The sequence below is a fragment of the Acidovorax sp. SDU_ACID1 genome (assembly GCF_045291395.1).
Classification (GTDB): Bacteria; Pseudomonadota; Gammaproteobacteria; order Burkholderiales; family Burkholderiaceae_C; genus MR-S7.
This window is the reverse complement of sequence record NZ_CP152342.1, coordinates 4,421,916-4,535,056: the sequence shown is the minus strand read 5'-3', so window position 1 is coordinate 4,535,056 and position 113,141 is coordinate 4,421,916. Positions and strand designations below refer to the sequence as shown.

96 protein-coding genes and 3 pseudogenes (2 of these 99 cut by a window edge) are annotated in these 113,141 nt (G+C 68.5%); 50 read left to right on the top strand and 49 right to left on the bottom strand.

Annotated elements, in window-relative coordinates; translation table 11 throughout:
- The 5 genes from AAG689_RS22200 to AAG689_RS22180 form a co-directional block, all read right to left on the bottom strand.
- Positions 1-31, bottom strand: partial view of a response regulator transcription factor gene (locus AAG689_RS22200; RefSeq protein WP_020227281.1) — the 5' portion only. Its footprint begins 674 nt before the window's first position; only the first 31 of its 705 coding nucleotides appear in the window; its start codon is at positions 29-31; its stop codon lies beyond the left edge, outside the window.
- A 23-nt stretch (positions 32-54) separates the two neighbouring features.
- Entirely contained in the window at positions 55-1,233 is a 1,179-nt protein-coding gene (locus tag AAG689_RS22195) for a TolC family protein (protein WP_406623808.1), read from the bottom strand.
- A gap of 112 nt (positions 1,234-1,345) precedes the next feature.
- A complete protein-coding gene (locus tag AAG689_RS22190; protein ID WP_406623807.1) occupies positions 1,346-4,462 on the bottom strand; it encodes an efflux RND transporter permease subunit in 3,117 nt (1,038 codons plus the stop codon).
- A gap of 7 nt (positions 4,463-4,469) precedes the next feature.
- The gene (locus AAG689_RS22185) at positions 4,470-5,456 is read right to left on the bottom strand and encodes an efflux RND transporter periplasmic adaptor subunit (protein ID WP_406623806.1); all 987 of its coding nucleotides are present in this window, start codon (positions 5,454-5,456) and stop codon (positions 4,470-4,472) included.
- Between the two features lie 2 nt (positions 5,457-5,458).
- Positions 5,459-5,653 carry a hypothetical protein gene (locus AAG689_RS22180; protein WP_406623805.1) on the bottom strand — a complete coding sequence of 65 codons (195 nt, stop codon included), beginning with the start codon at positions 5,651-5,653 and terminating at the stop codon, positions 5,459-5,461.
- A 389-nt stretch (positions 5,654-6,042) separates the two neighbouring features.
- On the opposite strand from AAG689_RS22180, the gene AAG689_RS22175 reads away from it, so the two are divergent.
- Positions 6,043-7,404, top strand: a complete 1,362-nt coding sequence (locus AAG689_RS22175; RefSeq protein ID WP_406623804.1) for a homoserine dehydrogenase — start codon at positions 6,043-6,045, stop codon at positions 7,402-7,404.
- Between the two features lie 59 nt (positions 7,405-7,463).
- Here AAG689_RS22175 and AAG689_RS22170 read toward each other — a convergent pair whose 3' ends face one another.
- On the bottom strand, positions 7,464-7,718 hold the full coding sequence (locus tag AAG689_RS22170; protein ID WP_406623803.1) for a hypothetical protein: 255 nt from the start codon (positions 7,716-7,718) through the stop codon (positions 7,464-7,466).
- Between the two features lie 156 nt (positions 7,719-7,874).
- Here AAG689_RS22170 and dinG point away from each other — a divergent pair, with 156 nt between their 5' ends.
- From dinG to AAG689_RS22140, 6 genes are all read left to right on the top strand, one after another.
- A complete protein-coding gene (gene dinG / locus AAG689_RS22165; protein WP_406623802.1) occupies positions 7,875-10,049 on the top strand; it encodes an ATP-dependent DNA helicase DinG in 2,175 nt (724 codons plus the stop codon).
- Between the two features lie 174 nt (positions 10,050-10,223).
- Positions 10,224-10,664 carry a pyridoxamine 5'-phosphate oxidase family protein gene (locus tag AAG689_RS22160; protein ID WP_406626390.1) on the top strand — a complete coding sequence of 147 codons (441 nt, stop codon included), beginning with the start codon at positions 10,224-10,226 and terminating at the stop codon, positions 10,662-10,664.
- A gap of 38 nt (positions 10,665-10,702) precedes the next feature.
- Positions 10,703-10,951 carry a hypothetical protein gene (locus AAG689_RS22155; RefSeq protein ID WP_034689991.1) on the top strand — a complete coding sequence of 83 codons (249 nt, stop codon included), beginning with the start codon at positions 10,703-10,705 and terminating at the stop codon, positions 10,949-10,951.
- A gap of 64 nt (positions 10,952-11,015) precedes the next feature.
- Positions 11,016-11,657 (top strand): PolC-type DNA polymerase III, encoded by a 642-nt coding sequence (locus AAG689_RS22150; RefSeq protein ID WP_406623801.1) that lies wholly within the window; start codon positions 11,016-11,018, stop codon positions 11,655-11,657.
- A 234-nt stretch (positions 11,658-11,891) separates the two neighbouring features.
- Positions 11,892-12,701, top strand: a complete 810-nt coding sequence (locus AAG689_RS22145) for an enoyl-CoA hydratase/isomerase family protein (RefSeq protein ID WP_406623800.1) — start codon at positions 11,892-11,894, stop codon at positions 12,699-12,701.
- 41 nt (positions 12,702-12,742) lie between these two features.
- Entirely contained in the window at positions 12,743-13,726 is a 984-nt protein-coding gene (locus tag AAG689_RS22140) for a tripartite tricarboxylate transporter substrate binding protein (RefSeq protein ID WP_406623799.1), read from the top strand.
- 144 nt (positions 13,727-13,870) lie between these two features.
- Here AAG689_RS22140 and AAG689_RS22135 read toward each other — a convergent pair whose 3' ends face one another.
- On the bottom strand, positions 13,871-14,689 hold the full coding sequence (locus tag AAG689_RS22135; RefSeq protein WP_406623798.1) for a 3-hydroxyacyl-CoA dehydrogenase: 819 nt from the start codon (positions 14,687-14,689) through the stop codon (positions 13,871-13,873).
- Positions 14,686-15,900, bottom strand: a complete 1,215-nt coding sequence (locus AAG689_RS22130) for a CaiB/BaiF CoA transferase family protein (protein ID WP_406623797.1) — start codon at positions 15,898-15,900, stop codon at positions 14,686-14,688. Before AAG689_RS22130 ends, AAG689_RS22135 begins: the two co-directional genes overlap by 4 nt.
- Before the next feature lie 253 nt (positions 15,901-16,153).
- Here AAG689_RS22130 and AAG689_RS22125 point away from each other — a divergent pair, with 253 nt between their 5' ends.
- The 6 genes from AAG689_RS22125 (at position 16,154) to AAG689_RS22100 (ending at position 21,665) form a co-directional block, all read left to right on the top strand.
- Positions 16,154-16,924, top strand: a complete 771-nt coding sequence (locus tag AAG689_RS22125; protein ID WP_406623796.1) for an enoyl-CoA hydratase/isomerase family protein — start codon at positions 16,154-16,156, stop codon at positions 16,922-16,924.
- Between the two features lie 26 nt (positions 16,925-16,950).
- Positions 16,951-18,096 carry an acyl-CoA dehydrogenase family protein gene (locus tag AAG689_RS22120; RefSeq protein WP_406623795.1) on the top strand — a complete coding sequence of 382 codons (1,146 nt, stop codon included), beginning with the start codon at positions 16,951-16,953 and terminating at the stop codon, positions 18,094-18,096.
- A 29-nt stretch (positions 18,097-18,125) separates the two neighbouring features.
- Complete coding sequence (locus tag AAG689_RS22115) at positions 18,126-18,608, top strand: MaoC/PaaZ C-terminal domain-containing protein (RefSeq protein ID WP_406623794.1); 483 nt, start codon at positions 18,126-18,128, stop codon at positions 18,606-18,608.
- A gap of 11 nt (positions 18,609-18,619) precedes the next feature.
- Positions 18,620-19,771, top strand: coding sequence for an acyl-CoA dehydrogenase family protein (locus tag AAG689_RS22110; RefSeq protein WP_406623793.1), 1,152 nt, complete (start codon positions 18,620-18,622; stop codon positions 19,769-19,771).
- A 26-nt stretch (positions 19,772-19,797) separates the two neighbouring features.
- Positions 19,798-20,769 (top strand): Bug family tripartite tricarboxylate transporter substrate binding protein, encoded by a 972-nt coding sequence (locus tag AAG689_RS22105; protein WP_406623792.1) that lies wholly within the window; start codon positions 19,798-19,800, stop codon positions 20,767-20,769.
- A 176-nt stretch (positions 20,770-20,945) separates the two neighbouring features.
- Complete coding sequence (locus AAG689_RS22100; RefSeq protein ID WP_406623791.1) at positions 20,946-21,665, top strand: hypothetical protein; 720 nt, start codon at positions 20,946-20,948, stop codon at positions 21,663-21,665.
- 7 nt (positions 21,666-21,672) lie between these two features.
- On the opposite strand, the gene AAG689_RS22095 is transcribed toward AAG689_RS22100, so the two are convergent.
- From AAG689_RS22095 to AAG689_RS22080, 4 genes are all read right to left on the bottom strand, one after another.
- Positions 21,673-22,917: a sigma-54 interaction domain-containing protein gene (locus AAG689_RS22095; protein WP_406623790.1), complete on the bottom strand. Its 1,245-nt coding sequence runs from the start codon at positions 22,915-22,917 to the stop codon at positions 21,673-21,675.
- Positions 22,918-23,030: 113 nt separating this feature from the next.
- Positions 23,031-24,167 (bottom strand): CaiB/BaiF CoA transferase family protein, encoded by a 1,137-nt coding sequence (locus AAG689_RS22090; RefSeq protein ID WP_406623789.1) that lies wholly within the window; start codon positions 24,165-24,167, stop codon positions 23,031-23,033.
- Positions 24,168-24,172: 5 nt separating this feature from the next.
- Complete coding sequence (locus AAG689_RS22085; protein WP_406623788.1) at positions 24,173-25,351, bottom strand: thiolase C-terminal domain-containing protein; 1,179 nt, start codon at positions 25,349-25,351, stop codon at positions 24,173-24,175.
- Between the two features lie 18 nt (positions 25,352-25,369).
- Entirely contained in the window at positions 25,370-25,777 is a 408-nt protein-coding gene (locus AAG689_RS22080) for a Zn-ribbon domain-containing OB-fold protein (RefSeq protein ID WP_406623787.1), read from the bottom strand.
- A 271-nt stretch (positions 25,778-26,048) separates the two neighbouring features.
- Between AAG689_RS22080 and AAG689_RS22075 the strand changes: the two genes are divergently transcribed.
- From AAG689_RS22075 to AAG689_RS22065, 3 genes are read left to right on the top strand one after another with little or no spacing between them, the layout of a single operon-like run.
- Entirely contained in the window at positions 26,049-27,305 is a 1,257-nt protein-coding gene (locus AAG689_RS22075; RefSeq protein WP_406623786.1) for a CaiB/BaiF CoA transferase family protein, read from the top strand.
- A gap of 41 nt (positions 27,306-27,346) precedes the next feature.
- Complete coding sequence (locus AAG689_RS22070; RefSeq protein WP_406623785.1) at positions 27,347-28,126, top strand: SDR family oxidoreductase; 780 nt, start codon at positions 27,347-27,349, stop codon at positions 28,124-28,126.
- Between the two features lie 37 nt (positions 28,127-28,163).
- Complete coding sequence (locus AAG689_RS22065; protein WP_406623784.1) at positions 28,164-29,138, top strand: Bug family tripartite tricarboxylate transporter substrate binding protein; 975 nt, start codon at positions 28,164-28,166, stop codon at positions 29,136-29,138.
- A gap of 22 nt (positions 29,139-29,160) precedes the next feature.
- On the opposite strand, the pseudogene AAG689_RS22060 reads toward AAG689_RS22065, so the two are convergent.
- Positions 29,161-30,462: pseudogene (locus AAG689_RS22060) on the bottom strand (aminotransferase class I/II-fold pyridoxal phosphate-dependent enzyme).
- Positions 30,463-30,642: 180 nt separating this feature from the next.
- Here AAG689_RS22060 and AAG689_RS22055 point away from each other — a divergent pair.
- The 3 genes from AAG689_RS22055 (at position 30,643) to AAG689_RS22045 (ending at position 36,853) form a co-directional block, all read left to right on the top strand.
- Complete coding sequence (locus AAG689_RS22055; protein WP_406623783.1) at positions 30,643-31,122, top strand: C40 family peptidase; 480 nt, start codon at positions 30,643-30,645, stop codon at positions 31,120-31,122.
- Positions 31,123-31,147: 25 nt separating this feature from the next.
- Positions 31,148-32,251, top strand: a complete 1,104-nt coding sequence (locus tag AAG689_RS22050) for a 3-deoxy-7-phosphoheptulonate synthase (protein ID WP_406623782.1) — start codon at positions 31,148-31,150, stop codon at positions 32,249-32,251.
- 252 nt (positions 32,252-32,503) lie between these two features.
- Positions 32,504-36,853, top strand: coding sequence for an EAL domain-containing protein (locus AAG689_RS22045; protein ID WP_406623781.1), 4,350 nt, complete (start codon positions 32,504-32,506; stop codon positions 36,851-36,853).
- A 281-nt stretch (positions 36,854-37,134) separates the two neighbouring features.
- Here AAG689_RS22045 and AAG689_RS22040 read toward each other — a convergent pair whose 3' ends face one another.
- Complete coding sequence (locus tag AAG689_RS22040) at positions 37,135-37,698, bottom strand: acyloxyacyl hydrolase (RefSeq protein WP_406623780.1); 564 nt, start codon at positions 37,696-37,698, stop codon at positions 37,135-37,137.
- A gap of 99 nt (positions 37,699-37,797) precedes the next feature.
- Positions 37,798-38,325, bottom strand: coding sequence for a Spy/CpxP family protein refolding chaperone (locus tag AAG689_RS22035; protein WP_406623779.1), 528 nt, complete (start codon positions 38,323-38,325; stop codon positions 37,798-37,800).
- A 192-nt stretch (positions 38,326-38,517) separates the two neighbouring features.
- On the opposite strand from AAG689_RS22035, the gene AAG689_RS22030 reads away from it, so the two are divergent.
- The 5 genes and pseudogenes from AAG689_RS22030 to AAG689_RS22010 all read left to right on the top strand — a co-directional run bounded on the left by AAG689_RS22030 (position 38,518) and on the right by AAG689_RS22010 (position 43,309).
- A complete protein-coding gene (locus AAG689_RS22030; RefSeq protein ID WP_406623778.1) occupies positions 38,518-39,465 on the top strand; it encodes a recombination-associated protein RdgC in 948 nt (315 codons plus the stop codon).
- Positions 39,466-39,477: 12 nt separating this feature from the next.
- The gene (locus AAG689_RS22025; RefSeq protein ID WP_406623777.1) at positions 39,478-40,731 is read left to right on the top strand and encodes a nucleoside recognition domain-containing protein; all 1,254 of its coding nucleotides are present in this window, start codon (positions 39,478-39,480) and stop codon (positions 40,729-40,731) included.
- A 376-nt stretch (positions 40,732-41,107) separates the two neighbouring features.
- Positions 41,108-41,359 (top strand): DUF3297 family protein, encoded by a 252-nt coding sequence (locus AAG689_RS22020; protein ID WP_406623776.1) that lies wholly within the window; start codon positions 41,108-41,110, stop codon positions 41,357-41,359.
- 34 nt (positions 41,360-41,393) lie between these two features.
- A pseudogene (locus AAG689_RS22015) lies at positions 41,394-42,328 on the top strand (acyltransferase family protein); the annotation flags it as partial.
- Between the two features lie 3 nt (positions 42,329-42,331).
- Positions 42,332-43,309, top strand: a complete 978-nt coding sequence (locus AAG689_RS22010) for an SGNH hydrolase domain-containing protein (protein WP_406626389.1) — start codon at positions 42,332-42,334, stop codon at positions 43,307-43,309.
- A 51-nt stretch (positions 43,310-43,360) separates the two neighbouring features.
- Here the strand turns inward: AAG689_RS22010 and AAG689_RS22005 are convergent, their stop codons facing one another.
- The 9 genes from AAG689_RS22005 to AAG689_RS21965 form a co-directional block, all read right to left on the bottom strand.
- Entirely contained in the window at positions 43,361-45,235 is a 1,875-nt protein-coding gene (locus AAG689_RS22005) for a beta-galactosidase (protein WP_406623775.1), read from the bottom strand.
- Positions 45,236-45,278: 43 nt separating this feature from the next.
- Complete coding sequence (locus AAG689_RS22000; protein ID WP_406623774.1) at positions 45,279-46,466, bottom strand: acetyl-CoA C-acyltransferase family protein; 1,188 nt, start codon at positions 46,464-46,466, stop codon at positions 45,279-45,281.
- Between the two features lie 11 nt (positions 46,467-46,477).
- Positions 46,478-47,185 (bottom strand): enoyl-CoA hydratase/isomerase family protein, encoded by a 708-nt coding sequence (locus AAG689_RS21995; RefSeq protein WP_406626388.1) that lies wholly within the window; start codon positions 47,183-47,185, stop codon positions 46,478-46,480.
- Positions 47,186-47,319: 134 nt separating this feature from the next.
- Positions 47,320-49,131: an AMP-dependent synthetase/ligase gene (locus AAG689_RS21990; protein ID WP_406623773.1), complete on the bottom strand. Its 1,812-nt coding sequence runs from the start codon at positions 49,129-49,131 to the stop codon at positions 47,320-47,322.
- The gene (locus AAG689_RS21985; protein WP_020227305.1) at positions 49,128-49,949 is read right to left on the bottom strand and encodes an ABC transporter ATP-binding protein; all 822 of its coding nucleotides are present in this window, start codon (positions 49,947-49,949) and stop codon (positions 49,128-49,130) included. Before AAG689_RS21985 ends, AAG689_RS21990 begins: the two co-directional genes overlap by 4 nt.
- Positions 49,950-49,955: 6 nt before the next feature.
- Positions 49,956-51,128: an ABC transporter substrate-binding protein gene (locus AAG689_RS21980; protein ID WP_020227306.1), complete on the bottom strand. Its 1,173-nt coding sequence runs from the start codon at positions 51,126-51,128 to the stop codon at positions 49,956-49,958.
- Between the two features lie 23 nt (positions 51,129-51,151).
- On the bottom strand, positions 51,152-52,189 hold the full coding sequence (locus AAG689_RS21975) for a branched-chain amino acid ABC transporter permease (RefSeq protein ID WP_406623772.1): 1,038 nt from the start codon (positions 52,187-52,189) through the stop codon (positions 51,152-51,154).
- Positions 52,189-53,070 (bottom strand): branched-chain amino acid ABC transporter permease, encoded by an 882-nt coding sequence (locus AAG689_RS21970; RefSeq protein ID WP_406623771.1) that lies wholly within the window; start codon positions 53,068-53,070, stop codon positions 52,189-52,191. Before AAG689_RS21970 ends, AAG689_RS21975 begins: the two co-directional genes overlap by 1 nt.
- Positions 53,067-53,921: an ABC transporter ATP-binding protein gene (locus tag AAG689_RS21965; protein ID WP_406623770.1), complete on the bottom strand. Its 855-nt coding sequence runs from the start codon at positions 53,919-53,921 to the stop codon at positions 53,067-53,069. Before AAG689_RS21965 ends, AAG689_RS21970 begins: the two co-directional genes overlap by 4 nt.
- 133 nt (positions 53,922-54,054) lie before the next feature.
- Between AAG689_RS21965 and AAG689_RS21960 the strand changes: the two genes are divergently transcribed.
- A complete protein-coding gene (locus AAG689_RS21960) occupies positions 54,055-54,765 on the top strand; it encodes a TetR/AcrR family transcriptional regulator (RefSeq protein ID WP_406623769.1) in 711 nt (236 codons plus the stop codon).
- 18 nt (positions 54,766-54,783) lie between these two features.
- On the opposite strand, the gene AAG689_RS21955 is transcribed toward AAG689_RS21960, so the two are convergent.
- The 6 genes from AAG689_RS21955 to AAG689_RS21930 form a co-directional block, all read right to left on the bottom strand.
- Positions 54,784-58,251, bottom strand: a complete 3,468-nt coding sequence (locus tag AAG689_RS21955; RefSeq protein ID WP_406623768.1) for a DEAD/DEAH box helicase family protein — start codon at positions 58,249-58,251, stop codon at positions 54,784-54,786.
- Positions 58,252-58,401: 150 nt separating this feature from the next.
- Positions 58,402-60,048, bottom strand: a complete 1,647-nt coding sequence (locus AAG689_RS21950) for an ATP-binding protein (protein WP_406623767.1) — start codon at positions 60,046-60,048, stop codon at positions 58,402-58,404.
- A 22-nt stretch (positions 60,049-60,070) separates the two neighbouring features.
- Positions 60,071-61,648, bottom strand: coding sequence for a restriction endonuclease subunit S (locus tag AAG689_RS21945; protein WP_406623766.1), 1,578 nt, complete (start codon positions 61,646-61,648; stop codon positions 60,071-60,073).
- A gap of 197 nt (positions 61,649-61,845) precedes the next feature.
- Positions 61,846-63,405 (bottom strand): N-6 DNA methylase, encoded by a 1,560-nt coding sequence (locus tag AAG689_RS21940; RefSeq protein ID WP_406623765.1) that lies wholly within the window; start codon positions 63,403-63,405, stop codon positions 61,846-61,848.
- Between the two features lie 117 nt (positions 63,406-63,522).
- Positions 63,523-63,951 (bottom strand): Cu(I)-responsive transcriptional regulator, encoded by a 429-nt coding sequence (gene cueR / locus AAG689_RS21935; RefSeq protein WP_406623764.1) that lies wholly within the window; start codon positions 63,949-63,951, stop codon positions 63,523-63,525.
- The gene (locus AAG689_RS21930) at positions 63,948-64,145 is read right to left on the bottom strand and encodes a heavy-metal-associated domain-containing protein (RefSeq protein ID WP_020227316.1); all 198 of its coding nucleotides are present in this window, start codon (positions 64,143-64,145) and stop codon (positions 63,948-63,950) included. The genes cueR and AAG689_RS21930 overlap by 4 nt, the downstream gene beginning before the upstream one ends.
- A 103-nt stretch (positions 64,146-64,248) precedes the next feature.
- Between AAG689_RS21930 and AAG689_RS21925 the strand changes: the two genes are divergently transcribed.
- Both AAG689_RS21925 and AAG689_RS21920 read left to right on the top strand, forming a co-directional pair.
- Positions 64,249-66,453 carry a heavy metal translocating P-type ATPase gene (locus AAG689_RS21925; RefSeq protein WP_406623763.1) on the top strand — a complete coding sequence of 735 codons (2,205 nt, stop codon included), beginning with the start codon at positions 64,249-64,251 and terminating at the stop codon, positions 66,451-66,453.
- A 95-nt stretch (positions 66,454-66,548) separates the two neighbouring features.
- Entirely contained in the window at positions 66,549-68,138 is a 1,590-nt protein-coding gene (locus AAG689_RS21920; RefSeq protein WP_406623762.1) for a methyl-accepting chemotaxis protein, read from the top strand.
- 41 nt (positions 68,139-68,179) lie between these two features.
- Here AAG689_RS21920 and AAG689_RS21915 read toward each other — a convergent pair whose 3' ends face one another.
- The 4 genes from AAG689_RS21915 to AAG689_RS21900 form a co-directional block, all read right to left on the bottom strand.
- Positions 68,180-69,298: an alkene reductase gene (locus tag AAG689_RS21915; RefSeq protein ID WP_406623761.1), complete on the bottom strand. Its 1,119-nt coding sequence runs from the start codon at positions 69,296-69,298 to the stop codon at positions 68,180-68,182.
- A gap of 71 nt (positions 69,299-69,369) precedes the next feature.
- Positions 69,370-69,978, bottom strand: a complete 609-nt coding sequence (gene gstA, locus AAG689_RS21910; RefSeq protein ID WP_020228644.1) for a glutathione transferase GstA — start codon at positions 69,976-69,978, stop codon at positions 69,370-69,372.
- Positions 69,979-70,065: 87 nt separating this feature from the next.
- A complete protein-coding gene (locus AAG689_RS21905) occupies positions 70,066-70,317 on the bottom strand; it encodes a YkgJ family cysteine cluster protein (protein WP_406623760.1) in 252 nt (83 codons plus the stop codon).
- A 65-nt stretch (positions 70,318-70,382) separates the two neighbouring features.
- Complete coding sequence (locus AAG689_RS21900; protein ID WP_406623759.1) at positions 70,383-70,967, bottom strand: NADPH-dependent FMN reductase; 585 nt, start codon at positions 70,965-70,967, stop codon at positions 70,383-70,385.
- 124 nt (positions 70,968-71,091) lie between these two features.
- Here AAG689_RS21900 and mnmG point away from each other — a divergent pair, with 124 nt between their 5' ends.
- From mnmG to AAG689_RS21850, 10 genes are all read left to right on the top strand, one after another.
- Entirely contained in the window at positions 71,092-73,032 is a 1,941-nt protein-coding gene (gene mnmG / locus AAG689_RS21895; RefSeq protein WP_406623758.1) for a tRNA uridine-5-carboxymethylaminomethyl(34) synthesis enzyme MnmG, read from the top strand.
- A complete protein-coding gene (gene rsmG, locus AAG689_RS21890; protein WP_406623757.1) occupies positions 73,029-73,685 on the top strand; it encodes a 16S rRNA (guanine(527)-N(7))-methyltransferase RsmG in 657 nt (218 codons plus the stop codon). The genes mnmG and rsmG overlap by 4 nt, the downstream gene beginning before the upstream one ends.
- A gap of 39 nt (positions 73,686-73,724) precedes the next feature.
- Positions 73,725-74,339, top strand: a complete 615-nt coding sequence (locus AAG689_RS21885; RefSeq protein ID WP_406623756.1) for a LysE family translocator — start codon at positions 73,725-73,727, stop codon at positions 74,337-74,339.
- Positions 74,340-74,347: 8 nt separating this feature from the next.
- A complete protein-coding gene (locus tag AAG689_RS21880) occupies positions 74,348-75,118 on the top strand; it encodes a ParA family protein (RefSeq protein WP_406623755.1) in 771 nt (256 codons plus the stop codon).
- 184 nt (positions 75,119-75,302) lie between these two features.
- Entirely contained in the window at positions 75,303-77,684 is a 2,382-nt protein-coding gene (locus AAG689_RS21875) for a hypothetical protein (RefSeq protein ID WP_406623754.1), read from the top strand.
- On the top strand, positions 77,582-79,651 hold the full coding sequence (locus tag AAG689_RS21870) for an IPTL-CTERM sorting domain-containing protein (protein WP_406623753.1): 2,070 nt from the start codon (positions 77,582-77,584) through the stop codon (positions 79,649-79,651). The genes AAG689_RS21875 and AAG689_RS21870 overlap by 103 nt, the downstream gene beginning before the upstream one ends.
- A gap of 169 nt (positions 79,652-79,820) precedes the next feature.
- Complete coding sequence (locus tag AAG689_RS21865) at positions 79,821-80,363, top strand: RBBP9/YdeN family alpha/beta hydrolase (protein WP_406623752.1); 543 nt, start codon at positions 79,821-79,823, stop codon at positions 80,361-80,363.
- Positions 80,364-80,372: 9 nt separating this feature from the next.
- Positions 80,373-81,290 carry a ParB/RepB/Spo0J family partition protein gene (locus AAG689_RS21860; protein WP_406623751.1) on the top strand — a complete coding sequence of 306 codons (918 nt, stop codon included), beginning with the start codon at positions 80,373-80,375 and terminating at the stop codon, positions 81,288-81,290.
- Positions 81,291-81,296: 6 nt separating this feature from the next.
- Positions 81,297-82,052, top strand: coding sequence for a class I SAM-dependent methyltransferase (locus AAG689_RS21855; protein ID WP_406623750.1), 756 nt, complete (start codon positions 81,297-81,299; stop codon positions 82,050-82,052).
- Between the two features lie 103 nt (positions 82,053-82,155).
- Positions 82,156-83,196, top strand: coding sequence for a peptidoglycan-binding protein (locus AAG689_RS21850; protein WP_406623749.1), 1,041 nt, complete (start codon positions 82,156-82,158; stop codon positions 83,194-83,196).
- 108 nt (positions 83,197-83,304) lie between these two features.
- Here AAG689_RS21850 and AAG689_RS21845 read toward each other — a convergent pair whose 3' ends face one another.
- Complete coding sequence (locus tag AAG689_RS21845) at positions 83,305-84,186, bottom strand: AraC family transcriptional regulator (RefSeq protein WP_406623748.1); 882 nt, start codon at positions 84,184-84,186, stop codon at positions 83,305-83,307.
- A gap of 66 nt (positions 84,187-84,252) precedes the next feature.
- On the opposite strand from AAG689_RS21845, the gene AAG689_RS21840 reads away from it, so the two are divergent.
- Both AAG689_RS21840 and AAG689_RS21835 read left to right on the top strand, forming a co-directional pair.
- Entirely contained in the window at positions 84,253-85,500 is a 1,248-nt protein-coding gene (locus AAG689_RS21840; RefSeq protein WP_406623747.1) for an MFS transporter, read from the top strand.
- A gap of 37 nt (positions 85,501-85,537) precedes the next feature.
- Positions 85,538-86,044 carry a BON domain-containing protein gene (locus AAG689_RS21835; protein ID WP_406623746.1) on the top strand — a complete coding sequence of 169 codons (507 nt, stop codon included), beginning with the start codon at positions 85,538-85,540 and terminating at the stop codon, positions 86,042-86,044.
- A 61-nt stretch (positions 86,045-86,105) separates the two neighbouring features.
- On the opposite strand, the gene AAG689_RS21830 is transcribed toward AAG689_RS21835, so the two are convergent.
- Both AAG689_RS21830 and AAG689_RS21825 read right to left on the bottom strand, forming a co-directional pair.
- Positions 86,106-87,518, bottom strand: a complete 1,413-nt coding sequence (locus AAG689_RS21830; RefSeq protein WP_406623745.1) for an FAD-binding oxidoreductase — start codon at positions 87,516-87,518, stop codon at positions 86,106-86,108.
- 107 nt (positions 87,519-87,625) lie between these two features.
- Positions 87,626-87,979, bottom strand: coding sequence for an EF-hand domain-containing protein (locus tag AAG689_RS21825; protein WP_024001454.1), 354 nt, complete (start codon positions 87,977-87,979; stop codon positions 87,626-87,628).
- A 167-nt stretch (positions 87,980-88,146) separates the two neighbouring features.
- Between AAG689_RS21825 and AAG689_RS21820 the strand changes: the two genes are divergently transcribed.
- Complete coding sequence (locus AAG689_RS21820; RefSeq protein WP_020228625.1) at positions 88,147-88,716, top strand: cob(I)yrinic acid a,c-diamide adenosyltransferase; 570 nt, start codon at positions 88,147-88,149, stop codon at positions 88,714-88,716.
- A gap of 36 nt (positions 88,717-88,752) precedes the next feature.
- Here the strand turns inward: AAG689_RS21820 and AAG689_RS21815 are convergent, their stop codons facing one another.
- Complete coding sequence (locus tag AAG689_RS21815) at positions 88,753-89,682, bottom strand: LysR family transcriptional regulator (protein WP_406623744.1); 930 nt, start codon at positions 89,680-89,682, stop codon at positions 88,753-88,755.
- A 94-nt stretch (positions 89,683-89,776) separates the two neighbouring features.
- On the opposite strand from AAG689_RS21815, the gene AAG689_RS21810 reads away from it, so the two are divergent.
- From AAG689_RS21810 to AAG689_RS21790, 5 genes are read left to right on the top strand one after another with little or no spacing between them, the layout of a single operon-like run.
- On the top strand, positions 89,777-90,757 hold the full coding sequence (locus tag AAG689_RS21810) for a Bug family tripartite tricarboxylate transporter substrate binding protein (RefSeq protein WP_406623743.1): 981 nt from the start codon (positions 89,777-89,779) through the stop codon (positions 90,755-90,757).
- A gap of 8 nt (positions 90,758-90,765) precedes the next feature.
- Positions 90,766-91,227: a MaoC family dehydratase gene (locus AAG689_RS21805; RefSeq protein WP_406623742.1), complete on the top strand. Its 462-nt coding sequence runs from the start codon at positions 90,766-90,768 to the stop codon at positions 91,225-91,227.
- Positions 91,224-92,009 carry a crotonase/enoyl-CoA hydratase family protein gene (locus tag AAG689_RS21800; protein WP_406623741.1) on the top strand — a complete coding sequence of 262 codons (786 nt, stop codon included), beginning with the start codon at positions 91,224-91,226 and terminating at the stop codon, positions 92,007-92,009. The genes AAG689_RS21805 and AAG689_RS21800 overlap by 4 nt, the downstream gene beginning before the upstream one ends.
- Positions 92,009-92,977 (top strand): Bug family tripartite tricarboxylate transporter substrate binding protein, encoded by a 969-nt coding sequence (locus AAG689_RS21795; protein WP_406623740.1) that lies wholly within the window; start codon positions 92,009-92,011, stop codon positions 92,975-92,977. Before AAG689_RS21800 ends, AAG689_RS21795 begins: the two co-directional genes overlap by 1 nt.
- Positions 92,955-94,184, top strand: coding sequence for a CaiB/BaiF CoA transferase family protein (locus AAG689_RS21790; protein ID WP_406623739.1), 1,230 nt, complete (start codon positions 92,955-92,957; stop codon positions 94,182-94,184). Before AAG689_RS21795 ends, AAG689_RS21790 begins: the two co-directional genes overlap by 23 nt.
- A 264-nt stretch (positions 94,185-94,448) precedes the next feature.
- Here the strand turns inward: AAG689_RS21790 and AAG689_RS21785 are convergent, their stop codons facing one another.
- Positions 94,449-94,871: a hotdog fold thioesterase gene (locus AAG689_RS21785; protein WP_020228618.1), complete on the bottom strand. Its 423-nt coding sequence runs from the start codon at positions 94,869-94,871 to the stop codon at positions 94,449-94,451.
- 209 nt (positions 94,872-95,080) lie between these two features.
- On the opposite strand from AAG689_RS21785, the gene AAG689_RS21780 reads away from it, so the two are divergent.
- Positions 95,081-96,229 (top strand): ABC transporter substrate-binding protein, encoded by a 1,149-nt coding sequence (locus tag AAG689_RS21780; protein WP_406623738.1) that lies wholly within the window; start codon positions 95,081-95,083, stop codon positions 96,227-96,229.
- 15 nt (positions 96,230-96,244) lie between these two features.
- On the opposite strand, the gene AAG689_RS21775 is transcribed toward AAG689_RS21780, so the two are convergent.
- Positions 96,245-97,765: an acetyl-CoA hydrolase/transferase family protein gene (locus AAG689_RS21775; protein ID WP_406623737.1), complete on the bottom strand. Its 1,521-nt coding sequence runs from the start codon at positions 97,763-97,765 to the stop codon at positions 96,245-96,247.
- 87 nt (positions 97,766-97,852) lie between these two features.
- On the opposite strand from AAG689_RS21775, the gene AAG689_RS21770 reads away from it, so the two are divergent.
- Positions 97,853-98,587, top strand: coding sequence for a zf-TFIIB domain-containing protein (locus AAG689_RS21770; RefSeq protein WP_406623736.1), 735 nt, complete (start codon positions 97,853-97,855; stop codon positions 98,585-98,587).
- On the opposite strand, the gene AAG689_RS21765 is transcribed toward AAG689_RS21770, so the two are convergent.
- Positions 98,581-99,873: a solute carrier family 23 protein gene (locus AAG689_RS21765; protein WP_406623735.1), complete on the bottom strand. Its 1,293-nt coding sequence runs from the start codon at positions 99,871-99,873 to the stop codon at positions 98,581-98,583. The two genes, AAG689_RS21770 and AAG689_RS21765, sit on opposite strands and share 7 nt — an antisense overlap.
- A gap of 124 nt (positions 99,874-99,997) precedes the next feature.
- Positions 99,998-101,917 carry a B12-binding domain-containing radical SAM protein gene (locus tag AAG689_RS21760; protein WP_406623734.1) on the bottom strand — a complete coding sequence of 640 codons (1,920 nt, stop codon included), beginning with the start codon at positions 101,915-101,917 and terminating at the stop codon, positions 99,998-100,000.
- Between the two features lie 33 nt (positions 101,918-101,950).
- Here AAG689_RS21760 and AAG689_RS21755 point away from each other — a divergent pair, with 33 nt between their 5' ends.
- Positions 101,951-102,874, top strand: a complete 924-nt coding sequence (locus AAG689_RS21755) for a LysR family transcriptional regulator (RefSeq protein WP_406623733.1) — start codon at positions 101,951-101,953, stop codon at positions 102,872-102,874.
- On the opposite strand, the gene AAG689_RS21750 is transcribed toward AAG689_RS21755, so the two are convergent.
- The 3 genes from AAG689_RS21750 to ubiM all read right to left on the bottom strand — a co-directional run bounded on the left by AAG689_RS21750 (position 102,875) and on the right by ubiM (position 106,177).
- Positions 102,875-103,846, bottom strand: a complete 972-nt coding sequence (locus tag AAG689_RS21750) for a tripartite tricarboxylate transporter substrate binding protein (RefSeq protein WP_406623732.1) — start codon at positions 103,844-103,846, stop codon at positions 102,875-102,877.
- Between the two features lie 12 nt (positions 103,847-103,858).
- On the bottom strand, positions 103,859-104,740 hold the full coding sequence (locus AAG689_RS21745; protein WP_406623731.1) for an amidohydrolase family protein: 882 nt from the start codon (positions 104,738-104,740) through the stop codon (positions 103,859-103,861).
- Between the two features lie 141 nt (positions 104,741-104,881).
- On the bottom strand, positions 104,882-106,177 hold the full coding sequence (ubiM, locus tag AAG689_RS21740) for a 5-demethoxyubiquinol-8 5-hydroxylase UbiM (RefSeq protein ID WP_406623730.1): 1,296 nt from the start codon (positions 106,175-106,177) through the stop codon (positions 104,882-104,884).
- A gap of 177 nt (positions 106,178-106,354) precedes the next feature.
- On the opposite strand from ubiM, the gene AAG689_RS21735 reads away from it, so the two are divergent.
- A complete protein-coding gene (locus tag AAG689_RS21735; protein WP_406623729.1) occupies positions 106,355-106,594 on the top strand; it encodes a DUF6139 family protein in 240 nt (79 codons plus the stop codon).
- A 71-nt stretch (positions 106,595-106,665) separates the two neighbouring features.
- Complete coding sequence (locus tag AAG689_RS21730; RefSeq protein ID WP_406623728.1) at positions 106,666-108,738, top strand: acetoacetate--CoA ligase; 2,073 nt, start codon at positions 106,666-106,668, stop codon at positions 108,736-108,738.
- A 167-nt stretch (positions 108,739-108,905) separates the two neighbouring features.
- Here the strand turns inward: AAG689_RS21730 and AAG689_RS21725 are convergent, their stop codons facing one another.
- From AAG689_RS21725 to AAG689_RS21710, 4 genes and pseudogenes are all read right to left on the bottom strand, one after another.
- Complete coding sequence (locus tag AAG689_RS21725) at positions 108,906-109,814, bottom strand: LysR family transcriptional regulator (protein ID WP_406623727.1); 909 nt, start codon at positions 109,812-109,814, stop codon at positions 108,906-108,908.
- A 49-nt stretch (positions 109,815-109,863) separates the two neighbouring features.
- The gene (locus tag AAG689_RS21720; RefSeq protein WP_406623726.1) at positions 109,864-111,093 is read right to left on the bottom strand and encodes a CaiB/BaiF CoA transferase family protein; all 1,230 of its coding nucleotides are present in this window, start codon (positions 111,091-111,093) and stop codon (positions 109,864-109,866) included.
- Between the two features lie 11 nt (positions 111,094-111,104).
- Complete coding sequence (locus AAG689_RS21715) at positions 111,105-112,196, bottom strand: acyl-CoA dehydrogenase family protein (protein WP_406623725.1); 1,092 nt, start codon at positions 112,194-112,196, stop codon at positions 111,105-111,107.
- Positions 112,193-113,141, bottom strand: a pseudogene (locus AAG689_RS21710) (acyl-CoA dehydrogenase family protein) (it continues 193 nt past the right edge of the window). Before AAG689_RS21710 ends, AAG689_RS21715 begins: the two are co-directional and overlap by 4 nt.

The window sequence follows — 113,141 nt, the reverse complement described above, 5'->3', positions numbered from 1 at the left end:
CGTCGTCTTCGATGATGAGGTAGCGGTACATGCCGCCCCGAGTATCCGGCAGGTTCAGGGCTCCACGGCCGGAAGGTTGCCTGTGGCCACGCGCAGCTGCCATTCGGCATCCAGCATGTCCTTGACCAGCTCCAGGTGCTCCAGCCGGTGCTCGGCAATCGACCCGAGCGCGTCGATCAGCTCCAGGATGCCGCCCTGGCCCAGCTTGTAGGCGTCCTGCGCCATCTGGTGCAGCGGGGCGACGCGGGACAGGCCTTCCTTTTCGTAGGCGAGCACGCTGGCGCGCTTGAGCTGCACCTGCTGCAGGGCCAGGCGCAGGCTGGATTGCGCGGCAAGCACGGCGGCATCGAGGCGCAGCGCGGCCTGGTCGGCCTCGACCAGCGCGCGGTCGATGGCGCCCTGGTGGCGGTCGAACAGCGGTATTTCCACCGACACGCCCCACTGGGTGTAGTTGCCGTCGTTGCGGTTGCGCACGCGCGCCACGCCCACGCTGGGTGTAGGCAGGGCCTCGCGGCGCGCCAGCGCGACCTTCTGGCGCGCCTGGTCCAGGTCGGCCTGGGCGGCACGCACGGCGGACAGGCGCGCGCCGGCCTCGTGCCAGAGCAGTTCGAAGTCCTGCGCCTGCGCGGCGGGGCCCGCCTGCAGGCTGCCTTCGGCACGCGGCGCCCAGGCGGGCAGCGCGGCCAGGGCGGCGGCGCGGGTGGCGGCCTCCTGCGCGGCGGCGTCGGCCTTGGCGACCTGCATGGCCATCTGGGCCTGGCGCAGGTCCAGGCGCGCGCCGTCGTAGCGGCTGCGCGCACCGGCCTCGATCTGCCCGCGCACGATGCGGCCGGCACGCTCCAGCTCCTGCGACGCCTCTTGCCACACCTGCAGGCGGCGCTGGGCCACGAGCAGCTCGTTGAAGGCGTGGGCGGCCTCGTCCAGCGCGGAGGTGACGGCCGCCTGCGCATGGGCCGCCGCGGCCGCCTCGCCCCGGCGCGCGTTCTCGATGCGCGCGCCGCGCTGGCCAAAGATCGGCAGCGGCTGGTCGATGCTCCACTGCCGCTCGCTGGGCTGGCGCGAATAGCCCACGGTGGGGTTGGGGAAGGCGCGCGCGCCGCGCGTGTCGGCGCGGGCCGCCTCCACCTGGAGCTGCTCGGCCGCCAGCGCGGGCTGGTTGCGCGCCACCAGGCGCAGGTATTCCTCCAGCGTCACGGGCTGCGCGGGCGCAGGCGCGGCAGGGGCTGCGGCCACGGCCTGCGCGCAGCACAGCAGCGCGGCGCCTGCCAATTGAAGCCAAATCGACCTCCAGCGCTTACCAGACAAGCGCAAGCAGCTATCAAAACAGGAGTTTTCGTGCCGCATGTCAGGCCTCTCCATCGGGGAGTTCATCGAGTTCTTCCTGGGTCTTCATGGTCTTGGGGCCCAGCAGCACGTAGAGCACCGGCAGCAGCACCAGGGCCACGAGCGGCAGCACGACCATGCCGCCGACGATGACCGAGGCGAAGGGCCGCTGCGTCTCGCTGCCCACGCCGGTGGACAGGGCCATGGGCAGCAGCCCCAGCAGGGCCAGCAGCGCCACGAGCACGATGGAGCGCATGCGCTCGGCCGTGCCGGCCACCAGCGCCTGCAGCATCGGCACGCCCTGGCGGCGCAGTTCCTCGACGGCCGACACCACCAGCAGCCCCGCCAGCGCCACCTGCCCCAGCAGGGCGATGAAGCCGATGGCCGCGCTGATGGACAGCTCGATGTGCGCCAGGTGCAGCGCGGCGATGCCGCCCACCATGGCGAACGGCGCGCACAGCAGGATCACGCCGGCGCTGCGCGCCTGGCCCAGCGCGCCGAAGAGCAGCGCATAGACCACCAGCAGCGACAGCGGCACCACCACCTTCAGCCGCGCGGCGGCGCGCTGCTGGTTCTCCCACTCGCCGCCCCAGATGGCCTGGTAGCCGTCGGGCACCTGCACCTTGTCCTTGAAGGCGGCCAGCGTGTCCTTGACCACGGAGCCGATGTCGCGCCCTTCCACGTTGAACTTGAGCGCCATGTAGCGCGCGTTGCCCTCGCGGAAGATGGAGGAGTTGCCGATCTGGATGCCCACGCTGCCCACGGCGTGCAGCGGCACCGAGCCGCCCGAGGGCAGCGGGATGGCGATCTGGCGCACCTGCTCCTCGTCCATCCGGTCGGCGTAGGGCAGGCGCACGCGCACGGGCACGGGGTATTCGCCCTCCCACAGCGTGGTGGCCACGTCGCCGGCCAGCGCGCCGGCCAGGGTCTTCTGCGCGGTTTCCATGGCGATGCCGTGGCGCGCCAGGGCCTGGCGGTCGAACTCCACGTGCACCTGCGGCGCGGGCGCGTCGCGGTACAGGCCCAGGTCCACCACGCCGTCGATGTCCTTCACCGCCGCCACGGTCTGCTCCAGCACGGCGCGCAGCTGCGGGATCTCGGGGCCGAAGACCTTGAGCACCACCTGCCCGCGCGCGCCGGAGGTGGACTCCTCCACGCTGTCGCGGATGGGCTGGGCGAAGTTGAAGGACACGCCAGGGATCTCGCCCAGCGTGGCGCGCATCTGCTCGATGAGGCCGGGCTTGTCCAGCCCCGCGCGCCACTGGCCGTGGGGCTTGAGGCGCACCAGCACCTTGGCCAGGTTCAGCGTCTCGTTGTCGGTGCCCGACTCGGGGCGGCCCTGCTCGGAGGTGACGGAGATCACCTCGGGGAACACCTTGAGCCGCGCGCGCACGTCGCGCAGCACCTCCTGCCCCTTTTCCAGCGAGATGGAGGCTGGCATCTGCACCAGCACGTAGGCGTCGCCCTCGTCCAGCTCGGGCAGGAACTCGGTGCCCAGGAACCTGGCCCAGATGCCGCCGCCCGCCAGCACGGCCAGCGACACCAGCAGCACCATCGCGCGCTTGCGGCCTGCCCCCAGCACGGCGCCGATCCAGTGCCGGTAGCCGTGCTCGGCGCGCTCGAACACCTGGGGCTCTTCCACCATCACGTGCCTGGGCTTGAGCAGCAGCGCGCACAGCGCCGGCACCAGGCCCATGGCGAACACCAGCGCGCCCAGCAGCGCGAAGCTGTAGGTCATGGCCAGGGGCCGGAAGATGCGGCCCTCGATGCTCTGCAGCGAGAACACCGGGATCAGCGCCGCGATCACGATGGCCATGGCGAACAGCGTCGGCTTGGCCACGGCCACGGCCGAGTCCACGATGATGTGGCGCATGTCCACCGCGTTCTGGGGCTTGCGCAGGCGCGCGTTGCGGATGATGTTCTCGGCCAGCACCACGGCGCCGTCCACCATGATGCCGAAGTCGATCGCGCCCATCGAGATGAGGTTGGCCGGCATGCCCAGCCAGTGCAGCCCGATGAAGGCCGCCAGCAGCGACAGCGGGATCACCGTGGCCACGATCAGCGAGCCGCGCAGGCTGCGCAGGAACAGCCACAGCACGGCCACGATGAGCGTGGCGCCGAACAGCAGGTTGTGCTGCACGGTGGCCAGGGTGTGGCCCACGAGGTCGGAGCGGTCGTAGTTGGTGGTCATGCGCATGCCCTCGGGCAGGCCGCCGCCGTTGAGCGCGTCCACCTTCTCGTGGATCGCGTCGAGCACCTCCGAGGGATTCTCGCCGCGCTTGAGCAGCACGATGCCCTGCACCACGTCGTCGTGCTCGTCCATGCCCACCGAGCCCTGGCGCGGCGTGTGCGACTGCAGCACGCGCGCCACGTCGCCCACGGTGACGGGCGCGCCGCCGCGCATGGCCACCACCACGCCCTGGATGTCCTGCGGCGAGCGCAGCAAGCCGATGCCGCGGATGATGAGCGACTGCTCGCCCCGGCGCATCAGGCCGCCGCCCACGTTGCGGTTGGACTGGGCGATGGCCTGGCTCACGTCCTCCAGCGTCAGGCCCATGGCGTAGAGCTTGTCGGGGTCGGCCTCGATGTGGAATTCCTTCACGAAGCCGCCGATGCTCACCACGTCGGCCACGCCCTGCACCTGCTTGAGCACACGCACCACGCGCCACTCCTGCGCGGTGCGCAGCTCGGCCAGGGTGTGGCGGTCGCTGTGCAGGCGGTAGTAGAAGATCTTGCCCAGCGGCGTGTAGTCGGGCGCCATCTCTGGCGTCACGCCGGGCGGCAGGTCGGCCTGGGGCAGGCGCTGCGAGACCTCGGCGCGCGCCTTGAAGCTCTGCGCGTCGTCGTTGAAGACGAGGTTGACCATCGACAGGCCGAAGTAGCTCTCCGAGCGCAGCGAGACCAGGCCCGGCGTGCCGTTGAGCTCGCGCTCCAGCGGCTGGGTGATCTGGCGCTCGACCTCCTCGGGCGCGAGGCCGGGCGCCTGGGCGATCACGCCCACCTGCACGTTGGTCACGTCAGGATAGGCCTCGATGGCCGTATGCAGGTACGAATACACGCCGTACAGCGCGATGCCCAGCGTGGCGCACAGCGCCAGCAAGCGCCGGTGCACCACGAACGAAATCATGGAATGCAGCATGAACGGCTCACAGAAGCTGGCTGGCGGCGCCATCGAGCAGCAGCCCGCCGCGCACCACGATCCGGTCGCCCGGCTGCAGGCCGGAGACCACGGGCACCATGCCGCGCACGGGACGGCCCAGCGTGACGGCGCGCGCCTCGAACGCGGCACCGCCCGCACCTTCGCCCGCACCTTCGCTCTTTTGCACGAAGACCACGCTGCGGCTCTCGTCCTTGATGAGCACCGCCGTGATGGGGATCAGCATCTCGCCCTGGCCGGACACCTGCACGCCCACGCGCGCCTGCATGCCGGGGCGCAACGCGGGGTGCTGTGCGTCCAGCGCCACCACCACGGTGGCGCGGCGCGACTCCTTGTCGAGCGTCGCGCCCAGGTACTGCACCTTGCCCTTGAGCGGCTGCGGCAGCTGCGGCACCACCACCTGCACGGGGTTGCCCTTGCGGATGCCGGGCAGCGCGGACTCGAACACCTCGGCCACCACGCCCAGGCCCTGCGGGTCGCCCACCGAGAACAGCTCCGCGCCCGCCTCCACCGCGGCGCCGGGAACGGCCTTGCGCTCGGCCACCACGCCGGCGCGCGGCGCGCGCACCACCACGCGGTCGCCGTCGCCGCCACCCAACAGCTGCGCCGCGCCCTGCGCGCGCGCCAGCTCCTGCGCGGCCTCGCGCAGCCTGGCCTGGGCGGCGCGCAGCTCCACGTCCACGCCCACGCCCTTGTCCACCATGGTCTGCTGGCGCTGCGCCTCCGCGGCCGCCACGTCGCGCGCCGAGCGGGCGGCGGCCACCTCGTGGCGCACGCGCAGCGCGTCGGCGCTGACCAGCACGGCCAGCACGTCGCCGGCCTTCACCTCGTCGCCCACGTGGGCCTGCACGGTCTGCACGCGCGCCGCCACGGGCACGGACACGGCCGCCATGCGGTCCTCCATGAACGCCACGCGCGCCGGCGCCCAGGCCGTCTGCGCGCCCTGGGGATCCGCCACGGGCTGGATGTCCAGCATCTTCAGCGACGCACCCTGCAGCCGCACCAGGCCGTCGGCCGGCGGCGCGCTGGCCGGGGGGCCACGGCCTCGTTCGCGCCGGACAGCCCGCACCCCGCCGCCACCACCGCCGCGGCCACGGCCGCCACGACACCCATCCATCGCCCGGCAGCCCGGGGTTGCAGCTTGCGCGCGTTCATCGCGTTCCCTTTCGACATTCGACGCGCGCATCCTAGGAACGCGCGCCCCGCCTGCGGGTGACGCTTTCATTACCATTCGGTAAGCCTGGACCGGAAGGCCTGCAGCGCTTTACTATCAAGCGCAGAAAGCTATGAAAACAGGAGCGACCTAGCCTGCGCTACACTGCAGCCCATGTCGCGCCTGTCCCCCTGCCGCACCGCCACCGCCGCCCGCCCGGGCCGCGCACCGGCCTGCGTGCGGCCGCTGCCAGGCGCATCCATGATTACCACCATGACCACCGCGGCTACCTAGCGCACGCGGGGTGGCCGTACCGGCGGCCACCTGGTGTCTCTTCCCTCCGAACGAAACCCAGCCCAGGCCGCTGGGTTTTTTCATTGGCTTGACCGCCTTGTTTGGAGAGTGAACCATGTTCGTAGAACCCTCGCCGGCCCTTTCACCCGCCGCGTGCGCGCACGCCCCGGCCCAGCCCCCTGCCCTGCGCGTGGGCCTCATCGGCACCGGCACCGTGGGCGGCGGCGTGTGGCGGCTGCTGCGGCGCAACCAGACGCTGATCGCCGCGCGCGCGGGGCGCGGCATCGAGATCGTGGCCGTGGCCGCGCGCAGCCCGGCCCGCGCCGCCGTGCTGCTGGGCGAAGCGCCCGGCGTGCGCCTGCTGGCCGACCCGCTGCAGCTCGCCGCCGACCCCGGCGTGGACGTGCTGCTGGAGCTGGCGGGCGGCATCGAGGCCCCGCGCGCCTGGGCGCTGGCCGCACTGGCCCACGGCAAGCATGTGGTGACCGCCAACAAGGCCCTGCTGGCCGAGCACGGCGAGGCGCTGGCCGCCGCCGCCGCGCGCCACGGCCGCGTGCTGGCCTACGAGGCGGCGGTGGCGGGCGGCCTGCCCGTCGTGAAGGCGCTGCGCGAGGGCCTGGCCGCCAACCGGGTCGAGGCGCTGGCCGGCATCCTGAACGGCACCAGCAACTACATCCTCACGCGCATGCAGGCCGACGGCCTGGGCTTCGCCGCCGCGCTGACCGAGGCCCAGGCCCTGGGCTATGCCGAGGCCGATCCGGCCTTCGACGTGGACGGCGTGGACGCCGCCCACAAGCTCGCCCTGCTGGCCGCCAACGCCTTCGGCCTGCCCGTGCAGCCCGGTGCGGTGCACGTGGAGGGCATCCGCGCGCTGCAGCACGGCGACGTGGCCGCCGCCGCGCAGTGGGGCTATGCCGTGAAGCTGCTGGCGCTGGCACGCCGCGGGCCCACCGAGGACGGCGCCGCCGTGGAGCTGCGCGTGCACCCTGCCCTGCTGCCGGTCGGCCACCCGCTGGCCCAGGTGCACGGCGTGTCGAACGGCCTGCTGGTGCACGGCGATGCCACCGGCCCCCTCTTCTTCAGCGGCGCAGGCGCGGGTGCGCAGCCCACGGCCAGCGCCGTGGTGGCCGACCTGGTGGATCTGGCGCGGCGGCCCGAGGGCATGGCCTGCCTGCCCGCACTGGGCCCCCGCGCCGCCACGCCACCCCGGGTGCTGCCCCTGGCGCAGGTGCGCACACAGCACTTCCTGCGCCTACTGCCGGGCACGGCGCTCTGCGAGGCCCAGGTGCTGCGCGCGCTCGCGCACGAGGGGCTCGCCGTGCAGCGCCGCGCCTGGGGCCCCGCCCAGGCGCCGGGCGGCGCACCCACGCTCGCGCTGCTCACCGCCCCGGCGCCCGACGGCGTGGCCGCGCGCGCGGCCGAGCGGCTGCAGCAGCACACGGGTGCGCTGGTGCGGCGCCTGCGGGTGGAAGAGTGAGAGCCAAAAACGCCTCCAGCGCTTGCCCAGTAAGCGCTATCAGCTACCGCTTTGATAGCTCAGCGCTTGAGCTTGCGGTAGGCCTCGCCCGCGGAAGGCCCGCGGTCCGTGTCCTGCAGGCCGCGCTCCAGGTCGTCGTAGGCCTGCTTCACGACCGGGTCGCGTTTCTCGTCCGTCATGTCCACCGACTGGTCGCGCTCATGGGGCAGCAGCGGGGCCGGGGGCTCGGCGGCCTGGGCGGGCTGCCCGGGGGGATGGCGAAGGTCCACGCCGCGCTGGCGCGTGCGCTCGGAAGACGGGGAAGGTGCTGGCATGGCGGTACCTCGTGCAACGGTATGGCCCCATGCTAGGCCGGCACCCGCGGGCACCGCGTAGGCCGGAGCCGCCGGCCGCCATCGGACGCGCGGCGCGGCGATCCGTTACCATGGCTGGATGAAAGTACAGTGCTCTGCCCCCCGTTCCTGAATTCCATGTCCGCGCAAGAATGGGCCGCGCAGGCCCTGCAATCGTTCGAGGCGGCGGTGCAGTCCACCGCCGGCTTCCGCCCACGCGAGGGCCAGCGGCGCATGGCCGAGCAGGTGGCGCAGACCTTCGCCCAGGCGCAGTTCGGCAAGCTTCAAGATGAGGACGACGAGCCCCAGCGCGCCATCGCCGTCGTGCAGGCCGGCACGGGCGTGGGCAAGTCGCTGGCCTACAGCGCTCCGGCCATCGCCATGGCGCTGGCGCGCGGCACGCGGGTGCTGATCTCCACCGCCACGGTGGCGCTGCAGGAGCAGTTGGTGCACAAGGACCTGCCGCAGCTCGCCGCACGCATGGAGCAGCCCCTGCGCTTCGCACTGGCCAAGGGGCGCGGGCGCTACGTGTGCAAGCTCAAGCTGGAGCGCCTGGCCGGCGGCGCGGCGGCCGGCGAGGACGGCGTGGAGGACGACGACCTGTTCCCCGACGAGGAGGCCGAGCGGCGCAGCCAGCGCCCGCGCCACGAATCCGAGGCGCGCATGAAGTTCTACGCCACCATGGCCGACGCGCTAGCCACCGGCGGCTGGGACGGCGACCGCGACACGCTGGCGACGCCCCCCGAGCCCGAGGCCTGGGGCCCCGTGGCGGCCGAGGCCAACTCCTGCACCGGCAAGCACTGTCCCCTGTTCAGCCGCTGCACCTACTACGACCGCCGCAAGGAGCTGGTGGCGGCGCAGGTCATCGTGGCCAACCACGACCTGCTGCTGTCGTCCATCGGCGCGCGGCTGCTGCCCGAGCTGGACAACTGCCTGCTGGTCATCGACGAAGCCCACCATCTGCCCGCCACGGCGCTCGACCAGTTCGCCTGCGAGGCCGACCTGTCGCGCCTGACCTGGATCGACCGCCTGGCCAGCCGCGCGCTGCGCATCGGCCAGCTGGTGGAGGTGGAGGAGATCGCCGACATCCCCAACCACGCCGCGCGCCTGCGCGCCGCGCTGCAGGACGCGGCCCGGCTGGTGATGGACGTGTACGGCGAGCAGCTGCGCGCGCCCGCGCGCCGCGCGTTCAACGCCGCCGCGCCCACGCGCGCCCGCGTGCCCGGCGGCGTGCTGCCCGAGGCGCTGACCGAGCCCTTCGCCCAGGCCGCCCACCATGCCGACGGCTTTCTGGCCGCGCTGCGCGCCATCTCCAAGGCGCTGCGCAGCGAGATGCGCGACAAGCCCGACGAGGCGCGCCGCCTGTCCCAGCTCTACGCGCAGATCGGCGCGCTGGCCCCGCGCCTGGAGGGCCTGCACGCCGCCGCGCAGCTGCTGCTGCAGGACACGCCCGAAGGCGCGGCGCCCGCCGCCAAGTGGTTCACGCTGGAGGCGGACGGCGACTTCATCGCCCTGCGCGCCCACGCCAGCCCGGTGCTGCCCGGCAGCGCGCTGCGCCACCACCTGTGGTCAGCCGTGCGCGGCGCGGTGCTCACCTCGGCCACGCTCACGAGCTGCGGGCAGTTCGACTTCTTCCTGCGCGAAAGCGGCCTGTGGGGCGACGAGGCCGTCGCCACGCTGGCAGTTCCCAGCCCGTTCGACTACGCGCTGCAGGGCACGCTGGTGGCCAGCGAAACCCGCGCCGAGCCGCGCGACGCCCAGGCCTTCACGGCCGAGATGGTCGATGCGCTGCTGTGCGACCTGGCCCAGGTGGAAGCCGGCGCGCTGGTGCTCTTCACCTCGCGCGAGCAGATGCGCCAGGCCGTGGACCTGCTGCCCACCGCCATGCGCGCCAGCGTGCTGGTGCAGGGCACCCTGCCCCGCCCGCAGCTGCTGGCGCGCCACCGCGAGCGCGTGGCCGAAGGGTTGCCGTCCATCATCTTCGGCATGCAGTCCTTCGGCGAGGGACTGGACCTGCCGGGCGCGCTGTGCGAGTCGCTCTTCGTCACCAAGCTGCCCTTCGCCCCGCCCGACGACCCCGTGGGCGAGGCCCGCGCCGAATGGCTGCGCGGCGCGGGGCGCGACCCGTTCAGCGAACTCGTCGTGCCCGCCACCGCCATCCGCCTCGCCCAATGGGTGGGCCGCGCCATCCGCACCGAGGAAGACCGGGCGCGCGTCTATTGCTACGACAAGCGCCTGGTGCGCACGGGCTACGGCCAGCGGCTGCTCAAGGGCCTGCCGCCGTTCACGCTGGAGCGGCGCGCGGCCTTGTAGGGCCGCCTGGGCTGTGGGACAAACGCCACGCTCCCATGGGTCCCGGGCCGACACGGCGCACGCGGCAGGTTGCCTAGAGTGAAGGCAACCCCTTCCTTCGGAGAGACCGCCCATGCCCGACCACCCCCCGCCCACGAAACCCTGTGGAAACTCATCAAGGACATCCGCTTCGGCATGCTCGTGCACCGCACGGCTTCCGGCATGCTGCACGCGCACCCGCTGACCACGCAGAACCGCGGCATCGACGAGGGTGCGGATCTGTACTTCTTCATCTCCCAATCCAGCGAGCTGCATGAACGCCTGCTGGCCGATGGCGAGGTGAACGTGTCCTATGCCGATCCGGAAGACGACAGCTATGTCTCGCTCTCCGGCCAGGCACGGTTCCTGGACCAGCCTGCACGCAAGGAGGCCCTGTGGTCCTCCATGGCCAAGGCCTGGTTTCCCGGCGGTCCTACCGACCCCGACCTGGCGCTGCTGGCCGTGCGCATCCGCCACGCCGAATACTGGGACGTGAAGGAAAGCAAGATGGTGCAGTTGTTCAAGATGGCCAAGGCCGCCGTCACCGGCGAGCCTCCGCGCCAGCTGGGCGAGCACAAGGAACTGACGCTGCCGTGACCGGCGGCATTCCCCAACCCAACGCACAGGAGGCTTCCATGAACCGCAAGGACCAGCACAGCGACAGGGACGACAGCCAGAACGACGCCAGCGCCCAGGGCTCGGGCAAGGTCGCCCAGGCCCACAACAGCGCGGGCGACAAGCCTGCCACCCAGCTCCACCAGGGCCGCCGCACGCCCGAAAGCCGCGGCGACCGCGATGCGCACGTGGGCAGCGGCAACCAGATGCAGTCCCGGCAAGGGGCTGCCGGCAGCAGCAGCGGAGGCGGAAGCCGGGGCGCCGGATAACCGGCAGCGCAGGCAGGCGGTGGCGTGGGGAGACAATCCCCGCTTGCCACTCTTTCCTGCCTCCATGCCTCCCATCGCCGTCATCGACTTCGAAACCACCGGCATGGCCCCAGCCCAGGGGTCGCGCGCCACCGAAGTGGCCATCGTGCTGATCGAGGGCGAGCGCGTGGTGGACCGCTTCTCCAGCCTCATGAAGACGGGCGCGTGGATACCGCCCTTCATCACCCAGCTCACCGGCATCACCAACGCCATGGTGGCCGCCGCCCCGCCCGCCGACGAAGTGATGCGCGAGGCCGCGCGCTTCGTGGGCAATGCCCCCATGGTGGCGCACAACGCCGCGTTCGACAGCAAGTTCTGGCAGTCCGAGCTGCGCCACGCGGGGCTGGAAGCCACCCAGCCTCACGCCGCCCATCCCTTCGCCTGCACCGTGCTGCTCTCGCGCCGCGTCTACCCCGATGCGCCCAGCCACAAGCTGGGTAACCTGATCGACCACCTGGGCCTGCCGCGCGCGGGCCGCGCCCACCGCGCACTGGCCGACGCCGAGATGGCCGCCGCCCTGCTCGTGCGCCTGCAGCACGACCTGGGCCAGCGCTTCGGCCTGGGCTGGCCCGGCCATGCGTTGCTCATGCAGTTGCAGCGCTGTGCGCGCCCGGCCGTGGAGCGCCTGCTGCGCCAGCACGCGCTGGCCGTCGCGCCGGCGGTGTGATTCCTGAATTGATAGCTGCTCGCGCTTGCTGCACAAGCGCTGGAGGCCGATTTGGTCCCATATTTCGGGCCTGTCATGTCCGCGGCGCAGACAGATTGCCCGCAGTGCAGCGGCTCCGAGGACACCAGCGCGGGAAAATGCCTTGAAAATCAACGCTCTTTCCTCTGGCCTGCTCCTTGCAAGAAGGGGTTTGCACGCCGCATCCGGACGGCGTGAGGCACAAGGAGACATTGAATGGCTACAGAACTCGTCAGCACGGAGCGGCACGGAGCGGTGCTGGCCGTCACCCTCAACAGCCCCGACACCCGCAACTCGCTGACCCTGGAGCTGCGCGAACAGCTGGGCGCGGCCATCGCGCTGGCCGAGCGCGACCGCAGCGTGCGCAGCGTGTTCCTGTCGGGCGCGGGCTCGTCGTTCTGCTCGGGCGGCGATTTCAAGATGCTGCAGCAGGCCAGCACCCCCTGGCCGGTGCACCGGCGCTTCCGCCAGTACAGCCGCTGGCTCACGCCGCTGACCATGCTGGAAAAGCCCGTGGTGGTGGGCGTGCACGGCTACGCGGTGGGTGGCGGCATGGGCCTGGCGCTCACGGGCGACATGCTCATCGCGGGGGAGAGCACCCAGTTCGTCGCAGGCTTCTTCCGCCTGGGCGCGGTGCCCGACATCGGGGTGATGTACCAGCTACCGCGCCTCATCGGCATGGCGCGCGCGAAGAACTTCCTCTTCGGCGGCGACACCCTGAACGCGCAGGAGGCGCTGGAGCTGGGCCTCGTGCGCAAAGTCGTGCCCGACGGCCAGCTGCGCGCCGCGGGGCTGGAAGAGGCGCAGCGCCTGGCGAGCGGGCCGGCCGAGGTCATGGGCCTGGCCAAGATGCTGATGGCGCGCAGCTTCGAGCATTCGCTGGAGCAGATGTTCACCTACGAGGGGCTGGGGCAGGCGCTCGCCATGTCGAGCGCCGAGTTCGGCGAGGGCTTCCATGCGGCGCTGGAAAAGCGCAGCCCCGACTTCGCCGCGGCCGCGGCCCGCGCCGCCGAGGCGGGCCAGTGACCACCGCACCGCGCCCCCTCGAAACACACAGGAGACCGACCGTGAAAACGATTCAGAAACTCACCGCGGCGCTGCTGTCCTCGCTGGCCCTGGCCGTAGCGAGCACCAGCGCCGCTGCCGCCAGCGACTACCCCAGCCGCCCCATCCGCCTCATCAGTCCCTACGCGGCGGGGGGCCTCACCGACGTGCTTGCGCGGATGCTCTCCAAGCGCCTGTCGGAGCGCCTGGGCCAGCCCGTGGTGGTGGACAACCGCGCCGGTGCGGGCGGCGTGATCGGCGTGGAGGCAGCGGCCAAGGCGGCGCCCGACGGCTACACCATCGTGCTCGTGGGCCAGGGGCTGGCGAGCGTCAATGCGAGCCTGTACAAAAACCTGCCCTACGACACGGTGCGCGACTTCGCGCCGGTCACGATGATCGCGACGTTCCCGATGGTCTTCGTGTCCAAGCCCGATGCGCCGCCCGCCTCGATCGCCGAACTCATCGCCATGGCCAAGGCCAGGCCGGGCACGCTGAACTACGGCTCCGCCGGCAACGCGTCCACGGCCCACCTCATGACGGAGCTGTTCAAGGAGCAGGTCGGCATCGACATCACGCATATCCCCTACCGCGGCGAATCGCAGGCGTTCACCGAGCTGATGGGCGGGCGCCTCTCGGGCATGTTCGCCACGCTGGGCGGCACGCTGCCGCTGGTGCAGTCAGGCAAGCTGCGCGCGCTCGCCATCGCCACCAAGGAGCGCAGCAAGCTGCTGCCCAACGTGCCCACGGTGTCCGAAACCGGCGTTCCGGGTTTCGAGGTCGTCGGCTGGTATGGCGTGCTGGCGCCGGCCCAGACGCCCAAACCCATCCTCGAGCGCCTGAACAAGGAGTTCACCGAGATGGCCCGCGAGCCGGAGTTCCGCGAGCAGATGACTTCGCGCGGACTGGATGCGGTGGGCAGCTCGCCCGAGGAGCTTGGCAAGATGATCGCGTCGGAGACCGAGCGCTGGCGCGCCGTGGTCCACAAGGCGAACATCCGCGCGGACTGAAAAAGAAGAGGCCCCCGGGGCCTCTTTTTCATTGAGCGGAGTCTTTCTTCCTGCGCAGCCGCTGCAGCTGCATCAGCATCCGGTCGCGCCAGCGCACGCGGTCGGCCCAGCGCTCCAGCGGCACCAGGGCGCGGCGCTGGGCATTCACCCGGGCGACCAGCTCGGGGAACCAGGGTCGTTCTGCCCGCGCTCCGCGCCCATGCGCGCATAGGCGGGGCCCATCTTGTCGGCGTGGGACAGGATGCCGCCGCGCGTGTTGAGGTCGACCGTCTCGAACGGCCCCATGAAGCTCCAGCGCAGGCCCAGGCCGTCGCGCATCACCGTGTCGATGTCCTCCACGTCGGCCACGCCATCGCGCACCAGGCAATAGGCCTCGCGCAGCACCGCGCCCTGCAGGCGGTTGAAGATGAAGCCTTCCACTTCCTTGCGCACCTTCACGGGCGAGAGGCCGAAGGAGCGGTAGAGGGCTTCGGCGCGCTCGATGGTCCGCGCGCTGGTGAACGGCGCCGGCACGAGCTCGATCACGGGGATCAGGTAGGGCGGGTTGCCGGGGTGCGCCACCAGGCAGCGCTCGCGCGCCTCGCCCTCGGGCGCGTACTGCGATACGGGCAGCGCGGAACTCGCGCTCGCCAGCACCGCATGCGCCGGCGCCGCAGCAGCCACGCGCGCGAACAGGTCACGCTTGAGGTCGGCCTTCTCGGGCGCGCATTCCTGCACCAGGTCGGCCTCGCGCACCGCGTCCTCGAGCGAGTCCGTGGCCTGCACGCGCGCCGCGACCGCCGAAGGGTCTTCGTCCAGCAGCTGGAACGACTGCAGGTCCGCAAGGCACTGCCGCACCTCGGCCAGGGCGGCCTGGCGCCGCGATGCGTCCGGGTCGTACATGCTGACCTGGCCGCCTGCGCGGCTGAAGGCCACCGCGAATGCCACGCCGATGCTGCCGGCGCCAATGATCGCTGTGTTCATCGCTTCTCCATGGGAATGGCTGCCGCCTCGCCGGTCAGCATGGCGCCGATCTCGTCTTCGCCGTAGCCCAGCTCCTGCAGCAGCTCGTGCGTATGTTGCCCGATCTGCGGCGGCAGGTGGCGCAGCCGGCTGGGTGTGCGCGAATAGCTGACCGGAAAGCCGAGCATGCGCAACCGCCCTTCGCTCGGGTGGTCCACCTGCGGGAACATGCCCACCGCCTGCAGGTGCGGGTCCTGCAGCAGGTCGTCGGGCGAATTGACCTTGCCGAACAGGATGTCGTGCCGGGCGAGGTCGGCGATCCACTCGTCCGTGCGGCGCGCGGGCATCGCCTGCGCGATCACCGCATACAGCTCGTCGAAGCGCCGGCTGCGCCCGCCCATGTCGGCGATCTCCGGATCGTCGGCGAGGTCGCCGCGGCCGATGAGCCGCAGGAATCGCAGCCACTGCGCGGTGGTGTAGGGCATCACGCAGAGGTAGCCGTCCTGCGTGCGGTAGGGGCGCCGCTGCGCGGTGATGATGCGCGCGTAGCCGGCCTCGCCCAGCGGCGGCTCGAAGGTGCGGCCCGACATGTGCTCGGGCATCACGAAGGAGACCATGGTCTCGAACATGGGCACCTCGACCGACTGGCCCTCGCCCGTCTTCAGGCGGTGGATGAGCGCGGCCAGCACGGCGTTGGCCACGGCCTGGCCGACGGCCTTGTCCGCGACCACCGACGGCACGAACTGCAATGCGCCCGTGGCCATGCGCTGCAGGCCGGCCAGGCCGGACATGGCCTGGATGGTGTCGTCCGCTGCGGGCCGGCCCGCGTAGGGGCCGCGCTCCGAATAGCCGTAGCACGCGCAGTAGATGAGATCGGGCTTGGCCGCGAGCAGCGCGTCGGCCGTCAGCCCCAGCCGCGCCATGGCGGCGGGCCGCATGTTGGACAGCAGCACGTCGGCCGTGCGCACCAGCCGCAGCATCGCCTCCATGCCCTCGGGCGTCTTCAGGTTCAGCGCCAGGCTGCGCTTGTTGCGGTTGAACTGGATGAAGGCGTGGCTCATGCCGGGCGATTTCTGCGGCAGCACGTGCCGGAAGATGTCCCCCTCGGGCGACTCGACCTTGATCACGTCGGCGCCGTGGTCGCCGAGGATCTGCCCGGCCAGCGGCCCCATGCCCAGTGATGTCATGTCGATGACGCGGATGCCGCTCAGCGGCGATGCGTTGGTGCTCATGGCGTGCATGTACTGATGGATGTGGATGGCCATCGGTTCGCAAGACATATGCCAGTGGGCGCCGCATGCGGACCATCGCATGGGAGGGACCCGCACGCGCAATCTGTGCGCGTGGCAGACATCCGACTGTCTTCGCGCCACTCAACGCCGTGTATCCCGCCGCACCGTTTTCCTGTGCAGAGCCAGGCAGATAGGCAGCGCGCATGCCGCGGCACGCCGCTTGCTTTTGCAGGGGCACAAAGGAGACATGCGAATGGGTTCAGACGGAAACGTGCGCCTGCAGACCACGGACGGTCTCGGCGTGATCACGCTGTCGAGGCCGGGCAAGCTCAACGCCCTCTCGCCGGCGATGCGTGCCGCCATGGGCGACTGCCTCGCGCAGGCAGCCCGGGACGACGCGGTGAAGGTGGTGCTGATACACGGCGAGGGGAGCGACTTCTGCACGGGCGCCGATCTGGCGGACGCACCGGACGCGCCGCTCGCATGGCGCGAGCGCATCCGGCTCGCGCAGGCGCACCACCTGTCCATCGTGCGCATGAACAAGCCCGTCATTGCCGCCGTGCAAGGGCGCGCCATTGGCGGCGGCGCGTCGCTGGCGCTCGCGGCCGACATCCTCGTGATGGCCGAGGACGCGAAGCTGGTCTTTCCCTTCGTGCGCCTGGGGGTCGTGCCAGACGGCGGCGCCTCCGCGCTGCTGCAGGCCAAGGCCGGCCCCGCAGCCGCACTCGACCTGCTGCTCACGGGAGGCAGCCTGCGCGCGCAGGAGGCGCAGCGCATGGGCCTGACGCGGCGCGTGGTGCCGCCGCACTCCCTGCTCGAGGACAGCACGGCGCTCGCACGCGACCTGCTGAAGCTGCCATGGGAGGCGCTGATGCTGACCAAGGCGCTGTGCGCCCAGCACTGGGCCGCAGGGCTCGAGCCGGTGCTGGCGCACGAGTCGGAAGCCTTCGCGCTGGCGACCGCCACCGCAGGGCACCAGCGCGCCATCGCGGCGCTGCGCGCCACGCTGGGCCGCCAGGGCTGATCCACCTCTCACGAACCGGAAGAAACATGCAGAACTTCGAACCCTCCGAAGAACAGAACATGATGCGCGAAGCCATCCGCAAGCTGGTGCAGGCGCAGTGCCCCGCCCACAAGGTGCGCGAGTGGGACCGCGACGGCGTCTTCCCCGAAGACGTCTACCAGGCGATGGTCGAGGCCGGCTACATCGCGATGGTGGTGCCCAGCGCCTACGGCGGCATGGGCAGCCCGATGTCGGACTGTGCCATCCTGTACGAGGAGATCGCACGGCCCAGCGTCGATTTCGCGACCCGCGTCGCGCTGCAGGCCTGGGGCTCAATGATCCTCGCGGACTTCGCGGCCGAAGACCTGTGCCGGGAGGTCCTGCCCCGCGTGATCCAGGGCCAGGCCAAGCTCTCGTTCAGCCTCACCGAGCCGGGTTCCGGCTCGGATGCCGCATCGCTCACCACGTCGGCACGGCGCGAGGGAGGCGACTGGCTGCTGCGCGGCCAGAAGCTGTTCTCCAGCGGCGCGCATGCGCCCGACAACATGATGATCGTCGCCGCGCGCACCGACGCGCAGGGCGACCGCCACCAGGGCATCTCGCTGTTCCTCGTGCCCAACGATCTGCCAGGCATCACCATCAAGCGCTTGGACGTCGTCGGCCGGCGCATCCTGGGGCTGACCGAAGTGTTCTTCGACGACGTGCGCATTCCCGGGCGCTACCTCATCGGCGAGGAAGGCCAGGGCTGGACCTACGTCGGCCGCCATCTGGAGCGCGAGCGCATCACGCTGGCCGCCAACTACCTGGGCAGCGCGGGCAGTGCGCTGGAAGAGGCCATGGCCTATGCACAGGAGCGCCGCCAGTTCGGGCGGCCCATCAGCCAGTTCCAGGCCATCGCCCACAGCCTGGCCGACATGGCCACGGAACTGGAGGCCGGGCGCTGGATGACGGCCGTGGCCGCCTGGCGCTACGACCAGGGCCTGCCCTGCCGCAAGGAAGCGTCGATGGCCAAGCTGTTCGTTTCCGAAATGCTGCAGCGCGTGACGGCCACTGGCATGCAGATCCTCGGCGGCCACGGCTACACGACGGACTACAGCGTGCAGCGCCACTGGCGCGACGGCCGCAACGCCACGATCGGCGGTGGCACGTCGCAGATCCAGCGGCAGCTGATCGCGCGCGAACTCGGCCTTTGACTTCACCAGCAACCCAGCAAGGAGCAACCATGACCACGACTGCCATCCCTCCCGTGCCCGTGCGCGGCAAGTACTTCGACGATTTCCAGATCGGCGATGAGTGCAGCACGCCCTGCCGGACCATCACCAGCACCGACATCGTCAACTTCGCCTGCCTGACCGGCGATTTCAACGAGGTGCACACCAACTTCGAATACTGCAAGAAGAACACCGCCTCGGGCGAACCCATCGCCCACGGCCCGCTGGTCTACGCGATGTCGGCCGGCCTGCAGTACGCGAGCGGCGTCAACGACGGCACGCTGCTGGCCCTGCTGCAGATCGACGGCTGGCGCATGATCGCGCCGGTGGTGCATGGCGACACCATCCGCATGATCACCAGGATCCTGGAGAAGAAGGAGTCCTCCAAGCCCGACCGCGGCGTGGTCACGCTCAAGCGCACCATCGTCAACCAGCGCAACGAAACCGTGCAGGAGATGCAGGCCAAGCTGCTGTATCGCCGCCGCGTGCAGTGAAGGAGCAGCCGATGGCCATCGACCACACCTTCGGCTATACCGACGAGCAGCGCATGATCGCGCAGAGCGTGCCGCCGCTGCTCCAGGCCGTGCTGCCCTGGGAGAAGATCCGCCGGCTTGACGAGGCTGCCGAGTTTCCCCACGAGGCCTACGCGGCGCTGGCCAAGGCCGGATGGATGGGCCTGCCGTATCCCGCCGAGTGCGGCGGCTCGGACGGCTCCTACAAGGATCTCGCCGTCTTCGTGGAGACGGTGGCCTACCACAATGCCCAGATGGCCAGCGCATGGCTGACCACGGTGATCTACGGCGGGATGCAGGTCTGCCTGAATGCCCCGCCACCCTTGCGCGACGAGATGATGCCGGGCGTCGTCGACGGCAGCACCCGGCTGGCGCTGTGCATCACGGAGCCCGATACCGGCAGCGATGTCGCCGCCATCCGCACCAGGGCTGTGGCGGATGGCGACGACTTCGTCATCTCGGGGCAAAAGATCTACATCACCTGCGCGCATGTGGCCGACCATCTGATCGTCGCGACCAAGACCGATCCGCAGGCAGGCCATCGGGGGATCACGCTCTTCCTTGTGGATGCCAAAAGCCCAGGACTGGCCATCCGGCCGCTCAAGGGCATCGGCCGCAAGATGATCCATACCAACGAGGTCTTCTTCGACGAAGTGCGCGTGCCAGCCAGCCGCCACCTGGGCGAACTCAACCAGGGATGGAAGGCACTCATGCGCGGCCTCAACCTGGAGCGGCTGTGCCTGTCTGCCTCGGCCATCGGCAACATCCGCCGCATCATCGACTACGCGCGCGACTTCGCACTGCAGCGCACGCAGTTCGGCAAGCCGCTGACCGAACACCAGGCCATCGCGCACAAGTTCGCGGAAATGCAGGTGATGTACGAGACCGGCGTGGCCGCCGTCCACCGCACGGCCGACATGCTGGACGCTGGCCTCGCGCCTGCCCTGCAGGCCTCGGCCGCCAAGGTCTACTGCACCGAAAGCAACATCCGCTGCGCCGACATCGGCATGCAGATCCTGGGCGGCACCGCCTGGATGATGGACCACGAGATGCAGATGTACTACCGCGACTGCCGGGTGGGAACGATCGGCGGCGGCACCACCGAAATCATGAAGAACATCATCGCCAAGCAGATGGAAATCTGATTTCCCGCCCACACAAAGGAGACATCATGAAACGACTGCAGCGGTTCCTGGCCGCATCCGTGGCGCTGCTCATGGCGGGCAGCGCAGCCATGGCCCAGGACTATCCCCACAGGCCCATCCGCCTGATCGTGCCCTACCCCGCCGGCGGCATCACCGATGTGCTCGGCCGCCTCTACGCGCAGCAGCTCTCAGCGACTCTGGGCCAGCCCGTGATCACGGAGAACCGCACCGGCCAGGCGGGTAGCATCGGCATCGACCATGTCGCCAAGTCGGCGCCGGATGGCTACACGCTGGGGTTCTCTGCCAACGGCCCGCTGGCGAGCAACTACGCCCTCTTCAAGAGCCTGAGCTACCACCCGGGCGCCGACCTCGCCCCCGTGGCCCGCCTGGGGTTCATCCAGAACATCCTGGCGGTGCACCCGAGCGTTCCGGCCCAGAACCTGTCGGAGCTTCTGGCCCTGCTGCGTGCCAACCCCGGCAAGTACAGCTTCGCATCCGGCGGCAACGGCACCGCGCAGCACTTCAGCGGCGAGCTGCTCAAGTCGATGGCAAAGGTAGAGATGGCGCACGTGCCCTACCGCGGCGAGGCCCAGTCGATCAACGACGTGCTGGGCGGCCAGGTGCCCATCACGTTCGCCACGGCCTCGGTGGTCCTGCCCCACATCCAGTCCGGCCGCCTGCGCGCGATCGCGGTGACGTCGAAAACGCGCAGCACCTCTCTGCCCGACGTGCCCACGATCACCGAGGCCGGCGTGCCCGGCTATGAACTCGTCGCCTGGTTCGGCGCAGTGGCGCCCAAGGGCACGCCCGCGCCCTTGCTGGAAAAACTCAATCAGGCCAGCAACCAGGCCATCGCGTCCGGCCCTCTCGCGGAACGTTTCCAGGCCATCGGAGGCATTTCGGCACCTGCTACGACGCGGGAATTCGGCGCCTTCATCAAAGAGGAAATTGACAAATGGGCGCGTATCGTCAAGCTGACGGGCGCTACGCTCGATTGAATACCCCGCTCCCGAATTCCATATGAATGGATTACCGGGAGCATGAATATAATGGCACTCATCGATAAAACCTTTTTTAACCGCTGTGCCGGACCCTTCGATAATGGCCAGAGCCCCGCATACTGCCGTTTGAAACTGGACTCCGATATTTCAATTACCGTTTCCGCAGGGGCCTCATGAAGAAAACACCGTTTCTTTCCAGTCCCGCACTCTGCCCGTCTGCGCAAGAGGCAGGCACGCCTCCCGGGATCATTTTGGCGCTGAGCAACGTCAGGCCCGAGGTGGAGGCGGATTTCAATCTCTGGTACGAGAAAGAGGCCATTCCCGCCCGGCTGGCCCTGCCGGGATTCACTGCGGCGAGACGCTACCATGCGGTGGGCGGCAATTTTTCCTACATGGCCTTCTACCGCTGCGCATCGGTCGAAGCCCTGTTCACCGAGGAATACCGGCAGCACATGGCATCGCCGAGCGAATGGCGGATGCAGGTGCGCAAGGGGTTCAGCAATCTGCAATGGTCGGTGTGCCGCGAGACCTGGTCCGCAGGCTCGGGTCTCGGTGGCGGAGCGGTCATCGTGCAATGCTCCCCCATCAGAGGGAGGGAGCAGGAAGTGCGCCGCTTCCTGGCCGAGCAGCTCGCCCCCCGGATCCTGGGCCAGGGCGGCTTCGTGCGCCTGGCCTTGTGGGAGGCCGATTCAGACATGACGGCCGCAGCCGCCGTCAGCAGCACGGAGAACCTCGAGAACTACACGAACTGGATCCTGTTCATGGAAAGCTCCAATCTGGTAGGCACCGCGCCGGGGCTGCATGCCGAGTTGCTCTCGCGCGACAGCTCCAGCACCGGCCTGCTGATCGGAGCCATCATGCGTTACAACCTGCTGTCGGCCTACGAGCGCTGAGCAGGCTTTACTTGGGATCCTGCGTCTCCGCCAGGATCTTGTAGAGGTAGGCCCGAGAAATGCCCAGCTCCTCGGCCACCTTCTTCTTGTTGCCCCGGTATTTCTGCATGGCCTCGTGGATCATGCTCTTTTCCAGGCTGGCCACCGCGTCATGCAATCCTCCCGCAGGCACCGGCGCGGGTTTGTCGGGCATGGGCTCGGTATGCACGGCCTCGGAGCCGAGGAAGCGGAAATCCTCCACGCCGATCTCTGGCCCGTCGCAGAAGATCGCGGCCTTCTCCACCTCGTGCAGCAACTGCCGCACGTTGCCGGGCCAGGGTTGCCCGGCCAGGAACGCGATGACGTCCTTGCCGATGCCCTTGGCCTGGGCATGGTGCCGCGCGGCAAAGGCGTCGAGGAAGCGCCTGACCAGCAGCGGCAGGTCGCTCAGGCGCTCGCGCAGCGTAGGCATGCGGATCGTGACGCCGCTGATGCGGTAGTACAGATCGAGCCGGAAGCTGCCGGCGCCGATCATTTCCTGGAAATTGCGGTTGGTCGCGCTGATCAGCCGGAAGTCGGAGCGCTGGGAGCGGTGACCGCCCACGCGCTCGTAGATGCCGTCCTGCAGTACCCGCAGGAGCTTGACCTGGATCTCCAGTGGCATGTCACCGACTTCGTCGAAAAACAGCGTGCCCTTGTCGGCCAGCTCGAACTTCCCCTTGCGGCCTGCGCGCTCGGCGCCGGTGAACGCACCCGCTTCGTAGCCGAACAGCTCGCTTTCGACCAGGCTCGACGGCAGCGCCGCCGCGTTGACGAACACCAAGTTGCGCTCTGCCCGGGCGCTCAGGGCATGGATCGCCTGGGCCGCGAGTTCCTTGCCGGTGCCGCTTTCCCCGACGATGAGGACGGGCACGTCCAGCGGCGCAACCTTGGCGATGTCGGACTTGAGCTGCATGATGGCTTCGCTGGCGCCCACCATGTGGCCGAGATCGAAGGAAGCGCCACCGCGAGGCGGCCGGCCCGGCTGCGAGGCGGCGCCAAGCCCATCCGCCCGGCGTATCAGGACAGCGTAGCCGAGAGGGCTGCGGTGCCAGGCCGCCATGAAATCGCCGCTTGAGAAAAGGCCGCTGGTTTGCGCGCTCCGCTCGGCCAAATGCCCGCGCAATGCATCGAGCATTTCGGGATCTTCTCCCAGACCATGCACAAACACGGGATTCCCGGCCGGGCCGAGGACAACGATGCCGAGATCAAAGGCGGGGCCGTTGTGCTTCATGTCTCTGCTGTATCCAGTTTCTCCATTCAAGGGATATTCTTCGTATTAATAAATTGTACTTTGCCTTGGCAACGGATTTTCTGTCTTTCAGCAAAATACGGGAATATCGATTTTCACGCGGCTTTCTCCGGTCCCAGCAGCGAGTTGCCTTCGCCAAGCGCCGGCGCAGGGCTCTGGGCCGAGTCGCGGAACTGCGGGTCGAGCGGCGTGGCGATCGCAGGCACCGCGCGGCCATCCTGGCAAAGGCGGCGGCCGAACAGCCTGCCGAACTGCGGGTCGCTCGCGGCCTCCTCGAGCGTGCGCACCAGGCTGACGCAGGCATCCTTTCCCGCGAAAACGGCCTGCCAGTCCGTGCTGTCGCGGGTGGCCAGGATGGTAGCGACGGCCTCGCGCACAGCCGCGGGATCGTAGCCGTCCTCGCGCAATGCGGCATCCAGCCCGATGCCATCGCAGAACACCTGCCAGAAGCGGTCTTCCAGCGCGGCGACCGCGAGGTAGCGCCCGTCGCGGGCGCGGTAGATCTGGTAGCGGGGCGTACCGCCCGTGAGCCGCTCGCCGCCCGTCTTCGGCCAATCGCCGAACGCCATGCCGCGCTGCACGGCTGCGTAGGGCCATGCGAACAGGTTGTCGGTGATGGACACGCTGATCCTCGTCCCGGCCTGCGTCTGGTTGCGCTGGATCAGCGCGAGCAGGATGTTCATCACCGCAGGCATGGAACCGCCGCCGATGTCGGCCACCAGCACCGGCGGAATGACGGGCTCGCCCACGCTGCCGCAGGTGAGTGACAGCAGGCCGGCATCCGCCATGTAGGTCAGGTCGTGGCCCGCGACGCGGGCGGAGGGCCCGTCAGGCGCGTAGCCGGTGATGGAGCAATAGATCAGGCGGGGATTGATCTGCCTGACGTCCTCGTAGCCCAGGCCCAGGCGTTCCATGGCGCCGGGCCGGAATTGCTCGACAAGCACATCGGCCTCACGGATCAACGGCAGCAGCCGCTCACGCGACTGCGGGTGCTTGAGGTCGATGGCGATGCTGCGCTTGCCGGCATTGAGCAGAGCGAAGTTGATCGAATCAGCGCCCCAGCGCGGCAGGCCCATCCTCAACTCGTCACCGCCTTGCGGCTTCTCGATCTTGATGACCTCGGCGCCGGCTTCGGCGAGCATCAGCGTGGCGTAGGGTCCGGGCAGCAGCGTGGAGAAGTCGATCACGCGCAGCCCTTGCAGCGGACGGGTGGACAGCATGGTTTCGCTCATGGTGTTCAGCAGAGGTCCTTGGTCAGGATCATGGTGCAGTGCGAGGACAGGATGCCGCCTTCGTTGTGCACCAGCGCCACCTCGGCGCCCTCGACCTGGCGCGCCCCGAGGCCGCCGCGCAGCTGGCGCACTGCCTCCACGATGCCCAGCAGCCCGCCTGCCGCGCCCGCATGGGCATGGGACAGCATGCCGCCATGGGTATTCACCGGCAGCTTGCCGCCGATGCGCGTGTGGCCTTCCGCATAGAAGAAGCCACCTTCCCCCCGCCCGCAGAAGCCCAGTTCCTCCAGTTCGATGATCGGAACGATGGTGAAGCAGTCGTAAAGCTGCGCCACGTTGATGTCCGCCGGTGTCATGCGCGCCATGCGGTAGGCGGCCTCGCCGGACTCCTTGGCGCCGAATTCGGTCAGGCTCGGGGCGCACATGATGTGCTCGTGTGTGTGGAATTCGCCGATGCCGGCCAGGTAGGCGGGCCTGGACTTCAGGTCCTTCGCTCGTTCGGCCGAGGTCACGATGAAGGCGCCGCCCGCATCCGAGAGCAGGCAGCAGTCGAGCATCTTCAGCGGGTCCGCGATCGGTTTGGAGTTGAGCACCTCCTCCATCGTGAGCGGCTTCTTCATGTGGGCGTTGTCGTGCAGCAGCGCGTGCGATCGCGTGGTCACGGCCACCGATGCCAGGTGTTCCTGCGTGGTGCCGAACTCGGCCATGTGGCGCTGCGCGATCATCGCGTAGAAGCTGGGAATGGAGGGCCCGTACGGCTGCTCGTAGTACGGATGGCCCACGGCCATCAGCGCCGCCACCGCCTGGTCGCGCGACTGGCCCGTGGCGCGGTTCTCGCCCGCGCACACCAGCACGGTCTCGCACTGGCCCGCGGCGATGGCCTCGGCCGCGTGCTTGAGCATGATCGCCGGGGAGCATCCGCCCACGACCATCGAGGCATTGAAGTGCGGCTTGATGCCGAGGTATTCGCACATCACGGAGCCGAGCATGAAATACGGCTCGGTGAACGAGTAGGCGGTGAGCAGTCCGTCGATGTCGGACACCTTCAGCCCGGCATCATCCAGCGCGCGGCGCGCGGCCTGCGCATTCAGGCCCAGGCCGCTCATGCCGGGCACCTTGCCGATGTCGGACTCGCCGACGCCGACGATGGCCACACGGTTGCGAAGCGAATCGTTGTCAATCATGGTTCTCTCGTTTCTCGTTCACGGTTTGCGGAGGCTGAACTGGGGCAGCTGGTATTCGCCCCGCTGCTCGAAGCAGACCTGCACGGACGTGCCCACGCGCGCATCGAGTGCGTCGTCTCCCACGATGTTGGTGAGCATGCGCGGACCTTCCTCTAGGTCGATCAGCGCGACGACGTAGGGCACGCGCGGCGCATAGGCCTGCATGGGCGCGCGGCGGATCACTGAGTAGCTGTGCACGGTGCCTTTGCCACTGGCCTTTACCCATTCGAGGTCGGTGGACCAGCAGTGCGGACACAGGTAGCGCGGCATGAAGTGGAACTGGCCGCAGGCCTTGCAGCGGCGGATCGCCAATTCGCCGTTGCGCGCCGCATCCCAGTACGCCTGGGAGTCGGGGTTGGGAAAGGGAATGGGAAGTTCTGTTTGCATGGTCTCGTGGCAGTGGTCGCTGAAAGGATCACTGCCGCTTCATGCAAGGAGCAGGCCAAGGGACGGACACCGCCACGGCCCGCTGCGAGAGACACGGCAATGCGTTGCGCGTGTCGCCGGCACAGACATTCCGCTGCTCTCCAGCCAGACACAGGACAGGCCAGAGACAGCGCGCATGCCGCACCGGCAGGACAGCGCCGCTTTGGCACGCTAAATGCTGACCGGGCTGCATCGTCCACACGCCCAGGGCCGAGAGGCCTTTTCCACCAGCATGCAACGCCCACAGCTTCCGAAACCCATTCCCCGCGAAAGCCGCGCGCCGCTGGCGCTGGAAGGCATCCGCGTCATCGACCTCAGCCGCCTCATCGCAGGCCCCTATGCGACCCAGCTGCTGGCGGACATGGGCGCCGACGTCATCAAGATCGAGAACCCGCAAGGCGGCGACGATGCGCGCAGGCTCGTAGTGCCGGAGATCGCAGGTCAAGGCGCGATGTATCTCTGGGCCAACCGCAACAAGCGCAGCATCGCGCTCGATCTGCGGCAGGAAGAGGCGCGCCAGGTCGTGCGCGACCTCGTGGCAGGCGCCGACGTGGTGATCGAGAATTTCTCGGCCGGCGTGATGGACCGCCTCGGCCTGGGCTACGACGCGTTGTCCGCCATCAATCCACGCATCGTGTACTGCGCCATCTCGGCGTTCGGCCGGCGGGGCGAATACGCCTCGCGACCAGGCTTCGATCCCGTCGCGCAGGCCGAGAGCGGCCTGTTCTCGCTGAGCGGCTACCCCGAGCATCCGCCGGTGCGCGTGGGCTCGTCGGTCGTGGACATCACCACCGCCATCATCGCGAGCAACGTGATCCTGGGCGCGCTGATGGCACGCGAACGCCTGGGCCACGGCCAGTATGTCGAGGCCTCGCTCTGGGGCGCGTGCACCGCGCTCATCGGCCCGCTCGGCATGAATTACCTCATGACCGGCCAGGACGAGGTGCGCATCGGCAACGGCTCCAAGAACTCCGCTCCGGCGGGCCTCTACCGCTGCTCCGACGGCGAGATCTATCTCACCTGCGGCAACGACAAGACCTACCGGCAACTGATGGTCGAGCTGCTGCAGCGACCCGAACTCGCGGACCACCCCGATTTCTGCACATACCCCCAGCGCGTGGCCAACGCCAAGGCCTTGGAAGCCATCCTCGCCGAAAGCTTCGCCCGCTACGCCCAGAAGGACCTGCTGGCCAAGGCGCTGCAGCACGGCGTGCCGATGGGTGTGGTGCGCAGCGTGGCGCAGGCCTATACCTCGGGCGAAATGCGCGACCAGCACCTGCTCAGCAGCATCGCGCACCCGCTGGCAGGCGAGGTGCCCGCCATCGGCTCGCCTTTCAAGATGTTCGGCACCCCACTGGCCGACCCCGTCGCCCCGCCGCTGCTCGGCCAGCACACCGACGAGGTTCTGTCGGACGTACTGGGCTACGGCGAGGAACGCATCGAAACGCTGCGCAGCTCCGGGGCGCTGGGCGCCCTGGCCAGCAGCTGACGCCACAGAACGCGCACCACCACTACTGCAAGGAGACAGCTTTGTTCGCCCCAGACACACTCAAGAACCGCGTGGCCTTCATTACGGGCGGCGCGGGCGACATCGGCTTCGAGATCGCCCAGACCTACGGGCGCCTGGGCGCCCGCGTCGTGATTGCGAGCCGCAATCAGACGCGCCTGGAGGAGGCCCTTTCCACGCTCCAGCAGCAGGGTATCGAGGCCGCGGCCATCGCCACCGACGTGCGCGATGCCGATCAGGTCAAGCGCGCCATCGACCAGACCGTCGGACGCTTCGGCGCACTCGACATCCTGGTCAACAACGCAGCAGGCAACTTCCACTGCCCGACCGCCGGGCTCACGCCCAACGGCTGGAAGACCGTCATCGACATCGACCTCAACGGCACGTTCTACGGCTGCCTGGCGGCCTACGAGCACCTCAAGCGCTCGGCGCATGGGGGCAGCATCATCAGCATCATCACGATGCTCGGCCTGACGGGCTGGCCCGGCGCGGCGCATGCCGCAGCGGCCAAGGCCGGCATTCTTTCGCTCTCGCGCACGCTGGCCGTCGAATGGGGTGGAGACGGCATCCGCGTCAACACCATCTCCCCTGGGCCTATCGGAGACACCGAAGGTGCCAAGCGCATGTACCTCGACACCGGCCGAGGCGATCTGGAACGCCGCAAGACGGCGCTGAACCGCTTCGGCGCCAAAGCCGACGTCGCCCACGCGGCCGTGTACCTGGCCTCCGACATGGCGGGCTACGTCACGGGCGACAACCTCGTGGTCGACGGCGGGCGCTGGCTCAAGTACGTCGCAGCCTGACTTTCATCCCCAAAAGACAACCAACCGGAGACAAACCATGCGCAAGAAAAACATGTTCCTGCTCGCTACGGGCCTCGTGGCCGCCTTCTGCATGACGGCTGCCCAGGCCCAGGACTATCCGCACAAGCCCATCCGCCTCATCGTTCCCTATGCGGCAGGCGGTGTGACCGACGTGATCTCTCGCGCCATCGCGCGGCAGATGTCCGAGCAGCTCAAGCAGGTCGTGGTGGTGGACAACCGCACCGGCGCCGGAGGCAACATCGGCACCGACATGATCGCCAAGGCCGCGCCCGACGGCTACACGATCGGCATCGTGACCAACGGCCCGATGGCAGCCAACAAGACCCTCTATTCCCACTTGCCGTACAACCCGGAAACCGACTTCACGCCCATCACGCTGCTATTCACCGTGCCCTACATGGTGTTCGTGCACCCGTCGCTGGGCGTGAACAACATCCAGGAGCTGGTCAAGCTGCTCAAGGCCAACCCTGGCAAGTACAGCTATGCGCATGGAGGCATCGGCACCGCGCAGCATTTCGCGGGCGAGCAGTTCGCGACCATGGCCGGCCTCAAGCTCAACGCCATCGGCTACAAGGGCGAGGCGCCCGCCGTCAGCGACGTGCTCGGCGGGCACGTGCCCATCGGCATCTCCAGCTATACCTCCATCGGCTCGCACTACAAGAGCGGCGGGCTGCGCATCGTGGCCGTCACCACCCAGCACCGCAGCCCGCTGCTGCCCGACGTTCCCACGCTCGATGAATCCGGCCTGAAGGGGTACGAGGTCTATCCGTGGTTCGGCCTCGCCGGCCCGGCGGGCATGCCGCCCGAGGTGGCGAAGAAACTCCACGAAGCGACGGTGGCCAGCCTGAAGTCCCCGGAAGTCCAGAAAGCCGTGGGCGACATCGGCGGCACCACGGGCGGCAACTCGCCGCAAGATTTCGCCCGCTTCATCAGCAGCGAAATTCCCCGCTGGGGTGAGATGGTGAAGCAGTCCGGCGCCAAGGCCAATTGAAGCCGTTCATGCCCCAGGCTTTCTAGAACACCGCCCGGGCCGTGTGCCGCAGCGCCGCCGCCAAGTCGCGCGCCAGCCGGGCCATGTCGCGCGGCCCCACCATGCCGATGCTGACGCGGATGGCCGGACCAGCCAGCAGACGCAGGGGCGCCCCCACCTGCACGGCCCAGCTCCGCGCGGCCATGAACTGCGCCACGGCAGCCTCGTGCGGCACGGGAAGCCACAGGTGCAGGCCCTCGCCGCGTTCACCGCACGCGATATCCACGCCCTCGCCGCGCAGTGCCCGGACCAGCGCGGTACGGCGCGCCGCATAGCCGGCCGCCATGTGCCGCAGCGAGCCAGACCCCCTGCCCTTGCGCGCCTGGCTCCACAGCCGCGCTACCCAGGCCTGCAGCCAGCGGCTGACCCAGCGCGGCCCCAGCGCCTGGTGGGCACACATGCCCTGCACCAGGTGCGGCGTGCCCGCCACCAGTGCTACGCGGCAGTCCGGCCCCAGCGCCTTGCTGACGGACAGCACATGCAGCCACAGGGGGGCAATGCACCAGCCACGGCCAGGGGCGCTTGGCTCAGCAGGCCCCAGTGGTCATCCAGGATGAGCAGCGTGTGCGGGCTGGCCTGCAGCTGCCGGCGCAGCGTCCTCCAGCGCGTGGTGCCCAGAGCCGCGCCCGTGGGGTTGTGCGCACGCGGCGTGATCACCAGCGCCACGCAGCCCGCGAGCAGCCCCGGCGGCGGCACGCACACCCTGCGCGTCCACCGGCAGCCCCACGGGCACGAGGCGCAGGCTGTGCAGCAGCGCCAGCAGAGGCGGCCAGCATGGATCCTCGATCGCCACGCGGTCACCGGGGCGCGCATGCTGGCGCAGAGCGCGCTCCACGGCGTCGAGCGTTCCGGAAAAGACGCCCATTGCGTCCTGCGGAAGCCCCTGCGCCTGCAGCCAGCCGCATGCGAGCGACTGCAGTTCCGCGTTCCACATGGTGTCGTTGTGCGGCACACTCGGCAACTGCGAGGCCGTCGGCAGCAGCGCGGCGTCGACGTGGCCGCTGGCCAGGTCACGCAACCCGGGCGGCACGGCGAAGACCGGGGCAGGGCGGGGTGGCTCATCCGCTACGCGCGTGCCGTGGCGGCCCGCGGTCGTCAGGCGACCGGCATTGCGCAGCCGCGCATAGGCGGCCGCCACGGTGTTGGGATTGACGCCCAGATCGGACGCCAGGCGGCGCACGGCGGGCAGGGGATCGCCCGGCTGCAGAGCGCCGGAACGCATGGCATATTCAAGACTTTCGGCAATGTCTCTGGCATTGCTTCCTCGGGCAAACAACGATGGCATCCATGCATTGTATTGTTTGTACTAGTACAAAATTTTGTATGGCTTTGCAAAAGAAAGCGCCAAATTCCGAAAATGATTTCGGCGGTTTCGGAAAAAAAAGCGCGAAAACAGGCCGAAAACGCCCGGAAAAAGTACGAGAAAGCCGATGGAGCCGCCGCACGGCTGCTACGCTCGGGTGCCATGCGTGCTCCCTTCCTTCCCGGCCTGGCCCTGGCCGCCGCGCTGCTGGCGACCGGCTGCGGCACGGCCCCGCCCGCGGGGCCGCGCTCCCCTGCCTACTCCCGCCTGTCGGCCGAGCAGTCGAGCGATATCGCCATCCACGCGCTGGGGCTGGTCGGTACGCCCTACCGCTACGGCGGCAATACGCCCGAGGGCGGTTTCGACTGCAGCGGCCTGATCGGCTACGTGTACAGCAGCCGCGCCGGCGTGGCGCCGCCGCGCACGGTGGCACAGCTCAGCGGCTTCGGGCAGGCGGTAGGGGCGAGCGATCTGCGCACCGGCGATCTCGTGGTGTTCGGTCGCGGGCAGCCCACCCATGCGGGCATCTACGTGGGGCAGGGGCGCTTCGTGCATGCGCCGTCCTCGGGCGGCACGGTGCGGCTGGACAGCCTGGAATCGCGCTACTGGGCGCAGCAGAGCGCACGCTTCAGGCGGCCCTGAGCACCCGCGCGACAATCGGGGCACCATGATCCACACCGACCGCCCCACGCCCACACCTTCCACCCTGGACACCACGCGCATCGACGACCTGCGCATCAAGGCGGTGCGCCCGCTCATCACGCCCGCCATCCTGGAGGAATGGCTGCCCGCGCCCGAGGCCGCGCAGCAGCTCGTGGAAAGCAGCCGCGCCGCCATCTCGCGCGTGCTGCACGGGCGGGACGACCGGCTGGTCGTGGTCGTGGGGCCGTGCTCCATCCACGACCACGACCAGGCCATGGAATACGCGCGGCAGCTTTTGGCGCAGGCCGACGCGCTGTCGCAGGATCTGATCGTCGTGATGCGCGTCTATTTCGAGAAGCCCCGCACCACCGTGGGCTGGAAGGGCTACATCAACGACCCGCACCTGGACGGCAGCTTCGCCATCAACGAGGGCCTGGAGCGCGCCCGCGCCCTGCTGCTCGACGTCCTGGCGCTGGGCCTGCCGGTGGGCACGGAGTTCCTGGACCTGCTGAGCCCGCAGTTCATCAGCGACCTGGTGAGCTGGGGCGCTATCGGCGCGCGCACCACCGAGAGCCAGAGCCACCGCCAGCTGGCCAGCGGCCTGAGCTGCCCCGTGGGCTTCAAGAACGGCACCGACGGCGGCGTGAAGGTGGCGAGCGACGCCATCCTCGCGGCCAGTGCGCCGCATGCCTTCATGGGCATGACCAAGATGGGCCAGTCGGCCATCTTCGAGACGCGCGGCAACGACGACTGCCACGTGATCCTGCGCGGCGGCAAGCAGCCCAACTATGGCGCGGCCGACGTGGAGGCCGCCTGTGCGCTGCTGCGCGCGGCGGGGCTGCGCGAGCAGGTGATGATCGACCTCTCGCACGCCAACAGCAGCAAGCAGCACGCGCGCCAGATCGTGGTGGCCGGGGACGTGGCCGCCCAGGTCGCGGCGGGCGACGCGCGCATCACGGGCGTGATGATCGAAAGCCACCTGGAGGAGGGTCGCCAGGACATCGTGCCCGGCCAATCGCTGCAGCCCGGGGTTTCGGTGACGGACGCCTGCATCAGCTTCGCGCAGACGGTGCCCGTGCTGGAGCAGCTCGCCACCGCCGTGCGGGCGCGGCGCGCGGTTGCTCCTTGAACGATAGCTGCTTGCGCTTGCTGGATAAGAGCTGAAGGCCATTCAGGCTTGCAATCTTCCTGGCCGGGCCCGCACGCCGGTGGTCCTGCGCCAGGGCGATTTCAGCGCATGCCGTACCGGGTGTAACATGGCGTAAACCCCCGCCGATGATTCCACCCGAGGACCCCGCCATGCGGCTGCCCCGCCGTGCTCCGTCTTGCGAACGCGCGCCTGCCTGCGCGGGAGCCGCAACGCCCTGACCACGAAACCGCCGTGACCACCGCTCCCCCCACGCCTTCACGCCAGCCGGCCTCCGGACCGACGGACGCGCAGACGGACCTTCTGGACACGGTGGCGCGCGTGGCCCGCACGGGTGGCTGGCATCTGGACGTGGAGCAGGGCCGGCTCTGGTGGTCGCCGCAGGCGGCCGCGCTGTTCGGCTGGGAGCAGGGCGGGCATTCCCTGGAAGAAGCCGCCCTGCGGTTCGCGCCCGAGGCGCGCGCGCAGGTGCAGGGCGCGCTGCGCGAGGCAACGCTCCACGGCACGCCGCTGGACCTGCTGTGCCAGGCGCTGCTGCCGTGCGGCGCAGCCGTGTCGGTGCGGCTCGCGGGACAGGCGGTGCGCGACGTGGCGGGGCGCATCACCGCCCTGCACGGCGCGGTGCGCGACATGCGCGAGAGCGACGAGCGCTTCCACCTCGTGGCCCGCGCCACGGCCGATGCCATCTGGGACTGGAACCTGGTGGACGACACCATGTGGTGGAACGAGGGCATGGAGACGCTGTTCGGCGTGCCGCTGGAGAGCCTGCCGCCCGACAGCCGTTCCTGGACCGAGCGGCTGCACCCCGAGGACGCGCAGCGCGTGCTCGCGGGCCTGGACGGCGTGATCCAGGGCACGGGCGAGCACTGGAGCGACGAATACCGCTTCCGCCGCCAGGACGGCAGCTACGCCTGGGTGCGCGACCGCGGCTTCGTGCTGCGCGACGCCCAAGGGCGCGGCTGGCGCATGGTCGGCGGCATGACCGACATCGGCGCGCGCAAGCAGGTCGAGCTGCAGACGCAGCAGGAGGCCCACGCCCATGCCCGCCTGCTGCGCGTGCAGCAGCAGATCACGCGCCTGGAGCAGCCGCTGGCGCAGGTGCTGCAGGAGGCTGCGCAGACCGCCTGCGACCTGGCGGGCGCCGAGTCCGCGGTGATAGAGCTGCGCGAAGGCGATGTGCTGCGCGTGCACGCCCGCGTGGGCGCGGACGGGGGGCCGCTGCCGGCGCTGCACAGCGTCCGCGCGCTGGGCGAGCACCCGCTGTGGCAACGGCTGTCCCAGCCGGCCCCGCAGGGCAGCGACGGGCTGCCGGACGACCATGTGGCCTGCGTGCAGGACGGTCGGCGCTTCATCGCCGCGCCCTTGCGCGGCCATGCCGCGCTGGCGGGCCTGCTGCACGTGACGGCGGCGCCGGGGCAGGAATTTTCGCCGCGCCACCTGGCGCATCTGCGCATCCTGGCCGAATCGCTGGGCGCCCTGGTCCAGCTGCGGCACGCAGATGCGCAGCTGCGCGCGTCCGAACTGCAATACCGCGCACTGTTCGCCGAGCACCCGCAGCCCATGTGGGTCTGCGAGCGCGGCAGCCTGCGCCTGCTGGCCGCGAACCGCGCAATGGCCCAGCACTACGGCTATGGCGAAGACGAGCTGTGCGGCATGGACCTGCGCGGCTTCTGGCCCGCGCACGAGCGCGGCCAGGCCGCCGCGGCCATGCAGGCGGCAGCCGCCCCGCCCTCCGGTCCCATCCTGGCCGAACACGTGCGCAAGGACGGCACGCCCATCGAGATGGAGCTGTTCGTGGGCAGCACCACCTTCGGCGGCCACGATGCCTGGCAGGTGCTGGCCAACGACGTGACGGGGCGCCGCCGCATCGAGCGCGAGCTGGCCCGCCTGAACCGCACGCAGCGCATGCGCAGCGCCTGCAGCGAAACCCTGGTACGCGCGGGCTCCGAGGCCGAGCTGCTGCACGCCGTGTGCCGCGTGGCCGTGGAGATCGGCGGCTATTCGCTGTGCTGGGTGGGCATGGTGCGCGACGACGAGCGCAAGAGCATCGAGCCCGTGGCCCACGCGGGCGCCGACGAGGCGTATCTGGAAGACCTGCGGCGCCTGAGCTGGTCCGCGGACGACCCCCACGGCAACGGCCCCGCAGGCGTGACCGTGCGCAGCGGCCAGACGATGATCGTGCGCGACATCCGCACCAACCCGTCCTTCCGCAGCGTCGCCGGGCAGATGGCCCGCATGGGCTTCCACGCCGTGGTGTGCCTGCCGCTGCGCAACGCGCAGCGCACTTTCGGCCTGCTGCAGCTGTATGCGCCCGAGGTGCTGCATGTCGGCGAGGAAGAGACCCAGCTGCTCGAGGCCATGGCGGCCGACCTGGCCTTCGGCATCGGCAACCTGCGCGCCCGCGCCGAGCAGCAGCGCCTGCAGGGCGCGATGCTCAAGGTGGCCACGGCCGTGTCCGCGGGCATCGGCACGGAGTTCTTCGAGCGCCTGGCGCACAACATGGCCCAGGCCCTGGACGCCCAGATCGCCTGCGTGGCCCGCCTGCTGCCGCCCGTGGAGGGCCAGCCCCCGCGCGCAATCACCCTGTCGCACGTCACGCAGGGCGTGGTGCAGCCCAACGCCGAGTATTCGCTGGACGGCACGCCCAGCCGGCAGTTGCTGACGCACCGCCAGTTCGTGATCGTGGACCACGCCGCCACGCTGTATCCGCATGCGCCGGTGCTGACGCGCGCGGGCGCGCGCAGCTATGTGGGCCAGCAGCTCACCGCCAGCGACGGCACGCCCGTGGGGCTGATCTTCGTGATGTTCGCCCAGCCGCTGGAGCATGCCGACTTCGTCGAGAACACGCTGCGCATCTTCGCCGCGCGCGCCTCGGCCGAGCTGGAGCGCCAGACGGCGGACGCGCGCATCCGCCACCAGGCCTCGCTGCTGGACAAGGCCCGCGACGCCATCATCGTGCGCGACCTGGACCACCGCATCACCTTCTGGAACGAAGGCGCGGAGCGCATGTACGGCTGGACGCGCGAGGAAGTGCTGGGACGCTCCATCGCCACGCTGCTGTACAAGGACACGCGCGATTTCGAGCGCGCCACGGCCGCAGTGATGCAGCAGGGCGACTGGAGCGGGGAAATCCTGCAGTACGACCGCAACGGCCGCGCCATCGAGGCCGAGGGCCGCTGGACCCTGGTGCGCAACGACCGCGGCGAACCCGAATCGGTGCTGGCCATCAACGCCGACATCGGCCAGCGCAAGGAAAGCGAGCGCGAGATCCAGCGCCTGGCCTTCTTCGACCCGCTTACCGGCCTGCCCAACCGCATCCGGCTCATGGAGCGCATCGGCCAGGCCCTGCGCAAGGCCCAGCACCAGCGCCAGGGCGGGGCGCTGCTGTTCATCGACCTGGACAACTTCAAGACCCTCAACGACACCCTGGGCCACGACAAGGGCGACCAGCTGCTGCAGCTCGTGGCCCAGCGCCTGACCACCTGCGTGCGCGGCGTGGACACGGTGGCGCGGCTGGGCGGCGACGAGTTCGTGGTGATGGTCGAGGACCTCAGCACCGAGCCCGAGGCGCTGGCCCTGCATGCCCGCGGCGTGGGCGAGAAGATCCTGTCCGTGCTCTCCACGCCCTACGTGCTGACCGGCTACCAGTACCGCAGCACGCCGAGCATCGGCATCGCGCTGTTCAACGATGCGCCGACCACCGTGGGCGAGCTGCTGCAGCAGGCCGACCTGGCCATGTACCAGGCCAAGACGGCAGGGCGCAGCACGCTGCGTTTCTTCAACCCCGGCATGCAGCTGGCCGTGGCGGAGCGCGCATCGCTCGAGGCCGACCTGCGCAACGCCTTGTCGCAGCAGGAATTCCTGCTGCACTACCAGCCCCAGATCGATGCCCAGGAGCGCATCGTGGGCGTGGAGGCCCTGCTGCGCTGGGCCCATCCGCAGCGGGGCATGGTATCGCCAGCGCAGTTCATCCCGCTGGCCGAGGAGACGGGCCTGGTGCTGCCGCTGGGGCGCTGGGTGCTGCACACGGCCTGCTCCATGCTGGCCGCGTGGCAGCACGACCCGGCGCTGTCCCACCTGACCATGGCGGTGAACGTGAGCTCGCGCCAGTTCCGCAACGACGGCTTCGTGGACGACGTGGCGCGAGTGCTGGCCGTCACCGGCGCGCCGCCGGGCCAGCTCAAGCTGGAACTCACCGAAAGCCTGCTGGTGGAGGACATGGAGGCCACCATCGCCACCATGGAAGCGCTGCGCGCCCACGGCGTGGGCTTCTCGCTCGACGACTTCGGCACCGGGTATTCGTCCCTGGCCTACCTCAAGCGCATGCCGCTGGAGCAGCTCAAGATCGACCAGAGCTTCGTGCGAGACCTGCTCACGGACCCGAACGACGCGGCCATCGTGCGCACCATCATCGCCCTGGCCGACAGCCTGGGCCTGGAGGCGATCGCCGAGGGCGTGGAAACCGTGCAGCAGCGGGACTGGCTGGCCCGGGCCGGCTGCCAGTGCTACCAGGGCTATTTCTTCAGCCGCCCGCTGCCGTCGGACCGTCTGGAACATCTGCTGCGCACCCGCTGCCGGGCCTGAAAACAGGAGCGGGGCGATACCTCCGGGCCGCCGTTCCGCTCCCTGTTGTTATTCCTTTCATTCTTTATCTATACATGGTGGTAGTAGTAGAGCCACCGCCTGCGCTGTGGACAAGCCCGGTTTTTTCAATACCGGCGCGCACTTGCATGCGGGCCAACCCTGTGCCCCGCAGCGGGTGGAACAGCGTGCGCGGATGGGAACAAGTCCGGCGCGCCGCGCCGCCCTGTGGACAAGCGGGCACTTGCCAGAAAACCATCCCCAGGCCTGTCCACACCCGGCGATCAGAAGTGCAGGGCGTAGCGCAGCTGGACGAAGTTCTCGCCCGGGTTGGGGTGCTTGATGCCGGCGTTGGAGACGTGCTGCACGCGCAGAAGCAGTTCGTGCTGGCGCTGGGCGCCCAGGTTGATGCCCACGCCCACGTGCGAGGCGAAGTTGAAGCGCGTGCTGAATTCGTGGTGGGCCGCGACGTAGCGGCGACTGGCCAGGGTGGCGCCGATGCCCGCCTCCCAGAACCAGGCGGAGCGCCCTTCGTCGGGACGCAGGCGGAAGGTGGGCGTGACGCCCAGCAGCGTCAGGTTGTCGCTGCGGCCGGGCGCGGCATCGAAGGACCAGCGGCTCAGGTAGATGTCCCAGTGGCCGCGCAGCTCGCCGCCCCACAGGGACTTGCTCCACCCGCTCCAGGGCAGCGTGGCGCCCAGGGTGAGGGCGTCCGTGCCGCGCTCGGCCCAGTTGCCCTGCACGTAGAGCGAGGGCCCGTGGGAGGCGTCCTGCGCGAGGGCGGGGCCCATGGCGCATGCGGACAGCAGCAAGGCGAGGAGGGTGCGTGGCAGGGCAGTGGTGCGCATGGTTCTCTCTGGTGTGTCGTTTGATTGTGTAACGACACTGTAGAAAACCTTGCCCCTGCCACGCTGTAGGCCTTCACCGCGAGGGGATGTTGGCCAGAGTCACTGTGCGGGCGCTGCGCCGTGGCGCGGCCCCTTGTGGCCATGCATGTGCTTGCCCTTGGGGCCGTGGCGGAACATGCGGGCGCTCTCGGCGTCGAAGACCTTCTGCTGCGCCGGCGTCAGCGCGGCGTAGAAGGTCTTGGCGGCTTCGCCGCGGCGGTCGGCCTCGGCCGCGCGCTGGGTGCGCACGGCGCGCATGTGGTCGATGCGCTCGGGCGTGGTGAGCTGCGCCATGTCCTGGCGCCCCAGGCGGGCATGCTGGCCGGGCTGCATGCTCTGCGTGAACGCGGTCCAGGCAGGCTCCTGGTCCGGCGTGAGCTGCAGCTTCTGCTTGAACGCCTCGGCATGCCGGGCCATGGCTTGCTGGCGCTGCTCCGGGGTGCGGTGGTGGCGCGGACCGTCGGCGCGCTGGCCCTGGACGGCGGCCGCAGGGGCGGGCTGGGCCACCACGGGCAGAGTGGCGGCGCCCAGCAGGGCGGCGGCCAGGGCGGTGGCGGCAAGGCGGGGAGAGAAACGGATGCGGGTCATGGTGGCTTCCTTTCGGGTGGTCGATGGAAGGCAGTGTGCGCGGCCCGTGTATCGCCGCCATGAGCGAACCCTGCACGTGTGTAAAGTTGCGTCAAGCAATGCCCGGCTGCCGGGCATTTTTTGAATGAAATCCGGCTCCAGCGCTTATCTAGAAAGCGCTGGCAGCTATCAAATCTGACAAGGAATCCCCCTGTGTTCAAGAACATGATCGTGTACCGCATCGCGCCCGGGTGGCAGGCGGAGCTGGCCGCGCTGGAAGAAGCGCTGGCCAAGGCCCCCTTCCAGGAGTGCGGCGCCACGCAGGAAAAGTCCAGCGGCTGGGTGCCGCCGCGCGGCGAGGCCCACGGCCTGCTAGCCGAGAGCGTGGGCGGGCAGTGGGTGCTGCGCTTCATGACCGAGGCCAAGATGCTCCCCGGCACGGTGCTGGCGCGCAAGGTGAAGGAAAAGGCCGCGCAGATCGAGCAGCAGACCGGCCGCAAGCCCGGCAAGAAGGAAACCAAGGAACTCAAGGACGAGGCCAAGCTGGACCTGCTGCCCATGGCCTTCACCAAGCAGGGCTCCACCTGGGTGTGGATCGACCGCGAGGCGCGCCTGCTGGTACTGGACACGGGCGCGCAGGGACGCGCCGACGAGATCGTCACCGCACTGGTCGAGGCGCTGCCCGGCCTGTCGGTGGCGCTGCTGGACACCCAGACCTCCGCGCAGGCCGCCATGGCCCACTGGCTCAAGGAGCAGGAGCCGCCCGCGGGCTTCTCCATCGACCGCGAATGCGAGCTGAAGGCGGCCGACGAGAGCAAGGCGGTGGTGCGCTACGCCCGCCACCCGCTGGACATCGAGGAAGTGCAGGCCCACATCCAGGCCGGCAAGCTGCCCACCAAGCTGGCCATGACCTGGGACGACCGCGTGAGCTTCGTGCTCACCGAGGGCCTGCAGCTCAAGAAAGTGGCCTTCCTCGACACGGTGTTCGAGGGGCAGGGCCAGGACGATGGCGGCTTCGATGCCGACGTGGCCATCGCCACGGGCGAGCTGTCCAAGCTCATCCCCGACCTGATCGAGGCGCTGGGCGGCGAGGGCCGCACGGAGCTGGGCGCCGCAGCGGCGTCTGCTGCACCTGCGCAGGACGACGACGCGCCTTTCTAGACGGCCTGAACCATGGCGCTCAACCGGGTCTGGACCGCCTTCTTCCTCGTCGCCTTCGCCACTGCCGTCGTGCGCTGGCTGCTGGGCGAGGCGGGCATTTTCCAGGCCCTGCTGGCGGCGATGTTCGACGCCGCGCGCTCCGGCTTCGAGATCTCGCTGGGCCTGGCGGGCGTGATGGCGCTCTGGCTGGGTCTGATGCGCGTGGGCGAGCGCGCGGGCATGGTGGAGCTGCTGGCGCGCCTGGCAGGGCCGCTGCTCGCGCGGCTGTTCCCCGGCGTGCCGCCCGGCCACCCGGCCCAAGGCGCGATGACGCTGAACATCTCCGCCAACCTGCTGGGGCTGGACAACGCCGCCACGCCGCTGGGCCTGAAGGCCATGCGCGAGCTGCAGGCGCTCAACCGCGAACCGGAGGGCACGGCCAGCAACGCGCAGATCATGTTCGTGGTGATGAACACCGCCGGGCTCACCCTGATCCCCACCTCGGTCATCGCCATCCGCCAGAGCGTCGCGCTCCAGCAGGGGCTGGGCGCGGGGTTCAACGCGGCGGACATCTTCCTGCCCACGCTGCTGGTCACCTTCGCCTCGCTGCTGGCCGGGGTGCTCGCCGTGGCCTGGTGCCAGCGCCTGCCGCTGTGGCGCGCGCGCCTGGCGGTGCCGGTGCTGGCGGTGGGCGGCCTGCTGGCGGCGGCCGTGGCGCTGCTGGCCCAGCTGCCGGCCGAACGCGCCGCACGGATCGCGGGCACCACGGGCGCGGCGGTCATTCTGGGCGTGGTAGCGCTGTTCCTCGTCGCCGGCGCGTGGCGCCGCGTCAACGCCTACGACGCCTTCGTCGAAGGCGCCAAGGAAGGCTTTGGTGTGGCCATCCAGATCGTGCCCTACCTCATCGCCATCCTGGTGGCCATCGGCGTGTTCCGCGCTGCCGGCTGCATGGACGCGCTGCTCGGCGCCATCGGCGCGGGCGTGGCCGCGCTGGGCTGGGACACCGGCTTCCTGCCAGCGCTGCCCGTGGGACTGATGAAGGTGCTCTCCGGCGCGGGCGCGCGGGGCTTGATGATCGACGTGCTGCAGACGCACGGCGTCGATTCGTTCGCCGGTCGCCTGGCCGCCATCGTCCAGGGCTCCACCGAAACCACCTTCTACGTACTGGCGGTCTACTTCGGCAGCGTGGGCGTCAAGCACAGCCGCCATGCCCTGGGCTGCGCGCTGTTCGCCGACGCCGTGGGGCTGGTGGCGGCCATCGGCGTGGGCTACACGCTGCTGAGATAAGCCCCGGCACTGCATCTAGCGCCCCGAAAGGGGCTTTTTTTCGCCCGCCGCGGTTCGCCTGCCTGTTATTCATTGAATGTCTTATTTAAAGATAGTGGTAGTAGTAGAGGCGGATCCTGGCCGTGGACAAGTGCTTTTTCTTCCACTGCATCAAGCACTTGCGGGGCGCCAAAGCATGGGGACGGCAATGCCGCGCCGATGTACCCGCAATGGGGACAAGCGCGCCGTGCAGGCCGCCGCTGTGGATAACAGCCCGGTTGTGCCGGAATGTTCCTCAGACTTGTCCACAGAACTGATTTTTGGATGAAATCGGGCCTTAGCGCTTGATGTGCAAGCGCAAGCAGCTCTCATTTCAGGAGTGCGGGATAATCCCGCCATGACCGATTCCACCCGCTTTCCCCTGCCCGACCGCCTCGCCATCGACCCGCGCAGCCCGCACCATGTGGCGGCCGTGTTCCAGCAGGAGGCGGACATCGGCATCCGTTTCAACGGCAAGGAGCGGATGGATGTGGAGGAGTACTGCGTCAGCGAGGGCTGGATCAAGGTGCCCGCTGGCAAGACGCTGGACCGGCGCGGGCGGCCTCTGCTGATCACGCTCAGGGGCGTGGTTGAGGCGTTCTACAAGTGATATGTGATCAGATAGCCTGTAGAAGAATTGAATAATGAATAGAAATTCAGGTCACTATAGACGTGATATTGATGGACTACGTGCAATAGCAGTCTTTATGGTGCTAATGGTCCATGCATTTCCTAAAAGACTTCCAAATGGATACGTGGGAGTTGATATATTTTTTGTTATATCAGGCTACCTTATCACATCTATCTTGCTACGAGATTTTTCGATAAATAGTTTCTCAATTAGAGAATTTTATATACGAAGGATTAATAGAATATTTCCTGCATTGTTATTGGTCTTGGTTTTTACCATGACTATAGGGATGCTGGTTATGTATCCAGACGAATATTTGAAAATGAGATGGTCTGCATTGGCCAGTACATTATTTTCGGCTAATATAAAATTTTATCTAGAGGCTGGTTATTGGGATATATCCAGTAAATTAAAACCACTATTGCATTTATGGTCTCTGGGAGTGGAGGAGCAATTTTACTTGTTGTGGCCACTTGTTATATGGATCATTTTTCGTAAAAAGTTTTCATTTACTGTTTGGTCTTTGGGTATTATATTTTTATCTCTGATTATCAACTTTTTTTGACTTTTGAAAATCAGCCTGCTGCGTTTTATTTGCCTTTTGGTCGCCTATGGGAGCTAGCTGCAGGAGGACTACTGGCTGGTATTCAGTATAACTATTCATCGCCTATTCATGCGGGGATAAGGAACACATTGGGATGGGGGGGCATTATTTTATTGATGGTTACCCAGGCAGTGCCTATGGATGCGGATGCATTTCCTGGCTACTATGCAGTCATCATTGTTCTCGCGACGGCCTTTCTTATTTTTTCGGGACCTCATTCGTGGATCAATCGATATTTTTTGTCGAATCAATTATTGGTTTATATTGGAAAAATTAGCTATCCGCTTTATTTGTGGCATTGGCCATTGTTGGTTTTTGCTCGGTTATTGGGAGATGGCCAATGGAGCATGGCTCATCGCAACATAGCAGTGCTAATTTCGATAGCACTAGCTGTGCTCACCTATCATGCATTGGAAAAGCCACTTGCCCAGCGAGTAGTGCGTCGAGGTCGGCTAGCAGTTATTTTGGCAAGTTTAATGGCCTGTTTTGGAGGGGCAGTAGGATTAATTCATTGGGAAAAAATGCCATTTGCGCCTGTATCTTATGCCAATGCGAAGCTGTTGAATTATGAGATGCCTGAAATTCATAGCAGTGGCAAAATTGTTTTGCTGGGAGACAGTAATGCAGGGCACATGGTATATGGTCTGTCTCTCTTATATGGAGAGAGACTGAAGCACTACGCTACCCCTGGCTGGCCTTATTTGGATGGTGTGAGATACCGTCCTGGCTTCGTTCCACATCCAGACCACGTTGGTTCACCAGAAATCACGCAAAAAGCATTGGAAGAAATAGAGGCAGATCCAACTATCCGTCTTGTTATTATTTCAAATTCTTATTTGATGTATTTACCAGGTGATAATCTGCGCAGTATATCGGGTGCTGCCACGTCTGAGACTGTGGCGCAAGCTTATGAAGCAGGTATGTACCGTACCGCGCAAAGGTTGCAAGCCCGCGGTAAAAAAGTACTGTTGATCAAGTCAATACCAAACTATTCCATGCTGGCTACAGTCAAGGCATGCGTTGCAGAAGTTCGGCCGCAACTGAGGCATCAGCCCGAGGATTGCAGGCGTTCCAGAGCCGTGATTGAGTCGGAACGTGCTGAATACGATGGAATTATTAAGCGTATTGAGGCTGGTTTGCCAGCGGTCAGGACGTTTAACACGCTTGATGTACTGTGCGATGCCCAGTATTGCTATGTAGAACGCGATGGGATTTTGATGTACATCGATCCAGGCCATTACACGACGGCTGGAAGTCAGTTGATGGGTGCAGCCGTTGCCAAGTATATTGAGCAGATGCTTTTGGCTAGAAATGGTATGAATTAAAAAGGGCCAAGATGCGCATAACATCTTGGCCCTTTTATCTCGCATGCTTTTCTAACGGCGATGTGCCGGTGTTTTACAAACAGCTCTTGTATTGCAAGGTATGGCATTAGTGATCTCACGCACAAAAATCTTCTTCCAAAGATCCTGCGTGTCATCTACCAGCTGGGGCGTAAAACCGAATGCCAGCGTGCGTTCGCCGCGCACCATGATGCCCTGGCGTTTGTTGACGATGTCGGTGGCCAATAGGCGGTAGCCGGGGCGCGGTGTCATGGCCGCGTAGCCCGTGTACAGCTTGCGCGAGGACTTCAAGCGCAGGATTTCACCATTGCCCGTCATGAATATGCCGCCGCGCGGCTTCCAGTGTAGGGCTTCGATGCCGAAAAGCTCGTGCATCCAGTCGAAAACGGGTTTGCCGTTTTCGTCGAATTCGCCCAGGCGCATGTCCTGGATCAGCGTGCCGCCTTGTTTCCAGAAGGCTGCGAGCTGCTGCTTCACGGATGCGGGCAGCGCGGCCTGGTGCGGTACCACGATGGCGTCCAGGGTTTGCAGCAGCGGATCGTCTCCGCGCAGGTTTTTCTCTCCGATGACGTGGACTTTGAAGCCCGGCTGAGTGCTCAGCAGGTCGTAGGCGGCGAGCAGCGCCTCGCGGTGGACATTGACGCCGCCACTGCGGTCACCGTGCCATACATAGTAGTTGGTGGTGGAGGCAAGAATGCCGATGGTGAGCGTCGCCTTTGTGTCCGACGTGGCCGGGGTGGGCCGCACGTTCAGCGTTTGCAGCTTTTTCAGGTCGATGGTGCCGGCCAGGTGCGGGTCGAGCTGGCGTTGCAAGCCCCCCACTTCGTAGCCGATCACATTCGGCAGTGCCAGTGCGGTGGACAAGGTGCGGTTGATGACGGGCAACAGTTCGGCGGACTTCTTCACCCGCTCCCACTGCTCGGCATAAGCTCCCACCATGATTTGCTTGTAGCCGACTGACGCCATGTAGTTGGCGAGCATGGGCAGAACGCGCGCGTCGCCAGACAGGGCCCATCCGTCGTAGAAGTTGTAGTCGATGACGGCGACGTCCAGACAGTCGGCCAGTTGCTCGGCTATGCTGGTGGCGTAAATGGCGTCGTGCGCGGTAAAGAGTTCACCGAAATAGCTCATGGCGCGGCCGCCCTGGCTGCGGATGGTGTTGGCATAGAAGCAGGTGGCCTCCTTCAGGCGCGCTTCACGGAATTGCTTGTGCGCGTGCAGCAGTGGCTCCGTGCGTGGCAGACCCAGGGCGATGTCGCTGGTGTAGTTGATGACGGGCAGCGGCGCGCCATTCTGGGCGCGGAAGGCGGCCTGTGCAGCGTCGGCGTAGTCGCGCCACTGGTAGCCGGTTTGGCCGTACTTGATTTCGTGCTCCTCCTGCAGTCCGATCGAGTAACCCAGGACCTTGCCAGGGTAGCGCTGCTGCATGTGTGCCACGGCATGGCGCACGAACTTGGCTGAGAGCTCGCGCACCGTGGGATTCGCGAAATCAGGCTGCGGCGTGATCTGGCCGGAGAAGTTTTTCATGATCCCGTCGGGAAACTGCTTGTACAGCCAGGTGGGCACGGTAGTGCGGTCGGGGTGCATCTTGCCGTTGGCGTCAAAGTACGTGCGGCCTCCCATGTCGAGCACGACCACCAGCGACAGCCCGCCCTGGGTGAGCTGGTCAAAGTACGGGTTGTAGGCCGAGAAGTCGAAGCTGCCCGGCTGGGCTTCGACGTCGGACCAGTTCAGGTACACGGTTGCGTGGTTGATGCCAACGCGTTGCAGGTCGCCGATGATCTGCGGGTTCTGGCGCAGATCCTGGGGCATGACGATAAGGGTGGCTACCTGCGGCTTGGCGACCGCTGCACTGGCAAAAAACAGGGCGTACAGCAGTGCTGTGGCTGAACGAAGAAGGAAGTTCATGTACGTTGTAGACGTGTTGCCGGAAACGTACATTCTCTTATAGTCACACCCGTTCGAAGATGGCCGCGATGCCCTGGCCGCCGCCGATGCACATGGTCACCAGCGCGTAGCGCCCGCCCGTGCGGTGCAGCTCGGCGATGGCCTTGGTGGTGATGATGGCGCCGGTGGCGCCCACCGGGTGGCCTAGGGAGATGCCCGAGCCGTGGGGGTTGACCTTGGCGGGGTCCAGGCCCAGCTCCTGGATGACGGCGCAGGCCTGGGCGGCGAAGGCCTCGTTGGCCTCGATCACATCCATGTCTTGCACCGTGAGGCCCGTGCGTGCCAGCACCTTGCGCGTGGCGGGCACGGGGCCGATGCCCATGTAGGCGGGCTCCACGCCCGCGTGCGCGTAGCCCACGAGGCGCGCCAGGGGCTTCAGGCCCAGGGCGGCCATGCGGTCGCCCGCGGCGAGCACCACGGCGGCTGCGCCGTCGTTGATGCCCGAGGCGTTGCCGGCGGTCACCGTGCCGCCGTCCTTCCTGAACGCGGGCTTCATGCCGGCCAGCACTTCCAGCGTGATGGCGGCGCGCACATGCTCGTCTTCCTGGAACAGGGCCGTGCCCTTGCGGGTGGCGATCTCGACGGGGACGATCTGTTCCTTGAAGCAGCCCGCCGCGATGGCGGCGGCGGCGCGGCGCTGGCTTTCCAGCGCGAGCTGGTCCTGCATTTCACGCGAAATACGGTAACGCTCGGCCACGTTCTCGGCGGTGATGCCCATGTGCATCTTCTGCCACGGGTCGTGCAGGATGCCGAGCATGTAGTCGATGCTCCTGCTGTCGCCCATGCGCTGGCCCCAGCGCGCGCCCTGGTCGAAGTACGGGCCGCGGCTCATGGACTCGGAGCCGCCGGCCACGGCCACGTCGCAGTCGCCGTAGCCGATGGCCTGCGCGGCGCTGACGATGGCCTGCAGGCCCGAGCCGCACAGGCGGTTGACGTTGAACGCGGGCGTCTCGATGGGGCAGCCGGCGTCGATGGCGGCCACGCGGGCGAGGTAGGCGTCCTTGGTGTCGGTGGGGATCACGTTGCCCATGACGACGTGGCCCACGGCGTCGGGCGCGATGCCGGCGCGCTGGATGGCGGCCTGGACGGCGATGGTGGCGAGCCGGCTGTTGGGCACGTCCTTCAAGCTGCCGCCGAAGGTGCCGATGGCGGTGCGGGCGGTGCTGGCGACGAAGACTTCGCGGTGGGTCATGAAGGTTTCCTTTACTGGCCTTTGAATTCCGGCTTGCGCTTGGCGAAGAAGGCCTCGATGCCTTCGCGCAGGTCGGCCGTGTGGGCGCAGGCATCGAACGAGGCGGCCTCGGCCGCGAGCTGCGTGGGCAGGTCGCGGTCGAAACCGGCGCGCATCAGGCGGCGCATGTGGCCGTATGCCACCGTGGGACCGGCGGCTAGGCGTTGGGCCAGGGCCTGCGCGGCCGCTTCCAGCTCGGCGGCGGGCAGCACGCGGTTGACCAGGCCCAGGCGCAGTGCGTCGGCGGTGGTGAAAGTGTCGCCCAGCAGAGCGATCTCCAGCGCGTGGCGCAGGCCCACGAGGCGCGGCAGCGCCCAGGAGGCACCCACGTCGCAGCTCGTGCCCAGGTTGATGTAGGCGAGGTTGAATTGGGTGCCCTCGGCCGCGAGCACGAAGTCGCACATCAGCATGAGCGACAGGCCCGCGCCGGCCGCAGCGCCGTGCACCTGGGCGATGACGGGCGCGTCCAGTCCCTGCAGCAGCGTAAGGGTTTCGTTGAGCGGCGCCAGCAGATCCCTGGCGCCCTGGGCCGGATCGGCGCGCAGGGTGGCCAGGTCGCCGCCGGCCACGAAGGCGCGGCCGGCGCCCTTGAGCAGCACGGCGCGCACGCCGGCGTCCTGCGCGATGGCTTTCACGGCGGCCAGCAGCGCCTGCGCGGTGGGCAGATCCAGCGCGTTCATGGCCTCGGGGCGGTTGAACTGCAGCGTGGCCACCGCGCCCTGGCGGGTGAGGAGGAGGGGGATGCGTCGGTCATGGTGTGCTATCTAAAAAGAGCTGCTCGCGCTTGTACATCAAGCGCTGGAGGCCAATTGGGCTATGAATACAGCGCTTCGATCTCGGCGGCGTAGGTCTTGTAGATGCTGGCGCGGCGCACCTTCATGGTGGCGGTGACCTCGCCGTCGTCGTGGTCCAGCTCCTTGGCGAGCAGGTGGAAGCGGCGGATCTGGGAGACCTGGGCCAGCCGCGCGTTGCCCTGGCTGATTTCCAGGTCGATGAGCTCGCGCACCTGCGGCGTCTCGACGAGCGAGCGGAAATGCGTGAACGGCAGGCGCCGTGCCTCGGCCCACTTGGCCACGGTCTCGTAGTCGATCTGCACCAGCGCGCCGACGAACTTGCGGCCCTCGGCGACGATGATGCATTCCTTGATGTAGGGGCTGGCCTTCATCGTGTTCTCGATCTCCGAGGGCGTGAGGTTCTTGCCGCCGGCGGTGATCATGATGTCCTTGAGCCGGTCCACGATGCGGATCTGGCCGCGCTCCTCGCGCACCACGTCGCCGGTGTGCAGCCAGCCGTCCACGATGGTCTGGGCGGTGGCCTCGGGATTCTTGTAGTAGCCGCAGAAGACCATGTCGCCACGGATCTGCAGCTCGCCCATGTCTTCCCCGGTTGTGGCGATGCGGTACTGCACGCCCTTGGTTACCGTGCCCACGGTGCCTACGGCCACGTCGTCCAGCACGTGGCCGGTCACCATGCCGGTGGATTCGGTCAGGCCGTAGACCTCGATCAGCGGCACGCCCAGCGTGCGGAAGAACCGCACCACGTCGGGCGGTATGGGCGCCGCGCCGGTGAGTGCGACCCGAGCCTCGCGCAGGCCGATGAAGTTCTGCAGCGCGCGCAGCACGGTCCAGTAGCTCAGCCCATAGTGCAGGCGCTCGGCCAGGGACCATTGGCCGCGGGGCTTTTCCGCCAGCGGCGCGCAGGCGGCCAGGGCGCGCGCGTACAGCGCGCGGCGCAGCGGGCCGGTTTCCTGCATCTTGATGGTGATGGCCGAGTGCAGCTTCTCCCAGATGCGCGGCACGCCCAGGAACATGCTAGGCGCCACTTCGCGCAGGTCTTCCTGCACGGTGCGGATGGATTCGCCGAAGTTCACCTGCGAGCCCAGGTAGACCGGGCAGAAGGTAGTGAGCATCTGCTCGGCCACGTGGCACAGCGGCAGGTACGACAGGTGGGTGGTCGCCGCGTCCAGCCGCAGCCGCTCCACAATGCCGGGCACCACGCCGCGCATGTTGCGCCAGGAGATCATGGCGCCCTTGGGCTTGCCGGTGGAGCCGGAGGTGTAGATCATCAGGCCGATGTCGTCCAGCCGCTGGCGCGCGAGAGCCTCGTCGATCGCCGCGCCCTGGCCGGCCCGCGCGCCGAGCTGCTCCACCTCGGCGAAGGTGGCGATGAGCTGGCGCACCTCGGGCGCGAAGCTGCGCAGGCCCTTGGTTTCCATGACGATGATCTTCTTCAGGCGCGGCAGTTGCTCCAGCGCCTCCAGCACCTTGTCGGTCTGCTCCTGGTCCTCGCAGACCATGACCTCGATGTCGGCGTGGCCCACCACGTAGGCCACTTCCGCGGTGGGGCTGGTGGGGTACACGCCGACGGCGATGGCGCCGACCAGGCCCGCGCCCATCTGCGCCAGCACCCATTCGATGCGGTTCTCGGCGATCACGCCCACGTGGCCGCCCGCACCCAGACCGAGCTGCAGCAGGCCCTGGCCGAAGTGCGCCGCGCGTTCGTAGTACTGCGCCCAGGTGAAGGGCTTCCAGATGCCGAAGTCCTTTTGCCGGATGGCGACGCGCTGCGCGTCGGTGCGCGCGCGTTCGCGCAGCATCTGCGGCAGGGTGAGGTCGGGGAGGGTCATGACAGCCAGCGTTTCCGACGTTTGTAGTGCTTGATTTCTTTGAAGCTTTTCGCCTCCCCGCTGCCGCCCGTGCCGAGGTAGAACTCGCGCACGTCGGGGTCGCTGGCCAGGCGCTCGGCCGTGCCGTCGATGACGATCTTGCCGTTCTCCATGATGTAGCCGCCATGCGCCACGGCCAGGGCCACGGTGGCGTTCTGCTCCACCAGCAGCATGGAGGTGCCGCGCTCGGCGTTGATGCGGGCGATGATGGTGAAGATATCCTCCACCAGCTTCGGCGACAGGCCCAGCGAGGGCTCGTCCAGCAGGATGAGCTGGGGCTGCGCGATGAGCGCACGGCCGATGGCCAGCATCTGCTGCTCGCCGCCCGACAGGTAGCCCGCCAGGCCCTTGCGCCGCTCGTGCAGGCGCGGGAAATAGGTGTAGACGAGGTCGAAGTCCGGCCGTGCCGCGCCCGCGCGCCCGCTGAGCGCGTAGGTGGAGGCGACGAGGTTCTCCTCGATGGTGAGGTCCTCGAACACGCGGCGGCCTTCCATCACGTGCGACAGCCCGCCGCGCACCAGCTCCTGCGGCGCGCGGCCGGCCGTGCTGTGGCCGTTGAAGTGCACGCTGCCCGAGGCGAGTTCGCCGTTCTCCAGCGCGAGCAGGCCCGAGACGGCCTTGAGCGTGGTGCTCTTGCCCGCGCCGTTGCTGCCCAGCAGCGCCACGATCTGGCCGCGCGGCACGGCCAGCGACAGGCCGCGCAGGGCCTGCACCGTCTTGTGGTAGATGACCTCGATGTTGTTGACTTCGAGGACGTTGTCCGTGGCCTGCGGGTTCATGCCGTCTTAGAGCTTGATCCAGTCAGAGACGGGCACCATCTTCTGCGCCTTCATGTCGGCCTTGTAGACGCGGCCCACGGGCAGGGAATTGCCCGTGATGGTGAGCGGCACGCCGATGAGGCCGCCGGTGTCGAAGTCCTTGATGGAGTTGAGCGCGGCTTTCAGGTGGGTGCCCGTGAGCGGCTTGCCCGCGTCGAGGCAGCGCTTGGCCGCCTCGAGGAACAGCATGGCCGCGAGGAAGCCCTGCGTGTAGGCCGTGCTCTGGTATTCCGGGCGCATGGCGCGGATCTTCTCCAGCATGGGCGCCTTCTCGGTGTCGTAGTAGTAGCGGTAGGGCATCACGCCCATGAAGCCGTCGCCGGCCTCGCCCATCTTCATGACGGTGGAACTGTCCATGGTCCAGAACGTGCCCATCCACTTCGACTTCATGCCCTGCTGCTTGCCCTGGTTGATGAACTCGGGGATGGGCGCGAGGATGTAGCCGTGGAAGATGGTGTAGTCGGGCGCGGCGCGGCGCAGCTTGATGACCTCGGTGGACACGTCCACGCTGCCCGCGGGGGTCATGATCTTGATGGGCACGGACAGGCCCAGCTTCTTGGCCTCGGCCTCGCTGCGCTCGATGGGGTCGCGGCCGAATTCGGAGTCCGAATAGACGAAGGCCACCTTGGCACCCGGCTTTTCCTTGGCGATGTGCTTGAGCAGGATGCTGAACATCTCCGTGTAGTCCGGGCCCACGAGGAACTGGTGGGGGTACTTCTTGGGGTCGTTCAGTTCGCTGGCGAACGAGGCGCCGGCCATGAGGATGTTGCCGTTGCGCTCCAGCTCGGGGTTGATGGTCTTGGAGAAGCCCGTGGAGTCGCCGTAGTAGAGGTTGACCTTGTTCTGGCTGGTGATCTTCTTGAACGCGGCCACCGACACGTCGACCTTGTAGCCCGTGTCCTCGGGCACGTACTTCACCTTGCGGCCCTTGATGCCGCCCGCGTCGTTGACGATCTTCACGTAGTCCTGGATGCCGGCGTTGATGCCCACGCCCGCGAAGGCGAACACGCCCGTCATGGGAATGGAGCCGCCGATGACGATGTCCTCCGTGCCTTGCGCCAGCACCGAGAGCGGGTGCGCGAGCGTGGCGGCGGCCGCGCCCAGCATGAGGCGGCGGCGTTTCTGGGAAATGCGTTGCATGTCTGTCTCCTTGGTCGATGGGTCTAGTTGCGGAAGGGCCACAGGTGGAAGAACCGGCGCACGCGGCGCCATATTTCTGCGAGCCCCAGCGGCTCGAAGACCAGAAAACCGATGATCAGCGCGCCGAACACCACCAGGCGCACGGGCGAGAGGAACACGGCCAGCCCTGCCCCGCCGGGCAGCAGGTCCACGGCGAACTTGAGCAGCTCGGGCACCATGGTCATGAAGGCAGCGCCGAGGATGCCGCCCAGGATGGAGCCCATGCCGCCGACGATGATGGCCGCCAGGAAGAAGATCGACATGGACAGCGGGAAGCTCTCGGGCGTGACCACGCGGAAGAAATACGCCCACAGGCCCCCGGCCACACCCGCGTAGAACGACGACAGGCCGAAGCTCAGCAGCTTGTAGCGCAGCAGCGGAATGCCCAGCACCTCGGCCGAAATGTCGCGGTCGCGGATGGCGATGAAGGCGCGCCCGATGCGCGTGCGAAACAGGTTGGCCGCGCCCAGCAGCAGGAGCACCGTGACCGGCACGATCAGCCAGTAGAGGCGGAACGACGTGTCCAGGTCGGTGCCCAGCAGGCGTGCGGGCTGCATGGAGATGCCCGCCGTGCCGCCCGTGATCTGCAGGTTGGCGAACAGGAAGTGCGCGATGAACGACGCGGCGATGGTTGCGATCGCCAGGTATAGCCCCTTCACGCGCAGCGAGGGAATGCCCACGACGATGCCGCCCACCATGGCCACCACGCCGCCCGCGGCCAGGTTCAGCAGGAAGGGCGTGCCCCAGCGCGCCTGCAGGATGGCCACCGTGTAAGCGCCCAGTCCCATGAACGCGGCCTGACCCAGGCTCACCAGGCCCGTATAGCCCGTGAGGATGTTGAGGCCCGTGGCGCTGGCGATGTTGATGGCCACCAGGCAGGCCATGTAGAGCCAGTAGTCGCTGGCGACGAAGGGGAACAGCGAGAGCAGCGCGGCGGCGATGGCGAGCCACGCCTTCTGCGTGCGTGAATCGAACAGCGCGGCGTCGGCGACGTAGCTTTCCTTGAGGGTTCCGATGCGCATCAGAGTCTCTCGATCTCATGGGTGCCGAACAGGCCGTAGGGCCGCAGCATGAGGATGGCGACCAGCACCACGAAGGTGGCCAGCAGCTTGTATTCGCCGCCTAGGTACGCGCCCGCGAGCGCCTCCACCAGGCCGATGATGAGCCCGCCCAGCAGCGCGCCGAGCACGCTGTCGAGCCCGCCCACGATGACGACGACCAGCACCGAGAGGCCGAACACGCCCATGCTCGACGAAATGCCGCCGATGGAGCCCACGATGATCCCGGAAATGGCCGCGAGCATGGCCGAGGCCACCCATGCCAGCGAGAACACGCGCGGCACGTTGATGCCCACCGAGTAGGCGGCGGCCTGGTCGCTGGCCGTGGCGCGCAGGGCCACGCCGCCGCGCCAGAAGCGGAACACCAGCAGAACGGCCGCGATGAACACGGCGGCGATCACCGCGCCCCAGAACACCTTGGGTGCGAGAAAGGCGTCGCCGACCATGATCGGGTCGCTGGGCATGAACTCGGGCAGGCGGCGCTGGTCGGCCGTCCAGACCATCTCCACCAGGCCCACCAGCACCGAGCCCAGGCCCACGGTGACCATGAAGACGGAGATGGGCGGCTCGCCCAGCAGCGGGCGGATCATGGTGCGCTCGATCACCGCGCCCAGCAGGCCGCAGGCCAGCACGGCGGCGGGGATGGCCAGCCACAGCGGCATGGCCCACATGGCGGCGAAAGTGAAGAACAGGTAGCCGCCGGCCATGAGCATCTCGCCGATGGCGATGTTCACCACGCGCGTGGCCTTGTAGACCATCACGAAGGCCAGCGCCGCGAGCGCGTAGAGGCCGCCGCTGGCGATGCCGGTAAGGCTGATCTCGAACAGGTAGGCCCAGTCCATCATGCGGCCTCCCGCGCGCCGGCATGCAGCTTGCGGCGCAGCGCGCCCACGTCGCCCGCGCCGAGGTAGGCGCGGTTCACCTCCGGGTCGGCCTGCACCACGGCGGGCGTGCCCTGGGCGATGACCTGGCCGAAGTTGAGCACCACGACGTGGTCCGACAGGTCCATGACCATGCCCATGTCGTGCTCCACCATGAGCACCGTCACGCCCCATTCGGCACGCACGTCGAGGATGAAGCGGGCCATGTCCTCCGTTTCCTCGCGGTTCATGCCGGCCACGGGCTCGTCGAGCATGAGGATCTCGGGCTGCATGGCCAGGGCACGGGCCATCTCCACGCGCTTCTGCAGCCCGTAGGACAGGGCCGAGACGGGCGCGTGGCGGATGTGGTCGATCTCGAGGAAGTCGATGATGCGCTCCTCGATGTCGCGGCGCAGCTCGGCCTCCTCGCGGCGTGCGCGGCCCAGGTAGAGCAGGGCGTCGAACACGTTGGTCTTGAGGTGCGCGTGGCGGCCGAGCTTGATGTTGTCCAGCACCGTCATGCCGCGAAAGAGGGCGATGTTCTGGAAGCTGCGGCCCAGGCCCATGCGGGCGCGCTGCGGCGCGGGCACGCGCGTGATGTCCTGGCCCTTGAACCGGATGCTGCCGCCCGTGGGCCGGTAGAAGCCCGAGATGGTGTTGAAGAGCGAGGTCTTGCCCGCCCCGTTGGGCCCGATCACGGCCGTGATGGAGCCCGGCTGCACGCCGAAGCCCACGCCCGACAGCGCCCGCACGCCGCCGAAGGCCAGCGTGACACTGTCCACCTGCAGCAGGGGCGGGGCGGCGGCGGGCGCGCCGCGCGCAAGCGTTGTCTCCATCGGTTTCCTCTACGGGTTTTTTCGCACCGGAGATGAGCCTACTTTTACGTAGACTCGTTACTCGTGAGTAGATTTTTGGAGAGTCGGCCTTTCGGGGCATCAGGACTTTCCCGGTACGCAAAGGGCCATCAGCATGGGTACGTCCTCCAAAGCCGCCACCCCTTCCCCGCCGCCGCGCGCGCGCAAGCAGGCCGACGCCTCGCCCTGGGCCCGGGCGCCGGAGCGCGAACGCCAGCGCGAGGCCAAGCGCAACGCGGTGCTGTCCACGGCCGCGCAGATGTTCAACGAACGGGGCTTCCACGCCACGTCGCTCGACGACATCGCTGCCCGCCTGCACGTGACCAAGCCCACGCTGTACTACTACGTGAAGAACAAGGACGAGATCCTGCTGGAGTGCGTGCGCAAGGGCCTGCACATGACGCTGGACGGCATCGAGGCCTCGCGCCAGGCCGGCGGCAACGCGGTGGATCAGCTGCGTGCGTGCATGGAGGTGTATGCGGACATCGTCGCCCAGCCCTTCGGCATGTGCCTGATCCGCGTGGGCGACGAAGAGGTGCCCGAGCCCAGCCGCACCGAGCTGCGCCGCATGAAGTCGGAGATCGACCACGCGTTCCGCCGCCTGGTGGCGCAGGGCGTGGAGGAGGGCTCGCTCGCCGCCTGCGATCCGAAGATGACGGCCTTCGTGATCGCGGGCGCGTTGAGCTGGATCGGTCGCTGGTACCAGCCTGGAGGGGAATACTCCGCCGCCGAGGTGGCGCGGCAGTGCATCGCCACGCTCATGGATGGAGTACTGGGACGGGCCGAGCCCACCTGCAAGCCGCGCAAGCGCGCGGCTGGTGTTTGATGGCTGGGCAGGGTGTTTTCAGGCAACTTCTTGCAGAGCGAATTGCTCCAATGCCTTGAATAGCTGCTCCACCCGCTGCGTATCGAAAACACCATCCGGCCCTTGCGCATGAATGTCGGTGAAGGGGGACTCATAGAGCCGTTCCGCCGGCATGGCTCCATGCTCCGTCAGGTGCCGCACGATTTCCTCGACGAACTGCAATTGGCCCGCGCTGGCGGTGCCTGTTGCGATCAGGCCGGCAAACGCTGCCGTGGCGGCTCCGCGATCCAGTCCTACCAGTGAGCGAATGAACAAAGGCAGGCTGGTGTGCAGGGCGCGGGCCCGTTCGATGTCCCTGTCGCTGCCGCCCGCTTCGTGCAGCAGGGCTTCCAGTTCAGTCAGATCCGTGGCGGTCAAGGGCTGGTTGCGCCGCAGCTTGTGCAGGGCCAGCCGGTCTTCGTGGGCGCGCAGGAATATCTTGGCTTTGGCTCGAAAACGGTCGAAGTCCACGGCGCTTGCCACCAGGGGTAGATCGACTTCGGTGGTTTCGCCCAGCGCATCTTCGAAGTCGGTATAGACCACCTTGCGGCTGGTTTTCTCGATCAGCTTGATGAGGCCGCGCAGCTTGCGACGCGCCTGCTCCAGTATGGGCAGGGTCACGTCCTGCCACCATTCTTCGCCCGCGATGGCTTCGATCAGCAGCAGGTGCTCGCGCACGCTGGGTACGTTGGCAAGTTCCAGCAGGCCGTTCGCCAGTTGCTGCACGCGCGTCTGCAAACGGGCCAGCGCAGGCTCCTGCCGCAGCAGGGCGAGCTGGGTGCCCATCATCAGCGCGTCGAAGCGCTTGGCGTCCTCGTCGTTGTCGCGCACGCTGGTAGGCAGACCGGAGAGATGTTCCGATACCTCGGCCAACTGCTCCGCCGTCGGCTGCTTCCACGCATCGGCCTGCGCCCAGGTCTCCACCCAGCGGCGCTGCGGCCGCACCATGAAGTTGGCGAGCGGCATGCCTTCCACCGTGCGGTGCAGCAGAGCGGCAATGTCGTTGCGGATTGCGCCTTCGGTCAGTGCCAGCGCCGGCGGTGTGTCTTCGGCCACGCCTTGCGTTGCCAGGCGCTGGTCCAGCACGCCCAGCAGTTCCAGCCGGGCATTGAACAGGCGCTGCGACAGCGGCTGCACCAGCGCGCCCTCGCTGCCCTCCAGCTCCTGGCTGAAAAACTCCAGGTTCTGGCAGAAGTCGAAGATGAAGAAATCCTTCTTGTCCTGATCCGGCCCGTACAGGTCTTTGCACAAACGGGTGCCGCGCCCCACCATCTGCCAGAACTTGGCCTTGGAGCGCACTATCTTGAAGAACACCAGGTTCACCACCTCGGGCACGTCGATGCCGGTGTCCAGCATGTCCACCGAGATGGCGATGTGCGGTGCGCGGTCCTTCTGCGCAAAGGCGTCGATGAGCGACTGCGCGTATTCGGTCTTGAAGGTGATGACGCGCGCGAACTCGCCCCGGTACTGCGGGTAGTTGGCGTTGAAGCGCTCGGCGATGAACTCGGCGTGCTGCTGGTTCTTGGCGAACACGATGGTCTTGCCCAGCCGGTCGCCACCTGCGACCTTGTGGCCGCGCGCCATCAGCAGAGCCAGCATCTTGTCCACCGTGTCGGTGTTGAACAGCCATTGGTTCACTGCCTCGGCGCCCACGGCGTCGGGCGCTTCGCCGCCCTCATCGTCCCACTCCAGCGCGTCCCACTGGTCTTTTTCGTCTTCGCTCAGGTCGTCGTAGCGGATGCCCTCGCGCTGGAATCGCAGTGGCACTGAAATGGCCTTGGGCGGTGCCAGATAGCGCTCGGCGATGGCATCATCCAACCCGTAGGCATCGGTGGGCACGCCGCTCTCCAGGCCGAAAAGGCTGTAGGTATTGCGGTCGATCTCGTCCTTGGGCGTGGCCGTCAGGCCCACCAGCAGCGCGTCGAAGTAGCTGAAGATGGCGCGGTACTTCTGGTAGATGGAGCGGTGCGCCTCATCCACCACGATCAGGTCGAAGTGGCCCACGCCGAAGCGGCGCTGGCCACTACCCGCGCCCTCGTTGATGAGACCCATCATGGTCGGGTAGGTGCTGACGTATACGCGGCCCTCGGTGGCGCGATCGGTCACCAGGTTCACCGGCGTGGCGTCGGACAGATGGGCCTTGAAGGCGTTCACGGCCTGGTTCACCAGGGCCACTCGGTCGGCCAGGAACAGCACGCGCTTGCACCAGCCCGCGCGCATCAGCAAGTCCACCAACGCGATCACCGTGCGCGTCTTGCCCGCGCCGGTGGCCATCACCACCAGCGCCTTGCGGTGCTGGTCGCGTTCGAAAGTCTCGGCAATGCGGCGGATGGCGCGCTGCTGGTAATGCCGTTCCACGATGCCGGGCGCGATGGGCAGGCTGTCCAGCGGCTTGCGGCTGGCGCGCCGCTGCACCATCAGTTCCAGCTCGTTCTTCTTGTGAAAGCCTTGCACCGCGCGCGGCGGGCTGGTGGCGTCGTCCCACAGCCAATGCTCGTAGCCATTGGTGCCGTACATCACGGGGCGCTGGCCGAACTGCTGTTCCAGGCAGTCGGCATACAGGCGGGCCTGCTGCTCGCCCTCGCGGGCGGAACGGCGCGTGCGCTTGGCCTCGACGATGGCGAGCGGCCTGCCGTCGTCGCCCCAGAGCACGTAATCCACGTAGCCCTTGCCCTCGTTGTTGGGCATGCCCTGCACTTCGTATTCGCGGTCGCGCGCGTCGGAGAGTGTCCAGCCCGCTTCCTTGAGCAGCAGGTCGATGAACAGGTCGCGTGTGGCGGCTTCGTCGTAGTCGTGTGCCGGAGCGGGCGCTGCGGCATTGGCGGCCTTGGCGGCGGCGATTTCGGCGCGATAGCGGGCCAGTTCTTCATCCATCGCGGCGTTGCGCGCTTCGGCCTCGCGCAATTGCGCGTCCTTCTGGGCCAGGGCTTCGGCCTGTTTTTGCAGGGCCTCTTGCGCGGCGACCTGGGCGGCGCGGCTGGCCTGCGCTTCGGCCATGGCGGTGGAAGGTGAAGAGGGCAGCAACTCGGGGCGGAACTGCAGGCCCGCGCCGGGCCGGTCGGCCGCCTTGCGCGTATAGCGCTGAGCCAGCCAGAAGGCCACATGGAACAGCTCGCGCAGCGCGTTCAGCGCGTCCTGCTGTGGCACCGGGCGGGCGTTGTGCACGGCTTGGTTGCCCAGGCGGCGAATCACGTCCATCTTGGCATGCACAGTGCTGCCCACCAGTTGCTGAAAGCTGGGCTCAAACAGAAAGGCCGACAAATCCGCCTTGTAGGGCATGCGCAGGCACCCATTGCGGCCCCCTTCGGCCTGGAACAGCCACGCGACGGCAAGCTCTAGCGTGCGGCGGGCGTAAAAGCAGGCGGCGCGCGGGTCGCCCAGCGCGGCGGCCTCGGCGCGGCGGGCCTCGGCCACCAGTGCGGGCCAGTCGGGAGCGAGAAAGTCAAAGTTGGATGGCGTGCTGCTCACGGTGGTTCTTTCATGCCCCCGGTTCATTGGGGGACGTTGTGTCCAAAGACACTCTAAAGCCTGAAAGGCGCAGTGAATGCTTTAGAGAAAGCTTTATAAGTTGTTGTTTTTTAAAGCGTTCTCCGTCGTCATATGAATGTTTAAAGAGGTTTAAAGGGGTTTATGGAGGTCAGGCATAACGCTGAACCAGCGCGCCCACCGGCGTTGGCCTCTCAGCATCAGCTTGCCCTCGTCCCGCAACTCCCGCAACAAGTCTCGCACCGTGCTTTCAGGCAACGTGGGCAGCACTTGGCGCAGTTCGGCCAGCGGTGCGCCCTGTTCTCCCTGCTTGGTCAGGTGCGTGAGCAGCAGCGTCTTGTTGGTTTCACGGTCCAACCCCCGCTGGCGGGTGTAGGTTCCCTTGGCGCCCAAAGATGCGTACAGCGCTTCGGAGAGGATGTAGCGCGTGCCCTTGCCCCGTCCGATGGCTTCGGCAGCGCCTGCGGCCACAAGGCCCGGCAGGCGTTCCTTGAGTGCAGCAGGCAGTGTTTTGCCCTGTTCCAGGCATTCCAGCGCCAGATAGTCCAGCGTCGAAAAACTGCGCAACGTGTCTTCCCCCAGCCGCTCCATGAACCGCACAAAAGCCGGGTTGCGCACGCCGCCTTCCAGCGTCAGCCGTACCTCGTGCGCGGCGGTGCCTGCAAAGCTGGGCAGGGGCTTGCCCTGGCGCACGGCGCTTTCCATCATCAGGTTCAGCCCCTGGCCGGACCGCTCTATCAGCCCGCACCGCGCCAGCGCCTCTGCCAAGCGGCGGTTGCGCGGGTTCTGCTGGTCGATGATGTTCTCGGGCGTGATGCCCGGCGGCAACCCGCCAGGGCTCACCACCTCCAGCCGCTTGGCGAACTGCCGCACGAAGACCGAGCCCCCCAGCCGGTAGTCACGGTGAGCCACCGCGTTCAGGATGGCCTCGCGCACCGGCACCTCGTCGAACGTGGGCAAGTCCATGCGAAAGAAATCGTCCTGATAGCTCTGGCGGTCGTTACGCAGGTTGATCTTTTTCCACAGCGCGTCTTGCCAGGCAAAGAAGCCCGCGCGGTATTCCTCGCGGTCGGCCGCCGGGCCTGCCGCTTCGGACGAGCGGTACTCAAACACCAGCTCGGCCTGCGCCAGCCACCGCGTCAGCCCCGCCCGCGTGCCGAACAGGATGAGTGCCGCATAACTCACCTGATCGCCTTCCACCAACAGTTCTGCATCGCGTAAGGTCTGCAAGTCGCCCAATTCGCGCTTGCGCAGGTCGCTGCTCTTTCTGGCCCAGCGCTCGCGGAACAGGGCGATGGAATCCGGCTCCAGATCGGCCAACGTGGCACCGGGGCATGGCTGGGCGGAAAAGTCCGGCCCCGCCTCGGCAAACATGGCCCGCAGTTCGTGGTCGGCGAGCGGGGCCAGATCGTCGCCCGCGCGCTTGAAGTAGCTGCCATCCACATTCCAGGCCGTGCCCGGCAGGCGCGAAGGCACATGCACCACCAGCACGCGCCCTTCGGGCAGGCGCAATTCCTCGACCGGAACGCGATGCCCCAGCCGCTTGTGCAAGCCCGCCTCGGTGCGGCCAGGGTCTTCAAACGCCTGCGTGCCCACGATGCGCCGGGGGCGCTTGTCCGTCACACCCAGCACGATGGTGCCGCCGCCCTCGTTGGCCAGGGCCACGCAGTACTTGAGCAGCTTTTCAAAGTCGTAGCGCTGCTTGGCCTCCTTGAACTCCAGGCGCTGGCCTTCGGGTTCAAGCAGCCATTGGTGGAGTTGAGCGACGGAAGTGGGCATGGTGCAGCAGGAAGTGAGGAAGCTACAGATTCCAGTGACGCTGGCGTGCTTCGGGCGAGAGCGTCTCGATGATGTACTTCAACGGAATAGGCTCGTTCTCTGGTGTTCGGTCGTAGGCGCTGTCGTGCGAGGCGGTCTTGGTCTGCGTGAATGTCATGTCCCGGCAGTAGCGGATGGCCCATTCCAGGCTTTCCAGGGCTTTCGGGCTGAGCTTGCTGAAGTCGGCATCACGCAGGGCCGTGAGCGTATTGCCCTGGCGGCGCAAAGCGCAGCGCAGGGCGTCATCGTCGAAATCGCTCAACAGGCGCTCCCCGTTCAGCACCCGTGTGGCGTCGTAGGCTGCCTGCGGCACTGGGCCGTGAGGCAGTGCGCAATAGGTCTCGTTGTAGATCAGGCGGCCATGGTGTTCCAGATGGTGCCTGTCGGCAAAGTAAAGAGCCTTGTGCGTCTTGTAGAGATCGCCGCCGGGTATGCGATTGGCGAGGTAGATCAATGCCTCTTGGCCGATGGAGGCTTCCAGTTGCAGCAGCCCTGCAAAGTTCTGCGCCGAATGGCGCGCTACGGCGGTTTTTTCTGCGGAGGTAGAAGCCAACTCGCCACGGAATGCCCGCTGTTGCAGCGAGGCGAATAAAGCATCGAGCGCGGCCAGGGCGCGGCGGTGAGTGGCTTTGAGGGCTTCGATGGAGGCGATGCGAGTGGCAAAGGTTTGTTGGAGGGAGAGAGGGGGAACTGGCACCTCCAAGGCAGAAATTTCCTTCGTGTTGATGTTGTACTGCACAGATGATTTCCGAGAGGCTTTCAGAAATACATTGCGGCCTCCTGGCGTTCTGAGCATTTGTCGAATGAACTCAGGCAGTGCTCGGTCGGCCCGGAATCTCAAACGCATAAGGTGCGAGTCAAAGGCCCACAACTCGTCTTTTGGTTGAGTCACTACACATTTACCAAGATGTTCTTGACTGGCGATCGCTCGCGCCATGAGCAAATCTCCAGCTTTGACGCTGTGTCGTTCAACAGCTGATCCGGTCAACTCAACGTACTTTTTGTCCTCAAGTGTCAACTGCCAGTCTTGTATGTTGGCGACTCGTAGACAAAGCCATGAGCCTTTCTCTGCTGCGCCAGGGATCATCGTTCCAAAAATTGGAGGCGTCTCGAAAAGCTCTGACATGCAACGCCACTCCCATCGCTTGGTGTTGTCCAGTGGGTCTCCAAACATATCGAGAAAGAGGGACTGGGTGAGGCTGTCGAGCAGGGCCAGGGCGGTGCGGCGTTGGGTGCGGAGGGTTTCGGCTTGGTCGAGGATGGCGGCGATGCGGCGTTGTTCTTCCAGCGGGGGCAAGTAGATCGGAGCAGATCGAATGTCTGACTGCGTGATGTTTGTCATGGAGCCGCTTGACCCGCCTGCGCATTGAAAGAAATGTGCCGAGGCGGAAGGCGATCTCAAAGCGCGAACGAGATAGCGCGCATCGACTGCAGATTCATCGGGAACCAGCTTCAGCAACTTGTCTGAAAGTAGTAGGTGAGGGTAGTCGCCATGCACCATGACCGGCGCACCTACGAGCTCACGCGTGTTTGCTCGGGAAATCAGGATGTCCCCGTTCATGGGGCGTGGACAGTCCTTGGGGTCGTAGCTGGGCGGCAGTGCCTTATTTTCGTGGGGGCGGAATGAGCCCCACGTCACTGCGCTGACTTTGAGAATGCCGAGTTCGTTGTCCTGCGCTGGCCGCTCAAGCGTCTGCACGCTCTTGCCGGAAACAATACCCCGCAGAACGCTTCCAACAGTCGTCAAAGATGGGGGCATCACAACATCCCCTCCAACACCCCCATCCCCCGCGCAATCTCTCCCTCCAACTCCCGCAGTTCCGCCAATATCTCCCCCGGCGCCCGGTGCTGCACCTGCGCATGCACCACCTCCTTGTACCGGTTGATGCTCAGGTCATACCCATTCGCCTCGATGTCCGCCCTGGGCACGCAAAAGCTCTGCGCCGTGCGGGGCCGCTCACGTTCGCTGCCGTTCCTCTGCCCCCAGCGCGCCAGCACGTCGGGCAGGTTGTTCTTGGCGTGCTCTGCTTCTGATAGCTGATTGCGCCCTTCCACAAAGGGCTGGAGCCCTAAAAGGCTTGTATCCAGCAGCGGCTGGCGCTTGTCGTCCAGGCTCCAGCCGTCGGCCTGCATGTCGTAGAACCACACGCTGTCGGTGCCGCCGCTCATGGTTTTGGTGAACAGCAATATGGCGGTGCTGACGCCCGCATACGGCTTGAACACGCCGCCGGGCAGGCTGATGACGGCGTCGAGCTTTTGCTCTTCGACCAGCTTGCGGCGCAGTTCCTTGTGGGCCTTGCTGGAGCCGAACAGCACGCCGTCGGGCACGATGACGGCGGCGCGGCCACCGGTTTTCAAGAGGCGCAGGAACAGGGCCAGGAACAGCAGCTCGGTCTTCTTGGTCTTGACGGTCTGCTGCAAGTCCTTGGCGGTGTTTTCGTAGTCCAGGCTGCCCGCGAAGGGCGGGTTGGCCAGGATGAGGCTGTAGGCCCCGGCGTCACCCGCCGCGCCTTCGGCGAGGGAGTCGCGGTACTCGATGGCGGGGTGTTCCACGCCGTGCAGCACCATGTTCATGCTGCCGATGCGCAGCATGGTGTTGTCGAAGTCGTAGCCGTGGAACATGCCGTTGTGGAAGTGCGCGTTTTGCACGGGCACGCGCAGCATGTCGGGGTAGGTGCGGCGCAGGTATTCGCCGGCGGCGACGAGGAAGCCGCAGGTGCCGCTGGCGGGGTCGCAGATGGTGTCTTGCGGCACGGGGGCCGTGAGGGCCACCATCAGATCGATGATGTGGCGGGGTGTGCGGAACTGCCCGTTCTGCCCAGCGGAGGCGATCTTGCCGAGCATGTATTCGTACAGGTCGCCCTTGGTGTCGCGGTCGTCAAGCGGAATGGTGTCGAGCAGATCGACCACCTTGGCCAGCAGGCCCGGCGTGGGGATGGTGAAGCGCGCGTCGCGCATGTGGTGGGCAAAGGCGGTTTTGGCGGCGGGGCCGCCCGATAGCTTCAGGCCGCGCAGGAAGGGGAAGACCTGCTCACTCAGCACGGCGAACATTTCTGCGGGGGCCATGTGCTTGAAGCGTGACCAGCGCATGTCGTCGAACGGGCGGCCATGGGAGTCCAGGCCTGCAGGAATGATCCGCACGGGCGGGGTTTTCAGGCGCAGGGCCTTGTTGTCCTCGCGGGTCTGGTCGCTGTCGAGCGCGCGCAGGAAGAGCAGGTAGGTGATCTGCTCGATGACTTCGAGGGGGTTGGCGATGCCGCCGGACCAGAAGGCGTTCCAGACTTGATCGACCTTGTTTCTCAATTCGCCGGTGAGCATGGGGCAGGGCTTGGATGGAAAGCCGTGAGTCTGCCACGGGTCGAAGGTGTGTTTTCAGCGTTTTTGGACTCCAACGCTTGTGTGGAAAGCGCAGGCAGCTATCAATCGAGGAGCGAATCACTGCCCCGGCGCGTTGGCCAGATCGTCGAGGATCGGGCAATCCGGCCGGTCGTTGCCCTGGCAGCAGCCCACCAGCGCCTGCAGGCTGCGCTGCATGGCCTGCATGGCGGCGATGCGCTCGGCCAGGTCGTCGATGTGCCTTTGCGCGATCTGCTTGACCTGGCTGCTGGCGCGTTGCTTGTCCTGCCACAGGCCGAGCAGGGTGACGATCTCGTCCATCGAGAAGCCCAGGTCGCGCGCGCGGCGGATGAAGCGCAGGGTGTGCACGTCCGCCTCGGTGTACTGGCGGTAGCCGCTGTCGGTGCGCGCCACCTGGGCCAGCAGGCCCAGCGACTCGTAGTGGCGCACCATGCGCGCGGACACGCCCGCGCGGTCGGCCGCCGTGCCGATGGGCACCGGCCAGCCCTCGGCAGGGCGGGGGCTCATGCGGCGACCTTGTAGCCTTCTTCCTGGATGGCATTGGCGATCGCGTCGCGCGGCTGGTCGCTCTCTACGACGACCTGGCCGGTGGGCAGGTCGACCTTGACGACGGCGTCGGTATCGACCTCGCGCACGGCGTGGACGACGGCGCGCTCGCAGTGGCCGCAGGTCATGCCTTGGACCTGGAAAGTGTGTTGCATAGGATGCTCCTTGGGTTGGTTGACGGCGTCATCATGAAGCCTGACATGGTGGCAGAGTCAAGGGGTTGACCTTGCCATGTTGTCAAGGTTTAACGTACGCGGCATGACTACTTCAACGGCTTCTTCCTCGCTCGACCTGGGCATTGGCGGCATGACCTGCGCGAGCTGCGTGGCGCGCGTGGAGCGGGCGCTGCGCAAGGTGCCCGGCGTGCACGATGCAACGGTCAACCTGGCCACCGAGTCGGCGCGCATCACCTACGACGGTGCGGGCAGCGACGTGGAGGCGCTGGCGCGCCGCGCGGTGCGCAACGCGGGCTACGAGCCGCGCGTGCTCGCGGCGCAGGAGGCCGAGGCCGACCTGTCTCCCTGGGCGGGCTTCGCGCCGGTGGCGCTGGGGCTGCTGCTGTCGGCGCCGCTGGTGCTGCCCATGGTCGGCGACCTGTTCGGCAGGCACTGGATGCTGCCCGCCTGGGCGCAGTTCCTGCTGGCCACGCCGGTGCAGTTCATCCTGGGCGCGCGCTTCTACAAGGCGGGATGGCATGCGGCGAAGGCGCTCACCGGCAACATGGACCTGCTGGTGGCGCTGGGCACCAGCGCTGGCTACGGCCTGTCGCTGTGGCTTTGGGCCACGGCCCATCCGGGGCACACGCCGCACCTGTACTTCGAGGCCTCGGCCGTGGTGATCACGCTGGTGCTGCTGGGCAAGTGGCTGGAGGCGCGCGCCAAGCGCCAGACCACGGCGGCCATCCGTGCGCTGCATGCGCTGCGGCCCGAGGTGGCGCACCTGCTGGGGCAGGGTGGCGAGGTGGACGTGCCCATCGCCGAGGTGATGGCCGGCGACCGCATTGTGGTGCGTCCCGGCGAGCGCATCCCGGTGGACGGCACGGTGCTCGAAGGCCGCACGCAGGTGGACGAATCCATGCTGACAGGCGAGCCGCTGCCGGTGACGCGGGAGGAGGGCGCGTTGCTGACGGGCGGCGCGATCAACGGCGACGGCCGCATCGTCATGCAGGTGACGGCCGTGGGCAGCGAGACGGTGCTCGCGCGCATCATCCGCCTGGTGGAGGATGCGCAGGCCGCCAAGGCGCCAATCCAGCGGCTGGTGGACAAGGTGTCGGCCGTCTTCGTGCCCACGGTGCTGGGCATCGCACTGGTCACGCTGGCGGGCTGGCTGTGGGCGGGCGCGGGTGTGGAGCAGGCGCTGATCCATGCCGTGGCGGTGCTGGTCATCGCTTGCCCCTGCGCGCTGGGGCTGGCCACGCCGGCCGCCATCATGGCCGGCACGGGCGTGGCCGCGCGCCACGGCATCCTGATCAAGGACGCGGAGGCGCTGGAGACGGCGCACCGCGTCGACACGGTGGCCTTCGACAAGACCGGCACGCTCACCGTGGGCCGGCCCCGGCTCACCGCGTTTCACGTGGAACCAGGGGCCGAAGATGCGGCGCTGCTGGCCGCGGTAGCCGGCGTGCAGAGCGGCAGCGAGCACCCACTGGCGCGCGCCGTGCTGGCCGCAGCGCAGGAGCGCGGCCTGGCCGTGCCCGCGCCCGAGGGCGTGCGCGCGGTGCCCGGGCGCGGCACCGAGGGCGAGGTGGCGGGCCGCAGCTACCTGGTGGGCAGCCTGCGCTGGATGCAGGAACTGGGCGTGGATCTGGGCGCGCTGGCCGACCAGGCCGCGGCGCTGCAGGCCCAGGGCGCCACCGTGTCGGCCGTGGCGCAGCGCGCGGAGAATGGCTTGGCGGCGTGTGCGCTGATGGGTTTCGGCGACGAGCCCAAGCCCGGTGCGCGCGAGGCGCTGGCGGCGTTGCGCGCCAAGGGCGTGCGCTGCGTGATGATCTCCGGCGACAACCGCGGCGCGGCCGAGGCCATGGCCCGCCGCCTGGGCCTGGACCCGGAAGCGGGCGAGGTGATGGCCGAGGTGCTGCCTGGCGACAAGGCCGCTGCCGTGGCCGCCCTCAAGGGCGAGGGGCAGGTGGTCGCCATGGTGGGCGACGGCGTGAACGACGCGCCCGCCCTGGCCGCCGCCGATGTGGGCATGGCCATGGGCAACGGCACCGACGTGGCCATGCACGCCGCCGGCGTGACGCTGATGCGCGGCGACCCGGCCCTGGTGGCCGCGGCGCTGGACATCTCGCACCGCACGGTGGCCAAGATCCGCCAGAACCTGTTCTGGGCCTTCGCGTACAACGTGGCCGGCATCCCGCTGGCCGCGCTGGGCTACCTGAGCCCGGTGGTGGCGGGCGCCGCCATGGCCCTGAGCTCGGTGAGCGTGATGACCAATGCCTTGCTATTGAAGCGCTGGCGCGGTTGATAAATACCGCGGCAGGTCTTTCCCATGTCTGGCAAACTGCAACGTTTTGTTGCAGTTGGTCGGGCCATGGGCCGGACACGTCGAGGAATACGCCAATGAACTTCTACGCACTCATGCGGCTTTTTACCATTCGTGTGCGCATGATCGGCGCCATTGCGGTGGTGCTGGGGCTGCTGGGCCTGTTGGGCGGGGCGGGCATGCTGGGCATGTTCCGCATCCATGGGCTGAGCCAGGACTTCATCCACCAGTCCCACGCGGCGGTGAAGCTGCTGGGCGACCTGCGCGGCCAGATGGGCCAGGTCCGCCAGTTCGAGAAGGACATGATCATCCACTACGAGAAGCCCGACGCGGTGCGCGCCTCCCACGGTCAGTGGCAGGCGGCGCTGGACCGGGCCAAGGCGCTGACCGAGAAGTTCGCCAGCGTCTGGCAGGGCGAGGAACTGGCCGAGGTCAAGGGCATTGCCCAGAAGCTGGAGGCCTACCGCACGCAGTTCGCCCACGTGGCGCGCCAGCTGGAAGAGGGCGGCTACGACACCGCCACCATCGCCAACCGCATGAGCGGCCGGGCCGTGGAGCAGTTCGCGGGCGCCGCCGAGACGCTGGAGGCGCTGGACAAGCGCTTGGCCGGCGAGGTGGACAGCGCCATCGCGCGCGCCGATGGCATCACCGAGCAGACCAAGTGGCTGTTCGGCCTGGCGGTGCTGATCACCGTGGTGGTGGTGGTGCCGCTCACGCTGCTGAACATGGTGTCCATCTGCCGCCCGCTGGAGGTGGCGCGCGCGCTGGCGCAGTCGATTGCGGGCGGCAACCTGTCGCAGCGCATCCGCGTGGACGGCCGCGACGAGGTGGCCGACCTGCAGCGCGCGCTGCTGGAGATGCAGGGCGGCCTGGGCGCGCTGGTCTCGCAGGTGCGCGACGCCAGCGGCAGCATCGCCACGGCCAGCCAGGAGATCGCCTCGGGCAACCAGGACCTGTCCGCGCGCACCGAGCAGACCGCCAGCAATGCGCAGGAGGCCGTGGCCTCGCTCGCCCAGCTCACGGCCACGGTGCAGCAGACGGCCTCGTCCTCGCAGGTGGCCAACCAGCTCGTGGCCTCGGCCTCGGGCATCGCCACGCGCGGCGGCCAGGTGGTGGAGCAGGCGGTGACCAGCATGCACGACATCTCCACCTCCAGCCGCAAGATCGGCGACATCATCGGCCTGATCGATTCCATCGCCTTCCAGACCAACATCCTGGCGCTCAACGCCGCCGTGGAGGCGGCGCGCGCGGGCGAGCAGGGCCGTGGGTTCGCCGTGGTGGCCAGCGAGGTGCGCAGCCTGGCGCAGCGCAGCGCGCAGGCGGCCAGCGAGATCAAGGGCCTGATCAGCGCCAGCGTGTCCGCCGTGGATGGCGGCGTGCGCCACGTGGAAGACGCGGGCAAGGCCATGCAAGAGATCGTGGCCAGCGTGCAGCGCGTGACCGACATCATCGGCGAGATCAACTCCGCGGCCTCCGAGCAGGCCGGCGGCATCGGCCAGGTGAACGAATCGGTGGGCGAGATCGACCGCATGACCCAGCAGAACGCTGCGCTGGTGGAAGAGTCCGCCGCCGCCGCCGAGTCGCTGCGCGAGCAGGCCGCGCGCCTGTCGCAGGTGGTGCAGCAGTTCCACCTGGAAGACGAAGGCCTGCCGCTCCTGAAAGCGTAGCTGCCAGCGCTTGCTTGGCAAGCGCTGGAGCCCGATTTGGCTTAAATTTGCGCTAGGGTCGGGTAGTCGGTATAGCCCTTCTCCCCGCCGCCGTAGAAGGTCTTGCTGTCCCAGGCGTTGAAATCCGCGCCGCGCCGCAGGCGCTCCACCAGGTCGGGCGTGGAGATGAAGGCGCGGCCGAAGGCCACCATGTCGGCGCGGCCGCTGGCCACGGCCTCCCGCGCCGTGGCGGCGTCGTAGCCGTTGTTCACCATCCACGCACCCTGGCCGCCCGCGTCGCGGTAGGCGGCCTTGAACGCGGCGTAGTCGAACGGGCGGCCCTCCACATCGCGCGGCCCGCCCGTGGCGCCCTCGATCACATGGATGTAGGCCAGGCCCAGCGGGGCGAGCTGGCGCGCCAGGTAGTCGAACAGCGGCTGTGGATCGTCGTCCACGATGTCGTTGGCGGGCGTGACAGGCGACAGGCGGATGCCCACGCGGCCCGGGCCCACGGCGTCGGCCACGGCGCGCGTCACTTCCAGCATCAGGCGGGCGCGGTTCTCGATGCTGCCGCCGTAGTCGTCCGTGCGCTGGTTGGCGCCGGTCTTGAGGAACTGGTCCAGCAGGTAGCCGTTGGCGCCGTGGATCTCCACGCCGTCGAAGCCCGCCGTCTCCACCGCGTTGCGCGCGGCCGCGGCGTAGGTGTGCACGATGCCGGGCAGCTCGCCCGCGTCCAGCGCGCGCGGCGCCGAGGTGGGCACGAAGCTGCCCTGGCCCGTGGCGCGGTCGATCAGGTAGGTCTTGGACTTCGCCTGGACGGCCGAAGGAGCCACGGGCGCACCACCCTCGGGCTGCAGGTCGTTGTGCGAGATGCGGCCCACGTGCCAGAGCTGCGTGACGATCTTGCCGCCGGCGGCGTGCACCGCGCTGGTCACACGCTTCCAGCCGTCGAGCTGCTCGGTGCCGTAGAGGCCCGGCACGTCGGCGTAGCCCTGACCCTGGTGGCTGATGGCCGTGGCTTCGGTGATGAGCAGTCCGGCGCTGGCGCGCTGCGTGTAGTAGGTGGCGGTGATGTCGCGCGGCACGGCGTCCGGCGCGCGGTTGCGCGTGAGCGGTGCCATGGCGATGCGGTTGGCCAGGTGCAGGTCGCCCGCGTCGAGGGGGTCGAACAAGGTGGTCATGTACGGTTCCTTCAAAGAAAAAAGCCCGTGTTTCACGTGAAACACGGGACAGGCCCTGAGCGCGGAGCTTCTTACTTGAGCAGGCCCTCGGCCTTCATGGCCTCCTGCACGGCAGGGCGGGCGGCGATGCGTTCGCGGTAGGCCGCCAGGTGCTGCAGGCCCGAGATGTCCAGACCCACGGCCTTGGCCCAGTTGGTCACGGTGAACAGGTAGGCGTCGGCCACGGTGAAATGGTCGCCCATCAGGAACTGCTTGCCGGCCAGCTCGCCGTCCACCCACTTCAGGCGGTTCAGCACGTTCTCTCGCGCGATGGGCTTGTATTCCTCGGGCGTGTTGGGCTTGAACAGCGGGCCGAAACCCTTGTGGATCTCGGTGCCGATGAAGGTCAGCCACTCCTGCAGGCGGTAGCGCGCCAGCGTGCCGTGGGCGGGCGCCAGGTTCTTTTGCGGGGCTTGGTCGGCCAGGTACTGCACGATAGCCGGGCCTTCGCGCAGGCGGGTGCCGTCGTCCAGCTCCAGCACGGGCACATAACCCAGCGGGTTGATGGTGTAGAAGTCCGTGCCGTCCTGCAGCTTGTGGCTCTTGGTGCTGGCGAGCACGGGGGTGTAGGCGAGGCCCGCCTCATGCAGCACGATATGGGGAGACAGCGAGCAGGCGCCGGGGGAGTAGTAGAGCTTCATGCCGGAACAGTCCTTTCAGGGAAGGGGGTTGTTGAAAGCAGGGGACATGCTAGGCCCATGCGCCGGTGTGTGCTGCGCTGGGGGTTTTCAGGCGGTGGCCTGTTCCAGCCAGGCCAGCCAGCGCATCGCATGGGCGCGCCCGTCGCCGCACATCTGCGCGCTGGGCCGCAAGGAGGAACAGACCGCCGGGCGGCCGGGCTGGCCGAAGATGCGGCAGCGCCCCGCTGCGTCCAGCTGCACGCAGCGCACACCTGCCGGCTTGCCCTGCGGCATGCCGGGAATGGGGGAGCTGATCGAGGGCGCCACGCAGCAGGCGCCGCAACCGGGGCGGCACTCCATGGCGCTATGAGATAGATAGCTGCTTGCGCTTGCTGGATAAGCGCTGGAGGCTGTTTTATGCATATTCACCCGGCACCATGCAGCCGCTGTGCGGCCCACAGCACCTGTTCCACCACGGCGCGCACCTGCGCGCGCTGCTGCGGGTCGATCAGGCGGCCCTCTTCGTCGAACGCCGTGGCCGCACGCGCCAGCGCATAGTGGCGCGGCGCCAGCCAGCATTCGAGGGTCAGGAGCAGGGGCGCCAGGTAGCTTTGCGCGCGCAGCCCTCCCAGAGCGCCGTTGGATGCGCTGAGCACGCCCACCACCTTGCCCGCAAAGGGCCGCGCCATGTCGGCCCACAACGGATGGCCGGCCACGGGGCTGGACGCCCAGTCGATGGTGTTCTTGAGCAGGCCGGTGTAGCTGGCGTTGTACTCGGGCGAGCAGATCACCCAGGCGGGGTGGGCGTCCATCACCTCCTTGAGCCGCACCACGTCGGGCGGGGTGCCGGCGGCTTCCACGTCGGCGTTGTACAGGGGGATGTCGAAATCGGCCAGCTCCAGCAGCGTGACTTCAGCCCCGGCCTCGCGCCCCAGTTCGGCGGCGACGCGGGCCAGGCGGCGGTTGAACGATTGTTGGCGGGTGCTGCCCGCGAAGACCAGGAGTTTCATGCGGCGATTGAAGCACAGGGCAGGGGCAGGAATCCTGCGCCGTTCCACGTGAAACAGCGCTGCTCCCACGGAAATGGGCAAAGGTGGGAAAATCGCGGGTTTCCCCGCACCAGCCCACTCCGCCATGCTGTATCCCCAGGAATTTGATGTCATCGTTGTCGGCGGCGGCCACGCCGGCACCGAGGCCGCGCTTGCCGCCGCGCGCATGGGTTGCAAGACCCTTCTGCTCACGCACAACATCGAGACGCTGGGCCAGATGAGCTGCAACCCCAGCATCGGCGGTATCGGCAAGGGCCACCTGGTCAAGGAGGTGGATGCGCTGGGTGGCGCCATGGCGCTGGCCACGGACGAGGGCGGCATCCAGTTCCGCACGCTCAACAGCAGCAAGGGTCCGGCCGTGCGCGCCACGCGCGCGCAGGCCGACCGCGTGCTGTACAAGGCCGCCATCCGCCGCATGCTGGAGAACCAGCCCCACCTGTGGCTGTTCCAGCAGGCGGTGGACGATCTGGTGGTGGAGGGCGACCGGGTGGCGGGCGCGGTCACGCAGGTGGGCATCACCTTCCGCAGCCGCACTGTTGTGCTGACGGCCGGCACCTTCCTGGATGGCAAGATCCATGTGGGCCTGAACAACTATTCCGCCGGCCGCGCGGGCGACCCGCCGGCCGTGAGCCTGTCCGCCCGGCTCAAGGAGTTGCAACTGCCCCAGGGCCGCCTGAAGACCGGCACGCCTCCGCGCATCGACGGGCGCAGCATCGATTTCTCCCAGTGCGAGGAGCAGCCGGGCGACCTCGACCCCGTGCCGGTGTTCAGCTTCATGGGCCATGCGGCCATGCACCCGCGCCAGGTGCCGTGCTGGGTCACGCACACCAACGCGCGCACGCACGAGATTATCCGCAGCGGCTTCGACCGCAGCCCCATGTTCACCGGCAAGATCGAGGGGGTGGGGCCGCGCTACTGCCCCAGCGTGGAAGACAAGATCAATCGCTTTGCCGACAAGGAAAGCCACCAGATCTTCCTGGAGCCCGAGGGGCTGACCACGCACGAGTTCTATCCCAACGGCATTTCCACCAGCCTGCCGTTCGACATCCAGTACGACCTGGTGCGCAGCATGCCGGGTCTGGAGAATGCCCACATCCTGCGCCCCGGCTATGCGATCGAGTACGACTACTTCGACCCGCGCTCGCTCAAGAGCAGCTTCGAGACACGGCAGATCCAGGGCCTGTTCTTCGCGGGGCAGATCAATGGCACCACGGGCTACGAAGAGGCTGCCGCCCAGGGCCTGTTCGCCGGGCTGAATGCCGCTCTGCAGTGCCGTGGGGAAGCCGCCTGGCTGCCGCGGCGCGACGAGGCCTACCTGGGTGTGCTGGTGGACGACCTCGTGACCAAGGGCGTCACCGAGCCCTACCGCATGTTCACCAGCCGCGCCGAGTTCCGCCTGCAACTGCGTGAAGACAACGCCGACATGCGCCTGACCGAGGCCGGCCGCCGCATGGGCCTGGTCCCGGATGCGCGCTGGGAGGCCTTCAGCCGCAAGCGCGATGCTGTTTCACGTGAAACGGAACGCCTCAAATCCACCTGGGTCAATCCGCGCATCCTGGACGCGGCGGAATCCGAGCGCGTGCTGGGCAAGGCCATCGAGCACGAATACAACCTGTTCGACTTGCTGCGCCGCCCTGACGTGGGGTATGGCGTGTTGATGTCGCTGGACGGCGGCAAGTACGCCAGCGAGGATGTTTCACGTGAAACGCTGGGTGACCTGAGCGCCCCGGTGATCGAGCAGGTGGAAATCGCCGCCAAGTACGCAGGCTACATCGATCGGCAGAAGGACGAGGTGCAGCGCGCCGCGCACTTCGAGAAACTGCGCCTGCCCGAAGACCTGGATTACATGCAGGTGGCGGCCCTGTCCATCGAGGTGCGGCAGAAGCTGCAGAAGCACCGTCCCGAAACGCTGGGCCAGGCATCGCGCATTTCGGGCGTCACGCCGGCCGCTATCTCTCTGCTGCTGGTGCACCTGAAGAAGGGCGGCTTCAAGGGCTTCGCGGCGCCTGCGGAAGCTGCCGCATGACGGCGGTCGACGAACTGCGCCAGGGCGTGCATGCGCTTGGGCTGCATCTGGCCGATGGGCAAATCAACCGCCTGCTCGACTTCCTGGCGCTGCTGCAGAAGTGGAACAAGGTCTACAACCTCACGGCCGTGCGCAACCCACAGGACATGCTGACCCACCACCTGCTCGACAGCCTGGCTGCCGTGGCGCCCCTGCGCCGCCATGTGCGCGGGCAGGGCGGGGCGGCACGGCTGCTGGACGTGGGCTCCGGCGGCGGCCTGCCCGGCGTGGTGTTCGCCATCTGCTGCCCGGAGATCGACGTGAGTTGCGTGGACACCGTGGCAAAGAAGGCCGCCTTCATCCAGCAGGCGGCGGCCGCGCTCCAGCTGCCCAACCTGCACGGCATCCACGCACGCGTGGAGACGCTGGCAGGCCCGTTCGATGTGGTGAGCTGCCGGGCCTTCGCCTCCCTGGCGGACTTCACGATCTGGTCGCGCGAGGCGCTCGCGCCCACGGGTGTATGGCTGGCCATGAAGGGCAGGCGTCCTCAGGATGAAATCGACGCGCTTCCAGCCGGGGTGCAGGTGTTTCACGTGGAACCGCTCGCCGTGCCGGGCCTGCAGGCACAGCGGTGCATCGTCTGGATGCGGCCCGCGCCGGGGGCTGTGGCGTAAACTTGACAACCCCCTACACCGCTCGCAGCAGGTCCTCCTATGTTCGGCATCGCTGACTATGGCGCCTTCGTCGCCGCCATCATCCTGTTCCTTGCCATTCCCGGGCCGGGCAACCTGGCCCTCATCACCTCCACCGGCAAGGGCGGCGTGCGCGCGGGCCTGGCGGCGGCGTTCGGAGTGATCGCCGGCGACCAGGTGCTCATGTGGGCGGCCGTGGCCGGCGTGGCGGCGCTGCTGGCCGCCTACCCGGCGGCCTTCCATGCGGTGCAGTGGCTGGGCGCTGCCTACCTGGCGTGGCTGGGCTTCAAGATGCTCACCGCCAAGCCGGGCGACGCGCCCGTGCTGCGCATCGAACCGCGCCATTATTTCAAGCAGGGCGCCATCATCACGCTGCTCAACCCCAAGGCCATCGTGTTTTACATGGCGTTCTTTCCGCTGTTCGTGGACCCTGCCCGGCACCAAGGCATGGCCACTTTCGGCGTCATGGCCGCCACCATCGCCGCGCTCACCTTTCTCTACAGCCTGATCGTGGTGCTGCTCACGCACCACCTGGCCGAGCGCATGCGCGCCAACCCGGCCATCGCGCGCGCGCTCGAACGGCTGGCGGGCGTGTTCCTCATCGGTTTCGGCGTCAAGCTCGCCATCTCTAGATAACCCATCGCATGGCCAAGATTTTCTGCATCGCCAACCAGAAGGGCGGCGTCGGCAAGACCACCACCTCCGTCAACCTGGCCGCCGGCCTGGCCAAGATCGGCCAGCGTGTCCTGCTCGTCGACCTGGACCCGCAGGGCAATGCCACGATGGGTTCGGGCGTGGACAAGCGGGCGCTGCAGCTGTCGGTGTACGACGTGCTGCTGGAATCCGCCTCGGTGCAGGAGGCGGCCGTGCTGTCCGAGGCCTGCGGCTACCACGTGCTGGGCGCCAACCGCGAACTGGCCGGCGCCGAGGTCGAACTGGTCGAGCTGGAGCGCCGCGAAAAGCGCCTGAAGGCGGCCCTGGCCGAGGTGGACGCGGCCTACGACTTCGTGCTCATCGACTGCCCTCCCAGCCTGTCCATGCTCACGCTCAACGGCCTGTGCAGCGCCCATGGCGTCATCGTGCCCATGCAGTGCGAATACTTCGCGCTGGAGGGGCTCACGGATCTCGTCAACACCATCAAGCAGGTGCATGCCAACCTGAACCCCGACCTGCAGATCATCGGCCTGCTGCGCGTCATGTTCGACCCGCGTATCACCCTGCAAAGCCAGGTGAGCGAGCAGCTCAAGGACCATTTCGGGGACAAGGTGTTCGACACGGTGATCCCCCGCAACGTGCGCCTGGCGGAGGCACCCAGCTATGGCCTGCCTGGCGTGGTGTTCGACGCTTCGGCCAAGGGCAGCCAGGCGTTCGTGGAATTCGCGCGCGAGATGGTGGGGCGTATCAAGCGCATGTAAGCGGGTTCCGCCGGATTGCAAACAATTGCGATTTGTGTGGATTCGTGAGCGATAGAAGATGGCAATGCTGGGGTTGCCCTGATTAGACTCGGGCAGACGCAATCTGCGGTTACCGTGATTGCACTTTTTCGCAGGATTCCCTTGGCGCAACAAGAGATTCCGGCGGTTTTAAGAAAGCCCAGCCATGCCATCCAATCCGCTTTCACGTGCTTCCGCAGCACCGCTGGCGCCGCCTCCAGACGGGCGCCGGCAGTCTTCTCCAGCCAAGATGCGCCCTGCGCGCTTCATGGTCAGCTTGCTGGCAGTGCCCCTGTTGGGCATGGCGGGCGGTGCCTATGCGCTGGACCTTCAGGTGAATCATGAAGTCCGTTATTACGGCAATGCGACAGCCAACCCGAACGACGGACCGGTGGGCGGCACCTATACCTATAGCGCCAGTTCCGGCGTTAATGATCCCAGCGGCTCGGTGAACAACGCTGTGCTGGTGCAGGACCTACCTGACAACGCCATCTTCCAGGGCATCGTTGCGCCTGCGGGGGTGAATTGCACCGGGCAGCCTGCCGTGGGCCAGCCCATCGGCAGTGCCATCATCAGTTGCACCTTCCCGACCCTTTCGGCGGGTGCGCCGCAGGTCGTGGATTTCAACGTCATCCTGCCGGCCGAGAGCACCTCCAACGTCGCCAGCGTGTCCCTCACGGCGGCTGGCAACACGGATGGAAACAACAGCAACCACGACAACATCACGCGCAACGTCACTACCTACGAGCGAGCCGACTTGGCCGTGGACATCACGGGTCCGGCGGACGGCAGCACGCAGCAGCAGGGCACGGTGGTCAACTGGACGCTTCAGGTGAGCAATACCAACTCGCCTTACGCCTATCCCCTGAAAGCGGGCGAAAAAGCTGTAGTGCGCTTCCCCCTGCCTGCGGGTACCGCGTGGCAGGGTTCTCCTTCGTCCCCTGGCAACGCCTGGACGTGCGTGCAGAGCATGGACAACAGCGCCACCCCGCCCGTGTCCGTGCAAACCTGCGAATACACAGCACCTGCAGGCGGCCTCGCCAAGGGCGCCAATTTGCCGTTGCTGACGGTCCCCGTCACGGTGACGGCCGACACTGGCAACACCAATGCCCTGGTCTCGGTCGCGGGCCAGACGTCGGCGGGCGCTCCCTTCATCGACGCCTATCCCGACAACAACAACGATGCATCCAGCATCGTTTTCGCACCCAATAGCCAGTTGGACATGGTGCTGAACAAGTCGGTGGCCCCCACCACGCTGGACGCAGCGGGTGCCGCGACCCAGAGCGTGGTCTATACCCTGCGGGCCACCCGCAACTCCGGCGGGATGGCGCCCTCGGGGAACATCGCGATCACCGACACCTTGCCGGCGGGCGTGACATTCACGAGCGTCACCTCCGCATCCGCTGCTGCGGGCTGGTCCTGCAACGGCAATATCAGCTGCACGTTCACTGGGGCTGTGAATGGCGATGGCAGCCTGCCCGACCTGGTTTTCAACGCGGACGTCGATGTGGGCGGCGTGACTGTCAATCCCGGCACAGGCACGGCGGTCATTGCCAACACGGCCACGCTGTCGGTGCAGAACGAACCAGTGGCAAGCACCGGCAACAATACCTCCACTGCCAATCTGACCGTCAGCAACCGCCCCAGCCTGGCGATCAACAAAGCCGCCCGCGCCGCCGCTACCGGCGACACAGGGGTGGGTGCCATCGCCGACGGCACGGAGTTCTACTGGCGCGTCGGCGTGACCAACAACGGGGCGGTGGATGTTCTGCCCACCCAGACAATCACCGTCATCGACGAACTGGATGCCAAGCTCGAATATGTGCCGAGCACGGATGAGGCACCGTGGGCGTGTACGGTCAGTCCGGCCGCTTGGCCGGGCGATTACGTGGCCCGGCAGACGGTGACTTGCACACTCGACGCGGGCATCTCCCGCACGTCGCCCAACAATGTCAGCAACCTGAATATCCGTGTTCGTGCGCACATCCCTACAGGCCAGCAATTCGCCACCATCGCCAACCAGGCATCGGTGTCCTGCCCTGCCGGCCGCAACTGCGTCACGCCGAGCGCGCTGACGAACAACGCCACCGTCAGCCTGTCCGAGAAGAAGGCAGACCTGTCCATCCTGAAGGATGCGGCCATCACCCCCGACTCCGTCCCCGCTCTTCTTCCCGCCGGCTCCACGAACGCCTCCGGCTCTGAGGTGGTCTATACGCTGCGCTTCAAGAACGCGCTGCCTGCGGGGCAGAACGCGGTGGACTTCCAGACTGCCCAGACCGTGACCGTCACGGATGACGTGATCAACCTCCTGAACCGGAACGTGAGCGCGGTTGCCGATCCGGTGACGGGCGCGCCTCGGTACGTCAACAACCGCTTCGTGATCGCCGAGCCGGACACAACGAATTTCCCCCCGGCAATCCGTCCGCGGTGCCCCCGATCCCGCCCATGGCGACAACCGGATGCGCCTACGCCGACCAAGGCAGCGGCAGCACGACGCGCGTCACCTGCACGTTCAGCAACGTGCCGGTCAGTGACACGGAATACGTGATCACGATCCGCGCGCGCCAATTCGTGAACCCCCAGGCCAACGGCACCCAGTCGAACACGATCGACAACACGGCCAGCATCACCTCGACCGACACGGCGGAATACACGGGGACCGGCGCGCTGCCCAACAGCGACGACGCGCAGGTCACTCTCACGCCGCTGACCAACCTGATCGCCGGCAAGACCGCCGCACCCGTTGCCGCGCTGGCAGGCCAGCCCGTCACGTACAACCTGACCGCTGACAACCGGGGCCCCTCGCAGGCCACGAACGTCACCGTGGTGGATACGCTGCCCCTGGGCATGATCTGGGTGACCGCGCCTTCCAGCGGCCCCACCTGCTCGCTGAGCGGCGGCGCAACCATTGCTGCAGGCCTGGAGGTGACTGCCGCTAACCGGAACATGACCTGTGTCTGGCCGGGTGCGACCAACCGGGGCACCATCCGTTCCCTCACCTACACCCTGCGCTCGGCTACCACCGGCTACCCGCCATCGGTGCGCAACGATGCGGTGATCTCCACCATCACGCAAGAAACCACGCTGGCTGACAACCTGACCGACCAGACCGTTACCCTGAGCGAGCCCCAACTGGATGTGCTCATCACCATGCAGCACACCGCTGACCGCCTGCCCATCAACCAGGGCGCAGCCAGCCGGACCCAGTACACCATCCGGGTGCAAAACAGCGGCAATTCCACCTCCTACGCCACCAACGTGGTGATGGAAGACCTGTTCCCCGCGCCCGGGTCGACGGCGGCCTTCGTGCTCAACGGCGCCACGGTCACCGGTGTGCGTGCGCTCGCGCCCAATGGCAACCCTGTGAGTCCCAACCGGTTCGACGCCAGCAACTGCGCATTCAGCGCCAGCGGGCTGCGCTGCGACTTCCCCTGGCTGGCGCCGGGCGAATCGGCCGAAATCACGTTCGAGATGGACGCCACCGCCATCAACAACAACGGCCTTCCCTACGGCACGATCCGCCACGAGGCCAGCGTGCGCGCCGACGGCGAGCGCCTGCCCAGCGGCGACGTGACGGCCAACAACACGGTTTCGGACCGCACCTCTGCCTATGACGCGGGGGCGATCGATCCCAACGACCTGCGTCTGGTGGACCTGTCCATTACCAAGACCACGCCCAACCTCGCCCCGGGTGCCAGCGTGCGCGTTGGGGACACCATCGCCTACCGGCTGACCGTGCGCAACGAGGAAACCGCCACGCCGCCGAACCATCTGGTGAACGGCAACGCCATGGTGCGCGATGTGCTGCCCGCAGGGCTGGAACTGGCGGGGCCTGTCGCTGGCTGCAGCTACGCGGCGCCCACACGGACGCTGGAATGTGGTCCCATCGTCAACCTGAACCAGGGCGCTACGCAAACCTATAACTTCAACGTGACCGTGGCGGCTACCAATGCGCCCAGCCTGCGCAACGTGGCGACCGTCACCAGCCCTGGTGACCCCGTGGACCCGAACAACGAAGACGACATCGAAGTACCGGTGGAGAACATCGACGTGGGCTTGGTTAAGTCGGTGGACCGCACCCGTGCCAGCGTCGGCAATACGCTGACCTACACCCTGGCGGTGACCAACAATGGCTCCACGTCCAACAGCGCCGCTGTGATCACCGACACGCTTCCCGCCGGAGTGACCTTCGCGGCCTCGGCCAGCGGCTGCACGGGCGCCGGCGCCACGGTGACCTGCAACGTGGGCGCGTTGGCTGTGGGTCAGACGAGAAACTTCACCTTCACTGCTACGGTGGATGCGGGCGTCGTTCCTGGGACGCGGTTGGTGAACACGGCCCGCGTCACCACGCCCGGCGACAGGGATCCGACCAACGACGAGGACGATGCCGAAACCGAAGTGACTGTTCCCCAGCCGATCCCCACCCTCTCCGAATGGGGGCTGATCGCCTTGTCTATGCTCCTGGCCGCCTTCGCCCTGCGCCGCATGCCGCTGCAACCCGGCCGCCGCATGTAAGCGCCGCAACGCGCTGACCGGCAAGCATCGCCGCCGCCGCCGCGCCCGCCAGGGCGTTGCGGCGGCGATGTGCTTTGTGCATTGGGGCAAAATACCGGCTGCTCCTTACCCGTGAAATCAGTCCCTGGCGCTCGCCCGTAAAGCGCAAGTAGCTCCTGAAACCATAGCGATGAACTCCTCTACCGTATTGCTCCTGCCCGGCTGGCAGAACTCCGGCCCCGGCCATTGGCAGACCGAGTGGGAGCGCGCGCACGGCGACCAGCGCGTGCAGCAGCACGAGTGGATGCGCCCGCTGCGCGGCGACTGGTCCGCGCGGCTGGAGGAGGTGGTGGCCGATGCGGCCGGCCCCGTGGTGCTGGCGGCACACAGCCTGGGCTGCATCCTCACCGCCTGGTGGGCGGCGCACACGCGCCATGCGCACAAGGTGCGCGGCGCGCTGCTGGTGGCGCCGGGCGACGTGGAGCGGCCCGATCTGGCCGCGCAGATTCCCGGCTGGGCGCCCATCGCGCGGCAGTCGCTGCCGTTCCCGGCCGTGCTGGTGGGCAGCCGCAACGACCCGTACTGCAGCTTCGAGCGCGCCCAGGCCATGGCGGCGGACTGGGGCGCGCGCTGCATCGACTATGGCGAGCGCGGGCACATCAATGCCGAATCGGGGCTGGGCACTTGGCCCGAGGGGCGGGCAATGCTCCAATCCCTGGCAGACAAGGACTGAAAGACACACATGGTCACCAAGAAACCCAAGGGCCTCGGCCGCGGCCTCGAAGCGCTGCTCGGCCCCAAGGTCGCCGAGACGACGCAGCACGCCCAGGCCGCCGAGGCGGGCCTACCCAGCACGCTGGCGCTGGACCAGATGGTGCCGGGCGTCTACCAGCCGCGCACGCGCATGGACGAGGGCGCGCTGTACGAACTGGCCGAGAGCATCAAGGCCCAGGGGATCATGCAGCCCATCCTGGTGCGGCGCCTCGCCGGCGGCGAGCACGCGGGCAAGTACGAGATCATCGCGGGCGAGCGGCGTTTCCGCGCCTCGCGCCTGGCCGGGCTGGCCGAGGTGCCGGTGCTGGTGCGCGAGGTGCCCGACGAGGCCGCCGCTGCGATGGCGCTGATCGAGAACATCCAGCGCGAGGACCTCAACCCGCTGGAGGAGGCGCAGGGCCTGCAGCGGCTGGTCAAGGAATTCGGCCTCACGCACGAGCAGGCGGCGCAGGCCGTGGGGCGCTCGCGCAGCGCGGCGAGCAACCTGCTGCGCCTCTTGAACCTGGCCGAGCCGGTGCAGACCATGCTGATGGCGGGCGACATCGACATGGGCCATGCGCGCGCGCTGCTGGCGCTGGACCGTGCGACGCAGATCACGGCGGGCAACCAGATCGCGGCCAGGAAGCTCTCGGTGCGCGAGGCCGAGAGCCTGGTCAAGAAGCTGGGCGCGGAGTTCGCCCTCACGCCGCAAAAGCCCAAGAAGGAAAAGTCGCGCGACCTCAAGCGCGTGGAAGAAGAACTCTCCGACCTGCTCATGGCCGAGGTCGAGGTGCGCGTGAAAAAGCGCGTCAAGCGCGGCAGCCGCACCGAGGAGATAGGCGAGCTGGCGATCCAGTTCGGCTCGCTCGACGCGCTCAACGGCCTGATCGACAAACTGCGCGGCTGACCCGCGATGCGCTTCCCCTGGCCGCTGCCCGCCGTGCTGGCATGGGCTGCGGCCTGGCTGGCTTTCGCCGGATTGCGCCAGGCGGCGCCGCCGGCGGTGGCCGTGCTGCTGGCTTGCGGCGTGGGCGTGGCGGGCAGCGTGCTTGCGGCCACGTGGTGGCGCCGGGCGCTGATCGCGCTGGGTTTCCCGCTCTCGCTGCTGCTCACCGGCGCGGCCGCGCTGCCGTCCTGGGCCTGGCTGCTGCCGCTGGCCGTGCTGCTGCTGGTCTATCCCCTCAATGCCTGGCGCGATGCGCCGCTGTTTCCCACGCCGCGCGGCGCGCTGCGCGGCATCGATGCGCTGGCGCCATTGCCGCCGGGCGCGGCGGTGCTCGATGCCGGCTGCGGCCTGGGCGACGGGCTGCTGGCGCTGCGTGCCGCCTATCCCCAGGCGCGGCTGCACGGGCTGGAGTGGAGCTGGCCGCTGGCCCTGATGTGCCGCCTGCGCTGCCCCTGGGCACGGGTGCGGCGCGGCGACATCTGGGCGGCCGACTGGAGCGGTTACCAGCTGGTGTACTTGTTTCAGCGGCCGGAGAGCATGGCCCGCGCCGCGGCAAAGGCACAGGCGGAGATGGTGCCGGGGAGCTGGCTGGTCAGCCTGGCGTTCGAAGTGCCAGGCCTGTGTGCCAGCGCCCAGCTTCCCGCTTTCGCGGGGCAGGGGGTGTGGATGTACCAAATGCGCCCTGGAGGCACTTTGTCACGCGGCAAAGTGGAAACAACATGAAAGAAAACCTTACATCCACGGGCGGATGGCTATCATTTCGCGCCGCTTGAGCCATTCCATGGGCCAGCCCGCCAAACCATTCACTGAGAGAGGAAGCCAACACATGTCCCGCAAAACCCTGCCGCTGATCGCGGCCGCCTGCGCCGTCGTCGCCCTCACGGGGTGCGAAACCACCAACATGAAGATGGGCAGCCAGGACGCCAAGACCGTGGCCACCGGCGCTGCCGCTGGCGGCAGCGCCGCCGGCGAGAGCGGCCAGCTCGAACGCTGCCAGTCGCCGCTGGGCACCGTGTCGCTGGTCGAGAACCAGGACGCCGGCTGGTACACCATCCTGCGCAACGAGTACAAGCTTCCGCCCACGGCCAACCTGCTGCGCCTGCTGATCCAGCAGTCCAACTGCTTCGTGGTGGTCGAGCGCGGCGCGGCCGGCATGCGCGCCATGGACCGCGAGCGCCAGCTCATGGGCTCGGGCGAAATGCGCGGCGGCAGCAACTTCGGCAAGGGCCAGATGGTGGCTTCCGACTACGGCATGTCGCCTGAAATCATTTTCCAGAACGACGACGCGGGCGGCATCGGCGGCGCGCTGGGCGGCCTGATCGGCGGCGGCAAGGGCCGTGCGCTGGCGGCCATCGGCGGCAGCCTCAAGACGCGCGAGGCCAGCGCCATGCTGACCCTGGTGGACAACCGCTCGGGCGTGCAGGTGGCGGCCTCCGAGGGCAGCGCTTCCAAGAGCGACTTCGCGGGCTTCGGCGGCATCTTCGGCGGCTCGGCCGGCGGCGGCCTGGGCGGCTACCAGAACACGGCGCAGGGCAAGGTCATCACGGCCGCGTTCATGGACGCCTACAACCAGATGGTCGTGGCGCTGCGCAGCTACAAGGCGCAGTCGGTCCAGGGCCAGGGCCTCGGCGGCGGCGGCCGCCTGGGCGTGGACGGCGGCACGGCCCCGTCGCAGACCAAGGCGGGCGCGGCCATGTCCGTGCGCGAGGCGCAGGAGCGCCTGAACGCCCTGGGCTACAACGTGGGCACGCCCGACGGTGCCGCCGGCCCCAAGACGGCCCGCGCGCTGCGTGAGTTCCAGCAGCAGCAGGGCCTGCCCGTGACGGGCCGCCTGGATGCGGCCACGTCCGGGGCGCTGTCGCGCTGAGCGGGCGCTGCCCCGATGACCAACGCGGCCTATGGGCCGCGTTTTTCATGGCCAAATCGGGCTTTCGCGCTTATCCAGCAAGCGCGAGCAGCTATCAAATCGGTAGTTTCAGGGTAATCCCAGGAACCGTCCCGGCGCCATTCCCACCGCGCGGCGCACCATGGCGCTGAAGGCACTGGGGCTGTTGTAGCCCAGCTCGGCCGCGATCTGGTTGATGGGCCGGCGGCCCGCGGCCAGGGCCACGGCCTTGGCCAGGATGACCTGCTGGCGCCACTGCGTGAAGGTGCTGGACAGCTCCTGGCGGAACAGGCGCGCCACGGTGCGCGGGCTGGCGCCGGTGTCGTGCGCCCAGTCGGCCAGCGTCTCGTGGCGCGTGGGATCGGCCAGCACGGCCTCGCACAGGTGGCGCAGGCGCTTGTCGCGCGGGAGTTGGACGCCCAGGCTCACGCTGCTGGCGCGGCGCAGCTCGCCCCGGATCAGCGCGCTCAGGTGGCGCTCGCGGCGCAATGCCTCGGGGGGCAGGGGCGGGGCGTCGTCGGGCGTGGCGGGCATCTCGCGCACCAGGGCGCGCAGCAGGTCGGAGACTTCGAGCACGCGGCACTGGCGCCACGGGTCCTGCTGCGCGCGCGGCACGCCGGGGCCGGCGCTGCCGGGCGGCTGGTGGAAGTAGAGGGTGCGCAGGTCGGCGTCTTCCACCATGGTCACGGCATGCTCCACGCCGGGCGGGATCCACAGCGCGCGCGAGGGTGGCACGATGTAGGCGCCGTGCGGCACCGTCAGGCGCAGCACGCCGGTGGTGGAGATGGCCACTTGCGCCCAGGGGTGGCTGTGCGGGCGCACCTGCGTGTCGGCGGTCAGCTCACGGTGCTTGGCGCGCACCGGACGCTCGCGGCTGGGCACGAACAGGTGGGGCGTGAGCGACTCCACGTAGGAGAGCGTGCGCGCAAGGCGCACGGGGGCGGCAGGGGCGGCGGCGGGCGTGCTTGGCATGGTTGCGACAGTAATTGGCTGCCTATCGTATATCGGCCGCGCGCGCCTTGCCTAAGATCACGCCCCATGGACCACACCTCCCCATCGCTGCGCCAGGACGCGCGCACCATCGGCCTGATCGGGCTGGCCCACGGCTCGTCGCACTTCTTCCACATGCTGCTGCCGCCGCTGTTCCCATTCCTGATCGCGGAGTTCGGCTTCAGCTATTCGGAACTGGGGCTGCTGGTGTCGGTGTTCTTCGTGGTTTCGGGCGTGGGGCAGGCGTTGGCGGGCTTCCTGGTGGACCGCGTGGGCGCGCGGCCGGTGCTGTTCTGCGCGCTGTCGTGCTTCGCGCTGGCGGGGCTGACGGCGGGCTCGTCGAGCGGCTACGCGGGGCTGCTCGTGGCCTCGGTGCTGGCGGGGCTGGGCAATGCGCCGTTCCACCCGGTGGACTTCACCATCCTCAACAAGCGCGTGTCGCCCCAGCGCCTGGGCCACGGCTTCTCGGTGCACGGCATCTCGGGCAACCTGGGCTGGGCCACGGCGCCGGTGTTCATGGCCGGCATCGCCACGGCCACGGGATCGTGGCGCATGGCCTGCCTGTGCGGCGGCGCGCTGGCGCTGGTGGTGCTGGCCGTCATGGTCTGGAACCGCGATGCGCTGGACGACCGGCAGGGCTCGTGGGGCGGGCAGTCCGCCAAGGGCGCGGCGGCGGCCGTGCCGCAGGAGCATCCGCTCGCCTTCCTCAAGCTGCCGGCCGTGTGGCTGTGTTTCTCGTTCTTCTTCTGGAGCACCAGCTCGCTCAGCGCCATCCAGAGCTTCGCCAGCCCGGCGCTGCAGCGGCTCTACGGCATGCCGCTGTCCGTCACGGCCATGGTGGTCACGGGCTACATGCTGTGCGGCGCCGTGGGCATGGTGATCGGTGGCTTCCTGGTGGCGCGCGTGGCGCGGCTGGAGAAGACCATCAGCGCCTGCCTGCTGGCATCGGCCGCGCTGCTGGCGCTGGTGGGCCTTGGCGTGCTGCCGGGCCCGGCGGCGCTGGTGGTGGCGGCGCTGGCGGGCATGGGCATCGGCATCGCCGGCCCGTCGCGCGACATGCTCATCAAGCGCGCCGCGCCGCCGGGCGCCACGGGTCGGGTGTACGGCACGGTGTATTCGGGGCTGGACCTGGGCTTCAGCCTGGCCGCGCCGGTGTTCGGCGCCATGCTGGACCGGGGCATGGTCAGCGGCATCTTCTATGGATCGGCGATGGCGCTGGTGCTGGGCGTGGTGTCGGCCGGCTTCGTGGGTGCGGGCGTGGCGGCGCGTTCGCGCCCGGCGGCCGTGGCGGCGTGAAGCCACGCGCTTCTGAAAGGATCGCTGGAGGCGCTTGATGGGCGGGCGTACAAAGCGATTCTCATGCTCTATCGCGCTGCTGCTGGCCTGCGCAGCGGCGCAGGCACAGCCGCGCACCAACGCCTTCGATGACCCGTTCGTTCAGGCCACGTCCGCCATGGCGGGCTGCCCCGTGCCCGAGGGACCGCTCTACACCGCCGAGGAGGTGCGCGCGCTGGCGCACATCCGCGCGCAGCACGGCGGCAGCTGCTACCGCTCCGGCCGCTGCCGGCTGCCCAACTCGTACCAGTACGACGCCGAGATCGTTCCGCGCGTGCGCCAGTTCATCCGCGAGGACGGGCGCTTCGGCGAGACCAGCGTGTGGGTGCTGGGACAGCGGCGCATCGTCACGCTGATGGGCTGCGTGCGCTCCGTGGAGCAGGGCCGCGCGCTGGAGCAGGCGGTGGGGCTGGTGGACGACGTGATGGGCGTGGTCAACCTGCTGCACGTGCCGGGCGATGCGGCGGCGCCGGTGAGTTACCCGCTGGCGCAGCCCGGTAATTGAGGCGAATCGGGCCGTAGCGCGCCTGCATCAAGCGCAGGCAGCTATGAAATGCATAGCGCGATCAGAGCGCGAAGATCTTACCCGGGTTCAGGATGTTCTGCGGGTCCAGCGCGCGCTTGATGGCACGCATCATCTCCACGGCGCCTTCGCCCGCCTCGTCCACGAGGAAGCCCATCTTGTGCACGCCAACGCCGTGTTCGCCCGTGCAGGTGCCGCCCAGGCGCAGCGCGCGCGCCACCAGTTGGTGGTTGAGCCGCTCGGCCGTTTCGCGCTCCTCGGGAACCGCCGGGTCCAGCAGGTAGCCGAAGTGGAAGTTGCCGTCGCCCACGTGGCCGACGAGGAAATAGGGGATGCCGCTGGCGTCGGCCTCGGCCACCGAGTCCAGCAGGCAGTCGGCCAGGCGGCTGATGGGCACGCAGGTGTCGGTGCTGATGGCCTTGCAGCCGGGGCGGCTCTGCACGGCGGCGAAGTAGGCGTTGTGCCGCGCCGTCCACAGGCGGGTGCGCTCCTCGGGTGTGGTGGCCCATTCGAAGGCGTTGCCGCCGAATTCCTGCGCGATGGCCTGCACCGTTTCGGCCTGCTCCTGCACGCCGGCGGGCGAGCCGTGGAATTCCATGAGCAGCAGGGGCTCCTCGCGCAGGGCGAGCTTGCTGTGGGCGTTGACCACGCGCACCGAGTTCACGTCGATCAGCTCCACGCGCGCGATCGGCACGCCCAGCTGGATGGTCTGGATCACGGTGCGCACGGCGGCCTCGATGCTCGGGAACGAGCAGATCGCCGCGCTCACCGCCTCGGGCAGCGGGTACAGGCGCACGGTGACTTCGGTGAACAGGCCCAGCGTGCCCTCGCTGCCCACCATCAGGCGCGTGAGGTCGTAGCCCGCGCTGCTCTTCTTGGCGCGCGTGCCGGTGCGGATCACCTCGCCGCTGGCTGTGACCACCTCCAGTGCCAGCACGTTCTCGCGCATGGTGCCGTAGCGCACGGCATTGGTGCCGCTGGCGCGCGTCGCGGCCATGCCGCCGATGCTGGCGTCCGCGCCGGGGTCGATGGGGAAGAACAGGCCCGTGTGCTTCACCGCCTCGTTGAGCTGCTTGCGCGTGATGCCGGGCTGCACGGTGACGGTGAGGTCGTCGGCGTCGATGGCGAGCACGCGGTTCATGCGGCCCACATCGATGCTGATGCCGCCCTGCACGGCGAGCAGATGCCCCTCCAGCGACGAGCCCGCGCCGTAGGGGATCACCGGCACCGCATGTTGCGCGGCCAGGCGCACGGCGTCCTGCACATCCTGCGTGCTCTCGGCGAAGACCACGGCGGAAGGCGGCGGCGCCTGCAGGGAGCCCTCGTCGCGGCCGTGCTGCTCGCGCACCGCCTGGGTGGTGGAATATTGCGCGCCGAAGCGGGCGGCCAGCGCATCCAGCAGGGCTTGTGGCACGGGGCGTGGCTGCAGGTGGACGGTGTGGGGCGGGGCGTTCATGAGACTCTCCAGGGCGGGATGGGCATTCTAGAGAAGCCGGGGCAAAAAAAGGCCCGCCCGCGATCCACTGGGGACCGGTAGGGCGGGCTGGGTGGGAAAACGGGGGCTTACTTCTTTTGGTAGAGCTTGCTGTTCACGAACTCAGCGTACGAAATCGTGCCATCTTTGTCCGTGTCGTATTGGTCGAAGCCTTCCCTGAGCGAAGACAGCCATTGGGTCTCGTCGCGCGTCAGTTTGCCATCCTTGTCCTTGTCAGCGGTTTCGAAGGCCGGGTGCTTTTTGGTCGAAGTGCTGCTGGTCTTGGCCGCTGCCGGACTGGCCGCCTTCACCGGTGCATTCGGCCGCGTGGTCGTGGGAGCGGTCTGTGCCTGGGCGAGCCCGCCCCCTACGGTGATCGCGGCGAACAGCATCACGCTGCGGGCATCGAAGGAAGAGAGAGGGCGCTGTTTGGCTTGAGGCATCGATCAGGTCTCCGTCGAGAGTGGAACAGGACTTCATTGCACCGCAGCAAGCGGCCCCGGGCCAGCACTTTTGCCCGCTGTTGCCCCTCTCCACAATTGCCCGGCGGATGTAACGCACAATCCCCGCGCGGCTCCCGAATGAGGAGCCATTGAGGAGAAAACACCCCATGGGCAACCGACTGACACAAATCGCCACCCGCACCGGCGACGACGGCACCACCGGCCTGGGCGACAACACGCGCGTGTCCAAGGCCAGCGGCCGGCCCCATGCCATGGGCGACGTGGACGAGCTCAACTCCCACATCGGCTTGCTGCTGTGCGAGCCGCTGCCGCAGGACGTGCGCGAGCTGCTCGTCGACGTGCAGCACCAGCTCTTCAACCTGGGCGGCGAGCTGTCCATCCCCGGTTTCGAACTGCTCAAGGACGACGCGCTGGTGCAGCTCGACCAGGCCCTGGCGCGCTACAACGCGCAGCTGCCGCGCCTGCAGGAATTCATCCTGCCCGCCGGCACGCGCGCCGCGGCGCAGGCCCACGTGTGCCGCACGGTCGCGCGCCGCGCGGAGCGCGCCGTGGTGGCGCTGCAGCAGCAGGAAAGCATGCGGCCCGCGCCGCGCCAATACCTCAACCGCCTGTCGGACCTGCTGTTCGTGCTCGCGCGCGTACTCAACCGCATGGACGGCGGCGACGACGTGTACTGGAAGAGCGAGCGCCTGGCACGGCAGGATGCTACTGAATAGATAGCTGCTGGCGCTTTCTGAGTAAGCGCTGGAGGCTCATTTCTCCACAGGAGATGGCAGGATGCCCTGCCGCAGGGACTGCTGCACCCGCACTCGCACCAGGTGCGACACCTCCAGCGCCGCGGCGGACGCCACGCGGTCGCGGCGGCGGCAGATGGCGATACGGCGCAGCGGCACCGGGCTGCTCAGCCGGCATGTGGCCAGCCCGTCCAGGTTCACCTCCATCAGCGCCGTGAGCGGCATGATGGCCGCGCCCATGCCGGCGCGGACCATGCCCACGGCCGTGTGCAGGCTGGCCACCTCGTGGGCGGGCTTGTCGGGCAGGCCGCTTTCGAGCAGCGCCTCGGCGATCGTGCGGCGGGTGCTGGAGTGGTGCGACATGAGGATGAGCGGCACACGCGCCAGCTTCTTCCAGGTCTGCCGCGCCTTGCCCGCCAGCGGGTGGCCGGCGGGCACCAGCGCCACCAGCTCCTCGGTGAACAGCCCCTCGAACACCAGCTCCCGCGACGCAGGCACCTGGGCGCAGACCGCCAGTTCCACCTGGCCTTGCAGCACCATCTCCAGCAGGTCGGGGTTCTGCGCCTCGTGCAGGCTCACGCTCACGCCGGGGTGCAGCCGCCGCAGGTCGCCCAGCGCCTGCGCCACGTAGCCGCTGGCGAGCGACGGCAGCGCGCCCACCGACGCGTGCCCCTTCTCCAGCCGGCTGATCGCCTGCGCGTCCAGGCACGCCTCCTCGATGGCCATGAGCCCGCTGCGCATCTTGAGCAGCAGCGAATGGCCGGCCTCGGTCAGCACCACCTTGCGCGTGGTGCGGTCGAACAGCCGCACGTCCAGCGCCGCCTCCATCTCGCGGATCAACTGCGAGAACGCCGACTGCGTGACGTGGAGCTTCTGCGCCCCGCGCGAGAACGACAGGGTGTCGGCCACCGCCAGAAAGCCCTCGATCTGCCGCAACGTGACTTTCATTGATTAGATGAACCGAACAATTGATAAAGGAAAAACCATTGTACTAATGAGTGCCACGGCCAATACTGGACGCAAAGACCCCAGGAGACATGCCGTGAAACACCTCAAGAGACGCACCGCGCTGGCGGCGGTGCTGTGCGCCCTGCAGCCCTGGCAGGCCGCGCAGGCGCAGGCCGGCTGGAAGCCCGAGCACCCCATCCGGCTCATCGTGCCGTTCGCGCCGGGCGCGGCCACCGACATCAGCGCGCGCACCATCTCCGACCACCTCGCGGCCACGCTGGGCCAGCCCGTGGTCATCGACAACCAGGGCGCGGCCAGCGGCACGGTGGGCACGGCGGCGGCCGCGCGCGCCGCGCCCGACGGCTATACGTGGGTGCTGGCGCACGACCCGCCGTTCACCATCCTGCCGCACGTGCGCAGGCTCGCCTACGACCCCCTCAAGGACTTCGAGCCCGTGGCGCTGATCGCCACCATCCCCATGGTGCTGGTGGTGCGGCCGGGCCTGCCCGTGAACAGCATCCAGGAGCTGATCGACGCGGCCCGCGCGCGCCCGGGGCAGTTGACCATCGCCTCGTCGGGCACGGGCGCCACGTCGCACCTGGCGGCCGAGCTGTTCAAGTACGAGACCCGCACCGACCTCCTGCACGTGCCCTACAAGGGCCAGGCCCAGGGCGTGACGGACGTGCTGGGCGGGCAGGTGGACATGATCTTCAGCTCCTTCGGGCCGGTGGTGCAGCACATCCGCAGCGGCCGGCTCAAGGCGCTGGGCATCTCGGTGCCCAAGCGCTACGCCAGCCTGCCGGAGGTGCCGACCATCGCCGAATCGGGCGTGCCTGGCTTCGACTTCAGCGTGTGGACCGGCATCGCCGTGCCGGCCGGCACGCCGCAGGCCGCGCGCGGCGCCATCGCCGCCGCCGTGGCCCAGGCGCTGCAGGTGCCCGAGGTGCGCGCGCGCTTCGATGGGCTGGGCTTCGTGCCCGGCGACGGTGATCCGCAGGCGCTGCGCCGCAAGATCGAGGGCGACTACGCGAAGTGGAAGCGGGTCATCCAGGCCGCGCGCATCCAGATCGAGTGAGCGCAGCCATGAAGCACCAGACATTCGCGCAGATCCGCCTGCATGAAACCTTCGTCAGCTACGGCCGCACGGTGACGGAGACGGACATCGTGCAGTTCACCTGTCTCGCGGGCCTGAAGCTGCCCATCTTCATCGACGCGGCGTACTGCCGCGAGCACAGCCCGTTCGGGCAGCGCATCGTGCCCGGCCTGCTGATCCAGGCGTTCGCGGCCGGGATGATGGAAGAGCTGATCGGGCCCTGCACCATCGCCGCGCTGGGCTTCGGCGAGTCGCGCTTCCTGCGGCCCGCGCTCATCGGCGACACCCTGCGCACCCATTCCCGCGTGGCCTCCAAGCGGCTGACCTCCAAGCCGGGGCGCGGCGTGATCGACATCGCCATTCGCGTGGCCAACCAGCGCCAGGAAACCGTCATGGAAGGCTCCTACCGGCTCCTGATGCGCACCGACGACGCCGGGGAGGGCGCCGCATGACCGATACCTTCATTCTTTACGAGCAGGACGGGGGCGTCGTCACGCTGACGATGAACCGCCCCGCTGCGCTCAACGCGCTCACGGGCGCGGCCGAGACGCAGGGCATCGTGGAGGCGTGCGAGCGCATCAACGCCGACGACAGCGTGCGCTGCGCCATCCTGACCGGCGCGGGCAATGCCTTCTGCGCCGGCGGCGACGTCAAGGATCTGAGTGCCAAACAGGGCCTGGGCGAAGGCAGCGCCCACGCCATCCAGAACCGCTACCGCGAGAGCGTGCAGCGCATGGCGCTGGCGCTGTACCGCCTGCAGGTGCCCGTCATCGCGGCCGTCAACGGCCCGGCCTACGGCGCGGGCTGCGATATCGCCACCCTGTGCGACATCCGCATCGCCTCCACCCGGGCGACCTTCGCCGAGAGCTTCGTGAAGCTGGGGCTGGTGGCGGGCGACGGCGGCTCCTGGCTGCTGCCGCGCGCCGTCGGCATGTCCCGCGCGGCGGAGATGACCTTCACCGCCGAGCCCATCGACGCGGCCACCGCGTGCGAGTGGGGCCTGGTCTCGCGCGTGGTCGATCCTGAACGGTTGATGGACGAGAGCCGCGCCCTGGCCCGCCGCATCGCCGCGCACCCCGGCACCGCCCTGCGCATGGCCAAGCGGCTGCTGCGCGAGGGCCAGCGCACGGGCCTGGAAACCCTGCTGGAGATGACGGCGGCCTACCAGGCCATCGCCCACCACACGCCCGAGCACGACGCCGCCATGCAGCGGCTTTTCGAAAGGAAACCATGATGCAGCGACGCACCCTTTTGACCGCCGCGGCCGCCACCGCCGCCTGCGCGGCCGTGCCCCAGGCCCTGGCGCAGAACTGGCCCGAGCGGCCGATCCGCCTCGTCATCCCCTTCGGCGCCGGCGCCGCGAGCGACATGGTGGCGCGCCGCCTGGGCGAGCGCCTGCAGGCCGCGCTGGGCCAGCCCGTGGTGGTCGAGAACAAGGCCGGCGCATCGGGCCAGATCGCGGCCGACCTGGTGGCCAAGGCGCCGCCGGACGGCTACACCCTGTTCCTCACCTCCAACACCACGCACTCGGCCAACCCCTTCCTGTTCAAGAAGCTCGGCTACGACCCGGTGAAGGACTTCACGCCCGTCGCGCGCGTCTGCGCCTTTCCCTTCGTGCTGGTGGTCGAATCGCGCCTGCCCGTGGCCAGCGTGCAGGAGCTGGTCGCCTATGCGCGCAAGGCCGGCAACACCAGCTACGGCTATGGCAACAGCACGGGGCAGGTGGCGGGCGCGGCCTTCGCCCGGCTGATGCGCATGGACTCCGTCGCCGTGCCCTACAAGAGCGTGCCCCAGGTCGTCACGGACTTGCTGGGCAACCAGGTGCAGTTCGCCTTCGTGGACATCGCCAACGCCCTGCCGCACATGCAGGCCGGCCGGCTCAAGGCGCTGGCGGTGTCCAGCGCGGCGCGCAGCGCCTTGCTGCCCCAGTTGCCCACCATCACCGAGGAGACGGGCCTGCAGGGCTTCGACCTCACGGCCTGGGGCGCCGTCTTCGGCCCGGCCGGCATGCCCCGGGCCATCGTGGAGCGCCTGAGCGCCGAACTGGCCCGCATCACCACCGACCCCGACTTCCGCGAGCGGCTGCGCCAGGCGGGCGTCGAGGCGCAGACCAGCACGGCCGGCGAGCTGCGCGCGTTCGTGGACCAGCAGCTCGTCGTCTGGGGAACGAAGGTCAAGGATGCAGGTATCCAGCCCGAATGAGTGCGGCCCGGGGCCGCTGGCGGGCCGCCGCCTGATCGACTTCAGCCAGGGCGTGGCCGGCCCGTCGTGCGCCATGCTGCTGGCCGACCTGGGCGCGGACGTGATCAAGGTCGAGCCGCCCGAGGGCGACTGGGCGCGCGGCGTGGGCCACCAAGTAGCGCCCGGCGAAAGCAGCGCGCACCTGAGCCTCAACCGCAACAAGCGCAGCATCTGCCTGGACCTGAAGCACCCCGAGGGCCGCGCCGTCGCCGCGCGGCTCGCGGCGCGCAGCGACATCGTGGTGCAGAACTTCCGCCCCGGCGTGATGGAAAGGTTCGGCCTGGGCTACGACGCGCTGGCCGCGGCCAACCCGCGGCTCGTCTACGCCAGCATCCACGGCTTCGGCGAAGACGGCCCGCTGGCCGGCGCGCCCGCCACCGACTCGACCATGCAGGCCTTCGGCGGCCTCATGAGCATCAACGGCGATGGCGACGGCCCGCCGCTGCGCATGGGCAACATGGTCTCGGACATGCTGGCCGGCAGCTACCTGTGCCAGGGCGTGCTGGCCGCGCTGCTGGCCCTGGCCGGCACGGGGCGCGGGCAGCGCGTGAACGTCAGCCTGCTCGATGCGCTGGTGGCCTTCCAGGCGCCGCCGGTCACGGAATACGCGCTCACGGGCATCGTCCCGCCGCGCAGCGGCCGCCAGCACCCGATGATCGTGCCCTCGGGCACCTACGAGGTGAAGGATGGCTACGTCACCCTCGTGGCCACCCAGCCGCTGTGGCGCAAGTTCTGCGCCGCGATCGGCCAGGAGGCGCTGGCCGACGACCCGCGCTTCGCCACCGCGCCGGCGCGCCTCGCGCACCGTGCGCAATTGCAGGACGTCATCGTCCCGTTCTTCGCGCAGCGCACCCAGGCCGAGGTGCTGGAACTGTCGCGGCAGTACGACCTGGTGTGCGCGCCCATCAACGACTACGCGGCACTGCTGGCGCACGGGCAGGTGGCCGCCAACGCGCTGGTGGGCCGGTGGGAGCATGCGGTGCTGGGCACTGTGCCGGGCATCCGCAACCCGGTGCGCTACGGCGGCATCGAGGCCCCGTGGCGGCCGCCGCCGATGCGGGGCGAGCACACGCGGCAGATCCTGTCCGCTGAACTGGGCATGGCGGGCCCCGAGATCGACGCGCTGGCGGCCTGCGCCGCCGTCATCGAAGGAAATCGATGCTCCTGAATGCGTAGCTGCTCGCGCTTGCTGGATAAGCGCTGCAGCCCGTTTTGGCTTGAAACTGGCGCAACCCATGCCAGCAGACGCCGCGCAAGGGCCTGAGCCGGCCGCGCCGCCCCGCCGCGCTGGCGTCGTCCCCTTCCCGGCGAAACCGAGAGAAGGGGCTGAGGGCCGCGGCTCCGAGCCTGCCTGCGCAGGCTTGGACGTGCCCGAAGGGCTGCCGTCTCTGGCGGCTGCATGGAGCGGCGCAGCCGCTCAGGGGGATGTTCCCTACCTCGGCGCCAGCATCGCCATGGTGATGCGCGACACGCAGGTCGGCTCGCCCGCGTCGTTCACCATGTCGATCTGCCACACCTGCGTGGTCTTGCCGATGTGCACGGGCCGCGCCGTGCCCGTGACCCAGCCGGTTTTCACCGCGCGCAGGTGGTTGGCATTGATGTCCAGGCCCACGGCCATCCAGCCTTCGGGCGACGCGTGGTAGGCGCCCACCGAGCCCAGCGTCTCGGCCAGCACCACGCTCACGCCGCCGTGCAGCAGGCCGAAGGGCTGGCGCGTGCGCTCGTCCACGGGCACGCGGGCACGCAGGAAATCGTCGCCGACTTCGGTGAACTCGATGCCCAGGTGGCTCACGGCGGTGCGGGCGCCGTTCTGGTTGACCTGGGTCAGGGTGATGGGCTTTTTCCAGAGGGACATGGCAGGGCGGTAGAGGACGGAGGAAGGGCGCTGGCGCGAATGGGGAGGTGCGTGGCGCGAAATGCAACCCTGCTGCGCCCCCGATCGCGCCCAGAATCGCGCGTTTTGCTCGCTTGAGCTTATCCGTTTCCCGTCGGAAGCGCCGGCGCCCAGCGCCGGGCACCGCGAGCGGCCGGGAAGATCGTTGGCCTTCCGTGATTCCAGACACCATGCAACGCCGTCAATTCGTACTCCGTGCCGCCGCCACCGTGGCCGCGCCCGCCTTCGTGCGCCCCGCGCACGCGCAGGACGTGCCGGGCCTGTCGGCCAAGGCCATCGCCATCGGCTGCTCCGCGGCCATGAGCGGCCCGCTGGCGGGCTTCGGCAGCGACATCCAGCAGGGCGCCGGCGCGGCCTTCGCGCACGCCAACGCGCGCGGCGGCGTGCACGGGCGCAGCGTGCAGCTGCAGATGGTGGACGACGCCTACGAGCCCGAGCGCACGCTGGCCAACGTCCAGCAGATCATCGGGCAGGGCAGCGCGTTCGCGCTGCTGTCGTGCGTGGGCACGCCCAACAACACCGCCATCCTGCCGCTCATCGAGGAGGCGGGCCTGCCCCACATCGCCCCGATCACCGGCGCCGCATCGCTGCGCAAGAACGCGCGCAACGTGTTCCACGTGCGCGCGAGCTATACCGACGAGGTGCAGCGCCTCGTGCAGCGCCTGGCGGGCATGGGCCTCAAGGGCATCGGCATCGTGCACCAGGACAACGGCTACGGCCGCGAACTGCTGGAGGTGGCGGCGGCAGTGCTCGCCGCGCTGAACATGAAGCCCGCCGTGCAGGCCGCCGTGGCCACCGACGGCAAGAACCTGCCGCAGGTGCTGCAGGCCGTGGCGGCCGCGCGCCCCTCGGCCGTGCTGCTGGCCACGGCGGGCACGGTGTCGGTGGCGCTGGTGCGCGGCCTCAGGAAGCAGTCGCCCGGCGTGCTCATGGCTGGTTTGAGCGTGACCTTGCCCAGCGCCAGCCTGTCCAGCCTGGGCGAGGACGGCAGCGGCCTGGCGCTCACCATGATCGTGCCCGACCCGCACCGCGCCAAGCTGCAGCTGGTGCGCGACTACCAGGCCGCCATGCGCGCGCAGGGCAAGGGCGATTTCTCCCAGGGCAGCCTGGAGGCCTACGTGAACGCGCGCGTGCTGCTCGAAGGCCTGGAGCGCGCGGGCAAGGACCCCACGCAGGCCCGGCTGCGCGCGGCGCTGTCGTCCATCCGCAACCTGGACCTGGGCGGCTTCACGGTGGACTACAGCGGCCAGATGCCCTACGTGGGCTCGCGCTACATCGACCTGGGCGTGCTCGGCGGCACGGGCCGCTTCATCGGCTGACCGCCGGCGCGGCCCTCAGGGCCGCATGCTGCCGGTGCGCAGGCAGCGATCGTGCCAGGACAGGGCCTCGCCCAGCAGGTGCGGCGTGTGCTGCGCGCCCTGGCGCCGCGCGCGGTCGAAGTAGTCCTGCAGCAGCGGGCGGTAGTCGGGGTGGGCGCAGCGGTCGATGACGACCTGCGCGCGCTGGCGCGGCGAGAGGCCGCGCAGGTCGGCCAGGCCCTGCTCGGTGACGATGATCTGCGTGTCGTGCTCGGTGTGGTCCACGTGCGAGACCATGGGCACGATGCAGCTCACCGTGCCACCCTTGGCCACCGAGGGCGTGACGAAGAACGAGAGGTAGCCGTTGCGCGCGTAGTCGCCCGAGCCGCCGATGCCGTTCATCATCCCCGTGCCCATGATGTGGGTGGAGTTGATGTTGCCGTAGATGTCGGCCTCGATCATCGCGTTCATCGCGATCACGCCCAGGCGGCGCACCAGCTCGGGGTGGTTGCTGATCTCCTGCGGTCGCAGCACGATGCGGTCGCGGTAGAAATCGATGCGGTCGTTGAATTCCTTCTGCGCCTCGCCGCTCAAGGAAATGGCGGTGGCCGAGGCGGCGGTCATCTTGCCGCGCTTGATGAGCTCCAGCATGCCGTCCTGCAGCACCTCGGTAAAGCCCAGCAGGTGGTCGAAGGGGCCGTCCAGCAGCCCGGCCAGCACGGCATTGGCCACGTTGCCCACGCCCGACTGCAGCGGCAGCATGTTCTGCGGAAGGCGGTCCATCTTCACCTCGTGCGCGAGGAAGTCGATGATGTGCGCCGCGATCTGGTTGGACACCGCGTCCGGCGGGGCGAAGGCCGTGTTGCGGTCGCCCTGGCAGGTCTCCACCACGGCGATCACCTTGGCCGGATCGACGTGCAGGTAGGGCTCTCCGATGCGCTCGGTGGCCTGCGTCAGGTGGATGGGCTGGCGGCGCGGCGGGATGGCCGTGCCGTAGTAGATGTCGTGCATGCCCTCCATCGCGAGGGGCGGCAGCGCATTCACCTCCAGGATCACCTGGTCGGCGATCTCCAGCCAGGTCTTGTTGTTGCCCACGGCCGTGGAGGGGATCAGCCGCCCGTCGGGCAGGATGCCCAGCACCTCCACCACCGCCACCTGCATGCGGCCCAGGAAGCCGAACCACGCGTGCTGCGCCACGTGCGAGAGGTGGATGTCCACGTAGTCGATCTCACCCGCGTTGATGCGCTGGCGGCACAGCGGGTCGGACTGGAAGGGCAGGCGCCGGCCCAGGCCGTTCACCTGGGCCAGCACGCCGTCGAGCTCCGGCGCGGTGGAGGCGCCCGTCCACAGGTCGATCTGGAACGGACGGCCCGCCGCGTGCTCGGCCTGGATGCGCGCGGCCAGTGCCTGCGGCACCTGCTTGGGATAGCCCGCGCCGGTGAAGCCGCTCATGCCGACGGTGGCGCCGGCCGGGATCAGCGCGGCGGCCTCGGCCGCGCTCATGATCTTGCGGCGCAGCGCGGGGTTCTGGATGCGGGGGGCGGACGAAGAGGACACACGGACTCCAGGCGGAAAGACGCCCGATCTTAATGGGTGTAACAAGGGTTAACCCTGAGTCGGGTCGGCGCTACGATCGCCGCCACCATGCCCTTCACGCCGCGCTGCCCTTCCTGCCGCCAACCCACGGACATCCGCCGCTTCGCCGCGAACGGCGGAGGCACGCTGGAACTGGACCTGTGCTTCGCCTGCCAGGGCATGTGGTTCGACCCGCAGGAGAACACGCGCCTGGCCCCCGCGGCCGTGCTGGAGCTGTTCGAGCTGCTGCACGACCATGGCGGCGACGCGCACCACCCGCTGTCCGAGCGCCTGCAGTGCCCGCGCTGCAGCAAGGCGCTGGTCAAGGGCTACGACGTGGCCCAGGGCGGGCGCTACGTCACCTACCGTTGCGCTGCGCGGCACGGGCGCTTTTCGACTTTCGGCTCGTTCATGGTGGAAAAGGGCTTCGTGCGCCACCTCTCGAAGGTGGAGATCGAGGCCCTGGCCGAGCGCGTGGGCACCATCGCCTGCACGAGCTGCGGAGGCACGGTGGACATCCGCAACGACCACGCCTGCCCTTACTGCCGCTCGGCCCTCTCGCTGCTCGACCCGCAGGCCGTGGACAAGGCCCTCGCGCGCCATGGCCGCGCGGCGCAGCGCACCGCCCCGGCCGACGAGCGCTCGCCCGATGCGCTGGCCGACGCGCTCGTCGCGCTGGAGCGCAACCGCACGCGCGAGGAGCGCGCGCGCCAGCGCGAGCGGCTGGAGGGGCGCGGCGACGAGCAGTTCGACCTGCTCACCGCAGGCATCGAACTGGTCTGGTCGCTGCTGCGGCGTTATTGACTGCGCCCGCGGTCGAGCAGCGCGTAGAGCAGGATCGCGCCGAAGGTCGCGGTGCCGATGCCGCCCAGCGCGAAGTCGCCGAACTTCAGCGTGAACTCGCCCGTGCCCAGGATCACGGTGATGGCCGCCACGATGAGGTTCTTGTTCTGCGAGAAGTCCACGCGGTTGTCCACCCAGATCTTGGCGCCCGCGATGGCGATCAGGCCGAACACCACGATCGACACGCCGCCCATCACCGGCAGCGGGATCGCCTGGATCAGCGCGCCGAACTTCGGCGAGAAGCCCAGCAGCACCGCCAGCACGGCGGCCACGAGGAACACGGCGGTCGAATAGATGCGCGTGGCGGCCATCACGCCGATGTTCTCGGCATAGGTGGTCACGCCCGTGCCGCCGGCGGCGCCGCTGACCATCGTCGCCACGCCGTCGCCGATGAAGGCGCGGCCCATGTACTGGTCGAGGTTCTTGCCCGTCATGGCCGTCACGGCCTTGATGTGGCCCAGGTTCTCGGCCACCAGGATGATGACCACGGGCACGATCAGCAGCATGGCCGGCGCGCTGAACACCGGCGCGTGGAACTGCGGCATGCCGAACCATGCCGCATTGGCGATGCCCGACACGTCCACCGGCTTGCCCAGGCCCAGGCCGTTGGTGAGCACGGCGTAGGCGATGCTCGCCACGATCAGGCCCACCAGGATCAGCAGGCGCTGCAGCATGCCGCGCGTGAACACCGCCACCAGGGCCACGCAGACGAAGGTGAGCGCCTGCATCCACGCCTCGAAGTTGTTGGCCGCCATGTTCTTGACGGGGATGGCGGCCAGGTTCAGCCCGATCACCGCCACCACCGCGCCCGTCACCACGGGCGGCATGAAGCGCTCGATCCAGCCCGTGCCGATCAGGTGCACCACCACGCCCACCAGCGTGTAGACCAGCCCGCAGGCGATGATGCCGCCCAGCGCCACGCCCACGTTGGCGTTGGGCCCCTTGCCCGCATAGGCCGTGGCCGCGATCACCACGCCGATGAACGCGAACGACGAGCCCAGGTAGCTCGGCACCTTGCCGCCGGTGATGAGGAAGAAGATCAGCGTGCCGATGCCGCTCATGAACACCGCCAGGTTGGGGTCGAACCCCATGAGGATCGGCGCCAGCACCGTGGAGCCGAACATCGCGATCACGTGCTGGATGCCCATCAGCCCCGTCTGCGGCCAGGGCAGGCGCTCGTCGGGCCCGATCACGCCGCCCGACTGCAGCACCTCTGCCGGGCGCTCGTTCCATTGAAACATCCCCATCTGCTTCCTCCGTGGTGTGAAAAGTGGAGCGATGGTAGGGGGTTTTCAGTGCGGCTGGAGATTTTGAATGAAATAGGCCTCTAGCGCTTGCTGGACAAGCGCAAACAGCTATGAAAACAGGAGTTCAAGGCCGTGTCTGCAGCGCCCGCGCGATGCGGTCGCGCCGCACCGTGGTCTTGGGCACCTTGAAGGGGAACCACATGCGCGCGTCCTCCTCCAGGCCGATGCCGTGCATGTAGTTGTAGATGGCCTTCTTCAGCCCCGCGCCCAGCGCGTCGTGGTCGGTGCCCGTGGGGTCGGTGAAGGCCACGTCGTTCTTCGCGAAGCCGCCCGGCGGCAGCGGGGCGAGGGCGATGCCGTATTCCCCGGGGTTCTGCCCCACGGGGGAATGCACGGTGCAGGCGAAACGGTGGAAGAAGCCGCTCTGGATGCAGCCGTTCTCGAAGAGCTGGCGCACGTACTCCAGCGCGTCCACCGTGTCCTGCACCGTCTGCGTGGGAAAGCCGTACATCAGGTAGGCGTGCACGAGGATGCCCGCGTCGCTGAAGGCCCGCGTCACGCGCGCCACCTGGTCGACGGAAACGCCCTTCTTCATGAGCGCGAGCAGCCGGTCGGAGGCGACCTCCAGCCCGCCCGAGATAGCGATGCAGCCCGAGTCGGCCAGCAGCTCCGCCAGATCGGGCGTGAAGGTCTTCTCGAAGCGCACGTTGCCCCACCACGAGATGCCCGTGCCGCGCGCGATGAGTTCGCTGGCCAGGGCCTTGAGCGCCTTCGGCGGCGCGGCCTCGTCGACGAAGTGGAAGCCCGTCTGCCCCGTCTCGGCCACGATGGCCTCGATGCGGTCGGCCAGCACCTGCGCGCTCGCGCCCTCGTAGCGGCCGATGTAGTCCAGCCCCACGTCGCAGAAGCTGCACTTCTTCCAGTAGCAGCCGTGGGCCACGGTGAGCTTGTTCCAGCGCCCGTCGCTCCAGAGGCGGTGCATGGGGTTGAGCATGTCCAGCAGCGACAGATAGTCGGAGAGCGGCAGCCCGTCCCAGGTGGGCGTGCCCACCTCGGCGAAGGCCACGTCGGCTTCCATCAGGTTCACGTAGCGCACTTCTCCACCCTCTTGGTCGCCCTCGCGCACGAAGGTGCGCACCAGCCGCTGGCGGCCGCGCTCGCCGCGCAGGTGCTCCAGCAGCGCGAGCAGCGGGCGCTCGCCCGCGTCCAGCGTCACGTAGTCGAAGAAGTCGAACACGCGCGGGTCGCTGAGTTCGCGCAGCTCGGTGTTCACGAAGCCGCCGCCGAGCACGGTGACGATGTGCGGATGCCGCGCCTTGATGGCCTGGGCGATGCGGAAGGCCCCGTACACCGAGCCGGGAAAGGGCACCGAGAGCAGCACCACGTCGGGCGCGTGGCGCTCGATGGCCTCGTGCGTGAGCGCGGCGAGTGCCTCGTCCACGAGAGTGGGCGCCTGGGCCAGCGCATCGGCCAGCGGGTCGAACGTGGGCTGGCTGCCCGCCAGCGATTCGGCGTAGCGCACGAACTCGAAGCGCTCGTCCACCGCATCGCGCAGCACGTCGGCCAGGTCGTTGAGGTAGAGCGTGGCCAGGTGCTTGGCCTTGTCCGCCAGGCCCAGCGCACCGAAGGCCCAGCCCAGCGGGTCGCCGCTGCCGTCGTCCTCGTACACGTCCAGTGCGGCGAAGCGCGGCCCTTCGGGCAGCCAGGCGCGGCCCGCGATGCGGTGGGCCAGCGTGCCGTCGCGTCCCTGCAGGAAGGCGATCACGGGGCCGATGGTGGCCAGATACCGCGCCTGCTGCGCGAGGAACGACTGCACGGCGGGGCTGCGCCGTTTTTCAGGCAGCGCCCGCGCGCGTTCCAGGACGCGCGCCAGCCCGCTCTGCGAGAGCAGCCGCAGCACCAGCGCGATCGCCAGGTCTTCCTGGAAGGCGGCCACGCCGCGCGAGCGCAGGAAGCCCGTGAGGTAGGCGGTGGAGGGGTAGGGCGTGTTGAGCTGCGTCATCGGCGGGATGACGGCGAGCACGCGCGCAGGTGTGGAAGGCATGGGGCGCCGATTATCGGTTTACCCTTGCCCACCATGCCTTCTTCCGTGTCCCATCCCCCGCAGCGCCCGCCCGGCGGGCCGTTCGACACGCGCACCATGCGCTACCTGCTCGCGGTGGCGGACTGGGGCAGCATGACGGCTGCGGCCGAGCACCTGGGCGTGGCGCAGCCTGCGCTGAGCCAGGCGCTGCGGCGGCTGGAGGCCGACCTGGGCGTGCGCCTGTTCGAGCGCTCGCGGCGCGGGGCGGTGCTCACCGGCGCGGGGCGGGCCGTGATCGACGACGTGCGCGCCAGCTTGGCGCTGGCGCAGTCCGCCGAGCAGCGGGCGCGCGCCATCGCGGGCGGCAAGACGGGGCGGCTGCACATCGGCTTCGTCACGCATGCGGTGTACGAGGCGCTACCCGCCGCGCTGCGGCTGCTGCACTCCGAGTTCGCGGGCACGCAGGTGGTGCTGTCGGAGATGAGCAATGCCGATCTGCTGGAGGCGCTGGGCGAAGGGCGCATCGACCTGGCGATGCTGCACACGCCCGTGGACCTGCAGGGGCGCGTGCGGCAGAAGCTGGTGCGCCGCGACCCGCTGGTGGCCGTGCTGCCGGCGGACTGCCCGGCGGATGCCGACGGCCGCGCCGCGCTGGCTGACGTGGCGCGGCTGGGGCTGGTGTGGTTCCCGCAGGCGCAGTTGCCCGCACTGCGCGCGGGCATCGCGCAGGCCTTTTCGCGCGCGGGGCTGGAAATGCGCGTGGTGCAGGAGGCCAACCGCTCGCTCACCGTGCTCTCGTGCGTGGCTGCGGGCATCGGTGCGTCGCTGCTGCCGCAGTCGGCCACGGTGCTGCGCCACCGGGGCGTGCGGTTCGCGCCGCTGCGCGATGGCGAGCGGCTGCCGCATTTCGAGCTCAGCGTGCTGTGGCAGGCGTCGGGCCGGCCGACGATCGCCAGCCAGCTGGCCGACCGGCTGTGATCAGTCCAGAGAAATGCCAGCCTGCTTGCCTAAAGCGGTCCACTGGGCGATCTCGGTGCGGCGGAACTGGTCCAGCTCCTTGGGCGTGGAGCCGATCACCTCGGCGCCGATCGACATCAGCCGGGCCTTGATCTCGCGGTCCGACAGGGCGGCGGCCACGTCCTTGCTGATCTTGTCCACCAGCGCCGCGGGCGTGCCGGCAGGGGCGAACAGGGCGTTCCATTCATAGACGTCCACGCCCGGCACGCCGGCCTCGGTGAACGTGGGCGTGTCGGGCAGCACGGGCGAGCGCCGCTGGCCCGCCACAGCCACGGGGACCAGCTTGCCGCCCTGGATGTAGGGCAGCGACGAGGCCAGGCTGGCGAAGAACACGGGCACGGTGCCGGCCATCACGTCCACCATGGCCGGGCCGCCGCCGCGGTAGGCCACGTGGGTCATCCGGGCGCCGGTCTTCATGGCGAACAGCTCGGCCGCCAGGTGTTGCGCGGAGCCGTTGCCCGACGAGGCGTAGTCCACCTTGCCGGGGTGGGCTTTCACGTGGGCGACCAGGTCCTTGGCCGTGCGCACGGGAAAGCCCGGGTTCACCACCAGCACGTTGGGCACCTTGAGCATCAGCGATACCGGGGCGAACGCCTGGAGTGTGTCGAACGGCATGCGCTTCTTGAGCGCGGGGTTCTGCGCGTGGTTGGAGGCGTCCACCATCAGCGTGTAGCCGTCCGCGGGCGCGGCCATCACGGCCTGCGCTCCGATGATGCCGCCGCCGCCCGCGCGGTTGTCGATCACCACGGGCTGGCCCCAGATCTGCGAGAGCTTGGGGCCCAGGATGCGGGCCACGGCATCCACCGTGCCGCCTGGCGGGTAGGTCACCACCAGCTTCACGGGCTTGTTGGGAAAGCCTGCCGGGGCCTGGGCGTGCACGGCCGGCGCGAGGGCCAGTGCCAGAGCGGCGAGGGCGATGGAACGTCGTTGCATGGTGTCTCCTTGTCAGATGGCGGGGGGAATGCGGAAGAGCTCGGCGGCCGTTTCGCCGAGGATGCGGCGGCGCTGCGCGGCGTCGGGCACCCAGTCGGCGAGGGCGCCCAGGCTGCGCGCGTAGTCGGCCTGGTCCTGGTGCTGCGTGTGGGGCCAGTCGCTGCCCCATACGAGGCGCTCGGGCCCGAAGGCTTCCAGCAGCGCGCGGGCGCAAGCACACGCGCTCTGGGCATCGGCCTGGGGTACGCCGCGCGCGTTGCGGTAGGCGGCGGAGAGCTTGACCCAGACGCGGCCCGACGCGGCGCGGCGCAGCAGGGCGGCGAAGCCGAGGTCGCCATCCGCCTGCGCGGCATGGGGCCGGCCGAAGTGGTCCACCACGATGCGGCAGCCGGCGGGCAGTGCGGCGTCCAGCAGCGCGGGCAGGTCTGCCGCCTCGCGGTGCAGCTCCAGGTGCCAGTCCAGCGCCTTCAGGCGGGCCAGGAAGGTCTGCCAGCCGGGCGTGCCGAGGTCCGGCAGCGGTTGGCCCACGAGGTTCAGCCGCACGCCGACCACGCCTGCGGCGTCGAGGCTGGCGAGTTCTTTCTCATCCGCCGCGGGGTCCGTCATCACCACGCCGCGCAGGCGCCCGGGATGGGCGCGCAGCGTGTCCAGCAGGAAGCGGTTGTCGTTGCCCAGGAAGCTTGGCTGCACCAGCACGCCGTGCGTGATGCCGTGGGCGTCCAGCAGGCCCAGGTATTGGGCCGGCGTGGCGTCGAATGCCGGCGCATAGCGGCGCGCCGAGGCCAGCGGCAGGCGCTGGAGGAAGACATGCGCATGGCTGTCCACCGCCACGGGCGCGGCAGCGCGGGCCGTAAGCGGGTGCGGATGCGGCGGTGTGCCTGGGTGAGCGGACATGGGGATGGGCGCCTGTGCGGAGGGGTTGGCGCGACTGTAGGCAGCCGGGCGCGCGCGCGTGAGTGGCGCGCGGGTGCCCATCCATAAGCTGCCGTTATGGCTGCGGCGCTGGCGGCGCCGTAGCCCCTCCCCGGAGGGGAATCAGGGCCGCTGTGCGTGGCCTGCCGCCGCAGGCCAGGCCGGGCGCCGCCCCGTGAGCTGGCTGACGATGGCCGCCTTCAGCGGCGGCAGCCGGCTGGCGCCCGCCAGCACGGCCTGGCGCAGCAGGCGGGGCAGGGGCCGCGCGTCCGTGTACAGCCGCACGATGGCGTTGGTGCCCTGGTAGATCGGCCAGGCGTGGCGCTGGTGCGCGCGGGCGTAGCGCTCCAGCACGCTGGCAGCGCCGATGTCCGCGCCGCGCGTATGGGCGCCGGTGAGCGCGTACGTGAGGCTCTCCACGCCCGACAGGCCCAGGTTGAAGCCGTGCGCCGTCACCGGGTGCATGCCCACGGCCGCGTCGCCCAGCAGCGCGCAGCGCGCGGCGGCGAAGCGGTGGGCGTACACGGCCACCAGCGGGTAGGCGTGGCGCTCGCCCACGAGCTGCATGGCGCCCAGGCGGTGCTGGAACTGCTCCTGCACGCGCGCGGCGAAGGCCTCGGGCGGCAGAGCCATCAGCGCCTGGGCCTCGGCCGTGCCAGCGGTGACGACGGCGGAGCACAGCGGCGCGCCGTCCGCCGGGTCGGGCGGCAGCGGCAGCACGGCCAGCGTGCGCTCGTAGCCGAAGCATTCGTGCGCCACCTCGCCGTGCGGCGCCTCGGTGCGCATGCGACAGACGATCACGGTGCGGCCGAAGTCGTTCATCGACGCGCCGATGCCCAGCTGCCGCCGCGTGGCGGAAAACCGGCTGTCGGCCGCCACCAGCAGCGGCGCGCGCAGGCGCTGGGGAACGTCCGGCGCGGCGGCATCGGCGTATTCCAGCTCGGCGTGGGTGGGGGTGACGGCCACCTGCGTCACGCGCGCGCCGGTGACGATGCGCACGCCCGGGGTGCGCGAGGCCACCTCCCAGGCGGTGCGGCGCAATGCGTGGTTGGGCACGATCCAGCCCAGGTGCTCCACCCCCGTGCCGCCCGCGTGCAGCGCCATGGCGCCGCGCTGGCCCACGGGGCCGTCGTGCACCTGGGCCTCGCGCAGCAGGCCGATCTCGTGCCCGGCCAGGCGCTGCCAGCTGCCGAGGCGCTGCAGCGTGGCGACGCTGGGGTGGGTGAGCGCGATCTCGCGCCCGTCCGGCGCCGGGGCGGTGAGCACCTCGCTGCCCTGCTGCTCCAGCACCGTGGCTTGCAGCCCCGCCTGCGCCAGCGAGGCCGCCAGCGCCAGGCCGGCCGGGCCCGCGCCCACGATGAGCACGTCGGTCTGCGAGGCGAGGCCGCGGGGCAGGGGCGGGAGGGTGTCTGAAGGCATGGCGGGGGGGGGGAGAAAGAGGGGTGGCCGGCATTGTCCGCCGGGCGGGTGCGCTCGGGGTTGCCTTGCGTCAAGCCCCGGACCGTGCCGGGGCCATGCGGGGCGCCTTCCTACGCAGGAGGCCGGGAGGCGCCGCTAGAGTGGAACGTTCCCTCACCCAAGCAAAGGACCCCAACCATGCGCGTGGACATCTACCGCCGTGCGGAGGCCGAAGGCCGGTTTTCGCACCTGGCCGTGCCCGAAGGGCGCGCCATTCCCCAGGAGGCCACCAACACCGACTGGGAGAGCGAGCGGCGCGGCGAGGAACTGGACGAAACGGCCGCGCAGTGGCCGGAGTTCGGCATCGTGGAGCCCGGCCGGCAACTGCGCGACAAGGGCTACGCGATCACCAGCCTGGACCGCCAGACCGACGACTGAGCCGCCTGCGGGCTGTCAAGCACGGGACGCTCGCAGGTGACGTGCGCGCTGCGGCGCGCTACGCTGGCCGCATGGAGACACGCACCGCACAACGCCCCCCTTACGTCCCCCAGATCCGCCTATATCAAGACTGGCTGCGCGAACGCCACGGCTTGCAGTTCGAAGGCTACGACGCGCTCTGGCGCTGGTCCGTCACCGAGCTGGACGCGTTCTGGCAAAGCATCTGGGACTATTTCGACCTGCAATCGCCCACGCCGCACACCGCGGTGCTCGCGAAGAACGCCATGCCAGGAGCGCAGTGGTTCCCCGGCGCCCAGGTGAACTACGCGCGGCAGGTGCTGCGCCATGTGGACGCCGCACACGCGGCCGGGCAGCCTGCCCTCATCGGCCGGGGCGAGAAAGGCCGCCGCAGCGAGTTGTCGTGGCCCGAGCTGCGCCGCCAGGCGGCCTCGCTCGCGCTGCACCTGCAGGCGCAGGGCATGCAGCCCGGCGACCGCGTGGCGGCCTACCTGCCGAATATCCCCGAGACCATCGTCGCCTTCCTGGCCTGCGCCAGCATCGGCGCCGTGTGGAGCGTGTGCGCCCCGGACATGGGCACGCACGCGGTGCTGGACCGCTTCCGCCAGATCGCGCCCACGGTGCTCATCGCCGTGGACGGCGTGACCTACGGCGACCGCGACCACGACCGTACCGGCGTGCTGGCCGAGCTGCGCGCGGCACTGCCCTCGGTGCGGCACGTGGTGCTGGTCCATGTCCTTGATGCTTCAAAAAATATAGCTGGCTGCGCTTGCTACACAAGCGCTACGGGCCAAAATGATGCACAAACCAAGGCTTTCGAGCCGCTGTGGCTGCCGTTCGACCACCCGCTGTGGATCGTCTACTCCAGCGGCACCACGGGCCTGCCCAAGCCCATCGTGCACGGCCATGGCGGCATGGTGCTGGGCATGCTGCAGCTCGCGGTGCTGCACAACGACATCGGCTGCAGCTACGCGCCCAACTCGTTCGGCGAGCGCTTCCACTGGTACAGCTCCACGGGCTGGATCATGTGGAACGCCCAGGTCGGCGGCCTGCTGGGTGGCACCACCTGCGTGCTCTACGACGGCAACCCCGGCGGCTCGAAGGAGCGGCCCGACTGGACCGTGCTCTGGCGCATGGCGGCCGACACCGGCGTGACCTTCTTCGGCGCGGGTGCCGCGTTCTACGGCAACTGCATGAAGACCGGCATCGCCGCGGCCGATTGCGGCGACCTGTCGGCCATCCGCGCGCTGGGCTGCACCGGATCGCCGCTGCCCGCCGAAGTGCAGCGCTGGGGCAGCGGCTTCATGGCGGCGGCCGGCGTGCCGGAGGTCTGGTGGTGCAATATCTCGGGCGGCACGGACTTTGCCGGGGCCTTCATCGGCGGCCACCGCGAGCTGCCGCAGGTGCCCGGCGAGATGCAGTGCCGCACGCTCGGCGCAGCCGTGCAGGCGTGGGGCGATGGCGGCCGCCCGGTCACCGACACCGTGGGTGAGCTGGTTTGCACCCAGCCGCTGCCGTCGATGCCGCTCTACCTCTGGGGCGACGAAGACGGCAGCCGCTACCTGTCGAGCTACTTCGACATGTATCCGCCCGGCCACGGCCGCCAGCCCGGCGGCGGCGATGGCCCGGCCGCCATGGGCGCCGTCTGGCGCCACGGCGACTGGCTCAAGGTGGGCGCGAACGGCGGCTGCGTCATCTACGGCCGCAGCGACGCCACCATCAACCGCCACGGTTTGCGCATGGGCACGAGCGAGATCTACAGCGCCGTGGAAAGCCTGCCCGAGGTGCTCGACAGCCTCGTCGTCGATCTGGAATACCTGGGCCGCGAGAGCTACATGCCGCTCTTCGTCGTGCTGCGCAGCGGCGCCACGCTGGATGACGCGCTGCGCGAGCGCATCAACGCGGCCATCCGCAGCTCCTTGAGCCCGCGCTTCGTGCCCGACGAGATCATCCAGGTCGCCGAGGTGCCGCGCACCTTGAGCGGCAAGAAGCAGGAGCTGCCCATCAAGAAGCTGCTGCTGGGCCAGCCGATTGACAAGGTGGTCAATCGGGACGCGATGGCCAACCCCGATTGCCTGTCCTGGTACGTGGAATTCGCGGCGCGGCGGCAGGCTGATGCTTCGTGAATGGGGGCTGCTTGTGCACGTCTGGCGAGCGTTTCAGAGTGTTTGTGTCGCCTCACGGCCGCTGGCGATTTCGCGCTGCCCCTGCTGCTGATGGCTGGCATGTGGATCCCATTCGCGATCGCCCATAGCAGACAGCTATAGCTATCGATTGGATCGCGACAGCATCTTCAATTGCCCCAAAACAGGTTGTCGGCGTCGAAATCCGCCTCTTCCTGCACCAGGGCCACGATGGCTTCGACGATGCGCCGGTCGTCGTCCGCGCGCCAGACGAGGTTGTAGGGTTGGCGTGGCAGTGGTGCGGCGCTCTCCAGCGGCACCAGCAAGCCGCGCTCCAGCAGCGGCTGCACGTAGCGGCGCGGCTGAAAGCTGATGCCGACACCGGCGATGGTCAGCGCGATGATCGCTGCACGGCTGTTGCACTGGATCGTCTTGCCGATGCGGATGCGGTGGGTGTTGGCCCAGCTCTCGAAAGCCACGGACAGGCCGGAGTCGTGGGGATTGTTGATGACCGGATGCGCCTCGAAATGCTCGGCCTGCAGCACGGTGCGGCGCGGCAGCCGCACGGGCGCGCTGGTCCAGATGAACTCGATGTCGGCCACGGCCCGGCCGCGCAGCTCCGGCCGATTCACCGCGCCCGCGAGGATCGCCACGTCGAGCTCGCCCCGAACCACGTCGTTCTCGATCAGGCGCGACAAACCCACCTGCGGCTCTAGCGTCAGCAGAGGGAAGTCGCGCTCCACCCGCGCCACCAGGGACGGGAACCACGTGGTCGCGGTCAGCTCGGTGATGCCGACGCGGCAAGCGCCCTGCAATTCGTCGCGGGATGGGCCCGAGTCGGCGCGGATCTCGCGCTCCAGATCGAGCATGGCCGCCGCCTTGTCCAGCAGTTTTTCCCCGGCCGCCGTGAGCATGGCGCGCCGCGCCGTGCGGTCGAACAGCTGCTGGCCGAGGTCTGACTCCAGCTCGGCGATGCGCTTGGACAGCGAGGACTGTGTCACGTGCAGGCGTTGTGCGGCGATGGCGAAGGTGCCCAGCTTCGCCGCCCAGTAGAACGCTTCCAACTGCTTCAGTGTCATGTGGGGTGGCCTCGCGCTACAGCTCCAATGGCGGGGCAGGCCCGGCCCTTCATTCGGCCACCGGCGGCGCCGCGAGCACGGCTCCTTTGGCCACGAGGCTGTCGATCTCGGCGTCCGAGTAACCCGCATCCCGCATCACGTTGATCGTATCCTGCCCCAATCGCGGCGCGTGGTGGCGCAGCCGGAACGGCTCGGCGAACTGCACAGGACTGCGCACTACTCGGTAGTCGCCTTCGGTCGGGTGCGTGGCGGGCTGGAACATCCCCACCGCCTGCAAATGCTCGTCTTGCAGGACGCCCTCCAGGTCGCGCACGGGCATGCAGGGGATGCTCACGCGGTTGCAGAAAGCCTCCCACTCGGCGTTGGTGAAGCGCGGCGCCTCTTTCTCGACCACGGCATAGAGTTCGTCGATGTGCTGCACCCGGTCTGCCAGCACGCGGAAGCGCTCGTCGTCCAGCAGTTCGGTGCGCCCGGTGAAGCGGAAGAAATCGGTCCAGTTGCTATCGGAATACGGCAGGATACACATGAAGCCGTCGCGCGTGCGGTAGGGCTTGCGAAACTTGCTCATGACGCGCTTGAAACCGATCTCCCCAAGCGGTGGCTCGAAGGTGGCGGCGTGCAGGTGCTCGACCAGCGCGAATTCCGCCGAGGTTTCCAGCATCGGCACCTCGACCGCCTGGCCGCCGCCGCCCTTGGCCTGTTGCAGCAATGCTGCGACCACCGCGTAGGCCACTGTGTGGCCGGTGATCTTGTCGCACAGCACGGTGGGTGCGAACATGGGCTGGCCGTGGACCTGGGCGAACAGCCCGGCGATGCCGGAGCCGGCCTGGATGACGTCGTCGTACGCCGCCCGGCCCGAGTACGGGCCCGCCGAGCCGAAGCCCACCGCGGAGCAGTACACGATGTCGGGGTTGACGGCGCGCACCGCTTCGTAGCCCAGGCCCAGGCGGTCCGCCGCCTGCTGCCGCATGTTGTGGATGAAGGCGTTGGCGCCCTTCAGCAGGCGCTTGAGCACCTCCATGCCCTCGGGGGACTTCAGGTCCAGCGAGACGCTGCGCTTGTTGCGGTTCAGATTGATGAAGTAGCCCGCCATGCCCTCGTGGCGCAGCGGCTTGTAGTGGCGGGTCTGGTCGCCCGACGAGGTTTCGATCTTGATCACCTCGGCGCCCATGTCTGCCAGGATGCGGGTCGCGTAGGGCCCGAGGACGACCGTGGTCGCGTCGATGATGCGCACGCCCTGCAAGGGGCCGTTCTTGAAGGAGGAAGGGTCGGTCTTCATGGGGTCGGATGTCAAAGGGCCGTGAGCATGGGCCACAGGCTGTGCCCGTCGGCTGCGCAGACGCGCGTGCCGATCTGGTGGTTCCAGTACGCCTCCGTGCCGAATTCGTCGCGCCAGGCCCAGAGGCGGCGCGTGAACTGGTGCAGCACATGCTCCTGCGTGAACCCCATGGCGCCGTGCACCTGGTGGATGAACGCGGCCACCTTGCCGGCAGCCTCGCCGCAGCGGGACTTGGCCACGGCGGCGGAGAACACGCCTTCGGGCGTCGGCGCCGGCCGCCAATGGTCCACCGCCAGGCTGGCGGCATTGACGGCGGCGGAGACTTCCGCTGCGGCTTCCACCAACATGTCCTGCACGGGCGTGAAGCGCGAGATCGGCCGGCCGAACTGCACCCGCTCTTGCGCGTATTGCAGCCCCAGCGCCAGGCAGCGCTGCATGGCGCCCACCATCTGCACCGATCGCAGCACGGCACCCACGGCCTGAAGCGCGCGCGGATCGCGCACGTCCCATGGCTGGCAATAGTCTGTCGGAACCGGAACGCTGCCCAGGCTGAATGCGCATTGCGCCTCGAACGACAGGGCGCGCACCGAACGCGGCGCGAGCTTCTGCACGTCCAGCAGCACGAGCGCATGGGCATCGTCGCGCATATGGGCCTGCACCAGCAGCAGGGCGCCAGGCGCGTCGCCGAAAGTCACGGAACCTGTCTCGCCAGTCAGGGAGGACTCGCCATCGAGCCGCAGCGCAGGCGCACGTGCCTGCGCGCCTACACCCAGGAGCACCGGCCGATCCGCCACCAAGTCCGGATCGCCCCCGACCGCCGTCCAGAGTCCGCGACCCGCCATGGTTTCGGCCAGCGGCAGAGGAACGCCCCAATGCCCGCTCAGGCGGACGACGTCGAACGCGGCGCTCGAAGGCAGGCCGACACCGCCCTGCGCCTCCGCGACCAGTGCCGACGGCCAGCCGGCGTCCTCCATCTGCTGCCACAGGGTCGGCAGCCATTGGCCGGTGCTGGCCTGCTCCATGGCCTCGGGCGTCAGGAGCTCGCGGAACTGCCGCTCCGCCTGCTCGTTCACCATCGCCGTGAGTTCGTCTCGTTCGCTCATCGCAGCCCCATCCCTCGCGCGATCACGCCACGCAGAATTTCGCGCGTGCCACCGCGCAAGGTGAAGCTGGGAGCGGCCAGCGTCACGTGCCGCAGCGCGTCGGCGAAACGCTGCCCGGCCTCGCCCTGCTGGCCGGCATTCACCAGCAAGCGGGCGATTTCTGGAATCTCGCGCTCGAAGCCCGTGCCCACGTGCTTCACCAGCGCTGCTTCCACCTGGGGGTTTGCGCCCCGCTCCAGCAGGCCGGCGATGCCGGTGGACATGCGCCGCAGCGTCGCTGCGTGCGCCACCAGGCGCCCGATCTGTACGGCCTGCTGTGCGTCGGGCTCGTGGCCGACGGCATCCACCAGGGCGGCCAGCAGTTGCCACGCGCTCAGGAACCGGTCCGGGCCGCTGCGTTCGTAGGCCAGCTCGGCGGTCACCATGCGCCAGCCGGAACCGGGCTCGCCCATCAGCATGTCGTCAGGAACGAAGTAGTCCTCGAAGTGCACCTCGTTGAATTCATGATGCCCCGACAGGTCCCGGATCGGCCGCACGGTGATGCCGGGCTGGCCGGTGGCCGTGATCATCTGCGTCAGCCCCTCGTGCTTGCCGACGCCCGGCTCGGCCGTGCGCACCAGGGTGATGAGGTAGTCCACCTGGTGGGCATTGGTCGTCCACACCTTGGTGCCGTTGATGCGCCAGCCCCCTCGACCCGGGTAGCCCTGGTGCGCACCGCGGCCAGGTCGGAGCCCGAGTCGGGCTCGCTCATGCCGATGCCGAAGGCGCACTCGCCGCGTGCGATGCGTGGAAGGATGTCCTGTTTGGCGCGCTCCGACCCATGCCGGAGAATCTGCGGGCCGGACTGCCGGTCGGCGATCCAGTGCGCGCCGCAAGGCGCACCAGCGGCCAGCATCTCCTCCACCACCACATAGCGCTCCAGCGCCGTGGCTTCCTGCCCGCCAT

What these genes read in the sequence shown, in the direction of transcription:
- AAG689_RS22190 (WP_406623807.1), bottom strand. Translation starts at nt 4,462, where the DNA reads ATGCTGCATTCCATGATTTCGTTCGTGGTGCACCGGCGCTTGCTGGCG.
- AAG689_RS22185 (WP_406623806.1), bottom strand. Translation starts at nt 5,456, where the DNA reads ATGCTGGACATCCAGCCCGTGGCGGATCCCCAGGGCGCGCAGACGGCC.
- AAG689_RS22180 (WP_406623805.1), bottom strand. Translation starts at nt 5,653, where the DNA reads ATGTCGAAAGGGAACGCGATGAACGCGCGCAAGCTGCAACCCCGGGCT.
- AAG689_RS22175 (WP_406623804.1), top strand. Translation starts at nt 6,043, where the DNA reads ATGTTCGTAGAACCCTCGCCGGCCCTTTCACCCGCCGCGTGCGCGCAC.
- AAG689_RS22170 (WP_406623803.1), bottom strand. Translation starts at nt 7,718, where the DNA reads ATGCCAGCACCTTCCCCGTCTTCCGAGCGCACGCGCCAGCGCGGCGTG.
- dinG (WP_406623802.1), top strand. Translation starts at nt 7,875, where the DNA reads ATGTCCGCGCAAGAATGGGCCGCGCAGGCCCTGCAATCGTTCGAGGCG.
- AAG689_RS22160 (WP_406626390.1), top strand. Translation starts at nt 10,224, where the DNA reads ATGCTCGTGCACCGCACGGCTTCCGGCATGCTGCACGCGCACCCGCTG.
- AAG689_RS22155 (WP_034689991.1), top strand. Translation starts at nt 10,703, where the DNA reads ATGAACCGCAAGGACCAGCACAGCGACAGGGACGACAGCCAGAACGAC.
- AAG689_RS22150 (WP_406623801.1), top strand. Translation starts at nt 11,016, where the DNA reads ATGCCTCCCATCGCCGTCATCGACTTCGAAACCACCGGCATGGCCCCA.
- AAG689_RS22145 (WP_406623800.1), top strand. Translation starts at nt 11,892, where the DNA reads ATGGCTACAGAACTCGTCAGCACGGAGCGGCACGGAGCGGTGCTGGCC.
- AAG689_RS22135 (WP_406623798.1), bottom strand. Translation starts at nt 14,689, where the DNA reads ATGAACACAGCGATCATTGGCGCCGGCAGCATCGGCGTGGCATTCGCG.
- AAG689_RS22130 (WP_406623797.1), bottom strand. Translation starts at nt 15,900, where the DNA reads ATGAGCACCAACGCATCGCCGCTGAGCGGCATCCGCGTCATCGACATG.
- AAG689_RS22125 (WP_406623796.1), top strand. Translation starts at nt 16,154, where the DNA reads ATGGGTTCAGACGGAAACGTGCGCCTGCAGACCACGGACGGTCTCGGC.
- AAG689_RS22120 (WP_406623795.1), top strand. Translation starts at nt 16,951, where the DNA reads ATGCAGAACTTCGAACCCTCCGAAGAACAGAACATGATGCGCGAAGCC.
- AAG689_RS22115 (WP_406623794.1), top strand. Translation starts at nt 18,126, where the DNA reads ATGACCACGACTGCCATCCCTCCCGTGCCCGTGCGCGGCAAGTACTTC.
- AAG689_RS22110 (WP_406623793.1), top strand. Translation starts at nt 18,620, where the DNA reads ATGGCCATCGACCACACCTTCGGCTATACCGACGAGCAGCGCATGATC.
- AAG689_RS22105 (WP_406623792.1), top strand. Translation starts at nt 19,798, where the DNA reads ATGAAACGACTGCAGCGGTTCCTGGCCGCATCCGTGGCGCTGCTCATG.
- AAG689_RS22100 (WP_406623791.1), top strand. Translation starts at nt 20,946, where the DNA reads ATGAAGAAAACACCGTTTCTTTCCAGTCCCGCACTCTGCCCGTCTGCG.
- AAG689_RS22095 (WP_406623790.1), bottom strand. Translation starts at nt 22,917, where the DNA reads ATGAAGCACAACGGCCCCGCCTTTGATCTCGGCATCGTTGTCCTCGGC.
- AAG689_RS22090 (WP_406623789.1), bottom strand. Translation starts at nt 24,167, where the DNA reads ATGAGCGAAACCATGCTGTCCACCCGTCCGCTGCAAGGGCTGCGCGTG.
- AAG689_RS22085 (WP_406623788.1), bottom strand. Translation starts at nt 25,351, where the DNA reads ATGATTGACAACGATTCGCTTCGCAACCGTGTGGCCATCGTCGGCGTC.
- AAG689_RS22080 (WP_406623787.1), bottom strand. Translation starts at nt 25,777, where the DNA reads ATGCAAACAGAACTTCCCATTCCCTTTCCCAACCCCGACTCCCAGGCG.
- AAG689_RS22075 (WP_406623786.1), top strand. Translation starts at nt 26,049, where the DNA reads ATGCAACGCCCACAGCTTCCGAAACCCATTCCCCGCGAAAGCCGCGCG.
- AAG689_RS22065 (WP_406623784.1), top strand. Translation starts at nt 28,164, where the DNA reads ATGCGCAAGAAAAACATGTTCCTGCTCGCTACGGGCCTCGTGGCCGCC.
- AAG689_RS22055 (WP_406623783.1), top strand. Translation starts at nt 30,643, where the DNA reads ATGCGTGCTCCCTTCCTTCCCGGCCTGGCCCTGGCCGCCGCGCTGCTG.
- AAG689_RS22050 (WP_406623782.1), top strand. Translation starts at nt 31,148, where the DNA reads ATGATCCACACCGACCGCCCCACGCCCACACCTTCCACCCTGGACACC.
- AAG689_RS22040 (WP_406623780.1), bottom strand. Translation starts at nt 37,698, where the DNA reads ATGCGCACCACTGCCCTGCCACGCACCCTCCTCGCCTTGCTGCTGTCC.
- AAG689_RS22035 (WP_406623779.1), bottom strand. Translation starts at nt 38,325, where the DNA reads ATGACCCGCATCCGTTTCTCTCCCCGCCTTGCCGCCACCGCCCTGGCC.
- AAG689_RS22025 (WP_406623777.1), top strand. Translation starts at nt 39,478, where the DNA reads ATGGCGCTCAACCGGGTCTGGACCGCCTTCTTCCTCGTCGCCTTCGCC.
- AAG689_RS22020 (WP_406623776.1), top strand. Translation starts at nt 41,108, where the DNA reads ATGACCGATTCCACCCGCTTTCCCCTGCCCGACCGCCTCGCCATCGAC.
- AAG689_RS22010 (WP_406626389.1), top strand. Translation starts at nt 42,332, where the DNA reads ATGGCTCATCGCAACATAGCAGTGCTAATTTCGATAGCACTAGCTGTG.
- AAG689_RS22005 (WP_406623775.1), bottom strand. Translation starts at nt 45,235, where the DNA reads ATGAACTTCCTTCTTCGTTCAGCCACAGCACTGCTGTACGCCCTGTTT.
- AAG689_RS22000 (WP_406623774.1), bottom strand. Translation starts at nt 46,466, where the DNA reads ATGACCCACCGCGAAGTCTTCGTCGCCAGCACCGCCCGCACCGCCATC.
- AAG689_RS21995 (WP_406626388.1), bottom strand. Translation starts at nt 47,185, where the DNA reads ATGAACGCGCTGGATCTGCCCACCGCGCAGGCGCTGCTGGCCGCCGTG.
- AAG689_RS21990 (WP_406623773.1), bottom strand. Translation starts at nt 49,131, where the DNA reads ATGACCCTCCCCGACCTCACCCTGCCGCAGATGCTGCGCGAACGCGCG.
- AAG689_RS21985 (WP_020227305.1), bottom strand. Translation starts at nt 49,949, where the DNA reads ATGAACCCGCAGGCCACGGACAACGTCCTCGAAGTCAACAACATCGAG.
- AAG689_RS21980 (WP_020227306.1), bottom strand. Translation starts at nt 51,128, where the DNA reads ATGCAACGCATTTCCCAGAAACGCCGCCGCCTCATGCTGGGCGCGGCC.
- AAG689_RS21975 (WP_406623772.1), bottom strand. Translation starts at nt 52,189, where the DNA reads ATGCGCATCGGAACCCTCAAGGAAAGCTACGTCGCCGACGCCGCGCTG.
- AAG689_RS21970 (WP_406623771.1), bottom strand. Translation starts at nt 53,070, where the DNA reads ATGATGGACTGGGCCTACCTGTTCGAGATCAGCCTTACCGGCATCGCC.
- AAG689_RS21965 (WP_406623770.1), bottom strand. Translation starts at nt 53,921, where the DNA reads ATGGAGACAACGCTTGCGCGCGGCGCGCCCGCCGCCGCCCCGCCCCTG.
- AAG689_RS21960 (WP_406623769.1), top strand. Translation starts at nt 54,055, where the DNA reads ATGGGTACGTCCTCCAAAGCCGCCACCCCTTCCCCGCCGCCGCGCGCG.
- AAG689_RS21950 (WP_406623767.1), bottom strand. Translation starts at nt 60,048, where the DNA reads ATGCCCACTTCCGTCGCTCAACTCCACCAATGGCTGCTTGAACCCGAA.
- AAG689_RS21945 (WP_406623766.1), bottom strand. Translation starts at nt 61,648, where the DNA reads ATGAACGGGGACATCCTGATTTCCCGAGCAAACACGCGTGAGCTCGTA.
- AAG689_RS21940 (WP_406623765.1), bottom strand. Translation starts at nt 63,405, where the DNA reads ATGCTCACCGGCGAATTGAGAAACAAGGTCGATCAAGTCTGGAACGCC.
- cueR (WP_406623764.1), bottom strand. Translation starts at nt 63,951, where the DNA reads ATGAGCCCCCGCCCTGCCGAGGGCTGGCCGGTGCCCATCGGCACGGCG.
- AAG689_RS21930 (WP_020227316.1), bottom strand. Translation starts at nt 64,145, where the DNA reads ATGCAACACACTTTCCAGGTCCAAGGCATGACCTGCGGCCACTGCGAG.
- AAG689_RS21925 (WP_406623763.1), top strand. Translation starts at nt 64,249, where the DNA reads ATGACTACTTCAACGGCTTCTTCCTCGCTCGACCTGGGCATTGGCGGC.
- AAG689_RS21920 (WP_406623762.1), top strand. Translation starts at nt 66,549, where the DNA reads ATGAACTTCTACGCACTCATGCGGCTTTTTACCATTCGTGTGCGCATG.
- AAG689_RS21915 (WP_406623761.1), bottom strand. Translation starts at nt 69,298, where the DNA reads ATGACCACCTTGTTCGACCCCCTCGACGCGGGCGACCTGCACCTGGCC.
- gstA (WP_020228644.1), bottom strand. Translation starts at nt 69,978, where the DNA reads ATGAAGCTCTACTACTCCCCCGGCGCCTGCTCGCTGTCTCCCCATATC.
- AAG689_RS21905 (WP_406623760.1), bottom strand. Translation starts at nt 70,317, where the DNA reads ATGGAGTGCCGCCCCGGTTGCGGCGCCTGCTGCGTGGCGCCCTCGATC.
- AAG689_RS21900 (WP_406623759.1), bottom strand. Translation starts at nt 70,967, where the DNA reads ATGAAACTCCTGGTCTTCGCGGGCAGCACCCGCCAACAATCGTTCAAC.
- mnmG (WP_406623758.1), top strand. Translation starts at nt 71,092, where the DNA reads ATGCTGTATCCCCAGGAATTTGATGTCATCGTTGTCGGCGGCGGCCAC.
- rsmG (WP_406623757.1), top strand. Translation starts at nt 73,029, where the DNA reads ATGACGGCGGTCGACGAACTGCGCCAGGGCGTGCATGCGCTTGGGCTG.
- AAG689_RS21885 (WP_406623756.1), top strand. Translation starts at nt 73,725, where the DNA reads ATGTTCGGCATCGCTGACTATGGCGCCTTCGTCGCCGCCATCATCCTG.
- AAG689_RS21880 (WP_406623755.1), top strand. Translation starts at nt 74,348, where the DNA reads ATGGCCAAGATTTTCTGCATCGCCAACCAGAAGGGCGGCGTCGGCAAG.
- AAG689_RS21875 (WP_406623754.1), top strand. Translation starts at nt 75,303, where the DNA reads ATGCCATCCAATCCGCTTTCACGTGCTTCCGCAGCACCGCTGGCGCCG.
- AAG689_RS21870 (WP_406623753.1), top strand. Translation starts at nt 77,582, where the DNA reads ATGGCGACAACCGGATGCGCCTACGCCGACCAAGGCAGCGGCAGCACG.
- AAG689_RS21865 (WP_406623752.1), top strand. Translation starts at nt 79,821, where the DNA reads ATGAACTCCTCTACCGTATTGCTCCTGCCCGGCTGGCAGAACTCCGGC.
- AAG689_RS21860 (WP_406623751.1), top strand. Translation starts at nt 80,373, where the DNA reads ATGGTCACCAAGAAACCCAAGGGCCTCGGCCGCGGCCTCGAAGCGCTG.
- AAG689_RS21855 (WP_406623750.1), top strand. Translation starts at nt 81,297, where the DNA reads ATGCGCTTCCCCTGGCCGCTGCCCGCCGTGCTGGCATGGGCTGCGGCC.
- AAG689_RS21850 (WP_406623749.1), top strand. Translation starts at nt 82,156, where the DNA reads ATGTCCCGCAAAACCCTGCCGCTGATCGCGGCCGCCTGCGCCGTCGTC.
- AAG689_RS21845 (WP_406623748.1), bottom strand. Translation starts at nt 84,186, where the DNA reads ATGCCAAGCACGCCCGCCGCCGCCCCTGCCGCCCCCGTGCGCCTTGCG.
- AAG689_RS21840 (WP_406623747.1), top strand. Translation starts at nt 84,253, where the DNA reads ATGGACCACACCTCCCCATCGCTGCGCCAGGACGCGCGCACCATCGGC.
- AAG689_RS21835 (WP_406623746.1), top strand. Translation starts at nt 85,538, where the DNA reads ATGGGCGGGCGTACAAAGCGATTCTCATGCTCTATCGCGCTGCTGCTG.
- AAG689_RS21830 (WP_406623745.1), bottom strand. Translation starts at nt 87,518, where the DNA reads ATGAACGCCCCGCCCCACACCGTCCACCTGCAGCCACGCCCCGTGCCA.
- AAG689_RS21825 (WP_024001454.1), bottom strand. Translation starts at nt 87,979, where the DNA reads ATGCCTCAAGCCAAACAGCGCCCTCTCTCTTCCTTCGATGCCCGCAGC.
- AAG689_RS21820 (WP_020228625.1), top strand. Translation starts at nt 88,147, where the DNA reads ATGGGCAACCGACTGACACAAATCGCCACCCGCACCGGCGACGACGGC.
- AAG689_RS21815 (WP_406623744.1), bottom strand. Translation starts at nt 89,682, where the DNA reads ATGAAAGTCACGTTGCGGCAGATCGAGGGCTTTCTGGCGGTGGCCGAC.
- AAG689_RS21805 (WP_406623742.1), top strand. Translation starts at nt 90,766, where the DNA reads ATGAAGCACCAGACATTCGCGCAGATCCGCCTGCATGAAACCTTCGTC.
- AAG689_RS21800 (WP_406623741.1), top strand. Translation starts at nt 91,224, where the DNA reads ATGACCGATACCTTCATTCTTTACGAGCAGGACGGGGGCGTCGTCACG.
- AAG689_RS21795 (WP_406623740.1), top strand. Translation starts at nt 92,009, where the DNA reads ATGCAGCGACGCACCCTTTTGACCGCCGCGGCCGCCACCGCCGCCTGC.
- AAG689_RS21790 (WP_406623739.1), top strand. Translation starts at nt 92,955, where the DNA reads ATGCAGGTATCCAGCCCGAATGAGTGCGGCCCGGGGCCGCTGGCGGGC.
- AAG689_RS21785 (WP_020228618.1), bottom strand. Translation starts at nt 94,871, where the DNA reads ATGTCCCTCTGGAAAAAGCCCATCACCCTGACCCAGGTCAACCAGAAC.
- AAG689_RS21780 (WP_406623738.1), top strand. Translation starts at nt 95,081, where the DNA reads ATGCAACGCCGTCAATTCGTACTCCGTGCCGCCGCCACCGTGGCCGCG.
- AAG689_RS21770 (WP_406623736.1), top strand. Translation starts at nt 97,853, where the DNA reads ATGCCCTTCACGCCGCGCTGCCCTTCCTGCCGCCAACCCACGGACATC.
- AAG689_RS21765 (WP_406623735.1), bottom strand. Translation starts at nt 99,873, where the DNA reads ATGGGGATGTTTCAATGGAACGAGCGCCCGGCAGAGGTGCTGCAGTCG.
- AAG689_RS21760 (WP_406623734.1), bottom strand. Translation starts at nt 101,917, where the DNA reads ATGCCTTCCACACCTGCGCGCGTGCTCGCCGTCATCCCGCCGATGACG.
- AAG689_RS21755 (WP_406623733.1), top strand. Translation starts at nt 101,951, where the DNA reads ATGCCTTCTTCCGTGTCCCATCCCCCGCAGCGCCCGCCCGGCGGGCCG.
- AAG689_RS21750 (WP_406623732.1), bottom strand. Translation starts at nt 103,846, where the DNA reads ATGCAACGACGTTCCATCGCCCTCGCCGCTCTGGCACTGGCCCTCGCG.
- AAG689_RS21745 (WP_406623731.1), bottom strand. Translation starts at nt 104,740, where the DNA reads ATGTCCGCTCACCCAGGCACACCGCCGCATCCGCACCCGCTTACGGCC.
- ubiM (WP_406623730.1), bottom strand. Translation starts at nt 106,177, where the DNA reads ATGCCTTCAGACACCCTCCCGCCCCTGCCCCGCGGCCTCGCCTCGCAG.
- AAG689_RS21735 (WP_406623729.1), top strand. Translation starts at nt 106,355, where the DNA reads ATGCGCGTGGACATCTACCGCCGTGCGGAGGCCGAAGGCCGGTTTTCG.
- AAG689_RS21730 (WP_406623728.1), top strand. Translation starts at nt 106,666, where the DNA reads ATGGAGACACGCACCGCACAACGCCCCCCTTACGTCCCCCAGATCCGC.
- AAG689_RS21725 (WP_406623727.1), bottom strand. Translation starts at nt 109,814, where the DNA reads ATGACACTGAAGCAGTTGGAAGCGTTCTACTGGGCGGCGAAGCTGGGC.
- AAG689_RS21720 (WP_406623726.1), bottom strand. Translation starts at nt 111,093, where the DNA reads ATGAAGACCGACCCTTCCTCCTTCAAGAACGGCCCCTTGCAGGGCGTG.
- AAG689_RS21715 (WP_406623725.1), bottom strand. Translation starts at nt 112,196, where the DNA reads ATGAGCGAACGAGACGAACTCACGGCGATGGTGAACGAGCAGGCGGAG.